Raw genomic sequence first — 115343 nt, 5'->3', positions numbered from 1 at the left:
CGCGCTGGCGTCCGCCCGCATGGGCGTGAAGACGCTATTGCTGACGCACAACATCGAAACCCTCGGGCAGATGAGCTGCAATCCGTCGATCGGCGGCATTGGCAAGGGCCATCTGGTCAAGGAAGTCGATGCGTTGGGCGGCGCGATGGCCGCTGCGACGGACGAGGGCGGTATTCAGTTCCGGATCCTCAATTCGTCGAAGGGGCCGGCTGTTCGTGCGACGCGCGCACAGGCCGACCGCATCCTGTACAAGGCAGCGATCCGCCACCGCCTCGAGAACCAGCCCAATCTGTGGCTGTTCCAGCAAGCGGTGGACGACCTGATGGTCGAAGGCGATCGCGTGGTGGGCGCCGTCACCCAGATCGGCATCCGTTTCCGTGCGCGCGCCGTGGTGCTGACGGCCGGCACGTTCCTCGACGGCAAGATCCACGTCGGCCTGAACAACTACACAGGCGGCCGGGCAGGGGATCCGGCCGCCGTGACGTTGTCCTCCCGCCTGAAGGAGCTGAAGCTGCCCCAAGGGCGGCTGAAGACCGGGACGCCGCCGCGTATCGACGGCCGCTCGATCGACTTCTCGAAGCTGGAAGAGCAGCCGGGCGATCTCGATCCGATCCCCGTGTTCTCGTTCCTGGGTCGCGCGGAGCAGCATCCTCAGCAGATGCCGTGCTGGATCACGCACACGAACGAGCGCACACACGACATCATCCGAGGCGGCCTCGATCGCTCGCCGATGTATACAGGCGTGATCGAAGGCGTCGGGCCGCGCTACTGTCCGTCGATCGAGGACAAGATTCACCGGTTCGCGTCCAAGGAATCGCACCAGATCTTCCTCGAACCGGAAGGGCTGACGACCAACGAGTTCTATCCGAACGGGATCTCGACGAGCCTGCCGTTCGACGTGCAACTCGAGCTCGTGCATTCGATGCGCGGCCTCGAACAGGCGCACATCCTGCGTCCGGGCTATGCGATCGAGTACGACTACTTCGATCCGCGTGCATTGAAGGCGTCGCTGGAAACCAAGGCGATCAATGGTCTGTTTTTTGCGGGCCAGATCAACGGGACGACCGGTTACGAAGAGGCGGCCGCGCAGGGCTTGCTGGCTGGCGTCAACGCAGGCCTGTACGTGCAGGAAAAGGAAGCGTGGTGCCCGCGTCGCGACCAGGCTTATATCGGCGTGCTGGTCGACGATCTGGTGACGCGCGGTGTCGCCGAGCCGTACCGGATGTTCACGAGCCGCGCCGAGTATCGGTTGAGCTTGCGTGAAGACAACGCGGACATGCGCCTGACCGAAATCGGCCGCGAGCTGGGCCTCGTGGACGACGTGCGTTGGGACGCGTTCTGCCGGAAACGCGACGCTGTTTCACGTGAAACCGAGCGCCTGAAGTCGACGTGGGTCACGCCGAAAACGCTGCCGGCCGACGAAGCGGTGGCACTGCTCGGCAAGGCGATCGATCACGAATATAGCCTCGCCGAGCTGCTGCGCCGTCCGGGCGTCAGCTACGACGGCGTGTGCGGCCTGAAGGGCGGCGAATGCGGTCCGGCGGAGCCGCTGGTCGACGATCCGGTCCTGCTTGCGCAGATCAAGGAGCAGGTCGAGATCGGCATCAAGTATCAGGGCTACATCGAGCGCCAGGCGAGCGAGATCGAGCGCAACGACGCGAACGAGAACACGCGACTGCCCGAAGGCATCGACTATCGCGAAGTGCGTGGGCTGTCATTCGAAGTGAGCCAGAAGCTGAATCAGTTCCGGCCGGAAACGATCGGACAGGCATCGCGCATTTCGGGTGTCACGCCGGCGGCGATTTCGCTGCTGATGGTGCATCTGAAGCGTCGCGGCCTCGGCCGCCGCAACGGTGCCGCGGAAGCGGCCGTGGAGCAGGGGGACAGCAATGTCCCGACGCAACAATGACGGCGCGTCGCGCGCCGGCGGTTAATCGGGACGTATTGGAGAGGATGCTCGCCGACGGCGCAAACGCGCTCGGCGTCGTGCTGACGGATGCGCAGCGTAACCAGTTGCTCGACTATGTCGCGCTGCTGGCGAAGTGGAATGCGGTCTACAACCTGACCGCGATCCGCGATCCGCAGCAGATGCTGATTCAGCACATCCTCGATTCGCTGTCGATCGTTCCCCACCTGCGTGACCGGGCGTCGGCGCGCGTGCTCGATGTCGGATCGGGCGGTGGGCTGCCGGGCATCGTGCTCGCGATCGTTCGGCCGGAATGGCAGGTCACGCTGAACGACATCGTCCAGAAGAAATCCGCTTTCCAGACGCAGACCCGGGCCGAGCTGAAGCTCGCGAACCTGTCGGTCGTCACCGGTCGCGTGGAATCTCTGCAACCGGGCGTCGACGTGCAGGAAAAATTCGATGTGATCGTGTCGCGCGCTTTCGCGGACCTCTCCGACTTCGTTAAACTTGCTCGACATCTGGTTGCGCCGGGCGGGGCGATCTGGGCGATGAAGGGCGTGCACCCTGACGACGAGATTGCACGCTTGCCCGATGGCAGCCACGTGAAGCAGGCCATTCGGCTCGCGGTGCCGATGCTCGATGCCGAACGGCATCTGATCGAAGTCACTGTCGACGAAGCGATTTGACGGCGCGCCAAGTGGCGCGCCGAATGTTTGAAGGTACGAAGGAACACATCAACGATGGCAAAGATCTTCTGCGTTGCGAACCAGAAGGGGGGCGTCGGCAAGACGACGACGACGGTCAATCTCGCCGCAAGCCTGGCAGCGCAGGAGCAACGGGTCCTGCTGATCGATCTCGACCCGCAGGGCAACGCGACGATGGGCAGCGGGATCGACAAGGCCGGTGTCGAATCGACCGTGTACGAGGTGCTGGTCGACGGCGTGTCGGTCGCGGACGCGCGCGTGCGGCCCGAATCGGTGACGTACGACGTGCTGCCGGCGAACCGTGAGCTGTCCGGCGCCGAGATCGAGCTGATCGGCATCGAGAACCGCGAGCGCCAGCTGAAGGCGGCGCTCGATCGCGTCGCCGACGACTACGACTTCGTACTGATCGACTGCCCGCCGACGCTGTCGCTGCTGACGCTGAACGGCCTGTGTGCGGCGCACGGCGTCGTGATTCCGATGCAGTGCGAGTACTTCGCGCTGGAAGGCCTGTCGGATCTCGTCAACACGATCAAGCAGGTGCACGCGAACATGAACCGCGACCTGAAGATCATCGGGTTGCTGCGAGTGATGTTCGATCCGCGCATCACGCTGCAGCAGCAGGTCTCCGATCAACTGAAGGCGCACTTCGGCGACAAGGTGTTCGACGTGGTGATTCCGCGTAACGTCCGGCTGGCCGAAGCGCCGAGCTACGGTCTGCCTGGTGTCGTGTTCGACCGCAGCTCGCGTGGTGCGCAAGCCTATCTCCAGTTCGGCGCCGAGATGATCGAGCGCGTGCGCGCATTCGATGCGTGATCCGGACACGAGCGAAGCGAGGAAGAAAGACATGAACGCGGTGCCAAAAAAGAAAGGGTTGGGGCGTGGCCTCGAAGCGCTGCTCGGTGGCAGCGCCGACATCACCGAAGCGGTGAAGATCGAGGGCGCACCGAACACGCTCGCGCTTGCGAAGCTGCAGGCCGGCAAGTATCAGCCGCGGACGCGGATGGACGAGGGCAGCCTGCAGGAACTGGCGGCAAGCATCCGCGCGCAGGGCGTGATGCAGCCGATCCTGGTACGGCCCATTTCATCAGACAAATACGAGATCATCGCCGGCGAGCGGCGCTTCCGCGCTGCGCGCCTTGCCGGTCTCGACGAAGTGCCGGTGCTGGTGAAGGACGTGTCGGACCTGGCCGCCGCCGCGATGGCGCTGATCGAGAACATCCAGCGCGAAGATCTGAATCCGCTGGAAGAGGCGCACGGCATCCAGCGCCTGATCGACGAATTCCATTTCACGCACGAACAGGCGGCCGAATCGGTCGGCCGTTCGCGCAGCGCGGTATCGAACCTGCTGCGCCTGCTGAATCTCGCGGCGCCGGTGCAGACGATGCTGCTCGCCGGCGATCTCGACATGGGTCATGCGCGTGCGCTGCTCGCGGTCGATGCGGCGACGCAGATCACGCTTGCGCACCAGGTCGTCAACAAGCGGATGTCGGTGCGCGAGACCGAAAAGCTCGTCACGCAGACGACGAAGGAGGCGCCGGCGGTCAAGGCGCGCGCGAAGGACGATGGCGGTCGCGACACGCGCCGTCTCGAAGAAGAGCTGTCCGACCTGCTGGCGTCGACGGTGAAGATCAAGCTCGGCCGCCGCGGACGCGGGCAGGTGATGATCGATTTCGGCAGCCTCGATTCGCTCGAGGGCATCCTCGCGCGTTTGCGCGGGAACGTGACGGCAGAAGAATAACGAGGCGTTGCCAATGGATAATGCGAACGTACCGGCATTGCGCCGGTGGTTCGGCTGGCTCGCGCAGGAACCTGTGCTGTCCGTGCTGGCCGTCGGTCTCATCCTGCTGCAATGGTTGCGTCCGCAACCGTTCGCAGTGCTGGCGAATCTTGTCGACTGGCAGACGGTCGCGACGCTTGCCGGCCTGCTGATGCTGACGAAGGCGCTCGAGCTTTCCGGGTGCCTGATGTGGCTCGCGCACCGCATTGTGCACCACGTGCATTCGGAGCGTGCGCTTGCGATGCTGCTCGTCGTGTTCGCCGCCGCGCTCGCGATGTGGCTCACCAATGACGTCGCGCTGTTCGTCGTCGTGCCGCTGATGGTCTCGCTGCGCGCACTGGCGCCGCTGCCGTTCCGGCGGCTCGTGATCGTCGTTGCGCTGGCCGTCAACGCGGGGTCCGTCGCGACGCCGCTCGGCAATCCGCAGAATCTGTTTCTGTGGCAGTTGAGCGGCGTGTCGTTCGGCCGCTTCGTGCTGACGCTCGGCCCGCTCGCGGTTGCGCTGATGGCGCTGCTGCTCGCGTTGACTGCCTGCGCGTTTCGCGCGAAACCGCTCGACCTGTCCGGCGATGTCGTCGCGTTGCCCATGCAGCGCATGCACGCGCTCGTCGCGGCCGTACTGTTTGCAGGGTTCGTGTGGCTCGCCGACGCACACCATGCGCTGCCCGGCCTGATTGCGGTTGCCGTCGTGCTGTTCGCGGTGCGGCGCGATGCCGTGTTGAAAATCGACTGGCTGCTGCTGCTGATATTCGTGCTGATGTTCGTCGTGCTGCGCAGCGCGGCCGCGTTGCCGGTGGTGCACGACGCGATCGCACAGGCGCGCCTCGATTCGCCGCTGCGCGTGTTCGCGGCAGGCGCCGCGTTGTCGCAAGGCATCAGCAACGTGCCGGCCGCGATTCTCTTGTCGGAATTCACGCAAGACTGGCGCGCGCTTGCGTTCGGCGTGTCGGTCGGCGGCTTCGGCATGGCGATCGGTTCGCTCGCGAACCTGATCGCGATGCGGCTCGCGAAGGAGCCGCGCATGTGGCTGCCGTTTCATCTCGTGTCGATTCCGTTCGCGATTGCGAGCGCGATACTCGGAGCGTGGCTGCTCGTACACGGTTGACTGCTGCTGCGCAGTGTCCTGCGATACAGGTGGGGTTCGTCGCACCATTTCAATGGCGCGTCCACAGTGGCTCGTCTGTGGAACGATGCGCGTCTGGCGATGTAGCGACACGCTGCCCATCCACAGGCGATACGTGTGGGGCTGGCGTGTTCGCGAGCGATGCATCCCCGGGCGACGCGTCCGTTGGTGATCTATCCACAGGTGGTGCATCCGCGAGTGACGCGCCAAGAGTGGCGCATTCAAGGCGGTGCGCTGAAGAGTGATCTGTGCACAGCGTCGCACCTGTGGTGCTGTGCGCACAGCGACATATCGGTGGACAAGAATTCACAGCGAAGGGGAGGGGGCTGTGGTCGACCCGGGGTGACGCGTGCTAGAAATCCACGGCGAGTGATCGTAGCGAAGCGCCCTCCATTCCCCCCATCCGCCAGCGCAGCCCCGACACGAAACCGATTTTTTTCGCGCACGAAATACCCGTGCAAGAAACTGACCTTACAACTGTCATCGTACATCGTCGAATCGCGCGTTTTTCACATCATGAGGCGACGTTTTACGCAGGTTTTTGTCGCGTCTAAAGCCTTGAATCACCTGCAACTATCGCTTACAATCGCCCGGATTTGTTAGCTAGGCGCCCCTGAAAGCTTTCGGAAAGCTTGGGGCCGGATTCAGGATTTTGCGGAAGACTGCGATGGCGGGTCAGGCGCCGAACGAAAGGCACGATGATCACCGCGCGCAACGCACCGCTTCAGCGGCCGGCGAGCGGCGCGAATCATCCGGCGACGATTGGGACGCCGAGCAGCAGGAAGACAATATCGTTCCGCTCACGCGGGCAGAGGCTGAGAAGCTGTTCGGCCCGAACGTGGGTCGGCCCTCGCGCATCACGCCCTACAAGGTGGTGATCACGCAAGTGGCCTTGTCCCTGGTAGCAACGCTGGCGTGGTGGCTGTTTTCCAAGTCGCCGGGCGCCGCTGCGCTGTCAGCGTTTCTGGGCGGAGCGATCGGCTGGGTGCCAAGTGCGTTGTTCGTGGCACGACTGAAGGCGGGTGGCTCGGCCACCGTGATGAGCTGGGTGGCGGGCGAAGCCCTCAAGCTCGGCATGACGATCGGGTTGTTTGCCGCGGTGGCGTTTGGCTACCCCGGCGTGCACTGGGTGCCGCTCCTCGTCACGTACCTCGTCGTGCTGAAGACGTACTGGGTCGCGCTGGCCTGGCGGTAAGCAAGAACAAGCAGCGCGCGGTTTCGACACGGAACTGCGCCAGCCTGTTCCCGCAATAACATGTTGCGGAATCGGGCAAAACGATTTTCGACAATTTGGGTGGCATTAACGATATGGCAGCTAGCGAAGGCACGCGCGGTCCGGATCCGTCCGAGTACATTGCGCACCACTTGCAGAATTTCTCCACCTCGCACCAGACGTCGATTTTCGACATTCATGTCTGGAATATCGACACGCTGTTCTGGTCGATCGTGTGTGGCATCGTCACCTTCCTCGTGCTGCGACTGGCCGCCCGCAAGGCGACGCCTGGCGTGCCGGGCCGCTTCCAGTGCGCGATCGAGATGCTCGTCGAGATGGTCGAAGACCAGTCGAAGGCGATCGTCCACGGCAACCGCGCATTCATCGCTCCGCTCGCACTGACCGTTTTCGTGTGGGTCGCGCTGATGAACGCCCTCGACTTCCTCCCCGTCGACCTGCCGGGCCGCGTGATCGGCCTGCTGGGCCTGTCGGGCATCGTTTCCCACCATCGCATCGTTCCGACGGCCGACCTGAACGGCACCCTCGGCATCGCGCTCGGCGTGTTCGTCCTGATGATCTACTACAGCATCAAGATCAAGGGCGCGGGCGGCTTCGTGCATGAGCTGCTGTCGGCACCGTTCGGCGCGCACCCGGCACTGTGGATCCCGAACCTTGCGCTCAACATCGTCGAATTCGTCGCGAAGACCGTCTCGCTCGGCATGCGGTTGTTCGGCAACATGTACGCGGGTGAGCTGGTGTTCCTGCTGATCGCCTTGCTCGGCAGTATGTGGAGCTTCGGCGGCGATGCAACGTTCCTCGGCTTCATTGGCCACGTGATCGCGGGCAGCGTCTGGGCAATCTTCCACATCCTGATTGTTCTGTTGCAGGCATTCATTTTCATGATGCTGACGCTGGTGTATCTCGGCCAGGCGCACGACAAGCACTAAGCGCGGCGTGCAAAAAAGAGTCTTCGTTTTATTTTCTTAAATCTCAGTTCCAAGTCTTTTCTCAAAGGAGTGATCATGCAAGCTTTCATCGCCAACATCCAGGGTCTGACCGCCATCGGTATCGGCATCATCATCGGCCTGGGTGCGATCGGCGCCTGTATCGGTATCGCGCTGATGGGCGGCAAGTACATCGAAGCATGCGCACGTCAGCCGGAACTCATCAACCCGCTGCAAACGAAGATGTTCCTGCTGGCTGGCCTGATCGACGCGGCATTCCTGATCGGTGTTGGTGTCGCAATGCTGTTCGCGTTCGCGAACCCGCTCCTGTCGAAGCTCGCAGGCTAAGGTTTCTCGGAAATTTGCGCCCGGCGTAAGCCGGCGCAGGGCGGAACGGAGACTTGGGGCGCTGATCGAATGCAACTCGATGAGCGCCTTACCGTTTCATTTTTCCGGAATAGCAGATAAGGAAACACCGTGAATCTCAACGCAACTCTGTTTGCGCAAATGGTCGTGTTCCTGGTCCTCGCGTGGTTCACGATGAAGTTCGTGTGGCCGCCGTTGATCAACGCCCTCGACGAACGTTCGAAGAAGATCGCCGACGGCCTCGCCGCCGCGGAAAAGGGCAAGGCGGAACTCGACGCAGCGCACAAGCGTGTGGACCAGGAACTCGCGCAGGCCCGCAACGACGGCCAGCAGCGCATCGCCGACGCTGAAAAGCGTGCCCAGGCGGTCGCCGAGGAAATCAAGGCCAACGCCCAGGCTGAAGCCACCCGCATCGTCACCCAGGCGAAGGCGGAAGCAGAACAGCAAATCGTGAAGGCGCGCGAAGCGCTGCGTGGTGAAGTCGCTACGCTGGCCGTGAAGGGCGCCGAGCAGATCCTGAAGCGCGAAGTCGATCAAACGGCCCACGCCCAACTGCTGAATCAACTGAAAGCCGAGCTCTGATCATGGCCGAACTTGCAACCATCGCCCGCCCTTACGCAGAAGCGCTGTTCCGCGTGGCCGAGGGAGGTGACATCGCCGCCTGGTCCACGCTCGTGCAAGAGCTGGCCCAGGTTGCGCGTCTGCCCGATGTGCTGTCCGTCGCGTCGAGCCCGAAGGTGACCCGCGCGCAAGTGGCCGAGCTGCTGCTTGCCGCGCTGAAGTCGCCGCTCGCGGCCGGTGCCGAAGCGAAGAACTTCGTGCAGATGCTGGTCGACAATCATCGCATCGCGCTGCTGCCGGAAATCGCCACGCAGTTCGAAGAGCTGAAGAACGAGCGTGAAGGCGCCGCCGACGCAACCATCGTCAGCGCGTTCCCGCTGAACGGGACCGATCTCGAAGGTCTCGTGTTCAGCCTCGAGCGCAAGTTCAAGCGCAAGCTGAAGCCGACGGTCGAAGTCGATTCGTCGCTGATCGGCGGCGTGCGCGTGACGGTCGGCGACGAAGTGCTCGACACCTCGGTTCGCGCGCGCCTCGCATCGATGCAGGCTGCGTTGACCGCCTGAGCGCCACGCCGGCACGCAACAGAATTGACTATCAGGAGCGAATAATGCAACTCAATCCCTCTGAGATCAGCGAGCTGATCAAGAGCCGGATCCAGGGCCTTGAAGCGAGCGCAGACGTTCGCAACCAGGGTACCGTGATCTCCGTGACCGACGGTATCGTGCGCATCCACGGCCTGTCGGACGTGATGCAGGGCGAAATGCTCGAGTTCCCGGGCAACACGTTCGGCCTCGCGCTGAACCTCGAGCGCGACTCGGTCGGCGCGGTGATTCTCGGCGAATACGAACACATCTCGGAAGGCGACATCGTCAAGACGACGGGCCGCATTCTCGAAGTCCCGGTTGGTCCGGAACTCGTCGGCCGCGTGGTCGACGCGCTCGGCAACCCGATCGACGGCAAGGGCCCGGTCAACGCGAAGCTGACCGACGCGATCGAAAAGATCGCCCCGGGCGTGATCTGGCGCAAGTCGGTGTCGCAGCCGGTGCAGACGGGCCTCAAGTCGATCGACGCGATGGTGCCGATCGGCCGTGGCCAGCGTGAGCTGATCATCGGCGACCGTCAGTGCGGCAAGACCGCGGTGGCGCTCGACACGATCATCAATCAGAAGGGCAAGGACCTGATCTGTATCTACGTCGCGATCGGCCAGAAGGCTTCGTCGATCATGAACGTGGTGCGCAAGCTCGAAGAAACCGGCGCGATGGAGTACACGATCGTCGTCGCGGCTTCGGCATCGGATTCGGCTGCGATGCAGTACCTCGCACCGTACGCCGGCTGCACGATGGGCGAATACTTCCGCGATCGCGGTCAAGATGCGCTGATCATCTATGACGACTTGACCAAGCAGGCTTGGGCATACCGTCAGATCTCGCTGCTGCTGCGCCGCCCGCCGGGCCGTGAAGCCTACCCGGGCGACGTGTTCTATCTGCACTCGCGTCTGCTCGAGCGTGCGGCTCGCGTGTCGGAAGAGTACGTCGAGAAGTTCACGAACGGCGAAGTGAAGGGCAAGAGCGGCTCGCTGACGGCACTGCCGGTCATCGAAACGCAAGCGGGCGACGTGACCGCGTTCGTTCCGACGAACGTGATCTCGATTACCGACGGCCAGATCTTCCTGGAAACCGACCTGTTCAACGCAGGCATCCGCCCGGCAATCAACGCCGGCGTGTCGGTGTCGCGAGTCGGTGGCGCCGCGCAGACGAAGGTCGTGAAGAAGCTGTCGGGCGGTATCCGTACCGACCTCGCGCAGTATCGTGAACTCGCAGCGTTCGCGCAGTTCGCGTCGGACCTCGACGAAGCGACCCGCAAGCAGCTCGAGCGCGGCCGCCGCGTGACGGAACTGCTGAAGCAGCCGCAGTACCAGCCGCTGCAGGTGTGGGAACTGGCCGTGTCGCTGTACGCCGCGAACAACGGCTACTTCGACGACCTCGACGTGAAGCAAGTGCTGCCGTTCGAGAAGGGCCTGCGCGAATTCCTGAAGACCAGCCACGCTGACCTCATCAAGCGCATCGAAGACACCAAGGATCTCTCGAAGGACGACGAAGGCGCGCTGCGCGCGGCGATCGAATCCTTCAAGAAGTCCGGTGCCTATTGATCCGCGAGTGACACACTGAGGCCGCGCGGGTGCTGAGGCGCCCGCGCCGCTTCGGTCAAGGAGCAAGCTATGGCTGGAATGAAGGAAATTCGCGGCAAGATCAAGAGCGTGCAGAACACGCGCAAGATCACGAAGGCGATGGAGATGGTGGCCGCATCGAAGATGCGCCGCGCCCAGGAACGCATGCGCGCTGCCCGCCCGTATGCGGACAAGGTCCGTGCCATCGCATCGCACATGAGCCGCGCGAACCCGGAGTACCGCCACCCGTTCATGGTGGCAAATGAAGGCGCAAAGACGGCCGGCATCATTCTCGTCACGACGGACAAGGGTCTGTGCGGCGGTCTGAACACGAACGTGCTGCGCGCGACGGTGCAGAAGTTCAAGGAGCTGGAAGAGAAGGGCCAGAAGGTCGAAGCCACCGCGATCGGTAGCAAGGGCCTCGGGTTCCTGAACCGCTTCGGCGCGAAGGTGATGTCGCAGGTCGTGCACCTCGGCGACACCCCGCACCTCGACAAGCTGATCGGCGCGGTGAAGACGCAGCTCGATCTGTACTCGGAAGGCAAGCTGTCGGCGGTTTATCTCGCGTACACGCGCTTCGTCAACACGATGAAGCAGGAAGCGGTGATCGAGCAGCTGCTGCCGCTGTCGTCGGAGCACTTCGAGGCGAATGACGGCACGCCGGCCACGTCGTGGGACTACATCTACGAGCCGGACGCGCAGGCTGTCGTCGACGAACTGCTCGTGCGCTACGTCGAGGCGCTGGTGTACCAGGCTGTCGCGGAAAACATGGCGTCGGAGCAATCGGCGCGGATGGTCGCAATGAAGGCTGCGTCCGACAACGCGAAGACCGTGATCAGCGAGCTGCAACTGGTCTACAACAAGAGCCGTCAGGCCGCGATCACGAAGGAACTGTCGGAGATCGTCGGCGGCGCTGCAGCTGTCTAAGCGCGCGCCCCGATAGCTCGAAACTGCGCCTTTGCGCGAGTAAAGAATCAGGTATTTAAAGGAAAAGCGATGAGTACTGCTGCTTTGGTAGAAGGCAAGATCGTACAGTGCATCGGCGCCGTTATCGACGTGGAATTCCCGCGCGACAGCATGCCGAAGATCTACGACGCGCTCATTCTGGAAGGCTCGGAACTGACGCTCGAAGTCCAGCAGCAGCTGGGCGACGGCGTGGTCCGCACCATCTGTCTGGGTGCCTCCGACGGCCTGCGCCGCGGCCTGACCGTGAAGAACACGGCGAAGCCGATTTCGGTGCCGGTCGGCAAGCCGACCCTCGGCCGGATCATGGACGTGCTCGGCCGTCCGATCGACGAAGCGGGCCCGATCGAAAGCGAACATACGCGTTCGATCCACCAGAAGGCGCCGGCGTTCGACGAACTGTCGCCGTCGACCGAACTGCTCGAAACGGGTATCAAGGTTATCGACCTGATCTGCCCGTTCGCGAAGGGCGGCAAGGTTGGCCTGTTCGGCGGTGCTGGCGTGGGCAAGACCGTCAACATGATGGAGCTCATCAACAACATCGCGAAGGAACACGGCGGTTACTCCGTGTTCGCGGGCGTGGGCGAGCGTACCCGTGAAGGGAACGACTTCTACCACGAAATGAAGGACTCGAACGTTCTCGACAAGGTCGCGCTGGTGTACGGCCAGATGAACGAGCCGCCGGGCAACCGTCTGCGCGTCGCGCTGACCGGCCTGACGATGGCCGAGCACTTCCGTGACGAAGGCCTCGACGTGCTGTTCTTCGTCGACAACATCTACCGTTTCACGCTGGCCGGTACCGAAGTGTCGGCACTGCTCGGCCGTATGCCGTCGGCAGTGGGCTATCAGCCGACGCTGGCTGAAGAAATGGGCAAGCTGCAAGAGCGCATCACGTCGACCAAGAAGGGCTCGATTACGTCGGTCCAGGCCGTGTACGTCCCTGCGGACGACTTGACCGACCCGTCGCCGGCGACCACCTTCGGCCACCTGGACGCAACCGTCGTTCTGTCGCGTGACATCGCATCGCTGGGTATCTACCCGGCGGTCGACCCGCTCGACTCGACGTCGCGCCAGATCGACCCGAACGTGATTGGTGAAGAGCACTACTCGATCACCCGTCGCGTTCAGCAGACGCTGCAGCGCTACAAGGAACTGCGCGACATCATCGCGATTCTGGGCATGGACGAACTGTCGCCGGAAGACAAGCTGTCGGTCGCGCGCGCACGTAAGATCCAGCGTTTCCTGTCGCAGCCGTTCCACGTCGCTGAAGTGTTCACGGGCTCGCCGGGCAAGTACGTGCCGCTGAAGGAAACGATCCGTGGCTTCAAGATGATCGTCGACGGCGAGTGCGACCACCTGCCGGAACAGGCGTTCTACATGGTCGGCACGATCGACGAAGCCTTCGAAAAGGCCAAGAAGATCCAGTAAAGGTCGGGTGTAACGCAGCGGGCGCCGGTGTCTGTTGTTGATTCTCCTATGGCACTGGCGATAGGAGACACGGCGCCCACGTAACACGCTCAACCAGGAGTCGATATGGCAACCATCAAAGTAGACGTCGTCAGCGCGGAAGAGCAGATCTTCTCGGGCGAGGCGAAGTTCGTCGCGCTGCCGGGCGAAGCGGGTGAGCTGGGCATCCTGCCGGGCCATACGCCGCTGATCACGCGGATTCGTCCGGGTGCGGTGCGCATCGAGGTCGAGAACGGCAACGACGAATTCGTGTTCGTCGCGGGCGGCATTCTCGAAGTGCAGCCGGGCGCCGTAACGGTGCTCGCCGACACCGCGATTCGCGGCAAGGATCTCGATTCGGCGAAGGCCGAGGAAGCGCGCAAGCGCGCCGAGGAAACGCTGCAGAACGCGAAGTCGGACATCGACCTCGCGAAGGCGCAATCCGAGCTCGCGACCGCGATGGCGCAGCTCGAAGCGATCCAGCGTCTGGCGAAGATCCGCAGCCGGCACTGAGCCGCGCAGCACGTGAAAGAAAGCAGCCTTCGGGCTGCTTTTTTTTTCGCCTGGTTGCGTCCGACCGTGCTATTTCGTCCGGTCGCGGTGAATTGATGTCAGAGTGTCGTCAGCGGAGCACGGCATCATCCGCATGATCAGATCATAAGATTCACGGAGACACTCATGGCAGCTGAATCACGCGTAGGGGCGCTGATTGCGCCCGAAAACGGATTGTCGTACGTGCGCGGCGCGACCGACGTGCCGTTGTCCGAAGCAACGATCGGCCAGTTCCTGCGGGACACGGCAGCACGCTTTCCCGATCGTCCGGCTGTGGTGTTCCGCGAGCAGCGCGTGCGCTGGACCTGGCGCGAATTCGCGGCCGAGGTCGACGTGCTGGCCGCCGGCCTCGCGGCGCTCGGGATCGGCAGCGGCGACCGCGTCGGCATCTGGTCGCCGAACCGCAGCGAATGGCTGCTGACCCAGTTCGCGACCGCGCGGATCGGCGCGGTGCTCGTGAACATCAACCCCGCGTACCGCCTCGCGGAACTCGAATACGCGCTGAACAAGGTCGGCTGCAAGGCCGTGATCGCCGCCGAGCGCTTCAAGTCGTCCGGTTACGTCGAGATGCTGCAGACGATTGCGCCGGAGCTCGCGACCGCGGCGCCGGGCGATCTGCACGCGGTGCGTGTGCCGAGCCTGCGCATCGTCGTGTCGATGGGCGACGTCGCGCCCGCCGGCATGTTCCGCTTCGCCGATGTGATGGCGCGCGGCCGCGACACGGTCGACACGGTTGCGCTCGATGCGTTCGGCGCGACGCTTGGGCCGAATGATCCGATCAACATCCAGTTCACGAGCGGCACGACCGGCAGCCCGAAGGGCGCGACGCTCACGCATCGCAACGTCGTCAACAACGCGCGCTCGATCGCGATGGCGATGCGCTTGAGCGAGCAGGACGCGCTGTGCATCCCGGTGCCGCTGTATCACTGCTTCGGGATGGTGCTCGCGGTGCTCGCGTGCGTGTCGACGGGCGCCGCAATGGTGTTCCCCGGCGAGGCGTTCGATCCGGTCGCGACGCTCGCGGCGGTATCCGAAGAACGCTGCACCGCGCTGCACGGCGTGCCGACGATGTTCATCGCGGAGCTCGACCATCCGGACTTCGCGAACTACGACCTGTCGACGCTGCGCACGGGCATCATGGCCGGCTCGCCGTGCCCGATCGAGACGATGAAGCGCGTCGTGTCGCAGATGCATCTGTCGGAGATCACGATCGCGTACGGGATGACGGAGACGAGCCCCGTCTCGTTCCAGAGCTCGACCGACGATCCGCTCGAGAAGCGCACGACGACGGTCGGCCGTATCCAGCCGCACCTCGAGGTGAAGATCGTCGATCCGAGCGGCGGCATCGTGCCGGTCGGATCGACTGGCGAGCTGTGCACGAAGGGCTACTCGGTGATGCGCGGCTATTGGGACGACGAATCGAAAACGCGCGACGTGCTGATCGACGGCTGGATGCACACGGGCGATCTCGCGACGCTCGATGCGGACGGCTACTGCAACATCGTCGGCCGGCTGAAGGACATGCTGATCCGCGGTGGCGAGAACATCTATCCGCGCGAGATCGAGGAATATCTGTTTCGTCATCCGAAGATTCAGAGTGCGCAGGTATTCGGCGTGCCGGACCCGAAATATGGTGAGGAAGTGTGCGCGTGGATCGTGCTGCGTGCAGGCGAACAGATGACCGAGGACGACGTACGCGCATTCTGCCAGGGGCAGATCGCGCACTACAAGATCCCGCGCTATATCCGCTTCGTCGACGAGCTGCCGATGACGGTGACAGGCAAGGTGCAGAAGTTCATCATGCGCCAGCGCATGATCGATGAACTGAAGCTCGGCGAGCAGAAGACCGCGTGACGCGCGACACGTGACGGCCTGCGGGCCGTTACGCTTTCGATGGACGAAAAAAAGCGGGCTTATTAGCCCGCTAAAAACCACACGCTACGGGGTTAGCGCGAGGAGACCAAAGATGGAACGTGTTCGGCAGAGCCGAAAACGACTCCAACAAGGATGCCCCTCGAAAGGGCTTCGGTACATGACCGACGGGCTCGCAGCGCTTCGCGTCCGCTCACACTTGGCACACGAGACCGCATCCGTGTTGAAACCGTTGAAGGCCATTGTGGGCGAATTGACGGGCCATCGCGGTAACAAAGTGTTTCAGGTTGTAACGCCCGCCAGATAAGGCTCTCCGGGATTTTTTGCTGTTTTTCGGGATCCTGATCAGGTCATTTTTACCAACATTTCCGCGAGAGTTTTCATCCCGTGCGCGAGATGCGTTTTTCATGCGTGTCAGGCTCGGCTGATTCCACATTTGCACGCAAAAAAATTCACTGCACTGAGGATTCGATGTCAGACGATTCAATCATCAGAAAGATTTTGAAACGTGATCGCATCATCGCGGTAGTCGGCCTTTCGGATAAACCCTACCGTCCGAGCCACGGCGTCGCCGAATACATGCAGCAGGCCGGCTACAGGATCGTGCCGGTCAACCCGGTGCTCGACGGGCAGCGTGTGCTCGGCGTCGACTGAACGGCGTCGCATGCGCGTGGTCGGGTGCGCATGATGCGGCACGCGCAGTGCGTCGCATTGCACCGCACGGCGTCAGGCCCCGGCAGCCCGGTGCACGACGCCCGATGCACGCATCACTTCAGCCACTTGTCCGAGATCGCCTGGAACTCGCCGGTCGACAGCGACAGATGCAGCCACTGGTCGACGTACTGCTGGAACACGACGTCGCCGCGCGGCACCATGTAGGCCTTTTCGCCGAACTGGAACGGCTTGTCCGGATGCACCGAGCACAGGCCCGGATTCAGCTTTTGCTGCAGCAGCGTTTCGGACGCGTCGGTCACCATCACGTCCGCGTTGCCCGCGAGGATCTGCTTGAAGATCGTCACGTTGTCCGGGTAGACGGTCACGTTCGCGTGCGTGAAATGCTGCTTCGCAAAACGCTCGTTGGTGCCGCCCGGATTCACGATCACGCGCGTGTCGGGCCGGTCGATCTGCTCGATGGTCTGGTACTTGTCGGCGTCCGCGCAGCGCGCGATCGGCGTCTTGCCGTCGGTGATGTACGGCTGCGTGAAGAATGCGTGCTTCTGGCGCTCGAGCGTCGTCGATACGCCGCCGACCGCGATGTCGCACTTTCCGACGAAATCGGCGATGAGGGTCGGCCAGCTCGTCTTCACGTAGTCGGCCTTCACGCCGAGCGATTTCGCGAGCGCGTCCGCCATGTCGATGTCGATGCCCTCGAACTTGCCGTCCGCGCGGTAATACGAGTACGGCTTGTAGTCGCCCGTCGTGCAGACGCGCAGCGTGCCGCGCGCGAGCACGTCGTCGAGCCGCGAGCGGGCGCCGCCGTTCGGTGCACGACTGCCCGGTGCGCCGCTGCCCGCATCCGCCGCGTGCGCGGCCGCGGCGCACGTCAGCGCCAGCAGGGCGGCGGTGGCGGCGGCGAACGTTGCGAGCTTCTTCATCGGGTCTCCTCCTTTCTCTGGTTCGATATGAGCGTCCGATCATAGCCGAGCCATCGCGCGCGTCATATGGTCGCCAGCGGCCGCCATCGGTCCCGCGCGCGCTGCACGGCCGCGCCGGTCCGGTAAAATGCGCTTTTGCCTTGCGCATCGTCGAACTCAACGTGGCCCATACCCTGCTCAACGACACCTTCCTGCGTGCGCTCCTGCGCGAGCCGACCGACTACACGCCGATCTGGCTGATGCGCCAGGCGGGCCGCTACCTGCCCGAGTACAACGCGACGCGCGCGCGCGCAGGCAGCTTCCTCGGCCTCGCGAAGAACCCCGATTACGCGACCGAAGTGACGCTGCAGCCGCTCGAGCGCTTCTCGCTCGACGCCGCGATCCTGTTCTCGGACATCCTGACGATTCCCGACGCGATGGGCCTTGGCCTCGACTTCCAGGTCGGCGAAGGGCCGAAGTTCGCGCATCCGGTGCGCACCGAGGCGGACGTCGCGAAGCTCGCGGTGCCGGACATCGGCGCGACGCTCGGCTACGTGACCGACGCGGTGCGCGAGATCCGCCGCGCGCTCACTGATGGCCAGGGCCGCCAGCGCGTGCCGCTGATCGGCTTCTCGGGCAGCCCGTGGACGCTCGCGTGCTATATGGTCGAAGGCGGCGGCTCGGACGATTTCCGCACCGTCAAGTCAATGGCGTATTCGCGTCCCGACCTGATGCACCGGATCCTCGACATCAACGCGCAGGCGGTCGCCGCGTACCTGAACGCGCAGATCGACGCGGGCGCGCAGGCCGTGATGATCTTCGATACGTGGGGCGGCGCGCTGGCGGACGGCGCGTACCAGCGCTTTTCGCTCGACTACATCCGGCGCGTGGTGTCGCAGCTGAAGCGCGAGCACGACGGCGAGCGCGTGCCGGTGATCACGTTCACGAAGGGCGGCGGGCTGTGGCTCGAGGAAATCGCGTCGACGGGCGTCGACGCGGTCGGGCTCGACTGGACGGTCAACATCGGCGCCGCGCGCGAGCGCGTCGCGGGCCGCGTCGCGCTGCAGGGCAACCTCGACCCGACGATCCTGTTTGCGCCGCCGGCCGCGATCCGCGAGCAGGCGCGCGCGGTGCTCGACAGCTACGGCAACCATCCGGGCCACGTGTTCAACCTCGGGCACGGCATCTCGCAGTTCACGCCGCCCGAGCACGTCGCCGAGCTGGTTGACGAGGTGCACAACCACAGCCGCGCGATCCGTAGCGGAGCCGCGCGCTGAGCGCAAGCGCCGTCATGCTGCGGTGCGGCAACGCGGTGTTGCGCGGCCTGCGCGAAACAGGGCGCAACCCCGCCCGGGTTGGCGATCCGCAGCTTGTCAAGACTTGACTTATACACATTTTCCACGTTGCAGCGCGGTAGAGCCCCATGTCGGTCAATTTGCCTCGCTATGAATCGCGAATTTGAATAGCAGCCTTATGGAATAAGGCTTCGCGGGTTCCGATTACGGACCGGGAAAGACAGCGGAACGCACGGCCCAACGTGCTTTCCGCGCAGTCGGCGGCGAGTTCTCAACAAAGTTATCCACAGGCTGGTCAGGGTATACGGCGATTCTTAATGCGAATCCAAAACTTAGCGCCGAATCTGAAGTTTCACTTTAAGTTCGTTGTCGCAATGCGGACGCATATCCATGCGCGCGGGTATGTCCGCGTATATGCCCACTGCGCGGGTCGCATCGCCACCGGAGCACCGTGATGGACGGCACCTACCTGCGGGTGGCGCTCGATCACCCGCTCGCGACCCTGTTCGATTACCGTTGCGACGCGCAGCCGGCGCCCGGGCCCGGCACGCTCGTGCAGGTACCGTTCGGCAAGCGGCATGCGGTCGGCCTCGTTTGCGAAGTGACGGCTCACACCGACGTGCCGCCGTCGCGGCTGCGTGCGGTCGACGCGATCTGCGCCGACCTGCCGCCGCTGTCCGCCGACTGGCTCGCGCTCGTGTCGTTCGCGGCCGACTACTACCAGCGTGGCCGCGGCGAAGTCGCGCTGCCGGCGCTGCCGCAGCCGTTGCGCGACGCGGGGCGCTGGGGGCGGCTGCTCGCGCCCGAAATCCGTTACCGCGTGACCGATGCGGGCCGCGCGGCGTTGCCCGGCGCACTGCCTGAGCGCGCAGCCGCGCTGCGGCGGCTTGCGCAGGCGCTCGCCGACGCCGGATCGCTGAGCCTGCCCGACGCGCGCGCGCTGCATCCGAAGGCCGCGGCGACGCTCGACGGCTGGGCCGCGCAAGGCTGGGTCGACGTCGACGAAATCGGCTGGGCGGATAACCCTGTGCCCAAGTGTGTGGATAACCTGTCGACAAGCGGTGGACGAACCGTGCCGCCGCCGCTCACCGACCAGCAGGCAGAGGCGCTCGACGGGATCCGCGCCGCACAGGGTTTCGCGCCGTTCCTGCTGCACGGCGTGACGGGCAGCGGCAAGACCGAGGTGTATCTGCATGCGCTCGCGGCGCTGCTGGATGCGCGGCCCGACGCGCAGGCGCTCGTGCTCGTCCCCGAAATCAACCTGACGCCGCAGTTCGAGGCTGCGTTTCGTGCGCGCTTTGCCGGCACGCTCGCGGCGGACGCGATCGTCACGCTGCACAGCGGCCTTGCCGAAGGCGAGCGCGCGCGCAACTGGCTGGCCGCGCATACGGGCCGCGCGCGGATCGTGCTCGGCACGCGCCTCGCGGTGCTCGCGTCGCTGCCGACACTCGCGCTGATCGTCGTCGACGAGGAGCACGAGCCCGCATACAAGCAACAGGAAGGCTTGCGCTATTCGGCGCGCGACCTCGCGGTGTGGCGCGCGAAGCAACTCGACATCCCGGTCGTGCTCGGTTCCGCGACGCCGTCGCTCGAAAGCTGGTGGCAGGCCGAGCAGGGGCGCTACACGCGGCTCACGCTGTCGCGCCGCGCGATCGCCGATGCGGTGTTGCCGACCGTGCGGCTGGTCGATCTCGAGGAAGAGCGGCGGCGCGGGCGCGCGTCGCAGGGCGGGCTGTCGGGCCCGCTCGTCGCGGCGCTGAAGGCGCGGCTCGAGCGCGGCGAGCAGAGCCTCGTGTTCCTGAACCGGCGCGGTTACGCGCCGCAGCTCGCATGCGATGCGTGCGGCTGGGTCGCCGGCTGCCCGCGCTGCAGCGCGTACGTCGTGCTGCACAAGCCCGAGCACGCGCTGCGCTGCCATCACTGCGGCTGGGAATCGCGGATTCCGCGCTCGTGTCCCGAATGCGGCAACGTCGATATCGCGCCGCTCGGCCGCGGCACGCAGCGCATCGAGGAGACGCTCGCCGAGGCCGTGCCGGGCGCGCGCGTGCTGCGGATCGACGCCGACAGCACACGCCGCAAGGGCAGCGCGCAGGCGCTGTTCTCGGACGTGCACGCGGGCGAGGTCGACATCCTCGTCGGCACGCAGATGATTGCAAAAGGTCACGATTTCCAGCGCGTGTCGCTCGTCGGCGTGCTCAATGCCGACACCGCGCTGTTCTCGCACGACTTCCGCGCGAGCGAGCGGCTGTTCGCGCAGCTGATGCAGGTGAGCGGCCGCGCGGGGCGAGCCGGGCTGCCGGGCGAGGTGCTCGTGCAGACGCGCTATCCGCGCCACGCGCTGTATCACGCGCTCGCGCGCCAGGATTACGTCGGCTTCGCGAACACGACGCTCGGCGAGCGGCGCGACGCGCATCTGCCCCCGTTCGTCTACCAGGCGCTGCTGCGCGCGGAAGGGCGCACGATCGAAGCGGCGCTCGGGTTCCTGCAGCAGGCCGCGGCCGCGTTGCCGGGGCTGCCCGGCGCGGATCGCGTGACGGTCTACGACGCAGTGCCGATGACGATCGTGAAGGTCGCGAACGTCCATCGCGCGCAACTGCTCGTCGAAAGCGCGTCGCGGGCGGCGCTGCAGCACACGCTGCGCGCCTGGCATGGCGAGCTGCGCGCGCTGAAGGGCGTGCTGCGGTGGAGCGTCGAAGTCGATCCGCTGGATATCTGACGCCATCTGACGCACGGTGGCGCGCGTCGCAACGCACGCATGGCCGCAGCGCGCTTGCGCTGCCGGCGCCGTGTTGCACGGTCAGCGCAACATGCGTTGAACGGGCGCGCGACACGCGCACGGTTGCCCGAACGTGTCCGTACGCCCCGATCAGGGAAAATACCGATCCCCCGACCGCGGGCAACCCCTAGGTTGCAACTCTGTAAGCCACTGATTATATTGGATAATTCTAGGGTGCAACCCATCTCGAAATCTGGTTGCACCTTTTTATTGCGTGCCGTAGGATTTCGCGCATCCTCTCACGTCTATTCGCCGGTCTCCCGCCGGCGCACGAACCCATCATGGCAAGCACCACCCTTGGCGTCAAAGTCGACGATCTGCTCCGCTCGCGCCTGAAAGACGCCGCAGCGCGACTCGAACGGACTCCCCACTGGCTGATCAAGCAGGCGATCTTCGCGTATCTCGAGCGGATCGAGCACGGCCAGCTGCCGCCGGAGCTGTCCGGCCACAGCGGCGTTACCGAGCTCGCCGACGGTCAGGGCGGTGAAGGCGACGACGACAACTCCCCGCATCCGTTCCTCGAGTTCGCGCAGAACGTGCAGCCGCAGTCGGTGCTGCGCGCGGCGATCACCGCCGCGTACCGCCGCCCCGAGCCGGAATGCGTGCCGTTCCTGATCGGCCAGGCGCGGCTGCCCGCGAACCTGTCCACGGACGTGCAGGCGCTCGCGACGCAGCTCGTCGAGGCGCTGCGCGAGAAGAGTTCGGGCGGCGGTGTCGAAGGGCTGATCCACGAGTTCTCGCTGTCGAGCCAGGAAGGTGTCGCGCTGATGTGTCTCGCGGAAGCGCTGCTGCGCATCCCCGACCGCGCGACCCGCGACGCGCTGATCCGCGACAAGATCAGCAAGGGCGACTGGCGCTCGCACGTCGGCCACGCGCCGTCGCTGTTCGTCAACGCGGCGACCTGGGGGCTGATGATCACCGGCAAGCTCGTCACGACCAACAGCGAAGCGGGGCTGTCGTCGGCGCTCACGCGCCTGATCGGCAAGGGCGGCGAGCCGCTGATCCGCAAGGGCGTCGACATGGCGATGCGCCTGATGGGCGAGCAGTTCGTGACCGGCGAGACGATCTCCGAAGCGCTCGCGAACAGCCGCAAGTACGAAGCGCGCGGCTTCCGCTACTCGTACGACATGCTCGGCGAAGCGGCGACGACCGAAGAGGACGCGCTGCGCTACTACGCGTCGTACGAGCAGGCGATCCACGCGATCGGCAAGGCGGCCGGCGGGCGCGGCATCTACGAAGGCCCCGGCATCTCGATCAAGCTGTCGGCGCTGCATGCGCGCTACTCGCGCTCGCAGCAGGAACGCACGATGACCGAGCTGCTGCCGCGTGTGCGCGCGCTCGCGCTGCTCGCGCGCCGCTACGACATCGGCCTGAACATCGACGCCGAGGAAGCCGACCGTCTCGAACTGTCGCTCGACCTGCTCGAGGCGCTGTGCTTCGATCCTGAACTCGCCGGCTGGAACGGCATTGGCTTCGTCGTGCAGGGCTACCAGAAGCGCTGCCCGTTCGTGATCGACTACCTGATCGATCTCGCGCGCCGCAGCCGCCATCGCCTGATGATCCGCCTCGTGAAGGGCGCGTACTGGGATACCGAGATCAAGCGTGCGCAGGTCGACGGCCTCGAAGGCTATCCGGTCTACACGCGCAAGATCTACACGGACGTGTCGTACCTCGCGTGCGCGAAGAAGCTGCTCGCGGCACCCGATGCCGTCTATCCGCAGTTCGCGACGCACAACGCGTATACGCTCGCCGCGATCTATCACCTCGCCGGCCAGAACTACTACCCGGGCCAGTACGAATTCCAGTGCCTGCACGGGATGGGCGAGCCGCTCTATGAAGAGGTGACCGGCCGCGACAAGATGAACCGTCCGTGCCGCGTGTATGCGCCGGTCGGCACGCACGAAACGCTGCTCGCGTACCTCGTGCGCCGCCTGCTGGAAAACGGCGCGAACACGTCGTTCGTGAACCGCATCGCGGACAAGACGGTGTCGGTCAAGGAACTGGTCGCGGATCCGGTCGAGGAAGCGCTGAAGGTTACGCCGCTCGGCGCGCCGCACGCGAAGATCCCGCTGCCGCGCAACCTGTACGGTGACGAGCGCTTCAACTCGATGGGCCTCGACCTGTCGAACGAGCATCGCCTCGCATCGCTGTCGTCCGCGCTGCTCGCGAGCGGACATCACCCGTGGCGCGCCGCGCCGCTGCTCGCCGACAATGCGCTCGCCGATGCGCCGGCCCGCGACGTGCGCAACCCGGCCGACCAGCGCGACCTCGTCGGCACGGTCAGCGAGGCGACGTCCGAGCACGTGAGCGCCGCGCTCGCGCACGCGGTGGCCGCCGCGCCGATCTGGCAGGCGACGCCCGTGGACGCGCGCGCCGACTGCCTCGCGCGTGCCGCCGACCTGCTCGAAGCGCAGATGCACACGCTGATGGGCCTGATCGTGCGCGAAGCCGGCAAGTCGCTGCCGAACGCGATTGCGGAAATCCGCGAGGCGGTCGACTTCCTGCGCTACTACGCCGCGCAGATCCGCGACGAATTCTCGAACGACACGCACCGCCCGCTGGGGCCGGTGGTCTGCATCAGCCCGTGGAACTTCCCGCTCGCGATCTTCATGGGCCAGGTGGCGGCGGCGCTCGCAGCCGGCAACACGGTGCTCGCGAAGCCGGCCGAGCAGACGCCGCTGATCGCGGCGCAAGCGGTGCGCATCCTGCGCGAGGCCGGCGTGCCGGCCGGCGCGGTGCAACTGCTGCCGGGCACCGGCGAGACGGTCGGTGCGGCGCTGGTGGCCGATGCGCGCACCCGCGCGGTGATGTTCACCGGCTCGACCGAAGTCGCGCGCCTGATCAACAAGACGCTGTCGGCGCGCCTCGACCCGGAGGGCAAGCCGATTCCGCTGATCGCCGAGACGGGCGGCCAGAACGCGATGATCGTCGATTCGTCGGCGCTCGCCGAGCAGGTCGTCGCGGACGTGATGCAGTCGTCGTTTGATTCCGCCGGTCAACGATGTTCGGCGCTGCGCGTTCTGTGTTTGCAGGACGATGTCGCCGACCGCACGCTGACGATGCTGAAAGGCGCGATGCAGGAACTCGCGCTCGGCAACCCCGATCGCCTGTCGACGGACGTCGGCCCGGTGATCGACGGTGAAGCGAAGCAGACGATCGACACGCACGTCGCCGCGATGAAGGAGAAGGGCCACGGCGTCACACAGCTGCCGATGCCGGACGCCTGCGCGCACGGCACGTTCGTGCCGCCGACGCTGATCGAGATCGGCAGCATCGACGAGCTGAAGCGCGAGGTGTTCGGGCCGGTGCTGCACGTCGTGCGCTATCGCCGCAGCGCGCTGGACAAGCTGCTCGAGCAGATCCGCGCGACCGGCTATGGCCTGACGCTCGGCATCCACACGCGGATCGACGAGACGATCGCGCACGTGATCGAGCGCGCGCACGTCGGCAACATCTACGTGAACCGCAACGTGATCGGCGCGGTGGTCGGCGTGCAGCCGTTCGGCGGCGAAGGGCTGTCGGGCACGGGCCCGAAGGCGGGTGGCGCGCTGTACCTGCAGCGTCTGCTCGCGACGCGTCCGTCGGGCCTGCCGCGTTCGCTCGCGGACATGCTGGTCGCGGACGACGCTGCCGAAGGCGAGAAGCGCGAGAGCCCGGCCGCGGCGCTGACGACGCTGCGCGACTGGCTGATCGAGCAGCGCGAGCCGGCGCTCGCGGCACGCTGCGACGGCTACCTCGCGCAGGTGCCGGCCGGCGCGACCGCGGTGCTCACGGGCCCGACGGGCGAGCGGAACACGTATACACTCGGCCCGCGCGGCACCGTGCTGTGCGTTGCGGCGACGCCGGGTGGTGCGCGTGCGCAGTTCGCGGCGGTGCTCGCAACCGGCAACCGCGCGCTCTTTGCCGGCGCGGCAGGCGAGGCGCTCGTCGCTGCGCTGCCGGCGGCGCTGAAGGCGCATGCGGGCGTGCGCAAGCAGGCGGATGCGGTGTTCGACGCGGTGCTGTTCGAAGGCGACAGCGACGAGCTGCAGATGCTGGTGAAGGAAGTCGCGCAGCGGCCGGGCCCGATCGTATCGGTGCAGGGCGTGTCGGCGGGCGCGTTCGAGCGCGGCGACGCGGAAGACTACGCGCTCGAGCGTCTGCTCACCGAGCGCTCGGTCAGCGTGAACACCGCGGCGGCGGGCGGCAATGCGAATTTGATGACGATCGGCTGACCATCCTTGCCGTTCGGATCAAGAAAAGGAAGCGGCAAGGCGATCCCGAAGCCGCTCCACTTATACCTGGTACCTAGGAGAAGCTATGCAACACACGATGAAAAAGCTGGCAGGCGCGACGTTCGTTGCGGTCATGTCGCTGGCGGGGACTGCGCATGCGGATGACGTGAAGGTCGGCTACGCAGGGCCGATGACGGGTGCGCAGGCACATTACGGCAAGGATATGCAGAACGGCATCGTGCTCGCGATCGAGGACTTCAACGCGACGAAGCCGGTGATCGGCGGCAAGCCGGTGAAGTTCGTGCTCGACACGCAGGACGACCAGGCCGACCCGCGCACGGGCACGACGGTTGCACAGAAGCTCGTCGACGACGGTATCAAGGGCATGCTCGGCCACTTCAACTCGGGCACGACGATTCCGGCATCGCGCATCTACGCGAACGCGGGCATTCCGCAGATCGCGATGGCGACCGCGCCGGAATACACGCAGCAGGGCTACAAGACGACCTTCCGCATGATGACGTCCGACACGCAGCAGGGCTCGGTGGCGGGCTCGTTCGTCGCGAAGGATCTCGGCCTGAAGAAGATCGCGATCGTCGACGACCGCACCGCTTACGGCCAGGGTCTCGCCGACCAGTTCGAGAAGGCCGCGAAGGCAGCCGGTGCGACGATCGTCGATCGTGAATTCACGAACGACAAGGCGGTCGACTTCAAGGCGATCCTGACGAAGCTGAAGGCGGCGAAGCCGGACCTCGTCTACTACGGCGGCGCCGATTCGCAGGCGGCGCCGATGGTCAAGCAGATGAAGGCGCTGGGCTTCACGGCACCGCTGATGGGCGGCGAAATGGTGAAGACGCCGACGTTCCTGAGCATCGCGGGTGGCGCGGCTGACGGCACGATCGCTTCGCTCGCGGGCCTGCCGCTCGACGAGATGCCTGGCGGCAAGTCGTACGCCGACAAGTACAAGAAGCGCTTCGGCGAGGACGTGCAGACCTACTCGCCGTATTCGTACGACGGCGCGATGGCGCTGTTCAACGCGATGAAGAAGGCGAACTCGACGGATCCGGCGAAGTACCTGCCGCTGCTCGCGAAGACCGACATGGCCGGCGTCACGTCGACGCACGTCGCGTATGACGCGAAGGGCGACCTGAAGAACGGCGGCATCACGATGTACAAGGTCGAGAAGGGCGAGTGGAAGCCGCTGAAGAGCATCGGCGGCAAGTAAGCATTACGTCGGCGGGCGGCTGCCCGTGCGGCACATCGAAAGCCACCGGACCGGAAGGTCCGGTGGCTTTTTTATTTCGGCTCGCGCTCAGCCGTCGCGCCTGCGCAGCAGGAATTTCTGCAGCTTGCCGGTCGGCGTGCGCGGCAACGCGTCGGCGAACACGAATTCGCGTGGCACCTTGTACGCCGCGAGCCGTTCCGCGCAGAACGCGCGCAGCGTGTCGGCATCGAGCGCCGCGCCGTCGCGCACGACGACGTGCGCGACGACCGTCTCGCCCCAGTCCGGGTGCGGTGTGCCGACGACGGCCGCTTCGACCACGCCCGGATACGCGGTCAGCACGTCTTCCACTTCCTTCGAATAGACGTTCTCGCCGCCCGTCACGATCATGTCCTTGATCCGGTCGACGAGGAACAGATAGCCATCCTGATCGATGCGTGCGACGTCACCGGAGCGATACCACCCGTCCGGCGCGAACGCGGCACGGGTCGCGTCCGGATCGTCGAGATAGCCGAGCATCATGCTGTCGGCCTTGAGCCAGACTTCGCCAGTGTCCTTGCCGGCCTCGCCCGGCTGCGCGTCGCCGCCATCCGCGCGCACGACGCGCAGGTCGACGCCGGGCGCGCCGCAGCGGCCGATCGAGCCCGCTTTCGTCACCTGCTCGTCCGGATACAGCGCCGTGCCGGCCGGGCCCGTCTCGGTCATGCCGTACACCTGATAGAACGCGTCGCTGCGGTACGCGCGCGCGAGCCGCTCGGCCTGTGCCGCGCCAATCGGGCCGCCGCCGTAGATCCACGCGCGCACGCCCGTCAGGTCGAACGCGGCGAAGCCTTCGATCGTATCGAGCGGCAACGTGTACGACACCGGCGCGCCGAAATACAGCGTCACGCGCTCGCGCTCGACCGCCTGCAGGAATCGCAGCGGATGATATTCGCGCAGCAGCACGACGGTGCCGCCGACATACAGCGTGCCGCCGAACCAGTTGTTGAGCGGCGACGAATGCCAGATCGGCATCGCCATCAGCGTGCGCTCGTCGTGCGTGATCGACAGCGCGAGCGCGGCCTGCATGGCCGCGAGCGTCACCGTGCGATGGCTGTGCACGCAGCCTTTCGGGCGGCCGGTGGTGCCGGACGTGTAGAGGATCTGCGCGACGTCGCCGTCGGCGGGAAGGATGCCGGCGACGCCGTCGATCGTCTCGCGCATCGTGTCGAAGCACGGCAACCCGGCGACCGTCCCTTCGGTGGACAGGCGTCGCGCGGCGGACGCGACGCGGTCGAGCACCGGCGCGAGCGCCGCGTCGAACAGGATCACCTTGCTGCGGCTGTGCGTGAGCACGTAGTCGACTTCGGGCGCCTGCAGCTTGTGGTTGACCGGCACGAACGCCGCGCCGAGCCGCCACGCGCCGAGCAGCACGTCGACGAACGCCGGCGTGTTGAAGCACATCGCGGCGACGCGGTCGCCGGCCGCGACACCGAGCGCGCTCAGCACCGCCGCCGCGCGGTGCGAGCGGTCGCGCGCCTGGCCGTAGGTGATCGTCGCGCCGTCAAAGCGCAGGAACGGTTTGTCGGGCGTCGCACGGGCGGCGCGGTCGAGGGCGGCGACGAGGTTCATGCAGGACTCCGTGGGATGTCGCGTTGTACGAGCGCCTCAGTCACGCGGGATATGCGCGTTGCAGCAGCGCGGCGACGTCGATGCGGCGTGGATCGAAGCCGCCCGCGATGCGGCCCCACGCGGGCTCGGCCATGCGCGTCGCGATGAACGCGTCGGCGACGGCCGCGGGCGCGTCGCGCCGCAGCAGGCATGCTTGTGCGACGAGCACGAGCCGCTGCGCGAACAGGCGGCCGGCCGCTTCGAGCGTGTCGGGCGGCGCGGCGAGCATCGCACGCAGCGTGTCGAGCGCGTCGCGCAGTCGCGGCTCGCCCGCCGCCAGATCGTGCAGTTCGCCGAGCAGCGCGGCGGCCGCGTCCGGCTCGCGCGACACCGCGCGCAGCACATCGAGGCACATCACGTTGCCCGAGCCTTCCCAGATCGAGTTGACGGGCGCCTCGCGGAACAGCCGCGCGATCGGCCCGTTGTCGACGTAGCCGTTGCCGCCGAACACTTCCATCACTTCGCCGGTCAGCTCGACCGCGCGCTTGCAGACCCAGAATTTCGCGGCGGGCGTGACGATGCGCTTCCACGCGCGCTCGATCGGCGTGTCGCCATCCTCGAACGCGGCGGCGAGCCGCATCGCGAGCACGAGCGCCGCCTCGCTTTCGAGCGCGAGATCGGCAAGCACGGTGCGCATCAGCGGCTGTTCGGCGAGCGCGCGCCCGAACGCGTGGCGCTGCCGCGTGTACGCGATCGCCTGCACGACGCCCTGGCGCAGCATCGCCGCGCTGCCGAGCACGCAGTTCAGGCGCGTATAGGTCGCCATCTCGATGATGGTCGGAATCCCGCGGCCTTCGTCGCCGAGCATGATGCCCCACGCATCGTTCAGCTCGATCTCACTGCTCGAGTTGCTGCGGTTGCCGACCTTGTCCTTCAGGCGCTGGATCTCGACCGCGTTCTTGGTGCCGTCGGGCCGCCAGCGCGGCACGTAGAAGCACGACGGGCCGCCGCTGTCGGTACGCGCGACGACGAGGTGCGCGTCGCACATCGGCGCGGAGAAGAACCATTTGTGACCGCGCAGCAGGTATTCGCCGCCGCGCCCGCCTGCGCCGGCCGGCGTCGCGATCGTCGTGATCGCGCGCACGTCGGAGCCGCCCTGTTTCTCGGTCATGCCCATCCCGAACCAGATCGAGTGTTTTTGCACGACCGGCACGTCGCGCGGGTCGTATGCGTCGCTGTAGAGCTTGTCGCGCAGCAGGTCCCACAGCGCGGGCTCCTTCTGCAGCACGGGGATCGCGGCCTGCGTCATCGTCGCCGGGCACAGCGTGCCGGCCTCGATCTGGCCGTGCAGGTAGAAGCCGGCCGCGGTCGCGGCCCAGCGGCCGGGGCGCGTGTCGCGGAACGCGAGCGACACGAAGCCTGCGTCGCGGTACATGCCGAGCAGCGCGTGCCACGCCGGGTGGAAGTCGACGCGGTCGATCCGCCGGCCGCGCCGGTCGAATGCGTTCAGTTCCGGCGGGTGGCGGTTCGCGTCGTCGGCGAGCTGCGCGGTGTCGGCGCTGCCGACGCGCGCGCCGTACGCATCGAGCTGCGGCACGGCCCAGTCGGCGCCGGCGCGTGCGAGCGCGTCGCGCAGCGCGGCATCGGTCGCGAAGAGGTTATAGTCGACCAGTTCGTCGAACTGGTTCGCGACTGCGTGCGTCGGTCCGGCCATCGATGTGTCTCCGTTGTCGACCGGACGGCGCGCTTGTGCGCGTGCTCCGGTTCAGTGCGATGCAAGGCTGTTCGCGCTTCCGCGCTCGGTCCGGTTTCATCCGGAACGCGTGTCTTCCTGATTTTCAGAGTAGCAAATATGCCGCCGCGTACCGGCGGCATTACGACGGGTACGTCGAACTGTGGCGCGACGCGCTGGCGCAGGCGGCCTCACCGCCGTCCCGGTCACGTCCCTCTGCAACGCGAAATGCGTTGCTTGCATGACGGGCATCGCCAATCCTCGCAAAAATCCGTTTGGTGCGGAGCCAGCCATGATCTGAATGCATGGCTGCCATGACTATCTTTCGATTGCCGCGCGATATTGGCTGCGGCTAAATCGGTTGAACGAGCCGGGCGCACCTGCCGCGTCCGCCAGCGTTACAACCAGGAGGAGTCATGCGAAGCGCCACCGCGCCCCGTTCGAAGCTGCCGGACGTCGGGACCACGATCTTCACCATAATCGGCCAGCTCGCCGCGCAGCACGATGCGCTGAACCTGTCGCAGGGCGCGCCGAATTTCGCACCGGATCCGCTGCTCGTCGAAGGCGTCGCGCGCGCGATGCGCGACGGACACAACCAGTACGCGCCGATGGCCGGCGTCGCGCAACTGCGCGACCGGCTCGCCGAGAAGACCGAGGCGCTTTACGGCGCGCGCTACGATCCGGCGACCGAGATCACCGTGATCGCGAGCGCGAGCGAGGGCCTCTATGCGGCGATCAGCGCGCTCGTGCATCCGGGCGACGAAGTGATCTACTTCGAGCCGTCGTTCGACAGCTATGCGCCGATCGTGCGGATGCAGGGCGCGACGCCCGTCGCGATCAAGCTGTCGCCCGGGCATTTCCGCGTCGACTGGGACGAGGTCGCCGCGGCGATCACGCCGCGCACGCGGATGATCATCGTCAACACGCCGCATAACCCGACCGCGACGGTGTTCTCCGCCGACGATCTCGCGCGCCTCGCGCAGCTCACGCGCGGCACCGACATCGTGATCCTGTCCGACGAGGTCTACGAGCACGTCGTGTTCGACGGCGCGCTGCACCAGAGCATGGCGCGCAGCCGCGAACTCGCCGAGCGCAGCGTGATCGTGTCGTCGTTCGGCAAGTCGTTCCATGTGACCGGCTGGCGCGTCGGCTACTGTCTCGCGCCGGCGGAGCTGATGGACGAGATCCGCAAGGTGCACCAGTTCATGGTGTTTTCGGCCGACACGCCGATGCAGATCGCATTCGCCGAGATCCTCGCACAACCGGACAGCTACCTCGGCCTGTCGGCCTTCTACCAGGCCAAGCGCGACCTGCTCGTGCGCGAGCTCGCCGATTCGCGCTTCGAGTTGCTGCCGAGCGAAGGCTCGTTCTTCATGCTCGCGCGGTTCCGGCATTTTTCCGACGAGCGCGACAGCGATTTCGTGCTGCGGCTGATCCGCGACGCGCGCGTCGCGACGATTCCGCTGTCGGCGTTCTACACCGACGGCACCGATGCTGGCGTCATCCGGCTCAGCTTCTCGAAGGACGATGCGACGCTGATCGAAGGCGCGCGCCGCTTGCGCACGCTTTGACCGCGACGCCGGCGGCCGCCGGCGCGCGAACCCCCACGATTCACATTTTGCATGGGACCGGAGCACGCGCAAACGCGCCGATGCCGGCCGAAAGGAGATCACGATGAAACACCTGAAACTCTGGCTCGCGCTGGCGTGCGCATTCGGTTCCGGCGCGGCGCTCGCCGACGCACAGCAGACACTGCGCTTCGGCCTCGAGGCCCAATATCCGCCATTCGAATCGAAGGCGCCGAACGGCGACCTGCAGGGCTTCGACATCGACGTCGGCAACGCGGTCTGCCAGACCGCGAAGCTGTCGTGCAAATGGGTCGAGACGTCGTTCGACGGGCTGATCCCCGCGCTGCAGGGCCGCAAGTTCGACGCGATCAACTCGGCGATGAACGCGACCGAGCAGCGACGCCAGGCGATCGATTTCACGACCATCATCTATCGGGTGCCGACGCAGCTGATCGCGCGCAACGGCAGCGGCCTGCTGCCGACGCCGGAATCGCTGAAGGGCAAGCGGGTCGGCGTGCTGCAGGCGTCGATCCAGGAAACCTATGCGAAGGCGCACTGGGAGCCGGCCGGCGTCGCGGTCGTCGCGTACCAGGACCAGAACCAGGCGTATTCGGATCTCGTGTCGGGACGCCTCGACGCGACGCTGGTGCTCGCGCCGTCCGGCCAGCGCGGCTTCCTGTCGCGCCCGGACGGCAAGGATTTCGCGTTCGTCGGCCAGCCCGTGCGCGACGACCGGATCCTCGGCAACGGCATCGCGTTCGGCCTGCGCAAGGGCGATGACGCGCTGAAGGCGAAGCTGAATGCGGCAATCGACAAGCTGAAGGCCGACGGCACGGTCAAGACGCTGGGCCGGAAGTACTTCGGCGATATCGACATTTCGACCAAGTAAGGATGACGAAGCGATGCCCAGCAGCGATCAGCCGGCCGGGGCCGGCAGCGGTGCGGCGCAGCATGGCGACGCGATCGTCGTCGCGCTAGTCGCCGCGCTCGCCGCGGAACTCGGCGCAGGATGCGTGACGCCGTCGGCCGGGATCGAGCCGCGCTTCTTCACCGCGTACAACGAGGCGCCCGGCGTGCGGCCGCGCGCGCTGCTGCGTCCGCGCAGCGTCGACGACGTGTCGCGCGCGCTCGCGCTGTGCACGCGGCTCGGGCAGCCGGTCGTGCCGCAGGGCGGGCTGACGGGGCTGGCGCGCGGCGCGGTGGCGCTCGGCGGCGAAGTGGTGCTGTCGATGGAGCGGTTCGCGGGCGTCGAGTCGCTCGACGCCGCGGCGGGCACGATCACGGTGCGCGCCGGCACGCTGCTGCAGACCGTGCAGGAGGCGGCTGAAGCGGCGGGCTTCACGTTCGGCGTCGACCTCGGCGCGCGCGGGTCGTGCCAGATCGGCGGCGCGCTCGCGACCAACGCGGGCGGCACGCGCGCGATCCGCTACGGAATGATGCGCGAGCAGGTGCTCGGGCTCGAGGCGGTGCTCGCGGACGGCACCGTCGTGTCGTCGATGAACCGGATGCTGAAGAACAACGCCGGCTACGACCTGAAGCAGCTGTTCATCGGCAGCGAAGGCACGCTCGGCGTCATCACGCGCGCGGTGTTGCGGCTGCATCCGCGGCTGGCCGCGCCCGCGACCGCGCTATGCCGGGTGGCCGGCTACGATGCGGTCGTCGGGCTGTGGAACCGCGTGCGCGCGCTGCCTGAGGCGGTCAGTTTCGAGGCGATGTGGCCGGCGTTCTACCGGTACGTTGCCGGGCACACGCCCGGGGTCGTCGCGCCATTTGCGGCCGACGACGGTTTCGCGGTGCTGATCGAATGCGCGACGAGCGCGCCGGGCGGCGATGCGCGGCACGCGCTCGAGGCCTGCCTCGCCGACTGCTTCGATGCGGGGCTCGTCGACGACGCAGCGCTCGCGACGTCGGAGCGGCAGGCGCGCGACATGTGGACGCTGCGCGAAGGCCTCGCGATCGACGCGCTGCCGAATCTCGTCAACTTCGATGTGAGCCTGCCGACCGGCGAGCTCGGCACATTCGCCGAGCGCTGCGAGGCGGCGCTGCGTGCGCGCTGGCCGGCGGCCGTGTGCCTGTTCTTCGGGCACGTCGGCGACGGCAACGTGCATATCGGCGTGTCGCTCGCGGAGCACGACGCCGCGACCGGCGACGAACTGGATCGGACTGTCTATGCCGTCGTGCAGGCGATGGGCGGCTCGATTTCCGCCGAACACGGGATTGGCGTGCTGAAGCGTCCGTATCTCGGCTGTACGCGCAGCGATGCGGAAATCGGCCTGATGCGCGGGCTGAAGGATGCACTCGATCCGCGTCACATCCTGAATCCCGGCAAGGTGCTTTGACGCGCGGCGCGAGGCCGGCCTGCCGCCGGCCCGGGGGCGATCAGCCGTCGACCCAGCTCAGCGCGCCGATCTTCAGATGCTCGACCACGCTGCGGACCCAGCCGAGCTCGGCGTCGAGCAGCACGAGCGCATGCTCGTTCTGCAGCAGGAACAGGCGCGACACCTGATTGGCCTGCGCGGTGTTGCGCAGCGTTTCGAGACGCACGCGTTCGGCCTCGAGCGCGGCGATGCGGCGCTCGAGCTGATGGCGGGCGTCTTCGGCATCGAGCAGCGGCAGGAACGCGAGCCCGGCGTCGAACGCCGGGAATTCACGGGCAGGCTCGGCGAGCAGCGCGTGCAGCCATGCGCCCCCGGCGGCGCGCCCCGCATCCGTGAGCGTGTAAAGGGTGCGCTCCGGAAACGCGCCGTCGCGCTCGGTGTCGTGCACCGCGATCAGGCCGTCGCGCAGCAGCCGGTCGATCGTCTGATACAGGCTCGTGCGCTGCCGGACGTTGACGACTTCGTCGTGGCCGCGCGACTTCAGTTGCTGCAGCATCCCGTACGGATGCATCGGGGCTTCGGTGAGCGTCGCGAGGACCGCGAGCGCCAATGGCGATGGACGGCTCATGGGGAACAAATAGTCAAAACATATCTAGTTAATTAATCACTAGTTTATGTGTGACTATCATATTCGACAAGGCTTTCAGCCGAGGTGTGAACGTTTCGCAGACGGCGCGACCGTCTCCATCGTCGCGAGACCATGCACGATCCCGCAGTCCTCGACCGAGTGCTCGCCCACACATTGGCGGCGCAATTCGGTCAGCTGGTCGCGCAGATGCGTCAGTTCGGCCAGCCGCGCGTCGACGTGCCCGATGTGTTCGTCGAGCAGCGCATTGATCGAATCGCAGCGGTCGCCGTGCGTATCGGTGAGGCTCAGCAGCGCACGGATTTCGTCGTGCGCCATGTCGAGCGCGCGGCAGTTGCGGATGAAGCGCAAGCGCTCGACGTGCGCTTCCGTGTAGTTCCGGTAGTTCGCGTCGGTGCGCTCCGCATCAGGCATCAGACCCTCCTTCTCGTAGAAGCGGATCGTCTCGGGCGTGCAGCGTGCCGTTTTGGCCAGTTCGCCGATCTTCATACCTTTCTCCCGATCAAGGGTTGACCCTGTAGTGGCTTCAGGGTGTTAACTCTACACCGTCAAGCTATTGAGGAGGTTGTGATGACCGACGCCCAGCGTACCCACGACGAACGACACCGCACAGCCGGCGCGTGCTGCGCCGACGCGCACGATGCGCTCGCGGTGGGTGTCGCCGCCGCGGTGCCGGATGCCGGCAGGACTGCACGCGGCGGGGAAGCCGCCGCGCAGGCGACGAAATCGCATGCATGCGGCGATGGCCACGATCATGCCCATGAGCATGACCGTGAAGACGGGTACGCGCACGGCGACGGTGCTACGCATGGCCATGATCATGGTCACGAACAGGGTCAAGCGTGCAGCCATGGCGGTGTGCATCATCACGCCCACGCCCACGCCCACGCCCACGCCCACGCCCACGCCCACGCCCACGCCCACGCCCACGCCCACGACGGCGGCGACTGCTGCGCGCCCGCTGCGCTGACGCTCGCGCCGCTGCCCGCATCGCAGGCCACCGCGTCGGGGAACATGCGCTCGGCGTTCCGGATCATGCAGATGGACTGCCCGACCGAGGAGACGCTGATCCGCAAGAAGCTCGGCGGCATGCGCGAGGTCGCGTCGCTCGAATTCAACCTGATGCAGCGGATGCTGACTGTCGAGCACGCGCCGGGCGCGCAGGCGGCGATCGCCGGCGCGATCCGTGCGCTCGGCATGACGCCCGAGGCCGCGTCGGCCGATGCGCCGCCGTCGCCCGCGCGTGCCGAGCCGGCGAAGCCGTGGTGGCCGCTCGCGCTGGCCGGCGGCGCCGCGATCGCATCGGAGGCCGCGAGCTGGGCCGGCCTGCCGACCTGGCTGTCGGCCGTGCTCGCGCTCGCAGCGGTGCTCGCGTGCGGGATCACCACCTACAAGAAGGGCTGGATCGCGCTGCGCAACGGCAACCTGAACATCAACGCGCTGATGAGCATCGCGGTGACGGGCGCGATGGCGATCGGCCAGTGGCCGGAAGCCGCGATGGTGATGGTGCTGTTCACGATCGCCGAACTGATCGAGGCAAAGTCGCTCGACCGCGCGCGCAACGCGATCCAGGGGCTGATGCGGCTCGCGCCCGACACGGCGACCGTGCAACAGCCCGACGGCGAATGGCGCACGATCGAAGCCGGCCGGGTCGTGCTCGGCGCGATCGTGCGCGTGAAACCGGGCGAACGGATCGGCCTCGACGGCGAAGTCGTCGCGGGCCGCTCGACCGTGAACCAGGCGCCGATCACCGGCGAGAGCCTGCCCGTCGAGAAGACGGCCGGCGGCCCCGTGTTCGCCGGCACGATCAACGAATCGGGCTCGTTCGAATACCGGGTGACCGCGATCGCGGCCAACACGACGCTTGCGCGCATCATCCACGCGGTCGAGGAGGCGCAGGGCGCGAAGGCGCCGACCCAGCGTTTCGTCGACCAGTTCGCGCGCGTCTACACGCCGATCGTATTCGCGATCGCGCTGCTGGTCGCGGCGGTGCCGCCGATCGTGACGGGCGGCGCGTGGCACGAATGGATCTACCGTGCGCTCGTGCTGCTGGTGATCGCATGCCCGTGCGCGCTCGTGATCTCGACGCCGGTGACGATCGTGTCGGGGCTGGCTGCGGCCGCGCGGCGCGGGATTCTCGTGAAGGGCGGCGTATATCTGGAAGAAGGGCGCAAGCTCGCATGGCTCGCGCTCGACAAGACCGGCACGATCACGCACGGCAAGCCGGTGCAGACCGATTTCGTACTGCGGGCGGCCGATGCCGACGCCGCGCACGTTCGGCACCTCGCCGCGAGCCTCGCCGCGCGTTCGGATCACCCGGTGTCGCAAGCGATCGCGGCCGCGGCGCGGGCCGACGCTGTCGCGCCGCTCGCCAACGTGCAGGACTTCGAAGCATTGCTCGGGCGCGGCGTGCGCGGCACGGTCGACGGCGCGGGCTACTGGCTCGGCAACCACCGGCTCGTCGAGGAACTGGGACGCTGCTCGCCGGAACTCGAAGCACAGCTCGACGCGCTCGAGCGGCAGGGCAAGAGCGTCGTGATGCTGATCGACGACGTGCGCGTGCTCGGCGTGTTCGCCGTCGCCGACACGATCAAGGACACGAGCCGCGCGGCGATCGCCGAACTGCATGCGCTCGGCATTCGCACCGCGATGCTGACGGGCGACAACCCGCACACCGCGCACGCGATCGCGCAGCAGGCCGGCATCGACGACGCGCGCGGCAACCAGCTGCCCGAGGACAAGCTCGCGGCAGTCGAGGAACTGGCCGCCGGCGCGGCGGGGGCGACGCGGTCCGCAGTCGGGATGGTCGGCGACGGGATCAACGACGCACCGGCGCTCGCGCGCGCCGACATCGGCTTCGCAATGGGCGCGATGGGCACCGACACCGCGATCGAAACCGCCGACGTCGCGCTGATGGACGACGACCTTCGCAAGATTCCCGCGTTCGTGCGGCTGTCGCGCGCGACGCACCGCGTGCTGGTGCAGAACATCGGCTTCGCGCTCGGCGTGAAGCTGGTGTTCGTCGCGCTCACGGTCGCGGGGCTTGGCACGATGTGGATGGCGGTGTTCGCCGACGCGGGCGCGAGCCTGATCGTGGTCGGCAACGGGTTGCGCCTGCTGTCCCGGAGCGGGGCTTTCGACACGGCGCGCGCACGGCGCTGAGGAGCGGACGATGGGTTTCCTGAAATGGATCACGGGCGGCCACGGGCAGCGTGGCCATGGTGGCGGGTCCGGCGGACGAAGTCTCCGTGGGCGACGAGCGGCGCGCGACGTCGCGCGACGTCGCGATTGGCCGGCAATGCGCGCGGCGTCGTTGACTCGAATTCTCCGTTCAGGCGGCCGGCGCAAGCTCGCCATCGGCACGTGACCGGGCCCGGAACGCATCAGCGCAGCGGCAGGTGGATTTCCGTGCGCAGGTCGGCCGGCGCCGCATCCATCGGCGTGTTCAGGTACAGCTCGAACGGCGGCGCATCGGCCGCTTCGCGGCCCGAGTGGCGCAGCCACTCGCCGTACAACCACTGGTAAGCCGTCTTCAGGTCCGCATAGGGCCCGGTGTGCAGCAGCACCGCATAGTCGCCGCCCGGCACGGTCACGCGCTCGACGGGCGCACTCGGCTCGACGTCCGGCGCGCCATCGGCCGGCACGAAGCACGCTTTCGCGCGCAGTTGCGCTTCGGGCGTGGTGTCCGGGTCGTCGTAGAAAATCCCGATCATCTTCGTGCCGGGCCCGAACAGGCCGTGTTGCGCAACCCAGCCGCCGATCCGCGCGAACGCGTTGCTGACCAACATATACGACCCCGTATGGCCGACCGCATAGCCTTGCAGCGTCGGCAGGCGGCGGATCGACACTTCATGCTTGAACATGTCTTCTTCTCCTCTCAGTAACGGATAGATGGGGCGATGGACGCCGGCGCGCCGGTATTGCGCGGGCGGCACGCCGTACGCATCGCGAAATGCGCGCGCGAACGCGTGCGTCGAGCCGTAGCCCGCTCGCCGCGCGACCTGCTCGATCGGCAGCGCGGTGCAGGCGAGATCCTCGGAGGCGCGCGTGATCCGCATCCGCCGCACCGTCGCCAGGATCGACTCGCCGTACAGCGCGCGATAGACGCGATGCCAGTGGTACGGCGACAGGCACGCGATCTCGGCGAGGCGGTTCAGATCGAGCGCCTCGTCGAGGTGCGTGCGGATGTAGTCGTGCACGCGCGCAAGACGCGTCGAATAGCGGACCCAGCAAGGCGATTCTGTTTTCATCGGCACACTCGGAACAGGACCGACGTCAAGGTAGCACGGTGCGCTTTGATAAATCTTGCTGAGTTTTCGTCATGCAGGTGTCACGCACGACAGATCAAACCCCATTTCTTTTTTGAATTGGGGTCCCGTCCTTGTCGATCGTTGTCTAAAGTTAAAGACGGTGAAATCGGCTGAAGCCGTCATTTTTCCGGGTTAAGTTGCACGAGCGGGACAGCGCGTCATTTCGAAGTACGCAGGTAGTTCGTCGATCTTCAATCGCAACGCCACGTTTTCGGAGGGAAGAAGAAATGGATGCATCCAGCTTCATCACAACGCTGCAGACTACGCTAGGCGGGTACCTGCCGAAGATCGCCGGCGCGATCGGCATCCTGGTGATCGGCTGGCTGATCGCCGTCGTGGCGCGGGCCGGCACGCTGCGCCTGCTCGGTGCGCTGAAGGTCGATCAGCGGATCACCGAAAGCACGGGGCAAGGCGCCTACGTCGAGCGGATCATCGCCGGCGGCCTGTTCTGGCTCGTGCTGCTCGTCACCGCGGTGGGCATCTTCAACGTGCTCAACCTGTATGCGGTGTCGAATCCGTTTTCGCTGCTCGTCACCCATATCGTCAACTACCTGCCGAACCTGATCGGCGGCGCGGCGCTCACGCTGATCGCGTGGCTGATCGCGTCGCTGTTGCGCAGCCTCGCGAACCGCTCGCTGAAAGCCTGCAAGGTCGACGACAAGCTGACCGAAAGTGCGGGCATGCAGCCGATGAGCGGCTATCTCGGCGATGTGCTGTTCTGGCTCGTGATCCTGATGTTCCTGCCGGCGATCCTGTCCGCATTCTCGCTGTCGGGGCTGCTGTCGCCGGTGCAGGCGATGGTCGACAAGCTGCTCGCGATCGTGCCGAACCTGTTCGCGGCGGCGGTGATCGGCGTGGTCGGCTGGATCGTCGCGCGGGTGCTGCGCGGGCTCGTTACGAACCTGCTGATCGCGGCCGGCGCGGACAAGCTCACCGAGCGCCTCGACAGCCCGACGCCCGTGCGCGTGTCGAGCTTCGTCGGCATGGTCGTCTACGTGTTCGTGTTCGTGCCGACGCTGATCTCCGCGCTCGACGCGCTGAAGATCGACGCGATCTCCGGCCCCGCGACCAACATGCTGAACCAGTTCCTGTCCGCGGTGCCGGATATCGTCGCGGCGCTCGTGATCGTGCTCGTCACGTTCTACTTCGCGCGCTTCGTCGCCGGGCTCGCGCAGAAGCTGCTGGTCGCGGCGGGCGTCGACGGGCTGCCGAAGGTGCTCGGTGTCGAGCCCGTGTTCTCGGGCATGCTGCAGCCGTCGGTGCTGGCCGCGCGGCTGATCGTGTTCTTCGCGATGCTGTTCGCCGCGGTCGAGGCCGCGAACCGGCTCGGCTTCTCGCAGGTGCGCGACGTGGTCACGCTGTTCATCGAGTTCGGCGGCCACGTGCTGATGGGCGGCGTGATCCTCGTGATCGGCTTCTGGCTCGCGGGCCTCGCGCGCCGCGTGATCCAGCAGGCGGACACGCAGCACAGCGTGCTGTTCGCGCGCATCGCGCAGTTCGCGATCCTCGGCCTCGTGTTCGCGATGGGGCTGCGCGCGATGGGCATCGCGAACGAGATCGTGCAGCTCGCGTTCGGCCTCGTGCTCGGCGCGATCGCGGTGGCGGTCGCGCTGTCGTTCGGGCTCGGCGGCCGCGAGGCGGCCGGCAAAGTGCTCGACCGCTGGTTCAACCAGCGCGGCGGCGAGTAAGCCGCACAGCCAATGGCGAGCCGCGCGGCCGTTTCCGTAAGCGAAACGTCAGCGCGGACCTTTGCCGAATTTCGATAACACGTCGTTTAATGACTCACTAGCATCGATTCTCAGTCGTACAGACCGACCCGGCGGACAAGCCCCCCGCGGCATGCCGCCGGACGGACACGCGGTCTGGCGCCCTTGAGGAGAAACCGATGAAAGCAGAGTCGAATGGCCGGCCCGCCGCCGGCGGCAAGTCGTCCGGCCAGCCCGCGCTGCAGCAGACGCTCGGGACCTGGCAGCTGTGGGGCATCGCAGTCGGCCTCGTGATTTCCGGCGAGTACTTCGGCTGGAGCTATGGCTGGGCGAGTGCGGGAACGCTGGGCTTCGTCGTCACCGCGCTGTTCGTCGCGGCGATGTACACGACCTTCATCTTCAGCTTTACCGAGCTGACCACGTCGATTCCGCATGCGGGCGGCCCGTTCGCATATGCGCGCCGCGCGTTCGGCCCGACGGGCGGCTTTCTCGCAGGCGCGGCGACGCTCGTCGAGTTCGTGTTCGCGCCGCCCGCGATCGCGCTCGCGATCGGTGCGTATCTGCACGTGCAGTTTCCGGGGCTCGAGCCGAAGCACGCGGCGATGGGTGCGTATCTCGTGTTCATGGCGCTGAACATCGTCGGCGTGCAGATTGCCGCGACCTTCGAGCTCGTCGTCACGGTCCTCGCGATCTTCGAGTTGCTGGTGTTCATGGGCGTCGTGTCGCCGGGCTTCGCGTGGAGCAACTTCATGAAGGGCGGCTGGTCCGGCGCCGATCACTTCAGCGTCGGCGCATTCCACGGGATGTTCGCGGCGATCCCGTTCGCGATCTGGTTCTTCCTCGCGATCGAAGGCGTCGCGATGGCCGCCGAAGAGGCGAAGAACCCGAAGCGCTCGATTCCGATCGCGTATGTCGCCGGCATCCTGACGCTCGTCGCGCTCGCGATCGGCGTGATGGTGTTCGCCGGCGGCGCGGGCGACTGGACCAAGCTCGCGAACATCAACGACCCGCTGCCGCAGGCGATGAAGTACATCGTCGGCGCGAACAGCGGCTGGATGCACATGCTCGTGTGGCTCGGCCTGTTCGGCCTCGTCGCGTCGTTCCACGGGATCATCCTCGGCTATTCGCGCCAGATCTTCGCGCTGGCCCGCGAAGGCTACCTGCCCGAATGGCTCGCGAAGGTGCATCCGCGTTTCAAGACGCCTTACCGCGCGATCCTCGCGGGCGGCGTGGTCGGCATCGCGGCGATCTACAGCGACGAGCTGATCCAGTTCGGCGGCCAGACGCTCACCGCGAACATCGTCACGATGTCGGTGTTCGGCGCGATCGTGATGTATATCGTCAGCATGGCCGCGCTGTTCAAGCTGCGCCGCTCGCAGCCGAACATGGCCCGGCCGTTCCGCGCGCCGCTGTATCCGTTCTTCCCGGCGTTCGCGATCGCCGCCGCGCTCGTCTGCCTCGGTACGATGGTGTACTTCAACGGGCTGGTCGCGATGGTGTTCGTCGCGTTCCTCGCGCTCGGCTACGCGTACTTCCTCGCGACCCGCGCGCAGCGTGCGGATGCGCCGGGCGACGCGCTGCTGGAAGAATGAACGTGAAGGGCCGGTGAACGTACTGTTCATGCGGCATCCGGCGCGCCCGCTGCAGTGGGGCGCGCCGTCGGTTTGGCAAGGAGACTCGCAGAATGTCCTACACGGAGACGATCGGTCCGCGCACCTACCGCTTCGCGGACCTGAAGACGCTGCTCGCGAAGGCGAGCCCGCTGCGCTCCGGCGACCAGCTCGCCGGCGTCGCGGCGGCGAGCGAGGAGGAGCGCGTCGCCGCGAAGATCGCGCTCGCGGGCGTGCCGCTCAAGGCGTTCCTGAGCGAAGCGCTGATTCCGTATGAAGACGACGAGGTCACGCGGCTGATCGTCGACGATCACGACGCGCAGGCCTTCGCGGAGATCTCGCACCTGACGGTCGGCGACTTCCGCAACTGGCTGCTGTCGCCCGCGGCCGACGGCGCCGCGCTCGAGCGGATCGCGCCGGGCCTCACGCCGGAGATGGTCGCGGCCGTGTCGAAGCTGATGCGCAACCAGGATCTGATCGCGGCCGCGAGAAAGCGCCGCGTCGTCACGCGCTTTCGCAACACGGTCGGCCTGCCGGGCCGGATGTCGGTGCGGCTGCAGCCGAACCACCCGACCGACGACGTGAAGGGGATCGCCGCGTCGATGCTCGACGGGCTGATGTATGGCTGCGGCGACGCGATGATCGGCATCAACCCGGCGACCGACAGCCTCGCCGCGATCGTGAAGCTGCTCGCGATGATCGACGGCTTCCGCGAGCGCTACCGCGTGCCGACGCAGTCGTGCGTGCTCACGCACGTGACCAACACGATCGCGGCAGTCGAGAAGGGCGCGCCGGTGGACCTCGTGTTCCAGTCGATCGCGGGCACCGAGAAGGCGAACGCGAGCTTCGGGATCTCGCTCGCGCTGCTCGGCGAGGCCCGCGAGGCCGCGCTGTCGCTGAAGCGCGGCACCGTCGGCAACAACCTGATGTATTTCGAGACGGGCCAGGGCAGCGCGCTGTCGGCGAACGCGCACCACGGCGTCGACCAGCAGACCTGCGAGGTGCGCGCGTACGCGGTCGCGCGCAAGTTCGAGCCGTTCCTCGTGAACACGGTGGTCGGGTTCATCGGGCCCGAATACCTGTACGACGGCAAGCAGATCATCCGCGCGGGGCTCGAGGATCACTTCTGCGGGAAGCTGCTCGGCGTGCCGATGGGCTGCGACATCTGCTACACGAACCACGCGGAAGCGGACCAGGACGACATGGACACGCTGCTGACGCTGCTCGGTGCGGCGGGCATCAACTTCATCATGGGGATTCCGGGCGCGGACGACGTGATGCTGAACTACCAGAGCACGTCGTTCCACGACCAGCTGTACGTGCGCGAGGTGCTCGGCCTGCGCCGTGCGCCCGAGTTCGAGGAATGGCTGGAGACGATGGAGATCGCCGACGCGCACGGCGCGCTGCGCGCCGCGTCGGCCCGCGTGCCGCTGCTGGCCGGCGCGAACGACTGGATGGGGCTGTCAACATGAGCGATGCCGTCGAAAAGAATCCGTGGGGTCAACTGAAGGCGTTCACGAACGCGCGGATCGCGCTCGGCCGCGCGGGCAACGGCCTGCCGACCGCGCCGCTGCTCGCGTTCAACCTGTCACACGCGCAGGCGCGCGACGCCGTGCATCAGCCGCTCGACGCCGATGCGTTGCGGCGCGAGATCGAGGCGGCGGGACTGCCGACGCTCGGCGTGCAGAGCGCGGCGCCGGACCGCCAGCACTATCTGCGCCGGCCGGATCTCGGCCGCAAGCTGTCAGACGACAGCCGCGGGCTGCTCGCAGGCTACGGCGCGGCGCTCGACGATGCGCCCGACATCGTGTTCGTGGTCGGCGACGGGCTGTCCGCGTTCGCCGCCGCGAAGCAGGCGCTGCCGCTGTTGCAGGCGGTGCGGCCGCGGCTCGACGCGGATGGCTGGCGGATCGGGCCGGTGGTCGTCGCGCGGCAGGCGCGCGTCGCGCTCGGCGACGAGATCGGCGAGCTGCTGCGTGCATCGCTCGTCGCGATGCTGATCGGCGAGCGGCCGGGGCTGAGTTCGCCGGACAGTCTTGGCGTTTATCTCACGTGGGCGCCGAAGGTCGGCTGCCACGACGCGCTGCGCAACTGCATCTCGAACGTGCGGCCGGAAGGGCTGCCGTACGACGCGGCCGCGCACAAGCTGCACTACCTGATCACGCATGCGCGCCGGCTCGGGCTGACGGGCGTCGGGCTGAAGGACGACAGCGACGCACTGCTGCCGGACGTGGAAAAGGACATGGAGCACATCGGCGCGACGTGACGGCGAAGCGCCGCGCACGATGTCCGTCGGCCTGGCGGCGCCGCCTCGCTACTTGAACAGCCGCTCGCACAGAAAATCGACGAACACCCTGAGCTTCGGCGACAGTTGCCGGCTCGACGGCCAGACGATCGAGAACTGCCCGGGCGCGATCCGGTAGTCGTCGAGCACCGTGACGAGCGCGCCGTGCTCGAGCGCGTCGCGCGCGAGGAAGTCGGGCATGTAGCCGATGCCGAGGCCCGCGAGCACCGCGCCGCGCAGTGCCTCCATGTTGTTGCAGGTCATCGCGGTGCGCAGTTTCAGCGGCGTGCCGTCGTCGGCCGCGAGCGCCCAGTCCTGCAGCTTGCCCGTCGTCGGGAAGCAGTAGCGCACGCAGTCGTGCGCGTCCAGGTCGCGCGGCACGCGCGGCGTGCCGGCCCGCGCGAGATACGCGGGCGTTGCGCACAGCACGAACCCGAACGGGCCGAGCCGTCGCGACATCAGGCTCGAATCCGGCAGCGGGCCGCTGCGGATCACCGCGTCGAAGCCGCCTTCGACGACGTCCACCATCCTGTCGTTGAAATCGAGATCCAGCTCGACGTCCGGATAGCGCTGCCGGAACTCGGGCAGCACCGGCAGCAGGAACCGGTAGCCGATCACGGGCAGGCTGACGCGCAGCTTGCCGCGCGGCCGCTGCGCGGACTCGGTCACCAGCGCCTGCGCGTCGCGGAAATCCTCGAGGATGCGCTGGCAGCGCTCGTAGAAGTGCCGCCCTTCGTCGGTGAGCGTCACGCGGCGCGTCGTGCGGTGGAACAGGCGCACGCCGAGCGACTGTTCGAGCCGCGCGATCGTCTTGCCGACCGCCGACGCCGAAATGCCGAGCGTGCGGCCCGCCGCGACGAAGCTCAGCGTATCCGCAGCGCGGACGAACGCGACGATCCCGTTCAGGTTGTGCATCGATGCTCCGGTCGTGGCGCGCGCCATTGAGATTCAGGAATTCTAGTCCGCTATATCCGGAGTTCGACGTGGTTTTTCCCGGATTGAATCGGATTTATCTTCTGTCGCTCTGACGGCGCGCTCGCGCCGGGCTTTCGAGGAGCGATGATGGATCACACGTTTTCCGCAGCGTCGACGCGCCGCCGCACGTTCGTGCTGGCCGCCGTGTGCATGGCCGCCGTCGCGCTGCCGCTCGCGTTTTCCGGCGGCGCGGTCGCGACGCCCGCGATCGGTCGCGACCTGCACGGCGGGCCGGTTGCGCTGAACTGGATCACCAACGCGTTCATGCTCGCGTTCGGCAGCTTTCTGATGGCGGCGGGCGCGCTGGCCGACCAGTTCGGCCGCAAGCGCGTGTTCGCGATCGGCGTCGGCGGCTTCACGCTGCTGTCGGTCGCGCTTGCGTTCGCACCGTCGATGCTCGCAGTCGACCTGCTGCGCGCCGCACAAGGCCTGGCCGCGGCGGCCGCGCTCGCGGGCGGCACCGCGGCGCTCGCGCAGGAGTTCGACGGCGCGGCGCGCACGCGCGCGTTCAGCCTGCTCGGCACGACATTCGGCATCGGCCTCGCGTTCGGGCCCGTGCTCGCCGGCTGCCTGATCGAGCGCTACGGCTGGCGCGCGATCTTCGTGACGGGCGCGGTGGCCGGTGCGCTGTCGCTCGGGTTCGGGCTGCCGCGCATGCAGGAGTCGCGCGACCCGCATGCGACGGGGCTCGACTGGCGGGGCACCGCCGCGTTCACGGCCGCGCTGACGCTGTTCACGTTCGGCGTGATCGAGGCGCCGGCGCGCGGCTGGACGAGCCCGCTCGTGGTCGGGCTGCTCGCCGGCGCGGCGCTGGGCGCGAGCGCGTTCGTCGCGATCGAGACGCGCGTCGCACGGCCGATGCTCGACCTGTCGCTGTTCCGCATTCCGCGCTTCGTCGGCGTGCAGGTGCTGCCGGTGTCGACCTGCTGTTGCTACATCGTGCTGCTCGTCGTGCTGCCGCTGCGCTTCATCGGCATCGATGGCTTCAGCGAGGTCGGCGCGGGCGGGCTGATGCTCGCGATCTCCGCGCCGATGCTGGTCGTGCCGCTGGTCGCCGCGACGCTCACGCGCTGGCTGTCGGCCGGCGTGATTGCCGGGCTGGGGCTCGTCGTCGCGGCGGCGGGGCTCGTGTGGCTGGGCGTCGCGCTGCGGGGCGGCGCGGGGCCGGCGGCGATCGCGCCGATGCTCGCGATCGGCGTCGGGGCCGGGATGCCGTGGGGGCTGATGGACGGGCTCTCGGTCAGCGTCGTGCCGAAGGAGCGCGCGGGGATGGCGACCGGGATCTTCAGCACGACGCGCGTGGCCGGTGAGGGGGTCGCGCTCGCGATCGCCGGCGCAGTGCTCGCGGCGCTCGCGCGAGCGGGGCTGCAGGCGGCGTCCGTGGCGGGCGCCGCGCCCGACGCGCTGGCCCGGGCGGCCGCGCGGCTCGCGACGGGCGATCTGGCGGGCGCGCAGGCCGCGTTGCCGGACGCCGGGCGCGAGGTGCTGCTCGCGAGCTACACGCATGCGTTCGACCATCTGCTGATCGCGCTGGCCGTCATCACGCTGCTGTGCGCGGCAGTCGTGTTCGTGTTCCTTGGGGGCCGCCGCGAGATCCGGGCGAACGCAGCCTAAGCGGGAACGAGGAGCGGCAGCGTATCGTCCGCCCGTCGATGCGCGCCGTCGACCGACACGACGACATAGCGCTGCGCGGCCGGCCAGACGTGCGCCCAGCGGCGCGCGTCCTCGTCGACAGTCGCGCGGCCCTGCACGAGCCACGTCGTTTTGAGCGGGAAGTCGACGAACAGCAGCGCGATGCCCGGATTCACGAGCAGGTTGCCGATCGTGTTGAACAGGTTGTTGCCCGCGAAATCGGGCAGCACGAGCGTGCCGGGGTCGGGCACGTCGACGAGCGGCTCGAACGTGCCGTCGCCGCGCGGCTGCCGCCCGCGGTACGAGCAATCGCTGTCGCCGGCCGCATTCGCGGTCGCGACGATCAGGAACGCCTGCTCGCGGATGAACGCGATGGCGTCGGCGGACAGCGGGCCGTGACGATTCATGGGCAGGCTCGGTGCGAAGGGGGGGAAGGGGGCAAGTCCTCCGGACACGCAAACGACATGCCACGGCCCGCGCCGCACAATCGGGTGTCGCGGGGTGCCGCGGGTGCCGCGCGCACGTGCGAAGCCGCCGGCGCTGTGAAAAATTCGAACGACCCGTTACGCGGCGGCGCAATCCCGGTGTTCAAATCTGGCGCAGTCACCTGTTCCGCAGCCACGCGCCGCACTGCATGCGGCCATGCCGGCCGCATCGGCTCGCTTTGGCATGCATGTTGCGTAAAGCATCACGCGCAACCAACCGGCGCTGCATTCCGACAAGCATGATGAACAGGAGACATCAGATGAACCCGTTTGACCTGAAACAACTGGGCCTCGACGTCGAATATCCGTACCGTCCGCAGTACGACAACTACATCGGCGGCAAGTGGGTGCCTCCGGTCAAGGGCGAGTACTTCGAGAACGTGTCGCCGATCAACGGCCAGCCGTTCTGCCGCGTGCCGCGCTCGAGCGCCGACGACATCGAGGTCGCGCTCGATGCCGCGCACGCCGCGCGCCGCAAGTGGGGCAAGGCGTCCGTGACCGAGCGCGCGAACCTGCTGCTCGCCGCGGCCGACCGGATGGAAAAGAACCTGAAGCTGCTCGCCGTCGCGGAAACGATCGACAACGGCAAGCCGCTGCGCGAGACGATGGCCGCCGACCTGCCGCTCGCGGTCGACCACTTCCGCTATTTCGCGGGCTGCATCCGCGCGCAGGAAGGCGGAATCTCCGAAATCGACGACAACACGGTCGCGTACCACTTCCACGAGCCGCTCGGTGTCGTCGGCCAGATCATCCCGTGGAACTTCCCGCTGCTGATGGCCGCGTGGAAGCTCGCGCCGGCGCTCGCGGCCGGCTGCTGCATCGTGATGAAGCCGGCCGAGCAGACGCCCGCGTCGGTGCTCGTGCTGATGGAGCTGATCGGCGACCTGTTCCCGCCGGGCGTGATCAACATCGTGAACGGCTTCGGCAAGGAAGCCGGCGAAGCGCTCGCGACGAGCAAGCGCATCGCGAAGATCGCGTTCACGGGCTCGACGCCGGTCGGCAAGCACATCCTGCAATCGGCTGCGGAGAACCTGATCCCGTCGACGGTCGAGCTGGGCGGCAAGAGCCCGAACATCTTCTTTGCCGACGTGCTCGACCAGGATGACGCGTTCCTCGACAAGACGCTCGAAGGGCTCGCGATGTTCGCGCTGAACCAGGGCGAGGTCTGCACGTGCCCGTCGCGCGTGCTGATCCAGGAATCGATCTACGAGCGCTTCATCGAGAAGGCCGTCGCGCGCGTCGAACGCATCAAGGCCGGCCACCCGCTCGACCCGCAGACGATGATCGGCGCGCAGGCGTCGAAGCAGCAGCTCGACAAGATCCTGTCGTACATCGACATCGGCCGCGGCGAAGGCGCGCAATGCCTGACGGGCGGCGAGCGCACGGCGCCGGCCGCCGACCTTGGCGCCGGCTTCTACGTCAAGCCGACGATGCTGCTCGGCAACAACAAGATGCGTGTGTTCCAGGAAGAGATCTTCGGACCGGTTGCGTCGGTGATGACGTTCAAGGACGAGCAGGAAGCGATCGAACTCGCGAACGACACGTTCTTCGGCCTCGGTGCGGGCGTATGGACGCGCAACGGCACGCGCGCGTACCGGATGGGCCGCGAGATCGAGGCCGGCCGCGTGTGGACCAATTGCTACCACCTGTATCCCGCGCATGCGGCGTTCGGCGGGTACAAACAGTCCGGCATCGGCCGCGAGACGCACAAGATGGCGCTGTCGAACTATCAGCAGACCAAGTGCCTGCTCGTCAGCTACCAGGCCGAGGCGCTCGGGTTCTTCTGATCGACGCTTGGGTTGCAGCACGGGCCGGACCGCGGGGGCGCGGGTTGTCGGTCGGCACCGGCACCGGTGGCTGTTTCACCGGTGCCGGTGCCGACGGCAACACCGCTTCGGCGGTCCGGCGCCGTCGTTTTGGGGCCGCAGCACGTGCGACAACCGCTGGCGCTGGCGGGTGCGATGTCGCCGGCAGGCGGTGTGGCAGCCTGCGCTGATCCGACTCGCGAGGAGCCGACATGGCGGAACCGATTCGACCGACTTCCCGGCATCCGGTCTTTCACGACGGCGAACTCGACGCGCATCGCCGGTTTGGCGTCGCGGACGAAGCCGAGCGCATGAGCGACGTCGTCACGACGCGGGTGAGCATCGGCGTGCGGCAATTCATCGAGACGCAACCGTTCATGTTCGTCGGCACCGGATGCGGCGGCCATGCGAGCGTGACCTGCGACATCGTGCAGTCGATGCGCGACGCGAACGGCGAATGGCTGCCGGTCGTCAGGGTGCTCGACACGAAGACGCTGCGGTTCGCGTTGCCGCGTGCGGCCGGGCCGGACGCGCGGATCGACGCGGCGCGATGCGATGGCAACGGGGTCGGGCTGCTGTTCGTCGATTTCCTGCGCGGGATCCGGTACCGGATCAATGGCCGGGCGGTCGTGCGCAACGATCTGTCGGACGGCGACACGGCGCCGTGGCCGGCGGGCTCTCCGCTCGTCGAGCTGACGGTCGCGCAGGCATACGGCAATTGCGGCACGCGCGTCGTTCGGTTGCGGCACACCTGACGTGCGGACCCTGCGAAGGCCGCACCAGCCGGGTGCAGGCGGCGCGCCATCCCGATCGGCACGCATTGCGCGACCGTGCGCATCGTCGTTGAATGACGGGCTTTGCGCCGGATCGCACGCGCAAGGCTCGCGATTCGGCACGGGACTTGCGTGATCGACGCAGTTCCGCGCGGGTTGAAGGAGAAACGGATGAGCGAACGAGTGGATGGCACCGGCGAACCGACGGCCGAAGACACGTGCCGCAACGCGCACGGCGACGACGCGTCGGCCGGGCAGGCCGTCGTCAGCGTCGCGCATGACGCCGACGAGCAGGCGCGCAACCTGATCGGCTGGCGGCAGACCTACGACCAGCTCGCGGCGGGCCGCTTCGTCGGCACGCTGACCGAGCTGCCGCTCGACACGATGAAGCTGTTCCGCGAATCGACGAGCCACCTGCTGCGCCAGGCGTGCGAGGTGCGCGGCGATGCGTACTGGTTCGGCATTCCGCTCGTGCGCGACGGCGCGGCGCGCGTCGACGCGTGCCGGATCGAGGCCGGCGCGCTCGCGTTCCGGCCCGGCAATGTCGAATTCGAATTGCTGACGCCCGCCCAGTTCTCGATCTACGGCGTCGTCGTGCGCGGCGACGTGCTGCGCCGCTACGCGGAGCAGGTCGAGCATTGCGGGCTCGACGAGCGCCTGCCGACGCAGACCGTGATGCAGGTCGGCGAGGCGCGGCTCACGCACCTGTGCGCGCTGCTCGGGCGCCGGCTCGACGACGCGGCCGCCGCCACGGCGCCGCTGTGCGACCCGCAGCGCAACGACCTGCAGGCCGACGTGCTCGCCGCGCTGTTCGACGTGTGCGCGCTGCCCGCCGACGGCGCATCTGGGGCCTCGCTCGCGAAGCGGCGCTGGATCGTCGAGCAGGCGCGCGAGTACGTGCTCGCGCATCGCACGCGCCCGGTCGGCGTGCCCGAGCTGTGCGAACAGCTGCACGTGAGCCGCCGCACGCTGCAGTACTGCTTCCACGACGTGCTCGGGATGGCGCCCGCGACCTATCTGCGCACGCTGCGGCTGAACGGCGCGCGACGCGACCTGTGCGGCCGCGCGGTCGGGTCGGTGCAGGACGTCGCCGAGGCGTGGGGCTTCTGGCACCTGAGCCAGTTCGCGACCGACTACCGGCGGATGTTCGGCAAGCGGCCGTCGGAGACGCTGCGCGACAGCGTGACGATGGTCGCGGTCGGGTGATGCCGTTCGACGCTGGCCTGTCCTGATAGCTTCAGCCGTGAGCGTGACATTGGCTCGCTCTGACAGCCGGGCACCCGGGAATTCGGGGCGTGTGGCCTCTCACTCCGGCGTGCCTGCGGGATCGCGCAACGCCGGCCATGGCTGCGCATCCCAATCCACCACCCGATATGCGGCGTCGATCGCCGCCAGATGGTCCGGCGATTCGCTGCGATGCAATCCGCGCAACGCTTCCGGCACGTCGAGCGCGACCGGTACGCAATGCGGATAGTCGCGCACCCGCAATTCCGGCGCGATCGTCGTGAAGCACGCGAGCGTCGGCACGTCGAAGCCGTCGGCGAGATGCGGCGCGGCCGTGTCCGTCGAGAACAGCAGGCTCGCCCCCTTGATCCATGCGACGAATGCCGCGGTATCGCGTGCGTAACGGCTGACATCGACATAAGCAGGGTGCGCGACCGGCCCGAAGCCGACGACAGGCAGCCGGTAGCGCCGCGCGAGCCTGTCGACGAACCCGGCGCGCAGCGCGGGCGGCACGCTGCGCACAGCGGTGCTCGCACTTGGGCAGAACAGCACGTACGGCCGCTGCCACGCGGCCGGCAGCGCGGGCAGCGGCAGCCGCGCGAGCCAGCGGTTGCGTTTCGCGGATGCGGAGAGCGCCGCGGGATCCGCGCCGAGCGCGTCGATGAAGAAGTCGATCATCGGCAGCCGCGCGAACGCGGGCCAGTACAGGTGATTGCCGAGATCGATGCACAGCGCGTCGGCGGGCAGCGCGTCGGCGCGCCACGGCAGCGTGCGCGACGGCGCGATGACGTTGGCGGCGAGCGCATACAGCGTTTCGACGTAACGCGGCGTGCGGGCAGGGCGGTACAGCGTGAAGCGCAGGCCCGGATGGGCATCGCGCAGTGCGGCGAGCGCGGTCAGGCCGATCACCGAATCGCCGAGCGCGATCCCCATCCCGTTGATCACGTGCACGTGCATCCGGCCCTCGTAGTCGAGCCGGAACGGTCGGGTCGCCGCATGCAGCAGGCCGAGTGCGGGCGCAGCCGGCACCAGGCCGACCGCGCGGTTTTCATGTTGCTCGACGTCATACTCGACGTCATACGGCGCGACGAGCGCACCGTCCGGCGCGAGCAGCGTGCCGGGCCAGGTGAGTGCGTCGTCGTGCGAGAGCGCGGCGCCGGCGGGAGCGGCGCGGGTGTCCATCGTCATTCGCCGCGCGCGCGGCGCCCTTGCTCCTGGATCTGCGCGAGCGTCGCCGCTGGCGTGCTCGCGTCCTGCGGCACGCGGATCTCGATCAGGGCGGGCAATCCGCAAGTCAGCGCGCGGTCGAGCGCGGGCGCGAAATCGGCGGTGCGCTCGACCGTCTCGCCATGCGCGCCGAACGCGCGCGCATACGCGGCGAAATCGGGGTTCGTGAGCGCCGTGCCGTGCACGCGTCCCGGGTAGTTGCGCTCCTGATGCATGCGGATCGTGCCGAATTGCCCGTTGTTGACGACGATCACGACGACGTTCAGCCCGTACTGCATCGCGGTGGCGAGCTCGTTGCCGGCCATCATGAAGCAGCCGTCGCCAGCGAGCGCGACGACCGGCCGCGCCGGATACAGCGATTTCGCGGCGAGCGCGGCCGGAATCCCGTAGCCCATCGCGCCGCTCGTCGGCGCGAGCTGCGAGCGGAAATGCCGGTACGCGAAGTGCCGGTGCAGCCAGATCGCGTAGTTGCCGGCGCCGTTGGTCAGGATCGCGTCGTGCGGCAGCCGCTCGCGCAGTTGCACCATCACGTCGCCGAGCTGGACGTCGCCGGGCATCGGCAGCGGCGCGTGCCAGTCGAGATAGGCGCGGTGCGCGTCCGCCGCGCTACCGGCCCACGCGGGTGTGGCGGGCGGGTCGAGCGCGGCGAGCAGCGTCGCGATTTCCGGCATCCCCGACACGATCGGCAGGTCGGCCGCATAGACGCGGCCGAGCTCGTCCGCGCCCTGATGGACGTGGATCAGCGTCTGGCGGGTCTTCGGGATATCGAGCAGCGTGTAGCCGCCGGTCGTCGCCTCGCCGAGGCGCGGGCCGAGCGCGAACAGCAGGTCGGCTTCGCGGATGCGCTTCGCGAGCGCGGGATTGATGCCGAGCCCGACGTCGCCCGCGTAGTTCGGGTGTGCGTTGTCGAACGTGTCCTGATAGCGGAACGCGCACGCGACCGGCAGCTGCCAGCGCTCGACGAAGGTGCGCAGGTTCGCGCACGCGTCGGTCGTCCAGCCGCTGCCGCCGGCGATCACGACCGGCCGCTCCGCGCGGGAGAGCCGCTGGCGCAATTCGTCGATCTGCGCGGCCGACGGCGCGGCCGCCACACGCTTCGCGGGTGGCGCGACCGGCTGCGGCGCGCAGGGCTCGGACAGCACGTCTTCCGGCAGCGCGAGCACGACCGGGCCCGGCCGGCCCGACATCGCGACGTGGAATGCGTGGCTCAGGTATTCCGGCAGGCGGCGCGGGTCGTCGATCTGCGCGACCCATTTCGCCATCTGGCCGAACATCCGCCGGTAGTCGATTTCCTGGAACGCTTCGCGGTCGAGGTGCTCGCGCGCGCACTGGCCGATGAACAGGATCATCGGCGTCGAATCCTGGAATGCGGTGTGTACGCCGATCGACGCGTGCGTCGCGCCGGGCCCGCGCGTGACGAACGCGACGCCGGGGCGGCCGGTCAGCTTGCCGACCGCCTCCGCCATGTTCGCGGCGGCCGCCTCGTGCCGGCAGACGATCGTCTGGATACGCGCGGTGTCGTCCGCGAGCGCATCGAGCACGGCGAGAAAGCTCTCGCCCGGCACGCAGAACACGCGTTCGACATGATTGGCGAGCAACGCGTCGACGAGCAGGCGCGCGCCATTGACGCCGCGCTGCTCGAGATCCGTGGAATGCGACATGGGATGCCGTCTCCCTGGGTAGCGGGACGTACAGCTTACGCCGGTTCGGGGGCGGGTGAAAAGTGTCGGAACGCGAAGGCCGATTGCGGCGGCGCAAACGGGGATTGCGTTACGGCCGGGACAACGCATTGCAGGAATGTAAGCGTTCGCTCACGTGTCAATGTCGGCCATCCGGTCGAGTTGCGCGCCGGCTGGATGACGGGCAATGTATGCAAGGATTTACATGGTCTTGCAGATGAGCATGCGTACCGCCAGAGTGTTTCGGGACGGCAACTCGCAGGTCGTACAGATTCCTGCGGACCTTGCCTACGAACGTAGCGATATTGAACTCGAGATCCAACGTGTCGGCGATGAAATTCGCATTCGACCGGCACGGAGGCCACTGGCTGGGGCGCTCGAAAAGCTCGCGAAATTCGGGCCGGATTTCATGGCCGAGGGGCGCGGTGATCAGGAGCAGGCTGAACGTGGAGGCGTGTGATGTCGCGTTACATACTCGACTCGATACAGTCTGCAACATCGCGTTCTCCCAATTAACAATAAATTGGGCGTGCGTTCAATAGTAAAATCTCCTCCGAATTATCGAGGAAGTCGAGGCTCACCATGGCAACCGAAACAATCGACCAGAAAACGCTCACGCAACTCGTCGAGGCTGGCGCGGTGTGCGCCGCGCACGTGGTCGGCCACGGCAATGGCTGGTCCGTCGCGGCGCGCTATGGCGCGACCGAGCGTTTCCTGTCGGCCAAGCGCGGCGATGTGCGTGTGTTTCGCCGATTCGAAACGCTGGTCGGTTTCCTGCGAGACATCGGTATCAGCCAGTTCGATGTGGATGCGTCGGGGTTCAATCCCGATGCTGCCGACCGGGCGACGAGGCCCGATCGAGCAGCCGCGCTGAAGGCGGCACACGAGGCGGCCGCTTATGATCGCTGGGTCCGCGAACAGGTACAGCAAGCGCTCGACGATCCGCGCCCGTCCATTCCCGACGCCGAGGTCAAGGCCGAGTTCGCGCTGCGCCGCGACGCGTTGCGCGAAAGGATCGCGAAGCAACGAGGTAACGTTTGATCCTTGCGCTGCACTGGAATCCGCAAGCGTGCGAGGATCGTGCCGCGATCATGGACACCATCGGCCAGGACAACCCTGCAGCGGCGCTCGAGCTGGACGAGCTGCTTGAGGAACGGGCCAACGCGCTACCGATTCATGCGGAGCTGTACCGGCCGGGGCGCGTCCCCGGCACGCGCGAGCTGGTGATCGCGCCGAACTACCTGCTCGTGTACCGCATCCGGCACGCGGAGCGCATCGTCGAAATACTCCGCGTGCTGCATGCGCGACGGCAGTGGCCATAACACCGTCACGCAACCCGCTCAGCACTCGACGATATTCACGGCCAGCCCGCCGCGCGACGTTTCCTTGTACTTCGTCTTCATGTCCGCGCCGGTTTCGCGCATCGTCTTGATCACCGAATCGAGCGACACGTAATGCGTGCCGTCGCCGCGCAGCGCCATGCGCGCCGCGTTGACGGCCTTCACCGACGCCATCGCGTTGCGCTCGATGCACGGGATCTGCACCATCCCGCCGACCGGGTCGCAGGTGAGGCCGAGGTTGTGCTCCATGCCGATCTCGGCCGCGTTCTCGACCTGGCGCGGCGTGCCGCCGAGCACTGCGGCGAGCGCGCCTGCCGCCATCGAGCATGCGACCCCGACTTCGCCCTGGCAGCCGACTTCCGCGCCGGAGATCGACGCGTTCAGCTTGTACAGGACGCCGATTGCGGCGGCCGTCAGCAGGAAGTCGATCACGCCCTGTTCGTTCGCGCCCGGCGTGAAGCGCGTGTAGTAGTGCAGCACGGCCGGGATGATGCCCGCCGCGCCGTTGGTCGGTGCGGTGACGACGCGCCCGCCGGCCGCGTTTTCCTCGTTGACCGCGATCGCGTACAGGTTGATCCAGTCGATCATCGACAGCGGATCCTGCAGCGCGCGCTCCGGGCTGCCCGTCAGCGTGCGGTACAGCTGCGGCGCGCGGCGCTTGACCTGGAACGGGCCGGGCAGGTTGCCGTCGGCGTCCGGGTTGCCGATCCCGCAGCCGCGCGACACGCACGACTGCATCACGCTCCAGATCTTCAGCAGGCCGTCGCGCGTCTCTTCCTCGGTGTGCCACGCGCGCTCGTTTTCCCACATCAGCTGCGCGATCGACTTGCCGGTCTTTTCGGTCAGCGCGAGCAGTTCCGCCCCGTTGCTGAACGGATGCGTCATCTGCTCGGCCGCGCTCAACACCTTCGTGTTCGGCGCGCCGGCCGTCACGACGAAGCCGCCGCCGACCGACAGGTAGGTGCGCTCGACCAGCACCGCGCCGCTCGCGTCGGTCGCGCGCAGCTTCATTCCGTTCGGATGCTCGGGCAGCGCCTGGCGGTAGAACGCGATGTGCTCCTTGAGGACGAACGGAACCGGATGCTTGCCGAGCAGCGCGAGCGTCTTCGACGTTCGCACGGCTTCGAGGCGGGCGGCGATCGTTTCGGGATCGACGGTGTCGGGTGCGTCGCCGAGCAAGCCGAGCATCACACCGCGGTCGGTGCCGTGGCCCTTGCCGGTCGCGCCGAGCGAGCCGTACAGCTCGACTTTCACGTTCGCGGTCGCGTCGAGCTGCCCGTCGCGCTCGAGGCCCTGGACGAACATCAGCGCGGCGCGCATCGGGCCGACCGTGTGCGAACTGGACGGGCCGATGCCGATCTTGAAGAGGTCAAACACGCTGACTGCCATTTTGTTTCCTGCCTTACTGTAAGAATTCTAGCGCGCCTGCAGCGGCAAGCACGCGGCTAGCCATGCGGGCGGCATCGGGGAAAGCTGCTGCGCGACGCGGGCGTAGCGCCCGTCGAGCCGCGCGGCCAGATGAAAGAGTTCGGTGGCGTTTTTCGGGTCCCACTGCCCCGTATAGCCAGGAATGCCGGCTTCGCGCCGCTTCGCGTCGAACGCGACCGGCGAATGCACGAATTCCTCATGCGTTTTCTCGCCGCGCGCATACGGCGCGAGCCAGTCGAGCGCTGCCGCGAGCGTCGCACCGTTCGCGCCCCTTTCGCGCAGCCAGTTGCGGTTGAAGCGGCGCGCGGCGAGCGCGGCGGTCACGAGCGGCTGCAGGTCGTACACCGCGTAGTGCAGCGCATCGCGCTCCGTGAAGTCGTAGGTCGTGCCGTCCGCGGCGATGTTGTCGGCGAGATGCTCGACGAACAGGCGCTGCGCGGCGTTCATCATCTTGCGATCGCCGAGCGTGAACGCGGACAGTGCGATCAGCTTGATCCGGTGGCTCTGCCAGTTGTTGCGCCAGGTGCCCGTGAGCGGGCGCTTCTGCGCGTCGATCTGTGCGACGTAGCCGGCGCCGAGCTTCGCGATGAACGCCGACGCCGCGTTGCGGGTCTTGACCGGCAGCGCGCTCGCGGTCATGTCGTAGGCCAGGATCAGGCTGTCGAAACGGGTCTCGTCGATCGGGTTGAAGCCCGGCTGGTAGGTCGCGACCCACGCGGACAGGAAGCGGTCGACGAACTGCAGGTAGCGCGGATCGTTGGTCACGCGCCACGCGAGCGCCGCGTCGCGCATCAGGTCCATGTCCTTCATCGCGGCGACGCTCTGGTCGTAGATGCCTTCGTGCGGCAGCGTGCCTTCGGTGTGCACGCGCGGCAGCGCCTTCGGCTGCTCGCCGAGATGCGCGTCGACGCCGCGGATCAGCGCCTGCACGCCCGGCTCGGCCTGGGTCGTCTCGCTCGACTGCAGCGCGGGCGCCGCGCAGAAATTCATCGCGGCGCGCGCCGTGCCCGCCGTGCCGAGACCGGCAGCGGCGATCGACAGCGACGCGACGAGCGCCGGCACGAACGTGCGGACGCGCATGCACCACCGCATGTGCCGTCGCATGTGCGTTAATTCGCGGCCCGGAAACATCGTACGCACCATGCAGAACTCCTTCATTGGCTGGATCGCGTGTGATGTTAGCCGGATTGACGGACGAACGTGAGCCGGTTCGCCCGACGAATGCAAAAACCGCACGCAACGCGGGTTGCGTGCGGTGCGATGCACCATCGGGCGGCTCCGGCGCGGCCTGCGTTACGCGTATTCCGACATCGGCACGCACGAGCAGAACAGGTTGCGGTCGCCATAGGCGTTGTCCGCGCGGCCGACGGGCGGCCAGTACTTGTTCGTGCCGAGCGACTCGACCGGGTACGCGGCCTGCTCGCGCGAATACGCGTGCGGCCACTCGTTCGCGGTAACCACGGCGGCCGTGTGCGGCGCGTGACGCAGCGGGTTGTCCTCGCGGTCGGCGCGGCCTTCCTCGACTGCACGGATTTCGTCGCGGATCGCGATCATCGCGGCAATGAAGCGGTCGAGTTCCTCCTGCGATTCCGATTCGGTCGGCTCGACCATCAGCGTACCCGGCACCGGGAAGCTCATCGTCGGCGCGTGGAAGCCGTAGTCCATCAGGCGCTTCGCGACGTCGTCGACGCTGATGCCGCTCGAATCCTTGATCGGACGCAGGTCGAGAATGCACTCGTGCGCGACCAGCCCGCCCGGGCCCGAATACAGCACCGGGTAGTGCGGCGCGAGGCGCTTCGCGATGTAGTTCGCGTTGAGGATCGCGGTTTCCGTCGCGGCGGTCAGGTTCTTCGCGCCCATCATCGCGATGTACATCCACGAGATCGGCAGGATCGATGCGGAACCGTACGGCGCGGCCGACACCGCGCCGATGCCTTCCTCGCCGCGCGTGTAGCCGGTCGAGCGCTGGTTCGGCAGGAACTTCGCGAGGTGCGCGCCGACCGCGACCGGGCCGACGCCCGGGCCGCCGCCGCCGTGCGGGATGCAGAAGGTCTTGTGCAGGTTCAGGTGCGACACGTCGCCGCCGAACTGGCCCGGCGCGGTCAGGCCGACCATCGCGTTCATGTTCGCGCCGTCGACGTACACCTGGCCGCCGTGCGCATGCACGATCTCGCAGATCTCGCGGACGTTCTGCTCGAACACGCCGTGCGTCGACGGATACGTGATCATGATCGCCGCGAGGTCGTTCGCATGCTCGTCGGCCTTCGCCTTCAGGTCGGCGATGTCGACGTTGCCCTGCGCGTCGCACGCGACGACGACGACCTTCATGCCGGCCATGTGTGCCGATGCCGGGTTCGTGCCGTGCGCGGATGCCGGGATCAGGCACACGTCGCGGTGGCTTTCGCCGCGCGATGCGTGGTACGCGTGGATGATCAAGAGGCCCGCGTACTCGCCCTGCGAGCCCGCGTTCGGCTGCAGCGACACGGCTGCGTAGCCGGTTGCCGCGACGAGCATCTGCTCGAGCTGGTCGATCATCTCGCGGTAGCCGACCGTCTGCTCGGCCGGCGCGAACGGGTGGATCCGGCCGAATTCGGGCCACGTGACGGGCAGCATTTCCGACGTCGCGTTCAGCTTCATCGTGCACGAGCCGAGCGGGATCATCGAGCGGTCGAGCGCGAGATCCTTGTCCGACAGGCTGCGCAGGTAGCGCAGCATTTCGGTTTCCGAATGGTGGCGGTTGAACACGTGGTGCGTCAGGTATGCGCTCGTGCGTTCGAGGCCGGCCGGCAGCGCGGCCGTGCCGGCGAGGCCCGCGTCGAGCGCGTCGACGTCGGGCGCGGTGCCGCCCGCGGCCTGCGCGAAGATGGCGAGCAGGTCGGCGAGGTCGCCGCGGGTCGTCGTCTCGTCGACCGAGATGCCGACCTGCGTGTCGCTCACGCGGCGCAGGTTGACGCGCTTTGCGGTCGCGAGCGCGTGGATTTGCGCGGTGCGCGCGCCGGTATCGATCGTCAGCGTGTCGAAGAACGTGTCGTTGACGGTCGCGAAGCCGAGCTGCTTCACGCCGGCCGCGACGAGCGCCGCGATGCGGTTCACGCGCAGCGCGATCGTCTTCAGGCCGTGCGGGCCGTGATAGACCGCGTACATGCTCGCCATGATCGCGAGCAGCGCCTGCGCGGTACACACGTTCGACGTCGCCTTCTCGCGGCGGATATGCTGTTCGCGCGTCTGCAGCGCAAGGCGCAGCGCGGGCTTGCCCTGCGCGTCGACGGTCACGCCGACGAGGCGGCCCGGCATCTGGCGCTTGAATTCGTCGCGCACCGCGAGGTACGCGGCGTGCGGGCCGCCGAAGCCCATCGGCACGCCGAAGCGCTGCGTGTTGCCGACCGCGACGTCCGCGCCCCATTCGCCGGGCGGCGTCAGCACGGTCAGCGCGAGGATGTCGGCCGCGACGACCACGTGGCCGCCGGCGGCGTGGATCGCTTCGGTGAGCGCGCGGTAGTCGCGCACGTCGCCGTTCACGCCCGGGTATTGCAGCAGCACACCGAACGCATTCGACTGCGCGGCATCGGCGGCGGGGCCCGTCTTGACCTCGATGCCGACCGGCAGCGCGCGGGTGCGGATCACTTCGAGCGTCTGCGGCAGCACGTCGTCGGCGACGTAGAAGATGTTCGTCTTCGGCTTGCCGACGCGCTGCAGCAGCGTCATCGCCTCGGCCGCGGCGGTCGCCTCGTCGAGCAGCGAAGCGTTCGCGATCGCGAGGCCCGTCAGGTCGGCAACCATCTGCTGGAAGTTCAGGAGCGCCTCGAGGCGGCCCTGGGAAATTTCAGGCTGGTACGGCGTATAGGCCGTGTACCACGCCGGGTTTTCGAGCACGTTGCGCAGGATCACCGCCGGGGTGTGCGAGTCGTAGTAGCCCTGGCCGATGTACGAGCGGAACACCTGGTTCTTGTCCGCGAGCTCGCGCAGCGCGGCGAGCGCCTCGGCTTCGCTCTTCGGTTGCGCGAACGGGCCGAGCGGCAGCGTTTCCGCGCGGCGGATCGATGCGGGAATCACGGCGTCGATCAGGGCGGCGCGCGACGCGAAGCCGAGCGTGTCGAGCATTGCCTGCTGGCTGGCGGCGTCGGGGCCGATATGGCGTTCGGCGAACGCGTCGTGCGTTTCGAGCGCGGCGAGCGAGAGGGGCGTGCGGTTCATCAGGCGGTCCGGGTGTTCGAGCTTCATGGTGGTCCTGTGTCGATCGGAGTTGGCGCTTCAGCGCCTACTCCGATCCCATGCTTCGCGGTCGACCGGAGTTGGCATTTCGGCGCTAACCCTGGTCTCATGCTTTGCGGTCACCCAGAGCCAGCGCTCTAGCGCTGACTCGGGCCTCACGCGGGGCTGGGCCCGTGCTGCCGGGCCGGCGCGCCGCGCGATTTGTAAAGGGTTGGCTTAGCCGACCAGCTTCTCGTAAGCAGCTGCGTCGAGCAGGCTGTCGGTCGATGCGCCGGGCGCGAGCTTGATCTTGAACAGCCATGCGTCGTACGCGTCGCCATTCACGTCTTCCGGCGTGTCGGCCACTTCCGTGTTGATCGCGACCACTTCGCCGGTCACCGGCGAGTAGATGTCCGACGCGGCTTTCACCGATTCGACGACGCCCACGGCGTCGCCTGCCTTCACCTGCGAGCCGACTTTCGGCAGCTCGAGGAAGACGATGTCGCCGAGCGTGCTCTGCGCGTGATCGGTGATGCCGATCGTCAGCGTGCCGTCGGCTTCGGTGCGGATCCACTCGTGTTCGTCGGTGTACTTCAGATCGGCCGGGACGTTGCTCATCGGATGCTCCTGAATAGAAAGGGTGTGATTCTTCGTTCTGGCGCACCGTGGCGGTGCGCCGGGTGTGGGTCGCCGGGCGCCATGCCGCCCGGCCCGTTACGCAGCGAGGACCTTGCCGTTGCGCACGAACGGCAGTTTTACCACGCGAGCGGGAAGTTGCTTGTCGCGAATCTGCACTTGCACGAGGTCGCCGATCTGCACGGCCGCCGGCACGCGCGCGAACGCGATCGATTCCTGCATCGACGGGGAGAAGGTGCCGCTCGTGATCTCGCCGTCGCCGTGCGGCGTGACGACTTTCTGGTGCGCGCGCAGCACGCCGCCCGCCTTGCCGTTTTCCTTCTGCAGGATCAGGCCGACGAACGCGGCGCGCGAGCCGTCGCGCTCGAGCACGTCGCGGCCGATGAATGCGCGCGGCGTCGACAGGTCGACCGTCCACGCGAGGCCCGCGTCGAGCGGCGACACGGTGTCGTCCATGTCCTGGCCGTACAGGTTCATGCCGGCCTCGAGGCGCAGCGTGTCGCGCGCGCCGAGCCCGCACGGGCGCACGCCGTTTTGTTGCAGTGCGTTCCACAGTGCTTCGACATGCGCGGCCGGGACGATCACCTCGAAACCGTCCTCGCCGGTGTAGCCGGTGCGTGCGACGGTCAGATCGCCGAACGGCGTGCCCGCGACCTGCGCGGCATTGAACGGCTTCAGCTCGCTCGTCGCGGCGCGTGCGGCGGGGATCGTCGTCCAGGCTTTTTCACGGGCGTTCGGGCCCTGCACCGCGACGATCGCGAAATCGCGGCGCGGCGTGATCGTGACGCCGTAGCCGTCCTGTTCGTTGAGCTGGTTGAACCACGCGATGTCTTTCTCCGCGGTGCCGGCGTTGACGACGACACGGAAGAAATCCTCGGTGAAGTAATAGACGATCAGGTCGTCGATGACGCCGCCCTGCGGATTGAGCAGGCACGAGTAGAGCGCCTTGCCGGGCGTCTTGAGCTTGCCGACGTTGTTCGCGATCGCGTGCTCGAAGAACGCGCGCACGCGGCTGCCGGTGAAATCGACGACGCACATGTGCGACACGTCGAACATGCCGGCGTCGGTGCGCACGGCCTGGTGTTCTTCGATTTGCGAGCCGTAGTTGACGGGCATGTCCCAGCCGCCGAAATCGACCATGCGGGCGTTGAGCGCGCGGTGCGCGGCGTTGAGCGGGGTATGTTTGAGTGCAGTCATCGAGGCCTCAGGCAAGGCGCTTGCGCGCGGGACAATACGGCGATGTGCCGACCGCCGCGGCCTTGAGCCTGCGGGCGGTCATGTATATGCCCCTCTGTCCTCGATACCTGAGAGATTGCGCCGCGGGCCAGGCCCTACGAACGCGCGCCCCTTCGGTGGGCAGCCTGCCCGAGCTGCATTCGCGCAACGGGCTACTGCCGCTCTCCAGAGTGCGAAGATCGCGGCCTGTGACATGCACAGGCGGGATGCTTCGACGCGGCCGGTCCTTTTGCCTGAGAGTTTGCGGGTGTGCCCCTTCGGCGGCGCGACCGGCGTTGCTGCAACGCCGTCACGCGCTCTCCCGACGCGTGCGGGCGACTGTACGCGAGCCCGGAAGCCTTGTCAATTTGGGCAAATCGATGTCGCTTCGAAACAAGCGGCGGCTGCGCGCCGCCGCCGTTTTCCCGGCTCGCGCCGGCGTCACTCGCCGATCGCGCGTGCCGCTGTGTCGAGTTCCTGATTCAGCACGCGCTGCTCGTCGCCCGACAGGCCGCCGCCGTGCTGCGCCCCCATGTCGTTCGATTCCTGGCGGATCACGTCGAGGCGGTGATGGAGCTGCGCACCGTACGGCGGCGGGTAGTAGCCGCCGTTGACGCGCGCGTCGACCCGGCGGTGCAGGTTGTCGATCCGGCCCTGGATCTGCTGCATGCGCTCGTAGCCGACGACTTGCGGATTCACTTGCGGCGCGGGTGCGGGGCGCGGCGCCGGACGAGCTTGCTGCGGCGGCGCGACGATGCACGCCGCGAGCGAGGAAACCAGGGCGCAGCACACTGCCGCGCGAATCAACCGTTGCATCACATTCTCCTGCGGTTTGGTGTCGGATCGACTTTTTTGAAAAACGCGTCAGACACGGGCATCGATGACTTTCGTTCCCGCGCCATTTGTAACGGATTGTTCTGGCGGCATCGAGCGGGGCGGGCCGGCTCAGATCATCTTGCGCACGAACGGCAGGCGGCGGCCTTCGTGCTCGCTTTGCGCGGCGAGCTCGATGATCGTCATCACGTCGACCGCATCCTGCGGGGTGACCGGGAACGGCGCGCCGTCATGGATCGACGCGGCGAGCGCGCGGTAGAACTCCGCGTACTGGCCGTCGAGCGTCGGCACCGGCCGCTCGGTCTCGACGTCGCCGTCGAGCACGCGGAGCAAGCCGGGCGGGTTGCCGCCGCCGAATTCGACGTGGTCGGGCGTGAGGCCCGCCTTGAGCTGGTCTTCCTGCGTGTCGAGCCCGAACTTCTGGTAGCTGCCGCGGGTGCCGTGCAGCGTGAAGCGCGGCGGCTCGATCGCCGACAGCGCGCTCGCATGCAGCGCGACGTCCTTGTCCGGATAGCCGAGCTGCAGATGCACGAAATCGGGCGCCGAGCCGTTGTCGCGGCGGACCTTGACCGTCGCGTTCACCGTTTCCGGGAGGCCGAACAGCGCGAGCGCCTGGTCGATCAGGTGCGGGCCGAGATCGAGCAGCAGGCCGCCGCCGCGCGCGGCCTCCTCGCGCCAGCGGGTGCGCAGTTGCGGCCGGAAGCGGTCGAAGTGCGACTCGACATATGTGATGCGGCCGAGCTCGCCGGAGTCGACCACGCGGCGCACGGTGAGGAAATCGCCGTCCCAGCGGCGGTTGTGAAACGGCGCGAACACGCGGCTGCGCGCATTCGCGAGCCGCGCGAGCGCGAGCGCCTCGTCGGACGTGAGCGTCACGGGCTTGTCGACGACGACATGGCGGCCCGCGTCGAGCACCTGGCGCGCGAGCGGGAAGTGCGTGTCGTTCGGCGTGGCGATCACCACGCATTCGATGTCGTCGAGACTCAGCAGCGTGTCGAGATCGGCCACGACGCGGGCGTCCGGATACGCGGCCTGCGCGCGATCCGGCTGGCCGGTGGCGATGGCGACGACCTGCGTGCGGCCGCTCGCCGCGATCACCGGCGCGTGAAACGTCGTGCCGGCAAATCCGAAACCCATCAAACCAATTTTGAGCAAAGACGACATGGCACTCCTTGGCAACAACGGAAACGAAAGGACGGGCGCCGGGGCGGCGCCGACGACCGGCTATTTTGGCACGGCGCCGGTGCGCAGATTTGCGCATTTCGGCGCGGGTATTGCATGCGTATCGGTACGCGTATTGCACGCTGGGCAGGCCTGCGCGCACGCGGGGCGCCCGCAGGCCCGGCTCAGCCGTCGAGCCGACGCCGCAGTGCGATGGCGGCCTGCGCAGCCCAGGCCGTACAGGCCGCCTGGCCCGGATGGAAGCCGTCGGCCGCCATCAGGTGCGACTCGAGCGGCACCGCGCACGGCAGGAACGTGCAGCGCGGCTGCGTCGCGGCCCACCCGGCGAGCGCCGCGTTGAGCCGCTTCGCGCGCAGGCCGAGATACCACCTGAGCGGCTGCGGCAGCGCGGGAAAGCGCTCCATCGGCGGCACCGCGGACAACACCACGTGTTCGATCCGGAAGCGCGCGGCCAGCAGCTCGACGAGCGCCGCCTGCGCGGCGCGCCAGCGGGCCGGCGGCACGCCCGCGGTGACGTCGTTGACGCCGAGCGACGTGACGGCTGCGTCGAACGGTTCGGCGGGCTCGGCGGCGAGCCAGTCGACGACATCCTGCGTCGTCATCCCGGTGCGTGCGAGCAGCTTCCAGCTCACCTGGCGAAACGGCGCGAGCGCGCTCGCGAGCTGCCCGGAGAACGCGTCGCGCTGCGACGTCACGCCGACCCCCGCGGCGGCCGAGTCGCCGAGCACGAGCAGGCGCAGCGGCGGGCCGTCGCCCATCACGCCGCTGCGCGGGCCGTCGGCTTCCGGCAGGCGCGGGGTGACACGGCGCACATGACGCCCCTGCACGAGCAGCAGCGGGCCGAGCGCGGCGGTGGCGAACTGATATCCCATGGTGTCGATCCGGTGATGCTCACTATATGAATAGGGGGCGGGTGCAATGCGATGCGCCCGCTCATTGTCGCGCAATCGCAAGCGCGCGCAGCCGAATTGGCCGAACGGACAGGGGCGCGCGTCGCCATCCGCCCGCACAGCCCCGTCCGGCGGGGCTCCGGAATCTGCCGGCGCGGGCGTGTTAACATGCGCGTCCTGCCCGCGCGTCCGCATGCCCGACCTGGCACCCTGCGCGCGGCATCCTCCCGGCGTCCAGCCGTCAACCGCAACACCATCCGCAACCATGTCTGCAGGCCTCAATCCCGCTCAGAACGAAGCGGTGCGTTATCTCGACGGTCCCTGCCTCGTGCTCGCCGGCGCGGGCAGCGGCAAGACGCGCGTGATCACGCAGAAAATCGCGCACCTGATCGAAGCCAAAGGCTTCGAGCCACGCCACATCGCCGCCGTCACGTTCACGAACAAGGCGGCCGCCGAAATGCGCGAGCGCGTGGCGAAGCTCCTCGAGGGCAAGACGCTCACCACGCCCGGCAAGGAAGGCCGCAAGGTGCCCGTCAACCAGCTCACCGTCTGCACGTTCCACTCGCTCGGCGTGCAGATCCTGCGCCAGGAGGCCGAGCACGTCGGCCTGAAGCCGCAGTTTTCGATCATGGATTCGGACGACTGCTTCGGGATGATCCAGGAGCAGATCGGCACGACCGACAAGGGTCTGATCCGCAAGATCCAGAACACCATCTCGCTGTGGAAGAACGGCCTCGTCACGCCCGAGGAGGCGATGACGATCGCCGCGAACGAGGACGAGCACCAGGCCGCGCTCGTCTACCGCAACTACGTCGCGACGCTGCACGCGTACCAGGCGGTCGACTTCGACGACCTGATCCGCCTGCCGAGCGAGCTGTTCGCGAAGAACGAGCAGGTGCGCGACCGCTGGCAGAACAAGCTGCGCTACCTGCTGATCGACGAATACCAGGACACCAACGCGTGCCAGTACGAGCTGCTGAAGCTGCTCGCGGGTCCGCGCGCGGCGTTCACGGCGGTGGGCGACGACGACCAGGCGATCTACGGCTGGCGCGGCGCGACGCTGGAAAACCTCGCGCAGCTCGGCAAGGATTTCCCGAAGCTGCACCTGGTCAAGCTCGAGCAGAACTACCGGTCGACGGTGCGGATCCTGACGGCCGCGAACAACGTGATCGCGAACAACCCGAAGCTGTTCGAGAAGAAGCTGTGGTCCGAGCACGGGATGGGCGATTCGATCACCGTCACGCCGTGCAACGACGAGGAGCACGAGGCCGAATCGGTCGTGTTCCGGCTGTCCGCGCACAAGTTCGAGCGGCGCGCGCAGTTTCGCGACTACGCGATCCTGTATCGCGGCAACTTCCAGGCGCGGATCTTCGAGCAGGTACTGCGGCGCGAGCGGATCCCGTACGTGCTGTCGGGCGGCCAGTCGTTCTTCGACAAGGCCGAGATCAAGGATCTGTGCGCGTACCTGCGGCTGATCGCGAACGCCGACGACGATCCCGCGTTCATCCGCGCGGTCACCACGCCGCGCCGCGGGATCGGCAACACGACGCTGGAAGCGCTCGGCTCGTTCGCGGGGCAGGCGAAGGTGTCGCTGTTCGAGGCCGTCTACATGGGCGGGATCGAGGCGCGGCTGTCCGCGCGGCAGGTCGAGCCGCTCAGGATGTTCTGCGACTTCATCCAGCGCCTGACCGACCGCGCGGACAAGGATCCCGCGACCGTCGTGCTCGACGACATGATGGAGGCGATCCATTACGAGGCGTACCTGTATGACGCGTTCGACGAACGGCAGGCGCAGTCGAAGTGGCAGAACGTGCTCGAATTCCTCGAGTGGCTGAAGCGCAAGGGCACGAAGCCCGAGGCGGCGGAGGCTGTCGACGGCGAGGCGGAAGGTTTTCACAACGCGGACGGGCTCGCCGATACCGGCAAGAACCTGCTCGGCCTGATCCAGACCGTCGCGCTGATGTCGATGCTCGAAGGCAAGGAGGAGGATCCGGACGCGGTGCGGCTGTCGACGGTCCATGCGTCGAAGGGGCTCGAGTATCCGCACGTGTTCCTCGTCGGCGTCGAGGAGGGGATCATGCCGCACCGCGGCGGCAGCGAGGATGACGGCCCGATCGACAGCGAGCGGATCGAGGAAGAGCGCCGGCTGATGTACGTCGCGATCACGCGCGCGCAGCGCAGCCTGCACCTGAACTGGTGCAAGAAGCGCAAGCGGGCGCGCGAGACGGTCGTTTGCGAGCCGTCGCGCTTCATCCCCGAGATGGGCCTCGACGACGCGCCGCCGCCCACGCCCGAAGAGGCGCCGATGACGCCGAAGGACCGGCTGGCGAGCCTGAAGGCGCTGTTGCAGAAGTGATGGTGCCGCCTGGGTGGGGTCGCCCAGGTGGACCCTCAAACAAATACCCCCGCGGTGCTCGCACACCGCGGGGGTTTTTGTTTGAGGAACGGTGGCGTTACTTCGCCGCGTTGACCATATAGTCGACGGCTGCCTTCACGTCGGCGTCCGACGCGTTCGACCCGCCCTTCGGCGGCATCGCGCCCTTGCCGTGCAACGCGTAGTTGTAGACCGTGTCCATCGAGTCCTTCAGGCGCGGCGCCCAGTCTTCCTTGCTGCCGAACTTCGGCGCACTGAGCACGCCGGTTGCGTGACAGGCCTGGCAGACCTGCGTGTACAGCGCCTTGCCGGCGGACGCGGCGTCGGCGCTCGTCGGCGCGGCCGCGGGTTTTTCGCCTGCCTTCGGGATCGCGGCGATCGCGGCCATTGCCGCGGCGGCCTGCGGGTTCGCGGCTTCGGCGCCCGACGCGGGCGCGGCGCTCGCGGCCTGCTGCGCGTTCGCGGCCGGCGCGGCCGGTTCGGGGAAGTTCGCGCCGTCGTTGTTCGCCATGTAGACGATCGCGCGGGCGATCTCGTAGTCGCTGTAGTCGTCGGGGCTCGTGCCGCCGCGCGGGGGCATCGCGCCCTTGCCGGCCAGCGCGGTCTTCAGCAGCGTGTCGAAGCCCTGCGAGATGCGTGGCGCCCAGTCATCCTTGTTGCCGAACTTCGGCGCGCCGGCCGCGCCCGTGCCGTGGCAGGCCATGCAGACGGCCTTGTAGACTTCCTCGCCGGTCTTGTAGGTGCGCGGCGCGTTGGCGTCCTTCACGTCGACCTGCGCGAGTGGCGCGATGCGCTTTGCGACCTCTGCAGCGGACAGCGCGTCGGTGCCCGCGCCCCGGCGGAACGCCTGGTTCGCGTAGTCGGCGAACAGCACGATGAAGACGATCGGGATCAAGAACGACGCGACGATCAGCGCGATCAGTTGCTTGGGGTTGGCGACGGGAGATTTGTGGGGTGCTTCGCTCATACTTGCCTCGTCTCCGTGAATAGGAATTGTGAGCGGTGCAACGGCAAAATGGCTGTGCAAAGAAGCACGGACGATTATAGACGGAACGTTTACATCAGGGCGAGCGGTGGGGTCGCGCGTGTTTACCCGCACAATACCCGCACGAAAGCCGGCCGCGCAGCCAATTCGGCGGGTGTGGTGGACGCGTCATCTGAAACAGGGTATCCTTGCCGTCTTGCCAATCGTGGGGCGACCAGGTATTTTGGGGTCGTTGCACTGTCACAGGCGCCCGTAGCTCAATGGATAGAGTACTGCCCTCCGAAGGCAGGGGTTGCTGGTTCGATCCCAGCCGGGCGCGCCAATTGCCATCAAGGCTTTCAGCGGTTTCCTCCTCCATCAGTCGTTCTCGCGTTCGTGCGTGGCCCAAGCCAAACTAGACTTCCGGTGTATGTCTGCCGCTCCGGGGAGAAGCCATGGAACGCGTGATGAAGAGTTTCCTACTTGCCGTTGCGCTGCTGACCGTAGTTGGCGGCGCCGTCGTCACCTGTGCAGTCGTCTCCGCACCGTCGGCTCACGCTGAGCCGTGTGGTGGCCGAGGGTATTCGCAGGACGGTGACGGCAATTCGCCGTGACTCGAGCAGGTAGCGCGCCTCCAGCCAAGTCCCCGCGCGCGATGCCGCCCATCGCCGATCCTGGCCACCCGGCCGATCCCCCGAACAGCCACGCGGAAGGCACTCAGTTCACCGCATCGCGCGTGTGCCCGCTTCGGTAACCTGCGATTCGAATCCGTCCGTACCGACACGCAAGCCGGTACGACGCACCGAGCTTGTCGTGCCGCTTGTCGTGCCGTTTCGCACCGCGCCGTGCCCGACAGACCCGACCAACGACCCGCCGCGCCCCCAACCTTCGATGACGACGCCCGCTCCCGACGATTCCGTCCGCGTTCAACAAGCCGCGGCCCTGTGCCAGAACGGGCGCCATGCCGACGCGTTGTCGCTCGTCGCACCGCTGCTCGACGCGGCGGCCGCGCCGGTGCTGGCGCTGCATGTCGCGGCAGTCTGCGCGCTCGGCCTGAACCGGCTGGCGGACGCGGAAGCGTGGTGGCGGCGCGCGCTCGACGCCGCGCCGGATTTCGAACCGCCGTACGACGGCCTCGGCGCACTGCTCGTGTCGTCCGGGCGGCTGGCCGACGCCGAGGCCGTATGCCGCCGCCAGCTTGCATCGGTCCGCCCCGTGCGGGCGCCGCACCATCACCGCCTCGGCAAGGTGCTCGAGGCGCTTGGCCGGCTCGACGAGGCCGAGCACGCGTTCGGGCTGGCGCTCGGGCTCGAACCGCAATACCCGGACGCACTGAACGATCTCGGCAACGTGCTGCGGCCGCTCGGCCGACTGCCCGAGGCGGAACTCGCGTACCGGCTCGCGATCGCGGTCCAGGCGGATCACGCGCTCGCGCACGCGAATCTCGGTGCGCTGCTCGTCGACCTGAAGCGGCTGCCCGAAGCGGAGGCGGCCAGCCGGCAGGCGATCGCGCTCTGCCCGGACCATCCGGAGGCGCACTACAACCTCGGGATCGCGCTGCAGAACCAGGATCGGCTGACCGACGCGGAACACGCGTATCGCGACGCGATCCGCTGCCGTCCGGGCCTCGCGCATGCGCACAACAATCTCGGCTGCGTCGTGCGTGCGCTCGGCCGCCACGACGAAGCGGCGGCCGTCTTCGCGCAGGCGCTCGCACTCGCGCCCGAACTGGCCGAAGTGCACTACAACCTCGGTGTCGCGCTCGCGCATGCGGGCCGGCACGACGACGCGGAGCGCGCGTACCGGCGCGCGCTCGAACTGCGCGCCGATTACGGCGATGCCGGTTTCGGACTGGCGACGCTGCTGCTCGGCCTCGGCCGGTTCGACGAGGGCTGGCGGCTTTACGAGTCGCGCTACGCGCATCCGGGCTTCGTCCACCGCCACACGCGCGAGATGCTGCACTGCCCGCAGTGGCAAGGCGAGCCGCTCGCGGGCAAGACGCTCCTCGTCTGGCAGGAGGACGGCCTTGGCGACATGCTGCAGTTCAGCCGCTACGTGGCCGGCTTCATCGCACAGCGCGCGGCGCGCGTGGTGTTCGCGTGCCAGCCCGCGCTGCACCGGCTGCTGGAACGCGTCGACGGCATCGACGAGGTGCTCGACCACCACACGGCGGCGGCACGCGTCGCGGAATTCGACTGCTGGACGAGTCTCCTGAGCGCGCCGCTGCACTTCGGCACGACGCTCGACACGATTCCGCCGCCGGTGCGGCTCACGGTCGACCGGGCCCGGGCCGAACGCTGGCGCGCGCGGCTGGCCGCGTTGCCGGCTGGTCCGCGGATCGGCCTCGTGTGGAAGGGCAACCCGAAACACCACAACGACGCGCACCGCTCGCTGCCGTCGCTCGCCGTGCTCGCACCGCTCTGGAGCGTGCCGGGCGTCAGTTTCGTGAGCCTGCAGAAAGGGCAGGGTGAGGACGAGGCCCGCCATCCGCCCGCCGGCTTTCCACTGCTGCATCTCGGCCCGGACCTCGACGACTTCGCAGACACCGCCGCGATCGTCGCGCAGCTCGATCTCGTGATCAGCGTCGACACGTCGACCGCGCACCTGGCAGCTTCGCTCGGCACGCCTTGCTGGGTGCTGCTGCCGAACCAGGACGTGGACTGGCGCTGGATGCACGACCGGGACGATACGCCGTGGTATCCCGGCACGCTGCGCTTGTTCCGGCGCGGGCGCCACGACACCTGGATCATGGTGGCCGAGCGCGTGCGGCAGGCGTGCGCGGCGCGTTTTGCGGCATATGACGCGACCTACGACGCGGCGGACGACTCAGCAGACGACGCAGCGCACGACGCGGCAGTGGCCGAGGACGCCAGCGGCATCGGCTGAGCGCGCCCGGCGGCTGTCCACGGTGTTCGAGCAACCAGGCGAGGTTGGCGGCGCCCACCGGCTGGTCGTGCTGCTGCTAGCGATCGGCGACAACCATGCCCCCGCCGCGCGTGACGGGATTCTCAGCCGCGCTCACAGATCGAATAAACGCTCGAGCAAAGATCCGGATACACGCGCCCCAGCTCGAAGCACCCATCCAGATACGCATTGCTGATGATCCCGGCCTGCAGCGCTGCGTCGATCTGGAAGTTCGCGAGCCCCTTGAACATGACGCCACCCGTCGTCGTCGCCCGCAGCCCTGCGGTGCGCAAGTCCGCACCGAGCGTATCGAGCGAATACGTCACGCGGTGACCATGTGCCGCTTCCGCGGCCGTCACGGCAGCAGCGTGATCGATCAAACCCATTTGCACCGCGATCTGCCGCGATGCAGCACGCGCATTGGGCACGGCCACGAATAGCCGGCCATGCTCCGACAGCCACCCGCGAATCCTCCGTAGCACGTCGACCGGATGATCGAGGTGTTCGAGCGTATGGATCAGGAAAATATTGTCGTATCGTCGCTGTGGCTCGAACGTTTCGAACGTCGTGTGGTGAAACTTCACCGTTTCGGCGACCTTGGCCGCCGCTGCGGCGATGCAGTCACCCGATGCCTCGACGACCTCGAGGCTGTCGAAGCGTCGGGCCGCCAGCCGGGTGAAATTGCCTTCGAAACATCCCAATTCCAGCGCATTGCCGCTTTGCAGGAACGGCTCGAAGGTCCGGATCATGTATTCGTGCATCCGGTAGTCGAAGTCGTACGCGTAGCGGTGGTCCGTGTGGTCTTTCGCTTCGGCGTTGTAATCCCGGCTCATGTGATCAGTCCTGTCCACGTTGATAGAAGCGCTGCTCGACCGGCACGTAAAACTCCTCGAGCGTTTCGGGGACGCGTGCGTTGAAGCCGATCACCTGGCGCAACCAGGCGTCGCAGCGTTCGATGTTGCGATAGCCGAACAGCCGTGCGTAATCGAGCTGGGGCTTGAAGAACGGGCTCGTGAAGGTGAGCGTCAGCGCCCGGCGTGGCGCGTCCGTCAGATTGCGTCCGCCGGCATGCCACAGGCGCGAGTCGAACAGCAGCACCGAGCCCCGCGTGCCGGTCGCGCGTGCGGCGCCGGCGTAGAAAGCTTCGTCATCCGGGCGCGCCTGCAGCGTTTGCGAGTGCGGCAACAGATAGGTCGCGCCGTTCTGCGTGGTGAAATCGTCGAGCATCACGAGTGCGTTCAGCATGAAACGCCGCTCATCGGAGCCGAAGCGGATGTCGCGATGCACGTTCTGCACATACGCGTGCGAATCGCGTTCGTTGAGCACCCCGCCATACGAATTCAGAATGAAGTTGCCGCCGAGGAATTTGCGGAACATCGGTTCCAGCGCGGCGAAGCGCGCCAGCAATTCGACATAGCAGGGGCTGTCGTTCAGCAGATGGTGCAGGGTGCCCGACGCGTTGTCCTGTACCCCGTTCCGGCGCCTGATTTCGTCGCGCAGTGCGAGCGACGGGCCGAGTGCGTCGCAGAGCGCGTCGATCAGCGCGGTGTCGAACAGGTCCGGGATCACCGTCCAGCCGGCGGTCGCGAGCGCGTCGCCATGACGGGTGTCGATTGGAGGATGCATGAGTGAGATCGCAAAGAGGGGTCAGGCGAGTGGCGGCCGCTCGGTGGCCAGCAGCGCCATGGGAATAACGTCGACATAGCGGCCTTCCTTGAAGGCCGCCTGTCGCAACTGGCCTTCCGCGCGAAAGCCCGCCTTTTCGTAAAGCGCGATCGCGTGCGTGTTGGTCGCGAGCACGGTCAGGAAGATGCGGTGCAGGTTCAGGTCGTCGAACGCGTGGCGGAGCGCCAGGCGGGTCGCCTCGGTGCCGATGCCACGGCCGCGCACGGCCGCGTCGCCGAGCTGGATCGCGAATTCCGCGCTGCGATTGACCCAGTCGATGTCGAGCAGGTACGCGACGCCGACCATCGCGCGCGTCGATCTGGTGCAGATCGCGAGCCGCACCGTGCGACTGCGGCCGGCCAGATACGCGTCGAACCATGTGTCGTCGACCTCGGCGTTCACATAGCGGAACGGGCTGCCCAGCATGCCGACCAGTTCACGATCGGCGCGCCACGCGTTGAGCACGGCAAGGTCGGTGCGCTCGAGTTCGCGCAGGAAAATCTCGTCCTTCATCGATCGAGTTGCTCCAATAGCAGGTGCGTCAGCGGCGCCATCTGCGCGGCCGACAGGCGCTGGTCGCATGGCAGGAAGAGCGTCGTCTCCGGCAGCGTGCGTTCGAACGCGGGCATGTCGGGCGAGTCGCTCAAGTCCGGCCAGTAGGTCGGCGTATAGATGCGGCGGGCGCGCAGCATGTCGCGCAGCCCGGCGGGAGCGCCGAGAAACGGATAGCAAAGCGGCGCCGCGTCGTCGTCGACGCGTATCGCCAGGCGATTGCGGTGCCCGAGGCATTCGTGCAGAAACCGGAAGTTTGCCGCGCGTCGGGCGCGCACGGCGTCGTAATCGATGCCCGCCAGCAGGCGTTGCGTGAGCGGCGACATGCGCAGCGGAGCCTGCCAGCGCAGGCTCGCCTCGGCGGCCGCGTACTCCGCATAACCGGCTTCCGCGCCGGCCGCCAGGCGTGTGAGCAGGTGCCGGCTGCGTCCGATCGAGCCGTCGTCGATGTCGTCGGGCACGGGCACCGCCGACTGCGTGACGAGGTAGCCGCCATCCGGCACGCCGACGAATTTGCGCGGCGAGTAGACGGTGGCGAGGCAATCGCGCGGCGCGGAGAACAGCGCATGCGCGTTGTCGATCACCACGCGCGTGCGCGGATGACGTGCCAGCACGTCGTCGACGTGCCTGTCGCAGATCCCGAAATAATTGACGTACAGCAGCCACTCGCCGTCGCCGAGTTCGACGTCCGGGCAGCTCAGGTCGTGCCCGAGCGCGTAACGCTTGAGCGTCGTGCCCGTCGTTTGCAGCGGTTCGAGCATGCTGTCGCAGAGATACCAGGGCACCCATACGGCCGCCGGTTGTTGCGCACGCAGCAGTGCCAGGAATGCGGCGCGCGCGGACTGAAAACGCAATGCGTTCGCGTGGCATGCGTGTCGATCGCCCGCGATTTCGAGTCCGAAATATCCGCCGATCGCGTCTTCGATCATGCTGCCACCCCGGCGAGCAGCATCGCCCGCACCGCATCCACCCGGTTGAACATCAGCAGGTCCAGAATCGACAGGCCCGGCACGAACGGCGCGCCGTATTGCGGATAGGGACGCAGTTCGGGCTCGACGAACGCGAGATCGATGTCGGCGGCGGCGAAGCTCGCACGATCGTACAGCGCACGTCCGCCGGGCAGGTTGACGTAGGTGCGAGCCTGTTCGCGCGCGCAAATGTCCAGCACCCGCGCCTGCCCCTTGAGCGAGTCATTGCGATACTGCGTCGAGGTCGCAACGAACGCGGGGGCGATGCCGATGTAGCGGCAGGTTTCCGTGATGCCATGCGCGGCGAGCCGCGCGATCGAGTCGGTCTCGAGCGACAGGATGCCTTCCACGAGTTCCGTCACGGCGACGTAATGCGGCGCCTTCGCATACGCGTGGCGCAGCAGTTCGCGCAGCTTGGGCTGCCAGCGTTCGCGCGGCTGGATCTGCACTTCGTCGATCCTGCGCGACGAACTGGCGCCGGCGAGCGGCACCGTCAGGTAATGCGCGTGCCCGCCGAGCAGGATGCGATTTCGATTGATCCAGCCGTTCTTGATGAACGCGACGTCGTCGTAGAACACGAATTTGTCGACCGCGGCGGCGAGCTGAAAATAGCCGACGTACGGAAACAGATACGGTTGCATGATCGCCAGCTTCATCGTCAGCAATCCGCGATGATTCCGACGATCCGTTCGAGTTCGCTGGTTGACAGGGCCGGATAGATCGGCAGGCAGAGCACCTTCAGCGCGGCGCCGGCGGCGACGGGCAGATTGGTTCGATCGGCGGACGGCAATCCCCGGTACATCGGGAAATCCGAGATCAGCGGATAGAAGTAGCGGCGCGCATAGATGTCGTGGTCGCGAAACTTCTGGTACAGCGCATCGCGACTGAGCGGATAGTCGGCCTCGACCAGAATCGGGAAATACGCGTAATTGGCCACCTTCTCACCCGCGTCGGGCAGACAGCGAATGCCCGGAATGTCGCGCAGCATCGCGCGGTACTGCGCGTCGATTGCCTTGCGGCGGGCGAGGGCTTCGTCGATGTGCCGCAGCTGCAGCAGGCCGAACGCCGCGTTGATTTCGCTCATCTTGCCGTTGATGCCCGGCGCGACGACCGTCACTTCATCGACGAAGCCGAAATTCTTCAGGTGGTCGATGCGCTGCTTGGTCTTCGCATCGGGGCAGATGATCGCGCCGCCTTCGAACGTGTTGAACACTTTCGTCGCGTGGAAGCTGAGGATCGACAGGTCGCCGTGTTGCAGCACGCTGCCGCGATCGGTCTCCACGCCGAACGCATGGGCGGCGTCGTAGATCACCTTCAGGTTGTAGTTGTCGGCAATTTTCTGGATCGCGTCCACGTCGCACGGATGCCCGTAGCAGTGAACCGGCATGATGGCGGTGGTCTGCGGCGTGATGGCTGCCTCGATCTTTGCGGGGTCGAGGTTGAGCGTGTCGGGCGCGACGTCCACGAACACGGGCTTGATGCCATTCCAGAGCAGCGAATGGGCCGTCGCCACGAACGAATAGGGCGTGGTGATCACCTCGCCGGTGATGCGCAACGCCTGCAATGCGGTGACGAGCGCCAGCGTGCCGTTGGTGAACAGCGCGAGGTGTTGCACGCCCAGATAGTCGCACAACGCCTTTTCCAGCTGCTGATGGAACGGGCCGCCGTTCGTGAGCACCTTGCTGTCCCAGATCTTCTGCAGGAACGGCATGAATTCGTCCAGCGGCGCGAGATGCGGCTGGGTGACGTAAATGCGCTCATCGGTCTGCCGCTGAATGGCGCGTAGTGGAAGGCTGGCGGTCATTCTTTCCTCGACGCAATACGGGGTGTTCAAATTTCCGCAGCCGCGGCGACGGGCTGTTCCGTGCGCGCGTCTGCCGGATGGCCGCCCGGCAGGGTCGCGTCGAACGAAGCGGCGGGTTCGTTCGCACACCAGCGCCGCCACATGATCCGCAACGCATTCGACAGTTCGGCGGCGATCACGTCGGGATGGAGCATCGGTGACTGAACGCAACGCGCGCGCAAGCCGGCTCTCAAATCGGCGAGCGCGGGAAGGTCGTTTGCCCACCGCAGGCCGATCTGAACGAATGCGTCCTTGTCCTGCGCGATGAATTCGTCCAGTCCGACCTGCGGCAGCCCCGTTGCGCCGCCGCGGCTTGCAACCGTCGGCCCCGGCAGCGTGACGGTCGGCACGCCCATCCACAATGCATGCAGCGTCGTGCTCCCGCCGGCGTACGGGAAGGTGTCCAGGCAGATGTCGACGTGGTGGTGCTGCTGCATATAGACGGTCAGCGACGCGCGGGGGCGGAAATCGAGCCGCTCGCGTGCGATGCCTTCGGCGGCGAACCAGTCGGCGAGCCCGCCGTTGCTGCCGTCTTCCGGCATGCCGCCGATCAGCATGCGCGAGGTGGGCAGCGCCCGCAGCAGTTGAGCCCACAATGCAATGACGTCCGGGTGCAGCTTGTTGAGGCGGTTGAAACTGCCGAAAGTCACGTAGCCGTTATGCAGTGCCGGCAGCAGGTTCACCGGCGGCGCGACGCTGGGCGGCTGGAACGGTGCGACGGCGGACAGGTGCACGATCTTCTCGGTGAACTGATCTTCGAATGACGTGGAGGGCACCAGGAACCGGTCCGCCAGGTAGTAATCGACGGCCTGCAGGCCGGTCGTGCCCGGATAGCCGATCCAGCTCGCCTGAATCGGGGCGGGCTTGCGGGCGAACGTCAACAGGCGGTTGCGGGCAGTGTGTCCCGACAAGTCGATCAGGATGTCGATGCCATCCGCACGAACCTTCCGCGCGAGTGCCTCGTCGCTCAACCCCCACACCGAATCCCAGGTTGTCGCGTATCCGCGCAGGCGCTCCGTGACCTGGTCTTCGCGCGTGAAGTTGTAGTAGATATGGATCGACAAGCGCTCGTCGCTCACGAGGTGAGCGAGCACCGGCTCGATGAAGATCGCGACTGCGTGGTGAAACAGATCGGCGGAGATGAAGCCGATGCGCAACTTGCGCTCCGGATCGCGAACGTTGGTGTGCTGAGACCACGATTGGCGCAGCGGCGCCTCGCAATGTCGCCCGAAATTGCAATGCTGTTCGAATAGCGTCGACGCGTCGATGTCGCGGTTGTGGTTCAGGCAGAACAGCATGTTGTGATGCGCGAACGCGTTGTCTGGCTGAATGTCCAGCGCGCGCCTGAAGCAGGCTTCGGCATCCAGTGTCCGGCCTTGATCGAGATAGATGACGCCCAGCGTGTTGTGCATCTCGCTGACCCGGGGCTGAAGCTCGACGGCGCGCAGACAACACGCTTCCGCATCCTGAAGCCGTCGCTCGGCCTGCAGGCACAGCCCGAGAATGCGGTGCGGCTCGGCGAATTCCGGGTTGACCTTCATCAGCTGCAGCGCGATGGTTTCGGCATCCTTGAACTGGCCTTTCAATCGAAGGATGTCGGCCAGTACCGCGCCGGCCTGCACGTCGTCCGGTGCGAGGTCCAGCGCGGTTCGCAGCGGTTCGATCGCGTCGTCGTACTGTCCGACGACATGCTGCGCAAGGCCCAACACCCGCCAGCCCATCGGGTGCGCAGGGAATCGTTTCGCGAGTGAGCGCGCAACCGAGATGGCTTCGGGTATGCGTCCGCTGTTGAACAGCACCACGAGTTCCTGCATTTGTCGCGGGCTTGGTGCTTTGCCCGCAGCCAGCAGCGCGCCCTTGGCCTTCGCCGGCGCTTTCGATTCGGTGTCTGCCGTTGCGGCGTCTGCCGGCCCGGACTGGACCGGCGCGGCGATCGAACTGGTCGGCGCGGTCGGCGCGGCCGCGCCGGTTTGGGCCATCAGGTGAATCAGCGTATCGACAGCCGGCCCTTTGACCCCCTGTTGCTGAGCCATCTCGAGCATGATCCACGCGGCCTCGTGCTGACCCGCGCGCCGCAATGCGTCGATATAGCTTGCCCAATACTGGCCCTGACCGGGGTTGGCGCCCAGCGCCGTTTCAAGGTACGGCAGCGCGTCGTCGAACAGCCCGCGTTGCATGAAGAGCAGGCCGAGGTTGTAGTTTGCGTCGCAGTGATGCGGGCGAACGTCCAGCAGGGTTCGATAGAGTGCTTCCGCGTTGTCGAGCGCGCCATTGTGATGCTCGGCGATCGCGCTTTGCAGCACGAGCTGCAGGTCTTGCTCGAGCTGGACGTCATCGGGCAAAGCGGTTTGTTCGGGCGGTAACGGCGGCTGCGTCATGGAGTCGGTACACACAAAGGGCATTGTTGGGGGATTATGCGTTCGGCCCGATTGCGCCGAATGTGCGAGTTGAGGCGTAAATCCCTGCCTGTTTGATGAATTAGCGATGACGTTGGCGGAGCGGGCGCGACGTGATGTGGCGCGCTTTTTCCGCGAAATCGCCGCCGCGTTCCACGGCAATCCGCGTTGAACCAAAAAAAACGCCCGCGTGAAGCGGGCGTGAGTCGAACGAGCGCGCCCTGACTCTGGCGCGTTGGTTTTATTGTCTTGTACGGCGGAGCATCCGTCGCGCTCCGCGTGATTCAGATCGTCGCGATGTGCTGATACTGGCCGGCGGCGTTGGCGCGCCCCATCGCGTCGTGGTATTCGGCCTGCAGTTCGGTCATCGTCGATTGCGCATTCGCGAGCACGGCCGCATCGATCGCCTGGATCTTGCGGACGGCGTCGAGAACGGCCGGTTCCTGCGTGGCCGCCAGCGATGCGAACAGCGCCGAGCGCACCTCGGTGAGGCGGGCGGCCTCGGGCCAGTCGGCCATCACGCTTGCGTGTTCGATCGCGTGCGTGAGCGACAGCAGGCGTTCTGCCAGTGTGATCTGGTTCATCGAGCGTGGCCCCTTGTCGATCAGCCCTTGTTCGCGGACAGCGCGCCCTGGCTGTTCGTGCCGCCGAACAGTTGGGTCAGGTACTGCTGGTTGTTGTTCATCTTCGCCATCAGCGTGTTGAGCGCGGTGAACTGCGCCTGATACTGGCTCGAGAGCTGTGCCGCATAGGTCGACAGCGTGGACTGCTGCGTCGAGATGCTCGTCAGGTCCTTGTTGAGCGCGGCGGTGCGGGTCGCGATGATGCCGGTCGAGCTGACGTACGACGTGATGTCCGTGTCGAGCTGTGCCGCGACGCCTGTACCGGACGCGAACAGCGTCGCTACGGTAGTCGGGTTGTTCTGCAATGCGGAGTTCAGCTTCGTCGTGTCCGTCTGCAACGTGCCGTCGGCCTGCAGCGTGATGCCGATCGCCGCGAGGCTGGTGTTCGTGGTGCCGCTTCGCACGCCGTTGCTGACGACCGAGCCGAGCGTATTGCGGATCGTGTTGAGCGTCGAGTCGCCGAGCAACGGCCCTTGCGAGCTGGCGGACTGCGTCTTGTCGAACGACGAGAGCGAGTTCATCGTCGTGACGAGCGTGTTGTACAGATTGACGAAATTCGTGATCGCGGTGGCCTGCGACGACGTGTCTTTCGCAACCGTCAGCGTCTGGGGCGTCGCGCCGACCGCTGCGGACGTCAGGTTCAGCGTCACGCCGGCGATCGCGGACGTGACGGTGTTGCTTGCACTGGTTGCGGCGACGGTGCCGATCGAGAACGACGCGTCCTGCGCGCCAGTGTTCTGCGTCCATGCGTTCGCGCCCGTGCCCACCGACGTGATCGTCGAGGCGCTCGTGCCGGAACCGGCGGTCGAGGTGACGCCGAGGTTCGACAGGCCCTTGTCGTTTTGCAGGTTGCTGACCGATACGCTGATCGCGTTGGCGGCACCGGTCGCGGTCGAGTTCAGCACGAGGTGGGCGGCGCCGCCCGTGCCGGTGACGATGGTCGCGGTCACGCCCGGATTGCCGCTTGCGGAGTTGATCGCCGACGCGATGCCCGACAGCGTATTGTTGGTCGAGTCGATCGTCACGTTCATCGACTTGCCGCCGACGGAAACGGCGAGCGTGCCCGTGCCGAGCTGGCTCGTTGCGCTGGTGAAGGAGCCGGAGGTCAGCGATTGCGCGGTCGCGATCTGCGAGACGGTGACCGAATAGCTGCCTGCGACGGCGCCGGCGCCGGCCGTGGCGGTCAGGCCGCTGCCGCTTGCCGTCGCGGCGAACTTGGACAGCATCGTGCCATTCGACAGCGACGAGAGGCCGGCCTGCAGCGCCGACAGCGCTGCACTCAGCGTGCCGAGCGCGGAAATCTGCGTGTTGTCCGTGGTTTGCTTCGCGGTCAGCGCCGATGCCTGGCCCGCGGTCTTTGCATTGACGAGTGCCGTCACCAGCGAGTTGACATCCATCGACGAATTGCCGGTCGAGCCGCTGATGATCGATTGTGCGGCTTGCTGAAGCGCGGAATTGGCGTTCGCGGAAGTGGACGCGGTCGAGGATATCGTGGACATGGAGAGGCCCCGTTCGTTTGGGAATCTTTACGGTATTTCGCCTGTTGGCGAGTCGCGGGCGGCGCGGGCCGCCCGCGAGGTAAACGCCGCGCTCCGCGCGCGGCGTGAAACATGCCTTGCGCGGAGCGTCGCCGGGTGATGCCCGGGTGATGCCCGGGTGATGCCTTAACCCAGCAGCTTCAGCACTTGCTGCGGCAGCGAGTTCGCTTGCGCGAGCACCGAGATGCCAGCTTGCTGCAGCACTTGCGCCTTCGACAGGTTAGCCGTTTCTTGCGCGAAGTTTGCGTCCTGGATTTGCGATTGCGCTTGCGACAGGTTGGTCGACTGAGCTTGCTGCGTCGTTGCGATCGCCGTGAAACGGTTCTGCACTGCGCCGAGTTGCGCCTGGATGTTGTTCACCGAGGCCAGTGCATTGTCGATCGTTTCGATTGCCTGGTTCGCGCCGGTCGACGTTGCCACGCTGACGTTTGCAACGGTCGTCAGCTGGTTGTTGTTGTTGACGTTTGCGAAGTCGCTTGCCGGCGTCACGGCGTTGTACTTGAGGCCATAGCCCGTGCCCGGCGCAACTGCCGCCGTCGTCGAGAACAGTTGGCTCGAAGCACCCGACGTCAGTGCGGTGCCGTTCTGGTCGAAGAACGTATAGCCGTTGGCGCCGTCGGACTTGATCGTGATCGACGTGATCGCGCCCGGGGCGTTCGCCGCGACGTTCGCGCCGTTCGTGGCCGAGACGGAGATGCCCTGGATCGTGCCGAGAACGACGCCCGTTGCTGCCGGTGCGTTCGTGTTGGCTGCCGAAATGCCGGCGATCTGCATCGTCGGGTCGAGCGCGCTACCCGCGACGGCCGACAGCGTCATGGAGCCGTTTGCACCGCCGGTCGACGGCGAGAACAGGGCTGCCGCAGCGGTCGTCGAGAGGACCTGGTTGTTCTGGTCCGTGTACGTGAAGCCGCCCTTGCCGTCGGCCAGCACGTTGATCTGCGTGATTGCCGGCGTCGTGCCTGCTGCTGCTGCCGAACCCGTTGCGGTCAGGCTCAGGTTGGTGAACGAACCGAGCACGTTGCCCGCTTGCGCGAAGCCGCCGCCGAGCGATGCTGCCGACAGGCTTTGCGTCAGGTTCAGGCTCATCGACTGGCCGACGTTCGCGCCGACCTGGAAGTTCACCACGCCTGCCGAGCCGTCGAGAATGTTCTTGCCGTTGTACGTCGTTTGCGACGCAATACGGTTCACTTCGGAGATCTGTTGCGTGACTTCTTGTTGCAGTGCTGCCTGGTCGCTCGACGACAGCGAGCCGCTCGATGCTTGCACGGCCAGTTGGCGGATACGCTGCAGGCTGTTGGTCAGCGACGACAGTGCGCTCGATGCGGTCTGGATCATCGACACGCCATCGTTTGCGTTCGACACGCCCTGGTTCAGGCCGTTGACCTGCGTTTGCATCCGGGTCGCGATCGCGAGGCCTGCTGCATCATCCGCTGCGCTGTTGATGCGCTTGCCCGACGACAGGCGCGTGATGGCCTGCGACAGTGCGCTTTGCGAGCCGTTGAGGTTCTGCTGAGCAACCAGCGAGTTGATGTTGCTGTTAATTCCGAGCATGGAAAATCTCCTGTTTAAGCCGAAAGCCCTGGAAAGCCAATTTGGCATCGGCGGAAGCACTCGTTCATTGCTGGCCGCCTCAGAGCAGGATTTCGGCGGCCCAAAACAAAACTTGAGGGCAAGCTTGAGATTCGGCCCGATTTTTATCCCGATCTTCGTTTTTCGGGGCTGGATCGCCGCTGCGCCATGCGGGCCGGGGCGGGGAGATGCCTGTGATGCAGAATCGCGACGGAAAAGTGGTAAACCGGTAGGCGAACCGATGTTTACCTGCTAACATGGCGGGCTGAATTGAGATTTCTGTCAAGCCTCTGCCGTTTTCGGTATGTCTGCTGGCAGTCAAACGCGGCGCTGCACGCGGCTTGTGAAGCGTAATCGCGGTGCTTTCCGCCTCTCTTTTCCGGCCTCCGAGGCCGTTTTTTCCGCTCGTTTCGCCTGTTGTGGGAACGCCCGGATGGCCGGTGCGTGGCGCTTGGCCGCTACGTTTTTGACCGTATAAGCAATTTAGGAACGACATGACGACGATTCTTCTGAAAGAAAACGAGCCGTTCGAAGTGGCGATTCGCCGCTTTCGTCGCGCTATCGAAAAAAATGGCCTGATCGCTGAGCTGCGCGAGCGCCAGTCCTACGAAAAGCCGACCGCAGTCCGCAAGCGCAAGAAGGCAGCTGCCGTCAAGCGCCTGCACAAGCGCCTGCGCAGCCAGATGCTGCCGAAGAAGCTCCACTAAGCGCTTCCCAGGTTCGCCGCGAAACGGCGGAGCGTGCTTCGAAAGAAGCCGCTCCGCCGTTTTGCTTTTGGGCGCGGGATTTGTCGTCTGGGGCGGGGAATTCGTCGCGCGCGATGGGAGGATTGCCCGGCGCGGCCGACTTGCCCGATGGCGTCCGTCGCGTGTCGAGCGGCGTGCCTAATAAGTACGCAGCGAGTACGCAGCGCGAGTCTCAGGCCTTGCGTGCCCGCGCCGGTCGCTCGTTGCCCAGCGCCGCGCACTTCGCGTGACATGGACAGCCGACTTCGTGGTCGTTCACCATGCCGGTCGCCTGCATCAGCGCATAACAGATCGTCGAGCCGACGAACTTGCAGCCGTAGGCCTTCAACGCCTTGCTGAGCGCGTCGGACTGCTCGGTCGACGCGGGCGCGTCGCGATACGACTGCCACGCGTTCTGGATCGGCGCATGATCGACGAACGACCACAGGAACTGCGCGAGCGAACCGTGTTCGTCGCGAATCTTCTGCACGGCCCGCGCGTTGGTCACCGCGGCCGCCACTTTCGCGCGGTTGCGCACGATACCGGGATCCTCCAGCAGCTTCTCGATGCGTTTCGGCGTGAAGCGCGCGACGGCGTCGACGTCGAAATCAGCGAACGCGGCGCGGTAGCCGGCGCGCTTGTTCAGGATCGTCGACCACGACAGCCCGGCCTGCGCACCTTCGAGGATCAGCATCTCGAACAGATGGCGATCGTCGTGCGACGGCACGCCCCATTCCGTATCGTGATAGTGCGCGTCCGCTTCCGTCCTCACCCAGTTGCACCGCTGCGACATCGTTCGCCTCGCTTCCTGTTTCGATTCGATCGCGTGAGCATAGCGGAAGCCCCTGGTGCGGCAAAGCCGGCCGAACGGCGGATGGGCGCGCGGCGCCGATCCGGTTAAGCTTGGCGCCTGTTCGAATCGGCAGGATCAACGCATGACGGAAATACTTTTTGCGATCGGCATCGACGGCGGCGGCACCGGCACCCGCGCGGTGCTGGCGGATCGGCAGGGCCGCGAGCTTGCGCAGGGGCGCGGCGGCCCGTCGGGGCTCGGTCTCGGCATCGAGCGTGCATGGGCGTCGATCGGCGTCGCGTGTGCGGACGCGTTCACGCAGGCGGGGCTCGCGCTCGACTGGTCGCGCTGCGCGCTCGGGTGCGGGCTGGCCGGCGTCAACAACGCGGGCTGGCTCGCCGCATTCCGCGCACAGGCGCCGCTGGCGGCGCTCACGGTCGAAAGCGATGCATATACGACGGTCGTCGGCGCGCACGGCGGCGCGCCGGGGCTGATCGTCGCGCTCGGCACCGGGAGCATCGCGGCGGCGCTGGACGCGGCGGGCACATGCCGGATCGCGGGCGGTTTCGGTTTTCCGTCGGGCGACGAGGCGAGCGGCGCGTGGCTCGGCATGCGCGCGCTCGCATATGCGCAGCAGGCGCTGGACGGACGCGTGCCGCATGACGCATTTGCCGCGGCGCTGCTCGCCGAGACCGGCGCGCAGGATCGCGATGCGCTCGTCGCGTGGTCGTGCGACGCGAACCAGACCGCCTATGCGCGGCTCGCGCCGTTCGTGTTCGCGCACCGCACGCATCCGTACGCGGCGGCGCTGATCGCGCAGGCCGGCGACGAGATCGGCAAGATGATCGATGCGCTCGATCCGCAGCACGCGCTGCCGGTCGCACTGTGCGGCGGGCTCGCCGATGCGCTTGCGCCGGTGGTGCCTGCGCGTCATGCCGCGCGGCTGCGCGCGCCGCTCGAGGATTCCGCGCACGGCGCGCTGAGGCTGGCGCTGGCTACAGCCCGGGGCGGTTGACCGGCGCGGACGTGGCGCGGGTGGGTGCGGACGTGGCGCCAAAAGGGTGGGTTGGGGGTGGGATGGGGATGGGGATGGTTTGGCGGTGAGCTGGCGGGCGGATGCTGGTGCGTGGCCGGTGGGGCCCGATTAGCGCGGCCGTCCCACAAGCCCCGAACCTGACAACCGCCCGACGCGCCGCGGCGCGCGACGCTAGAATGGCGGTTCCGCAGAGCCATCCGCGCGCCATCGCGCCTGATCCCGTCCCATGTACAAAGTCATCGCCACCGATCTCGACGGCACGCTGCTGAACAGCAATCACCAGCTCGACCCGTACACGATCGAGACCGTCCGCCGTCTCGACCGCGACGGCCTGCAGTTCGTCATCGCGACAGGGCGCCACTACGCGGATGTCGCGGGCATCCGCGACGTGCTTGGCATCCGCCCGTACCTGATCACGTCGAACGGCGCGCGCGTGCATGCGCCGGACGATACGACGATCCACACGCAGGACATCGATCCCGAGATCGTCCGTTGCCTCGTGCAGCCGGAAGTCGCGGGCACGCACGGCCGCGTGATCGTCAACCTGTTCGCCGACCGCCACTGGCTGATCGACCGCGATGCGCCGCACCTGCTCGATTTCCACCAGGATTCGGGCTTCCGCTACGACGTGATCGACATGGCTGCGCATGCCGGAGCGGACATCGCGAAGGTGCTGTACATCGGCGATCCGGCGGACCTGGCGGGCGTCTCCGAACGGTTGCACACGCAATTTGGCGACCGGCTGTACGTCACGTACTCGCTGCCCGACTGTCTCGAAGTGATGGCGGCGAACGTGTCGAAAGGCCGTGCGCTGCGCTCGGTGCTCGGGCGGCTCGGCATCGAGCCCGGCCACTGCATCGCGTTCGGCGACAACATGAACGACATCGACCTGCTCGAAACCGCCGGTCACGCGTACATGATGAACAACGCGAATCCCGACCTGATCGCCCGCCTGCCGCACATCCCGCGGATCGGCAACAACTTCGACGCGGGCGTCGCGCGGCATCTGCGCACGCTGTTCGCGCTCGAGGACAGCGCCGTCGCGCGCTGAATGAAAAACGGGCGCCGACGGCGCCCGTTGAAACTGCCTGCCTCGCTTTTGTTCGACAGCGTGAGGCTCGCTGCTCCTGCTCGCTTGACCCCGTAACGTTTTATTCGCTTGTGCGAGCGGATGCCGACGGCAGCAGGCCGAGGGCGTCATCGTGCCCTGCGACCAGCGGATAGATGACCCCGGCGATCACCGCGCCGATCAGCGGCGCAAGCCAGAACAGCCAGAGCTGCCCGATCGCGTCGCCGCCGACGAACAGCGCCGGGCCGGTCGAGCGAGCCGGGTTCACCGACGTGTTCGTGACCGGGATCGAAATCAGGTGGATCAGCGTCAGGCACAGGCCGATCGCGATCGGCGCGAAGCCGGCCGGCGCACGCTTGTCGGTCGCGCCGAGGATCACGAACAGGAAGAACGCGGTCATCACGACTTCGCAGATGAACGCCGCGCCGAGTGCGTAGTGGCCGGGCGAGCGCTCGCCGAAGCCGTTCGTCGCGAAGCCGCTGCCGACCACGTCGAAGCCGGGCTTGCCGGTCGCGATCAGGTACAGCACGAATGCGCCGATCGTTGCGCCGACGACTTGCGCGACGATGTAGGGCACGAGGTCGCGCGCCGGGAAGCGGCCGGCGACCGTCAGGCCGACGCTCACCGCCGGATTCAGATGGCAGCCCGAAATATGGCCGATCGCGAATGCCATCGTCAGCACAGTCAGGCCGAACGCCAGCGCCACGCCGGCGAAACCGATGCCGAGACCCGGAAAGGCCGCCGCCAGCACGGCGCTGCCACACCCGCCTAGCACCAGCCAGAACGTGCCGAATACCTCTGCAGCAAGCCGATGTGAAAGATTCATGAAGCGATCCCGTAGGAAGTGGAGTAGAAGGCGGGCGGACGCATCTGGATATACACGGCCCCCGAAATTGGTCTGGATTATAGGAAATGAATCAGGGACGCGAGGGTCAACGATTGTTAAATTTCAATGCCTGCCGAACGCCTTTTATTAGAATAAGTCCGCATTCACGATATAGTCGTATTCGGCTAAAAATACGATCATTAATTCCAACGGATACGGTGGCAGTGCGGATTGCGTAACGGATGCTTTGTGTCTAGGCTGGAATTGCCAGGGCCGCATCATGAAACAGGGAGCAAAAAATGTCTCAATACGCGAAACTCAAGGCGCAGATCGCCGATTTGCAGGCTCAGGCCGATGAAGTGCGTCGTCAGGAAGTCGAAGCCGTGATCGCGGACGTCCAGCGGATGATCGCCGAATACGGATTAACCGCGCAGGATCTCGGGTTTGCCGAGCGCGCGCGGCGCGGGCGTCCGCCGAAAAAGGCGCCGCTGCCGGCGAAATACCGCGATCCGAAGTCGGGCGCCACCTGGAGTGGCCGCGGCAAGCCGCCGAATTGGATCGTCGGCAAAAACCGCGACCGTTTTCTGATCGAATAAGCGTTGGGTCAAAAGCGAAAGAGCCGCATCGACGATGCGGCTCTTTCGTGGCTCTTTCATGACTCTTTCGTATTACGCGCCGATTTCGGCGCGCTTTCGGCGGGGAATTTGCGGTCCGATTCCGCGCGAATTTCCGGCGTCAGCCGCCCGCGACCCGGCGCAATGCGGGCTGCTTCGTCGCCGCGCAAAGGTTTTCGTAGGTATCGACATAGCGTTGCGCCATCGCTTTCGCGGTGAAGCGGGTATCGAAACGCGCGCGGATCGCGTCGCGCGACAGGCTGTCGATCCGGTGCAGCGCGCCGACCGCGCCCTGCACGTCCTCGACGATGAAGCCCGTCACGCCGTCCTCGATCACTTCCGGCACCGAGCCGCGATTGAACGCGACGACCGGCGTGCCGCACGCCATCGCCTCGATCATCACGAGGCCGAACGGCTCGGGCCAGTCGATCGGGAACAGCAGCGCCTTTGCGCCGGACAGGAACGCGGGCTTCTGCGCCTCGTTGATCTCGCCGATGAACTCGACGTGCGCCTCGCCGAGCAGCGGCTCGATCACTTCCTTGAAATAGTCGGCGTCGGCCTTGTCGACCTTCGCGGCAATCTTGAGCGGCAGCCCGCTTTGCGCGGCGATCCGGATGGCGGTGTCGACGCGCTTCTCCGGGCAGATCCGGCCGAGGAACGCGAGGTATTCGGGCTTGACGTCCGGCTGCGGCGCGAGCAGCGTGGCGGGCAGCCCGTGATACACGGTGCCGGCCCACGCGGCCTGCGGCAGCGGCTTGCGCTGGTTGTTCGAGATCGACACGACGGGCGCGTCGGGGAACGCGTCGAACACCGGCTGCAGCTCGGGCAGGTCGAGCCGCCCGTGCAGTGTCGTCACGTACGGCGTGTCGAGGCGCGACATCAGCGGGAACGGCAGGTAGTCGAGGTGGAAGTGCAGCACGTCGTATTCGTGCGCGACGCGCGCCACCTGCTCGAGCAGGCGCATATGGGGCGCCATCGCATCGCGGATCGACGGATCGAGCCGCAGTGCGCGCGGCCAGGCGGCCTCGAGGCGCGCGGACGTGACCGAGTCGCCGCTGGCGAACAGCGTGACGTCGTGACCGAGCTCGACGAGCGCTTCGGTGAGGTAGGACACGACACGCTCGGTGCCGCCGTAGAGTTTCGGCGGGACGGCTTCGTAAAGCGGCGCGATCTGGGCAATACGCATCTGGCGATCTCCTGTGTCGATCGAAGTTGGCGCGTGGGCGCCGGCTCCAATCCCATACAAGCTTGCATGAGTGGCGGAACTCGCCGACGCACGCGTAACGCGGTGCGTGGCCGGGCATCAGGCGGGGGTGCCTGACGCCGGACGGCAAGCGGGAGGGCGGCCGGCACGCGTCGCGTCGCCGCCCATTGGAGTCCATTATCGGGATCGGCCTGCGGGGTTCGAGTGTTTTTTCAAACGCTTAAGGCTTGTTACACGCTGAAACGCGCGAAAAGCCCGATAAAAAGGGTGCGGTCACAAAAAACGCGATGACAGCGATGATTGTTGCGTGCGCATGAAAAACCACTATAATTTTTACCGATCAGCGCGCCGGCAGCCCCGTCTGTCGGCCTTTCGCGACATACAGTCGCGTCCCGCCCATTCCGCTTCCTTTCAAATTCCCTTGTCGGAAAAATTCCTACACCGTTTACAGACAATTCCTGCACGGCGCGCGCCACTTTGCCGATACCGGCGCAAATCCCGTTTGGCCAAAATCCCGGTGTAAGACTATAAACGTGCCGATTCCGCGAGCCGCAAGCCGCCTATTCGAGCAAACGTTTTCATAACATGAACGGCCAAGGCTCTTAACGGGGTAATCATGAGCGCTACCAGCGAAATGCTCGGTGAGATCAAAGAGGTAAACCTGTCGTACCTCCTGCTCGCGCAGCGCCTGCTGCGCGAGGACAAAGCGATGGGCATGTTCCGCATGGGAATATCCGAGGAACTGGCCGATGTGCTCGGCAACCTGACGCTCGCGCAGACCGTGAAGCTCGCGGCGTCGAACCAGATGCTGTGCCGCTTCCGTTTCGACGATCACGCGCTGCTGTCGTCGCTGGCCGACAAGGGCCGCAGCGCCGTCGTCTCGCACGCCCATTCGGCGATCCTGATGGCCGGCCAGCCGGTCGAAAGCATCCGCTGACCGTCCCGCCCCCGCGTTCGTCCCGGCGTGTCTGCGCCGGGTACCCGCGCGCGGGCGATTCCCATCGAAGCAATCCGAAGCGGACGGCTATTGAATATGGCAACCAAAAGCGTCGTGGTGGAGGTGAAGGAAATCACCCTCGCCATCGAACTGATCGAACTGGGCGCCCGGCTGCAGCTGCTGGAGGCGGAGACGAGCCTGTCGCGGGACCGTCTGATCAAGCTGTACAAGGAACTGAAGGGCGTGTCGCCGCCGAAGGGGATGCTGCCGTTCTCGACCGACTGGTTCATGACGTGGCAGCCGAACATCCATTCGTCGCTGTTCTACAACATCTACCGGTTCATGCAGGACCACGGCCGCTGCGAGCCGATCCAGTCGATCGTGAAGGCGTACCGGCTCTATCTGGAGCACGTGAACCTGTCCGGCGACGAGGCGGCATTGAGCCTCACGCGCGCGTGGACGCTCGTGCGCTTCTTCGATTCGGGGATGCTGCAGCTGACCCCGTGCACGCGCTGCGGCGGCCATTTCGTCGCGCATGCGCATGATCCGCATCAAGGTTTCGTCTGCGGCCTGTGCCAGCCGCCGTCGCGCGCCGGCAAGACCCGCAAGGCGGCCGCCGCGCAGGCCGGGCAGGCGGCGCTCGCCGTCTGAGCCCCGCCGGGCGGGGCCAGTGGCTGCACTCGCGGCTCACCTGGCGCCCGCGCCCCGGCGCCGCGAACGCGCATCATCGGCCGCGGATTGCTGGTAAACACGGCCCGAACGCCGCCGCGCGACCGCCAAAGTTTTCCTGCCGACTGCCGTAAACCACTTAACGGCGGTCTCCCCGCCGGTCACTCGTGAGGGACAGGCAGTGCTGATTATCGTGGGAACACTCGTGACGATTTTGTCCGTCTTCGGCGGTTATGCGCTGGCAGGCGGGCATCTGGGCGCATTGATCCAGCCGATCGAAATTCTGATGATCGTCGGCGCGGGTGTGGGTGCGTTCATCCTCGGTAACGGCATGAAGACCATCAAGGCGACCATGCGCGTGCTGCCGACGCTCTTCAAGGGTTCGAAATACACGAAGGACGTCTACATGGAGCTGATGGGGCTCCTGTACGTGCTGCTCGCGAAGGCCCGCAAGGAAGGCACGCTGACGCTCGAGGCCGACATCGACGATCCGGACAAGAGCCCGATCTTCACGCAGTACCCGAAGATCCTGGCCGATCGCCACATCGTCGAATTCCTGACCGATTACCTGCGGCTGATGGTCGGCGGCAACATGAACGCGTTCGAGATCGAAAGCCTGATGGACGAGGAAATCGAGACGCATCACGCGGAAGGCGAAGGCCCCGCGCACGCGCTGATGCGCGTCGGCGACGCGATGCCGGCGTTCGGGATCGTCGCGGCCGTGATGGGCGTCGTGCACACGATGGCGTCCGCCGACAAGCCGCCTGCGGTGCTCGGCGCGATGATTGCGCAGGCGCTGGTCGGCACGTTCCTCGGCATCCTGCTGTCGTACGGGCTGATCGGCCCGCTCGCGAGCCTCGCGGAGCAGCGCGTTGCCGAGTCGACGAAGATGTTCCAGTGCATCAAGGTGACGATCCTCGCGAGTCTGAACGGCTACGCGCCGGCGATCGCGGTCGAGTTCGGCCGCAAGGTGCTGTTCTCGACCGAGCGGCCGTCGTTCGCCGAGCTCGAAGAGCACGTGCGCCGCGTGAAGGCGAAGTGACGCGGAGCGCCCGATGAGCAAGAGCAAGGATCGCGCAATCGTCGTCAAGCGGGTGGCCCCGGCGAAGAAGGGCCACCACGGCGGCGCCTGGAAGCTCGCGTATGCGGACTTCATGACCGCGATGATGGCGTTCTTCCTGTTGATGTGGCTGCTGAGCTCGGTGACGCCGGTGCAGCTCAAGGGGATCGCCGAGTACTTCAACACGCCGCTGCAGGCCGCGCTGTTCGGCAGCGGCGACCGCAGCTCGCAGGATTCGAGCATCGTCAACGGCGGCGGGCGCGACATCTCGAGCGTCGACGCCGGCTCGACGCGCCGCACCGACGGCTCGACGAGCCTCGCGGACCGCGTCGCGAAAAAGAGCGAAGAGGACGCGCAGGCGCAGGCGCAAGGCGCGATCGAGCGCCGCGAGCAGGTGCGCCTGCACGACCTGCAGATCAAGCTGATGGCCGCGATCGAGGCGAACCCGACGCTGCGCCAGTTCAAGCAGCAGATCCGCATCGACTCGACGCTGATGGGGCTGCGCATCGAGATCGTCGATACCCAGAAGCGGCCGATGTTCGCGATGTCGAGCGACCACGTCGAGCCGTACATGCGCGACATCCTGCGCGAGATCGGCAAGACGCTGAACGACGTGCCGAACCGCATCATCGTCCAGGGCCACACCGACGCGGTGGCCTACGCGGGCGGCGAAGGCGGCTACAGCAACTGGGAGCTGTCGGCCGACCGCGCGAACGCGTCGCGCCGCGAGCTGATCACGGGCGGCATGGACGAGGCGAAAGTGCTGCGCGTGCTCGGTCTCGCATCGACACAGAACCTGAACAAGGCCGATCCGCTCGATCCGGAGAACCGCCGGATCAGCGTGATCGTGCTGAATCGCAAATCCGAAGAGGCGCTGATGCGCGACGACGCGACGACCACCACGCTGTCGGCCGACGCCGCGGGCTCGAAGCAGCTCGCGCAGCAGCTCGCCCCCCCGGCGACGGCAGGCGTGCGACCGGCGCTGGCCGGCGCCGCCGCGTCCGCGCCGCGACATTGAGGCTCCCGAGACAGACATGATCCGAACCATTCTTGCCATCGACGACTCCGCGACCATGCGCGCGCTCCTGCAGGCGACGCTTGCGCAGGCCGGCTACGACGTGACGGTTGCGCCGGACGGCGAAGCCGGCTTCGACATGGCGGCCGCCGTTGCGTACGACCTCGTGCTGACCGACCAGAACATGCCGCGCAAGAGCGGCCTCGAGGTGATCGCGGCGCTGCGCGCGCTCACCGCGTATGCGGACACGCCGATCCTCGTGCTGACGACCGAGGGCAGCGACGCATTCAAGGCCGCCGCGCGCGATGCGGGCGCAACGGGCTGGATCGAGAAGCCGATCGACCCGGCGGTGCTGGTCGAGCTGGTCGCGTCGCTGTCCACGCCGGCCGAATCCTGACATGAACGCGACGACCTTATCCGGTGACCCGGCATGACTCTCGACATTACTCAGTTCTACCAGACGTTTTTCGACGAGGCGGACGAGCTGCTTGCGCAGATGGAGCAGCTGCTGCTGAACCTCGACGTCGATGCGCCCGATCCCGAGGATCTGGCCGCGATCTTCCGCGCCGCGCATTCGATCAAGGGCGGCGCGGCGACGTTCGGCTTTTCGGCGCTCACCGACACGACGCACATTCTCGAATCGCTGCTCGACCGCGCGCGCAATCACGAGCTGACGCTGACGAAGGAGATGGTCGACGCGTTCCTGGAAACCAAGGACGTGCTGTCCGACCAGCTCGCCGACTATCGCGCGAGCGCGGAACCCGATGCGGCGTCCGCCGCGGCGATCTGCGCGAAGCTCGAGCGGCTGAAGGCCGCGAGCGGTGAGCCGGCGGCCGCGGCACCAACCGCACCTGCGGCACCTGCAGCACCCGCTGCAAGCGCGCCGGCTGTTGCATCGACCGACGCGAGCGTGCCGGACCACGTCGTCGAGCAGGCGTTCGAGGCCGCGCATCCGGTCGCCGCACCGTTGGCCGCTGCGTCGGCCGCTGCCCCGGCCGACGCAGCCGGCGGTCCGCACCTGAAGATCACGCTGACCGGCGTCGACGCGAAGGACCAGGCGCTCCTCACCGAGGAGCTCGGCAACCTCGGCCGGATCGTCGGCCGCGAGGAGACGGGCGGCGCGCTGACGCTGTGGCTCGACTCCGACGTACCGTCCGACGACATCGTCGCGGTGTGCTGCTTCGTGATCGACGAAAGCCAGATCGCGGTCGGCCACGGTACCGCGCCTGCCGCGCCGGCGGACGCCGCCGCGGCCGAGGCCGGGATCCACGCCGCACAACCGGCCGTGCAACCCGCCGCACAACCCGCCGCCGTGCAACCGGCCGCCGCGCCCACGCCCGCACTGCAGCCCGCCGACCCCGCGCCGGCCGCGCAGCAGCCGGCGCCGGCTCCGCAGGCACCGGCATCGGCCGCTGCGCCGGAGCACCCGGCGGCGGCCCAGCCGCACCACGACGACAAGCGCGCGCGCCCGGCGGCGGCCGCATCGGGCGGCGAGGGCAGCTCGATCCGCGTCGGCGTCGAGAAGGTCGACCAGCTGATCAACCTCGTCGGCGAGCTCGTGATCACGCAGGCGATGCTCGCGGAAACGGCGAGCGCGTTCGACCCGGCGCTGCACGACCGCCTGTTCAACGGGATGGCGCAGCTCGAACGCAACGCGCGCGACCTGCAGGAAGCGGTGATGTCGATCCGGATGATGCCGATGGATTACGTGTTCAGCCGCTTCCCGCGGCTCGTGCGCGATCTCGCCGGCAAGCTCGGCAAGCAGGTCGAGCTCGTCACGTTCGGCCAGGCGACCGAACTCGACAAGAGCCTGATCGAGCGGATCATCGATCCGCTCACCCACCTCGTGCGCAACAGCCTCGACCACGGGATCGAGACCGTCGACAAGCGCCGCGCGGCCGGCAAGGACGCGGTCGGCCAGCTCGTGCTGTCGGCCGCGCATCACGGCGGCAACATCGTGATCGAGGTCAGCGACGACGGTGGCGGCCTGAACCGCGAGCGGATCCTCGCGAAGGCCGCGAAGCAGGGCATGCAGGTGTCCGACAACATCAGCGACGACGAAGTCTGGCAGCTGATCTTCGCGCCGGGCTTCTCGACCGCCGAGACGGTGACCGACGTGTCGGGCCGCGGCGTCGGGATGGACGTCGTGAAGCGCAACATCCAGTCGATGGGCGGCCATGTCGAGATTTCGTCGCAGGCGGGCCGCGGCACGACGACGCGCATCGTGCTGCCGCTCACGCTCGCGATCCTCGACGGGATGTCGGTGAAGGTCGGCGGCGAGATCTTCATCCTGCCGCTGAACTTCGTGATGGAGTCGCTGCAGCCGTCGGCCGACGACATCTACACGGTCGGCAACGGCGAGCGCGTGGTGCGCGTGCGCGGCGAATACCTGCCGCTCGTCGCGCTGCACGAGGTGTTCTCGGTGGACGACGCGCGCACCGACCCGACCCAGGGGATCGTCACGATCATGGAAACCGAGGGGCGCCGCTTCGCGATGCTGATCGACGAGCTGGTCGGCCAGCAGCAGGTGGTCGTGAAGAACCTCGAAACGAATTACCGCAAGGTGCACGGCATCTCGGCGGCGACGATCCTCGGCGACGGCAGCGTCGCGCTGATCGTCGACGTCGCGGCGCTGAACCGCGAAACCCGTGCGACGCACGGCGCCAGTCCGGGCGCCGCGCTCGCGATGTTCTGACTCTCGCCATTCAACCGATTGGGGGCAAACGTGTCTGCTGAAGTCCAAATGATCAATCCGGCCGCGGCGAATGCGGCCACGAGCCGCCGCGACGCGGAGCATGGCGACGCGACGGGTCAGGAATTCCTCGTGTTCACGCTCGGCGACGAGGAATACGGGATCGACATCCTGAAGGTGCAGGAAATCCGCGGCTACGACAGCGTCACGCGCATCGCGAACGCGCCCGACTTCATCAAGGGCGTGATCAACCTGCGCGGGATCATCGTGCCGATCGTCGACATGCGGATCAAGTTCCATCTCGGCCGCGTCGAGTACGACCACCAGACCGTCGTGATCATCCTGAACGTCGCGCACCGCGTGGTCGGGATGGTGGTCGACGGCGTGTCTGACGTGCTGACGCTGTCGACCGACCAGATCATGCCCGCGCCGGAATTCGGCGCGACGCTGACGACCGAGTACCTGACGGGGCTCGGCACGGTCGACGGCCGGATGCTGATCCTGATGGACATCGAGAAGCTGATGTCGAGCCGGGAAATGGCGCTGATCGAGACGCTCGGCGCATAAGGAAAGTGCGGGACGGTGCGCGCGCATGGCGCGCGCAAGAATCACGGGAGAATCTGCGATGCTGCAAAACTGGTCGATCCGAACGACGCTCACGGCGGTCGGACTCATTTTCGCTTGTCTCGCCGCGGCGGTCGGCGGACTCGGCCTGTTCGCGCTGAATCACGCGGGCCGTTCGCTCGACGCGATTGCGCACGTCGAACTGCCCGCGATCCACGCGCTCGACGACACGTCGACGTCCCTGCTGCGCTCGCGCGTGGCGCTCGACCGCTTTCGCACGCTGACCGAGGCCGGCAACGTCGACGACGCGCGCAAGGTGCTCGATCGCGCACAGGAGCTGTACGCGAAGTCGACGCAGAACTGGCAGGCGTTCCAGGCGATCCCGAAGGACGACGTGGATGCCGCGCTCGTCGACGAGCTGAACGCGCGCTACACGACGATCATCAAGGAAGGCGTCGAGCCGGAGTTCGCGGCCGCGCGCGCGGGCGACCTGGCCGCCTATCACGCGATCGCCGACACGAAGATCAGCCCGATGTTCGTCGCCTACGACCAGGCTGCGGCGGCGGTCGTCGGCATGCTGCAGCAGCGCGCCGAAGCGCGCCATGATGCGACGCAGTCGCGCATCTCGGTGATGATCACGCTGATCGCCGCGGGCATCGCGCTGTCGGCCGTGCTCGTCGTCGGGATCCGCTTCGCGCTGCGCGGGCTGATCGTCCAGCCGCTCCGGGAGGCGGTCGCGCACTTCGAGCGCATCGCGGCGGGCGATCTCACTACGCCGGTCGAGGTCGTCGGCCAGAACGAGATCGGCCGCCTGTTCGCCGGCATCAACGCGATGCAGCAAGCGGTCACAACGATGGTGCAGGCGATGCATCGCGGCACCGAGTCGATCGACGTCGGCGCGCGCGAGATCGCGACCGGCAACATCGACCTGTCGCAGCGCACCGAGCAGCAGGCCGCGTCGCTGCAGGAAACCGCGTCGAGCATGGAGCAGCTGACGGGCACCGTACGGCAGAACGCCGAGAACGCGCGGCAGGCGAGCCAGCTCGCGGTCAATGCGTCGGACATCGCGACCCAGGGCGGCGAGGTGGTCGGCGAGGTGGTCGCGACGATGCAGGACATCGCAACGAGTTCCGGCAAGGTCGTCGACATCATCGGCACGATCGAGGGCATCGCGTTCCAGACCAACATCCTCGCGCTGAACGCGGCCGTCGAGGCGGCGCGCGCGGGCGAGCAGGGCCGCGGCTTCGCGGTGGTCGCCGGTGAAGTGCGATCGCTCGCGCAGCGCAGCGCGGCGGCCGCGAAGGAAATCAAGCAGCTGATCGGCGATTCGGCCGACAAGGTGCAGAGCGGTTCGGCGCTCGTGTCGCGCGCCGGCTCGACGATGGACGAGATCGTGCAGGCCGTGCGCCGCGTGACCGACATCATGGGCGAGATCAGCGCCGCGTCGGATGAGCAGTCGACCGGCATCGAGCAGGTCAATCGCGCGGTCGGCCAGATGGATGCCGTCACGCAGCAGAACGCGGCGCTCGTCGAGCAGGCGGCGGCCGCGGCCGCGTCGCTCGAGGAGCAGACCCGCCAGATGAAGGCGATCGTGTCCGGCTGGCGCGTCGTCGGCGGCATCGCGCATGCGGCCGCGCCCGCGCCCGCGCCTGCGAAGCTCGCGCATGGTGCCGCGCGTCCGGCGCCGCAGCCGAATGCGCTGCCGGCGCCGCCGCCGGCGAAGCGCGCGGCAGCCGTCGCAATCGAATCGAAGAGCGCGGCCGAAGGCGCGTCGCGCAGTGTGGCTGACAACCGCGCGCGCGCGTCGAAGGACGCGGGCCAGGTGGGCCATTCGGGCAACACGGGCCAGATGGGTAATTCGGGCCACTCGGGCCACACGGGCCATTCAGCGCCGGCCGCGAGCGGCTACGCGCCGCGTCTCGCGAAGTCTGCCGGCGGCGATGCCGCGAAGCCGGCCGCGCCGGCGGCGAAGCCTGCGCTCGTGCGGCCCGCGCTGTCCGGCGAGAAGCCGGCGCTCGCCGCGGCCGGTACGTCCGACGACGATTGGGAGACCTTCTGAGCCATGCTGTCCGCGCGCGCCCCGCTTCATGCCGAATCGCAGGAACCTTCGCAACGCCCGGGTGAGCCTGGGCGCGACTTCGCGTTCACGGCGGCCGACTTCGCGCGCATCCGTGCGCTGATCCATCAGCGCGCGGGGATCTCGCTGTCCGAGCACAAGCGCGACATGGCGTACAGCCGGCTCGCGCGCCGGCTGCGCGCGCGCGGGCTCGACGCGTTCCGCGACTACCTCGACCTGCTCGAGCGCGACGACGATCCGGTCGAGTGGGAAGCGTTCACCAACGCGCTGACGACGAACCTCACCGCGTTCTTTCGCGAGTCGCACCATTTCCCGATCCTCGCGGAGTTCGTGAAGCGCCGCGCCGCGCCGGTGTCGGTGTGGTGCTCGGCCGCGTCGACCGGCGAGGAGCCGTACTCGATCGCGATCACGCTGATCGAGGCGCTCGGCGAGTCGGCGGCGCGCGGCGCGTCGATCCTCGCGACCGACCTCGACACGCAGGTGCTCGCGAAGGCCGAGGCCGGCATCTACACGTACGACCAGGTCAAACACCTGTCGCCGGAGCGGCTGAAGCGCTTCTTCCTGAAGGGCACGGGCTCGCAGGCGGGGCGCGTGAAGGTGCGCCCCGAGCTGCGCGCGATGATCCGCTTCGAGCAGCTCAACCTGACCGACGCCGATTACCGGATCGCGCAGCCGTTCGACGCGATCTTCTGCCGCAACGTGATGATCTACTTCGACAAGCCGACGCAGGGGCAGGTGCTCGCGCGCTTCGAGCCGCTCGTGAAGCCGGGCGGCCTGCTGTTCGCCGGCCATTCGGAGAACTTCACGTACGTGACGCAGGCGTTCCGGCTGCGCGGCCAGACGGTCTACGAACTGACGCGCACCGCGAAGGACGCGCCCCACGGCCACCCCGGCGCACCCGCCGCGCGCGGGCTGCCGGCGGGCGCCGCCGTGGCCGCGGCCGGCACGCGCGTGCGCGCCGCGGCCACGGCCGCCACCGGGGAACGCCGATGAGCGCGCTGCCGATCGCGACCAACCATTACTTCGACAGCCACTTCGGCCGCCCGGGCGTGAAGCTGCTGCCGAACGAGTTCTACACGACGGCCGACGACATGGTGCTGATGACCGTGCTCGGCTCGTGCGTGGCCGCATGCCTGCACGATCCGTTCGCGGGCATCGGCGGGATGAACCACTTCATGTTGCCCGACGACGGCACGGACCCGGGCGCGGCCGCGTCGGAATCGATGCGCTACGGCGCATACGCGATGGAAGTGCTGATCAACGAGCTGATCAAGGCGGGCGGCCGCCGCGAGCGCTTCGAGGCGAAGGTGTTCGGCGGCGCGGCGGTGCTCGCGGGCATGACGACGATCAACATCGGCGACCGCAATTCGGATTTCGTGCGCCGCTACCTCGCGCTCGAGCGCATCCGCATCACCGCGGAAGACCTGCAGGGCGTGCATCCGCGCAAGGTCGCGTTCATGCCGCATACGGGGCGCGCGATGGTGAAGAAGCTGCGGCTGCAGGTGGCGGGCGTTACCGAGCGCGAAGCCGCGCTCGCGCACGAGGCCGACGCCGTCCGCGCCGCGCGCGCGCGGGCGCACGTCGAGCTGTTCGCCGCACCGGCGCAGCGGCCGGCCGCGCGGCCGCGCATCGAGCTGTTCGGCGGGCGCGGCACGGCGGCGGCCAGGCCGTCCGCCGGAGGCCCGTGCGCCGGGAGCCCGTCCGCCGGCAGCCCATACACGGGCAGCCCGTACGCCCAGACGGTATCGAAAAAGCAGGAGGCATGAACGCAGTGCAGAAGATCAAAGTATTGTGCGTCGACGATTCGGCGCTGATTCGCAGCCTGATGACGGAGATCATCAACGCCCAGCCCGACATGCAGGTGTGCGCGACCGCGCCCGATCCGCTCGTCGCGCGCGAGCTCATCAAGCAGCACAACCCCGACGTGCTGACGCTCGACGTCGAAATGCCGCGCATGGACGGGCTCGACTTCCTCGAGAAGCTGATGCGCCTGCGGCCGATGCCGGTCGTGATGGTGTCGTCGCTGACCGAGCGCGGCTCGGAGATCACGCTGCGCGCGCTCGAGCTCGGCGCGGTCGATTTCGTGACGAAGCCGCGCGTCGGCATCCGCGACGGGATGCTCGACTACGCGGAGAAGCTCGCCGACAAGATCCGCGCGGCGTCGCGCGCCCGCGTGTGGCAGGCGCCGCAGCCGCAGGCCGCCGCCGCTCGTGCGGCAGGCAGCCACGCGGCCGCGCCGCTCGTCAACAACCCGCTCGTCAGTACCGAGAAGCTGATCATCATCGGCGCGTCGACGGGCGGCACCGAGGCGATCCGCGAGGTGCTGACGCCGCTGCCGCCCGATGCGCCGGCCGTGCTGATCGCGCAGCACATGCCGCCCGGCTTCACGAAGTCGTTCGCGCAGCGCCTGAACGGGCTGTGCCGGATCGCGGTGAAGGAGGCCGAGCACGGCGAGCGCGTGCTGCCGGGCCACGCGTACATCGCGCCGGGCCACGCGCACCTGCTGCTCGCGCGCAGCGGCGCGAACTACATCGCGCAGCTGTCGGACGAGCCGCCCGTGAACCGGCACCGCCCGTCGGTCGACGTGCTGTTCCGCTCGGCGGCGACGCATGCGGGCAAGAACGCGATCGGCGTGATCCTGACCGGCATGGGCCGCGACGGCGCGGCCGGCCTGCTGGAAATGAAGCGCGCGGGCGCCCACACGTTCGCGCAGGACGAGGCGAGCTGCATCGTGTTCGGGATGCCGCGCGAAGCGATCGCGCTCGGCGGCGCGGACGAGGTCGCGCCGCTCGCCGAGATGAGCCGCCGCGTGATGGGGCGGCTGGCCACGATGGGCGACCGCGTGCAGCGCGTTTAAATTTGCATTACGCAATACGCGTGCGACGATACGCGTTTTGCGCAAACGAATCTGGAAAGGAACGAAGATGGACAAGAGCATGAAAATCCTGGTGGTGGACGATTTCCCGACGATGCGCCGGATCGTCCGCAACCTGCTCAAGGAGCTGGGCTACTCGAACGTCGACGAGGCGGAAGACGGCGCGGCGGGCCTCGCGCGGCTGCGCAGCGGCGCCTACGAGTTCGTGATCTCCGACTGGAACATGCCGAACCTCGACGGCCTCGCGATGCTGAAGGAAATCCGCGCGGACGCGACGCTCGCGCACCTGCCGGTGCTGATGGTGACCGCCGAGTCGAAGAAGGAAAACATCATCGCGGCCGCGCAGGCGGGCGCGAGCGGTTACGTCGTGAAGCCGTTCACGGCCGCGACGCTCGACGAGAAGCTGAACAAGATCCTCGACAAGATGGCGAAGACCGGGAGCTGACGTGAACGAGCCGATCCATGCGGCGCTGGCCGGCGCGGGGTTCTCCGTCGACAGCCACGCCGAAGGCGCCGATGCGAGCGACCGGATCCTCGCGCGCATCGGCCAGCTGACGCGCACGCTGCGCGATTCGATGCGCGAGCTCGGGCTCGACAAGCACGTCGAGCGTGCGGCGGAAGTGGTGCCGGACGCGCGTGACCGGCTGCGCTACGTCGTGGCGATGACCGAGCAGGCGGCCGAGCGCGTGCTGACCGCGATCGAGATCGCCAAGCCCGTGCAGGAGCGCGTGCAGAACGAGGCCGAGGTGCTTGACGCGCGCTGGACGCAGTGGTACGCGGCGCCGATCGAGCGCGCGGAAGTTCGCGAGCTGATGGACGACACGCGGGCGTTCCTGCGCGCGCTGCCGGATGCGACGTCCGCAACCAACGCACAGCTCCTCGAGATCATGCTCGCGCAGGATTTCCAGGATCTGACCGGGCAGGTGATCAAGAAGATCATGGACATGGTCTACCTGATCGAGCAGCAACTGCTCACCGTGCTCGTCGAGAACATCGCGCCCGAGCGCCGCGAGCAGTTCGCGGCGACTGCGGCAGCGCTCGCGGCCGAGCAGACCATGAGCAGCACCGGCAGCCCCGAAGCGCTGCTGAACGGGCCGCAGATCAATCCGGAGGGCAAGGCCGACGTCGTCCAGGACCAGGCGCAGGTCGACGACCTGCTCGCGAGCCTGGGGTTCTGACGGGGGCGCACTTAGGGTTTCCTCCGCAACGTTCCCCGGGAAGCCCGCGCGGCGGGGCTTCCCGCCGGTCGGCGCTACGCGTGTGCTTTGTCCCTGTTGACACTTGGAAACACTCCGCAGGCATACTACGCTTCAGCAATACCAGTTCAGCGGCATCGGAACGACGTCCTTTTGTCTGTCATAAGACTGAGCCGCGGCGCCGGTCACACCATCGGTGCCGCCAATAACGAGGCAAGTCCTGGGGGGGAACGTGAAGCTGAAACGTCTGGGCTGTGCCGCCGCGTCCGCGGCGGCGTTGATGAGCGTGCTGTGGAGTGTGCACGCACACGCGGAACTGGGCGGCGCGCCGATGTCGCCGCCGTCCGACGACCATGCGGCCACCGTGCGCGCGCTGCAGCGCGCGATGCGCTCGGCCGATGGCGCGTCGGCCAGCGCGGCGGCCTACACCGTCCGCGAAATCACGCTCGGGTCGGGCACCGTGATCCGTGAATACATGTCCTCCGCCGGCACCGTGTTCGGTGTCGCATGGCAAGGGCCGACGATGCCGGATCTCGCATCGCTGTTCGGCAATTATTTCCCGCAATACACCGCTGGCGTCGACGCGGCGCACAAGGCGCGCGGCTGGCGCGCGCCCGTGTCCGTCGATACGAGCGGCCTCGTGATCCGGACGGGCGGCCACATGGGCGCGTTCTCCGGACAGGCGTGGCTGCCGCAGGCGCTGCCCGCCGGTTTCACCGGCAACGACATCCAGTGACAGCGGGAGACCGATCTTGCGTATTCCTCATACTCTCATTCGCTGGCTCGGCGCGCTGAGCCTGGCGGTCGCGACTGCCGCGCTGGTCACCGCGTGTGGCGGCGGCGACGGCGGTTCCTCGGGCGGCGGCAACGGCGGCGGTGGCGGCAGCGGCGGCACGCCCGTCGCCGCGAACACCGCGGTGATCACCGTGAGCCAGGGTGTCGCCAACGTGATCAACATCCCGACCGTCAGCGTGACGGTCTGCGCACCCGGCACGTCGAACTGCCAGGTCGTCGACAACGTGCTCGTCGATACCGCGTCGTACGGGCTGCGGCTCGTCAGCAGCGCAGTGTCGGGCGTGCTCGGCAACCTGCCCGTGACGACCGGGGCCGGCGGCGCGCCGCTCGCCGAGTGCGGCAAGTTCGTGTCGAGCTATACCTGGGGCTCCGTGCGCACCGTCGACCTGAAGGTGAGCGGCGAAACCGCGAGTTCGCTGCAGGTGCAGATCATCGGCGACCTCGGCACGACGAACGTCCCGACCTCGTGCACGAACGGCGGCACGTCGGCCAATTCCGCGAGCGCGCTCGGCGCGAACGGCATCCTCGGCATCGGGCCCGCGCCGCTGGATTGCGGCACGAACTGCGCGACGTCGATGTCGTCGGTGAACAACAACTACTACGCGTGCCCGAACGGCAACTCGACCTGCGCGGTGACGCTCGTGCCGATCGCGCAGCAGGTGGCCAATCCGGTCCAGCATTTTGCGAGCGACAACAATGGCGTGATCGTGCAGATGCCGCAGATCTCGAGCAACGGCCAGGGCAGTGCGACGGGCCTGCTGACGTTCGGCATCGGCACGCAGTCGAACAATGCGTTCGCGGCCACGACCAAGCTGACGTCCACGACGACAGGCGACCTCCAGAACTCGACGTTCCTCGGCCGCACCGTCACCGCGTTCTTCGACACGGGCTCGAACGCATACTTCTTCAACGACTCCGCGCAGACGGTGTGCTCGCGCAATACGCAGTTCTATTGCCCGGCGTCGACGACCACCTACACGGCGACGCTCGTGGGCCAGAACGGCACGGCGAGCAACATCTCGATGCCGGTCGGCAACGCGGACTCGCTGTTCTCGAACACGTCGACTTTCGCGTTCAACGACATCGCCGGCCCGTTCGGCTCGACGGCCTGGCTCGATGTCGGGCTGCCGCACTTCTACGGCAAGACGATCTACTTCGGGATGGACCTCACGTCGAGCGGCGGCGCGGCACCTTACGTCGCGTACTGACGCGCGGCGACGCAGCGGCATGATGAGGGGGCGAGCATTCGCCTCCTTTTTTTCGACCGAATGGCGGAAGCGAGCGATTATCGCGGCGATATTCTCGCGTCAGCCAATATCCGTTATCCGATTATTTCCGGCTGCAGGTTTTGTCAGTTTGTTGCAATTCTTCAAATCGAATCGGCGTGAAGCCGGCAATCGTCACGCTGGTGACGCATGCGATCGACATCGGGAAGGGCCGCTCTCCGAGCGTGAATCCGCTATCGCGCGCCGGCTGAAAAGCGATTGAGCGTCATGAAATTCCACCTATAATTCACGCGTTGTTTCCGGGGTAGTTGATAAACGTCGATAAAAACATGAGGGCAATAAAATGAATTTCACGGAAGCCGTTCGTTCGGTATTCAATCAATATGCGACGTTCGAAGGCCGCGCGCGCCGTGCGGAATACTGGTATTTCGCGCTGCTCACGTCGCTCGTGTCGATCGCGTGCCAGGTGATCGCGGCAGTCGCGCGCGAAGCGTCGTCGGTCGCGCTGCTGCTGGCGATCGTCGCGCTGCTGGCGTCGCTTGCGCTGCTCGTGCCGAGCCTCGCGGTAACCGTGCGCCGGCTGCACGATACCGGCCGCTCGGGCTGGTTCCTGCTGATCGCGTTCATTCCGCTCATCGGCGGGATCATCCTGCTCGTCTGGATGTGCGCGCGCGGCAACGCAGGCCCGAACCGCTTCGGCCCCGACCCGATCCCCGTGGCTTGAGCGCGGTCTGAGCGAGGCCTGAGCGACACCTGAGCGACACCTGAGCGGGGCGCCGTGCCGGGGTGCATGGCGTCTCGCCGCGCCCGCCACCGCGCCCCCATCCCCGTGCCATCCCCGTCCCATCCCCGCCGCCCGCCCCGCGCGATCCCCATCCGGGGCACCCGTTCCCGCCTGCATCCGATTCCCCGAAATACCCCCCTTTCCCGGCTTTGCTCGACCGATCGGCGTTTGACGCCTCCATGAATAATCGGTGTCACTGGAAAACGGCATCCCGCCGTATCCGTCTGGAGGCCCCGTGGCAGACGAGAGCGATCTCGACAGAACCGAAGCCGCCACTCCGAGGCGCCGCGAGAAGGCGCGCGAGGAGGGGCAGGTCGCGCGCTCGCGCGAACTGGCTTCGTTCGCGCTGCTCGCGGCGGGCTTCTACGGCACATGGCTGCTCGCGGGGCCGATCGGCATGCATCTGCAGACGATGCTGCGCGGCGCGTTCTCGTTCGACCGCGCGGCCGCGTTCGACACGCACCGGATGCTCACCGCGGCCGGCAGCGCGAGCCTCGAAGGGCTCGCCGCGCTCGCGCCGCTGCTCGCGCTGACGGGGCTCGCCGCGCTGCTCGCGCCGATGGCGCTCGGCGGCTGGCTGATCTCGTCGAAGACCTTCGAACTGAAACTCGACCGGCTGAACCCGCTGACGGGCCTCGGCCGGATGTTCTCGATCCAGGGGCCGATCCAGCTCGGGATGTCGGTCGCGAAGACGCTCGTCGTCGGCGGGATCGGCGGCGTCGCGATCTGGCGCGCGAAGGACGAACTGCTCGGCCTCGCGACCCAGCCGCTCGATACGGCGCTCGCCGATGCGCTCCACCTCGTCGCCGTGTGCTGCGGCACGACGGTCGCCGGGATGCTGGTGGTCGCCGCGCTCGACGTGCCGTATCAACTCTGGCAGTACAACAAGAAGCTGCGCATGACGAAGGAAGAAGTGAAGCGCGAACATCGCGAGAACGAAGGCGATCCGCACGTGAAGGGCCGGATTCGCCAGCAGCAGCGCGCGATCGCCCGCCGCCGGATGATGGCGGCCGTGCCGAAGGCCGACGTGGTCGTCACGAACCCGACGCACTTCGCGGTTGCGCTGCAGTACACGGATGGCGAGATGCGCGCGCCGACGGTCGTCGCGAAGGGCGTGAACCTCGTCGCCGCGCGAATCCGCGAGCTGGCCGCCGAGCACAACGTGCCGCTTCTCGAGGCGCCGCCGCTCGCGCGTGCGCTGTATCACAACGTCGAACTCGAACGCGAGATTCCCGGCTCGCTGTATGCGGCGGTCGCCGAGGTGCTCGCGTGGGTGTACCAGCTCAAGCGCTTCCGCGCGGAAGGCGGCGCGTTCCCGGCCGTGCCCGTCGATATCGACGTGCCGGCCGAACTCGACAAGGGCGCGTCGGTGTCCGCCGATGACGAGCGCGACGAAGCCGACGACGTGCTCGGCGCGCATGCCCGTGCCCACGGAGGTGCGGCATGAGCACGCCCGCCGGCCTGTTCGCGAAGCGCCCGAACCTGCTCGCGGGCACCAACCTGCGCGCGCTCGCGGGCCCGATCCTCATCTGCATGATCCTGGGGATGATGATCCTGCCGCTGCCGCCGCTGCTGCTGGATCTGCTGTTCACGTTCAACATCGCGCTGTCCGTGATGGTGCTGCTCGTCAGCATGTACACGATGAAGCCGCTCGACTTCGCGGCGTTCCCGAGCGTGCTGCTGTTCTCGACGCTGCTGCGGCTGTCGCTGAACGTCGCGTCGACCCGCGTCGTGCTGCTCGAGGGCCACACGGGCCCGGACGCGGCCGGCCAGGTGATCGAGGCGTTCGGCCACTTCCTCGTCGGCGGCAACTTCGCGGTCGGCATCGTCGTGTTCGTGATCCTGATGATCATCAACTTCATGGTGATCACGAAGGGCGCGGGGCGGATCGCGGAAGTGTCCGCGCGCTTCACGCTCGATGCGATGCCCGGCAAGCAGATGGCGATCGACGCCGACCTGAACGCGGGCCTCATCAACGAGGAGCAGGCGAGAAAGCGCCGCACCGCAGTCTCGCAGGAAGCCGAGTTCTACGGGTCGATGGACGGCGCGTCGAAGTTCGTGCGCGGCGACGCGATCGCGGGCCTGATCATCATGGCGATCAACGTGATCGGCGGGCTGATCGTCGGGATGCTGCAGCACGACATGAGCTTCGCGGCGGCCGGTACGAACTACACGCTGCTGACGATCGGCGACGGCCTCGTCGCGCAGATCCCGTCGCTCGTGATCTCGACCGCGGCCGGCGTGATCGTGTCGCGCGTCGCGACCGACGAGGACATCGGCACGCAGATCACCGGCCAGCTGTTCACGAACCCGCGCGTGCTGACCATCACCGGCGCGATCATCGTGCTGATGGGGCTGATCCCCGGGATGCCGCACTTCGCGTTCCTGCTGCTCGGCGGCGGCGCGATCTGGCTCGCGCGCACGCAGACCAAGCGCGCGGCGGCCCGCAAGGCGGCCGGCGACGTCACCGACATCGCGCCGCCCGCCGCGCTCCCCGCGGACAGCCACGAGGCGAGCTGGGACGACGTGCAGCTGATCGATCCGCTCGGCCTCGAAGTCGGCTACCGGCTGATCCCGCTCGTCGACAAGAACAGCGACGGCGAGCTGCTCAAGCGCATCAAGAGCATCCGCAAGAAGTTCGCGCAGGAAATCGGCTTCCTGCCGCCCGTGATCCATATTCGCGACAACCTCGAGCTGCGGCCGAACGCGTACCGGATCGCGCTGAAGGGCGTCGAGATCGGCGTGGGCGAGGTGTACCCGGGCCAATGGCTCGCGATCAACCCGGGCCAGGTGACGGCCGCGCTGCCCGGCGTGCCGACCCAGGATCCGGCGTTCGGCCTGCCGGCCGTGTGGGTCGACGTCGCGCTGCGCGAGCAGGCGCAGGTGTACGGCTATACGGTCGTCGACGCGAGCACCGTCGTCGCGACGCACCTGAACCATCTCGTCGTCCAGCATGCGGCCGAACTGCTCGGCCGCCAGGAAGTGCAGGCGCTGATCGAGCGCACCGGCAAGGACTCGCCGTCGCTCGTCGAGGATCTCGTGCCGAAGACGATCTCGCTGACGACGCTGCAGAAGGTGCTGCAGAACCTGCTCGAAGAAGGCGTGCCGATCCGCGACATGCGCACGATCATCGAGGCCGTGTCCGAGCAGGCCGGCCGCCTCACCGACGCGTACGACATCACGGCCGCGGTGCGGCTCGCGCTCGGCCGCGCGATCACGCAGCAGTGGTATCCGGGCGCGGGCGACATGCAGGTGATGGGGCTCGACGCGCATCTCGAGCGCGTGCTGTCGCAGGCGCTCGCCACCGGGGCGAATCCGGGCCTCGAGCCGGGTCTCGCGCACAACCTTCTGACCGGCACGCAGCAAGCGCTGCTGCGTCAACAGAATCTCGGGCTGCCGCCCGTGCTGCTCGTGCAGCACGCGTTGCGCGCGATGCTCGCGCGCTTCCTGCGCCGCAGCCTGCCGCAATTGAAAGTGCTGTCGTACGCCGAAGTGCCGGACACACGCACGATCAAGGTCGTTAACGTCATCGGGGGTCCCGCTTGAACATTCGCAAATTCACCGGCGCAACGAGTCGCGATGCACTGCGGCTCGTGCGCGAGGCGCTCGGCGCCGATGCCGTCGTGCTGTCGAACCGCACGCTCGATGACGGAAGCGTCGAGATCACCGCGCTCGCCGACGCCGAGCTGGCCGCGATCGCGCCGCCTGCCGCTGCGCCGGGACATCCTGCGATCGCCGTGCAGCCGGCCGCGTTGCCGGGCTTCGCGCCGCGCACGCGCGCGGTTGCCAATCCGTATGCAATGGGCGACGGCGGGCTGCCGGACGTGTTCTCGTCGATGTTCGGCGCGAGCGCCGAAGCGGACGATGCGCCGGCGATTGCGCCGGGTACGGCCGGAATGCCGGATGACGCAGCGCCGGCTGCAGCGTCGCTCGCTGCGGGATCGCCGGCTGCAGGTTCGCTCGCCGCAGCATCGCCCGCCGCCCCTTCCGAACCCGCGCCGTGGCTCGTCGAGCATGCGAGGCGCCTGACGCAGCAGCGCGAGGCGCTCGCAGCACGCAACCAGCCCGTACCGGACAGCGGCTACCGCGCGCCGGCTGATACCGTACGCGCGCCGCGTACCAGCGATGCGCCGGCGCCCGACTGGGCGCAGGACATCGTGCGCGACGTCGCGCGCCGCATTCCGGCCGAAGCGGCCGCGCCGCGCCGGATCGCCGACGCGCCCGCGCCCGCGCCGAAGGTGGCCGAGCGCACGCGCATCCCGACCGACACGGCCGCGGCGGTCGCGGACGCGGTGAAGTCGCGCATCGAGCGGATCGTCAACGACACGGTGATGAATGAGCTCGGCGCGCTGCGCGGGATGATGGAAGAGCAGTTCGACAGCCTGATGTGGCACGAACGCCAGCGCCGCAGCCCCGTGCACGGCGCGCTGACGAAGCACCTGTTCGCGGCCGGCTTCTCCGCGCAGCTCGTGCGGATGATGGTCGACAACCTGCCGCAGGGCGAGGGCGAGCAGACCTTCGAGCAGGCGGCCGAATGGGCGCAGTCGGTGCTCGCGGCGAACCTGCCGGTGCTCGAAAGCGAAGACGCGCTGATGGAGCGCGGCGGCGTGTTCGCGTTGATGGGCCCGACGGGCGTCGGCAAGACGACGACCACCGCGAAGCTCGCCGCGCGTTGCGTGATGCGCTTCGGCGCGAGCAAGGTCGCGCTGCTCACGACCGACAGCTACCGGATCGGCGGGCACGAGCAATTGCGGATCTTCGGCCGGATCCTCGGCGTGCCCGTGCACGCGGTGAAGGACGCGGGCGATCTCGAACTCGCGCTGTCCGAGCTGCGCAACAAGCACATCGTGCTGATCGACACGATCGGCATGAGCCAGCGCGACCGCGCGGTATCCGACCAGATCGCGATGCTGCACGGCGCGAATACGCCCGTGCAGCGCCTGCTGCTGCTCAACGCGACGAGCCACGGTGACACGCTCAACGAGGTCGTGCAGGCGTACCGCAGCGCGGGCGACCATCCGGACCTCGCCGGCTGCGTGCTCACGAAGCTCGACGAGGCGACCCATCTCGGCGGCGTGCTCGACACGGTGATCCGCTACAAGCTGCCCGTCCACTACGTGTCGACCGGCCAGAAGGTGCCGGAGAACCTGTACGTCGCGACGAAGAAATTCCTGCTGAAGAGTGCGTTCTGTGTGCCGCGCGACGGCTCGCCCTTCGTGCCGCACGACGAGGACATGCCGACGCTGCTTTCCGCGCTGACCGCACGTTCCACCGCCGAGCTGCACGAGGTGCGCTTTGGATAAACGCATGGTCGATCAGGCTGAAGGATTGCGGCGCCTGCTGGCCGGGCGCGCGTCGAGAATCGTCGCGGTCGCGGGCGGGCCGGCGGGCGTCGGCTGCACGTCGACCGTCGTGAACCTCGCCGCCGCGCTCGCGTCGCTCGGCAAGGACGTGCTCGTCGTCGACGAGCGTGCCGACGTGCACTCGGCCGCCGCGACGCTCGCCGGCGCATGGCTGCGCGACGGCGAACGCACGCGGGTCGCCGCCGGGTTCTCCGTGTGCGCGGCGGCGCGGCTCGCGCGTGCCGGCTACAGCGACGCGCAGCTGAGCGATTTCGTCGACGGGCCGGCCGACATCGTGCTCGTCGATGCGCAGCCCGAAGCGAACGGCGCGTTCTCGGCCCTCGCACGCGAAGCGCACGACGTGCTGATCGTCACGCGGGTCGCCGCGCACGCGATCACCGAGGCGTACGCGCACATGAAGCGGCTGCATTACGCGCATGCAATCGCGCAGTTCCGCGTGTTGACCAACCACGTCGGCAGCCACGCCGACGCGAAGACGGCCTACGACAACCTGGCAGGCGTCGCGAGCCGCTACCTGGCGGTGTCGATTGCCGACGCCGGCTGCGTGAGCGCCGATCCGCTCGTCGAGCATGCGCGCGAGCTCGTGCGTACGGCGGTCGACGCGTTCCCGTCGTCGCCGGCCGCACGCGATTACCGGCAGATTGCCGCGGACCTGCTGTACTGGCCGCTGCGCCCGAGGCCCGGCGCGGGCCCGATCCGCGCGGCCGGCAGCCCGTCGTTCGAGGCAGGCGCGGCACACGCCGCGTGAGCGCCACCGGAAGGAGAGAGCCATGATGTACAACGCTCAAGGAAAGATTTCCCAGGCCGACGTGCTCGCGCAATACGCGCCGCTCGTGCGCCGCCTGGGCCTGCAGCTCGTCGCGAAGATGCCGGCGAGCGTCGACCTCGACGACCTGATCCAGGCCGGGATGATCGGCCTGATGGACGCGGCCGGCCGCTACAAGGAAGACCAGGGCGCGCAGTTCGAGACTTACGCGACGCAGCGCATCCGCGGCGCGATGCTCGACGAGCTGCGCAGCAACGACTGGCTGCCGCGCAGCCTGCGCAAGACGTCGCGCGAGGTCGAGCAGGCCGTGCACCAGGTCGAGCAGCACCTTGGCCGCGCGGCAAGCGAGGCGGAGATCGCGAAGCACCTGGAGATGCCGCTCGGCGACTACCAGGGGATGCTGCAGGACCTGCACGGCAGCCAGCTCATCTACTACGAGGATTTCGACCGCGCGGCCGACGACGAGCCGTTCCTCGACCGCTATCGCGTCGATCACGCCGATCCGCTGTCGGCGCTGCTCGAAGAGCACCTGCGCGAGGCGCTCGTCGAGGCGATCGAGCGGCTGCCGGAACGCGAAAAGCTGCTGATGTCGCTGTACTACGAGCGGGGTCTGAATCTGCGCGAGATCGGCGCGGTGCTCGAGGTCAGCGAATCGCGCGTGTGCCAACTGCACAGCCAGGCGGTCGCGCGGCTGCGCGCGCGGTTGCGCGAGCAGGCGTGGGTCGGCGCGGAAACCTGACCCCTTTAGCGAGCATGCGCGCGGCGGGTACGCAATGTTCCCGCCGATTTGCTACAATCCCTCCCGTTTTCCGAGGAGCGTTGCGACGGGCGATCATGCGTCCGCCAGGCTCGGAAGGCTTCACCAAGCGGGCAGGGCCGCGGCGCATCGCGCCGGCCGCCGCTTCCTGAACGGCGCTCACGTCACCACTTCTAGAACTTTTTTAGAAAGGAGGGCGTGATGAGCGCCATCATCGATTCCCAAGCTTCCCACGATTATCTCGTCGCCGATATGGCGCTTGCCGGCTGGGGCCGCAAGGAGCTGAACATCGCCGAGACCGAAATGCCGGGCCTCGTGCAGATTCGCGACGAATACAAGGCACAGCAGCCGCTGAAGGGCGCGCGCATCGCAGGCTCGCTGCACATGACGATCCAGACCGGCGTGCTGATCGAGACGCTGAAGGCGCTCGGCGCGGACGTGCGCTGGGCCTCGTGCAACATCTTCTCGACGCAGGATCATGCCGCTGCCGCGATCGTCGAAGCCGGCACGCCGGTGTTCGCGTTCAAGGGCGAGTCGCTCGACGAGTACTGGGAGTTCTCGCACCGCATCTTCGAATGGCCGAACGGCGAATTCGCGAACATGATCCTCGATGACGGCGGTGACGCGACGCTGCTGCTGATCCTCGGCTCGAAGGCCGAGAAGGATCGCTCGGTGATCGCCAAGCCGACCAACGAGGAAGAAGTCGCGCTGTACAAGTCGATCGCGAAGCATCTCGACATCGACGCGAGCTGGTACTCGAAGCGCCTTGCGCACATCAAGGGCGTTACCGAAGAAACGACGACCGGCGTGCACCGCCTGTACCAGATGGAAAAGGACGGCCGCCTGCCGTTCCCGGCGTTCAACGTGAACGACTCGGTCACGAAGTCGAAGTTCGACAACCTGTACGGCTGCCGCGAGTCGCTCGTCGACGGCATCAAGCGCGCGACCGACGTGATGATCGCGGGCAAGGTCGCGGTCGTCGCGGGTTACGGCGACGTGGGCAAGGGCTGCGCGCAGTCGCTGCGCGGCCTGGGCGCGACCGTGTGGGTTACCGAAATCGACCCGATCTGCGCGCTGCAGGCGGCGATGGAAGGCTACCGCGTCGTGACGATGGAATACGCGGCCGACAAGGCCGACATCTTCGTGACGGCGACCGGCAACTACCACGTGATCAACCACGATCACATGAAGGCGATGCGCCACAACGCGATCGTCTGCAACATCGGCCACTTCGACTCGGAAATCGACGTCGCGTCGACCCGCCAGTACCAGTGGGAAAACATCAAGCCGCAGGTCGACCACATCATCTTCCCGGACGGCAAGCGCGTGATCCTGCTGGCGGAAGGCCGCCTCGTGAACCTCGGCTGCGCGACCGGCCACCCGTCGTTCGTGATGTCGAACTCGTTCGCGAACCAGACCCTCGCGCAGATCGAGTTGTTCGTGCGCGGCGGCGAGTACGAGAACAAGGTGTACGTGCTGCCGAAGCACCTCGATGAAAAGGTCGCGCGCCTGCACCTCGCGCGCATCGGCGCGAACCTGTCGGTGCTGTCGGACGAGCAGGCGTCGTACATCGGCGTCGCGAAGGAAGGCCCGTTCAAGCCGAACCACTACCGCTACTGATGACGCGCAAGCCGCCGTTCGCCGGGGGCGGGCCGTGCCGCGCAGCGATGCGCGACACGGTGCGGGACCGGCGGGGCGGCGGCCTGCAGACAGGCGGCCACGCGCAGTCCGGCGCGGCCGCCGTTCCGTCATCCGGGCAGTCGCACGCGGCCCGAGCGGCGCAAGCCGAACGGTCCTGACCGACCCCAGGGGCCCCCAAGCGGGCTCCCGGGCGGGCCCCACGATCTTCAACCGAGAACCGGAGCATTACATGAGCGTCATCCTCACCTGGATCATCAATGCCCTCGCGCTGCTGATCATCACGTACCTCGTGCCGTCGATCCACATCAAGAGCTTCGGCACCGCGCTGATCATCGCAGTCGTGCTCGGCCTCATCAACGCGGTGATCCGCCCGGTGCTGATCCTGCTGACGCTGCCTGTCACGGTCGTCACGCTCGGGCTGTTCATCCTCGTCGTGAACGCGCTGTGCTTCTGGTTCGCGTCGTCGCTGCTGAAGGGCTTCGAGGTCTCCGGGTTCTGGTCCGCGTTCTTCGGTTCGATCCTGTACAGCATCGTGTCGTGGCTGCTGTCCGCCCTGATCTTCGGCCAGCGCAACATCGGCTGAACGGGTTGCCATTCCCATCATGAAACCGATCGAACTCTCGTTTGAATTCTTCCCGCCGAAGACGGCGGAAGGCGTCGAGAAGCTGCGCGCGACCCGCGCGCAACTGCTGCCGCTGAAGCCGAAATTCGTCTCCGTGACGTTCGGCGCCGGCGGCTCGACGCAGCAGGGCACGCTCGATACCGTGCTCGACATGCAGAAGGACGGCCTCGAGGCCGCGCCGCACCTGTCGTGCATCGGCTCGTCGAAGGACAGCCTGCGGGCGATCCTCGACCAGTACCGCTCGCACGGCATCCGCCACATCGTTGCGCTGCGCGGCGACCTGCCGTCCGGCATGGGCGAGGTCGGCGAGTTGCGCTATGCGTCGGAGCTCGTCAGCTTCATCCGCGCCGAGCATGGCGACTGGTTCCACATCGAGGTTGCCGGCTATCCGGAATACCATCCGCAGGCGCGCTCGCCGAAGGCCGATATCGAGAACTTCGCGCGCAAGGTGAAGGCCGGCGCGAATTCCGCGATCACGCAGTATTTCTTCAACGCGGACGCGTATTTCCGCTTCGTCGACGACGTGCGCAAGCTCGGTGTCGAGGTGCCGATCGTGCCGGGCATCATGCCGATCACGAACTTTTCGCAGCTGATGCGCTTTTCCGAGATGTGCGGCGCCGAAGTGCCGCGCTGGGTCGCGCGCCGGCTCGAGAGCTTCGGCGACGACCGCGAGGCGATCCGCGCGT

At 67.2% G+C, this 115343-nt stretch carries 100 protein-coding genes, 1 tRNA gene and 3 riboswitches (2 of these 104 only partly in view); of the genes, 67 read left to right on the top strand and 34 right to left on the bottom strand.

Going from position 1 to position 115343, the window contains the following annotated elements; all coding sequences use genetic code 11:
- From mnmG to DID96_RS08425, 16 genes are all read left to right on the top strand, one after another.
- Nucleotides 1–1909: the 3' portion of a tRNA uridine-5-carboxymethylaminomethyl(34) synthesis enzyme MnmG gene (gene mnmG, locus DID96_RS08505; protein ID WP_124598914.1), read on the top strand. It extends 62 nt beyond the left edge of the window; 1909 of the gene's 1971 nt are visible here — the last part of the coding sequence; the start codon falls outside the window, past its left edge; its stop codon occupies nt 1907–1909.
- Nucleotides 1906–2592, top strand: coding sequence for a 16S rRNA (guanine(527)-N(7))-methyltransferase RsmG (gene rsmG / locus DID96_RS08500; protein ID WP_124598913.1), 687 nt, complete (start codon nt 1906–1908; stop codon nt 2590–2592). The genes mnmG and rsmG overlap by 4 nt, the downstream gene beginning before the upstream one ends.
- A 54-nt stretch (nt 2593–2646) precedes the next feature.
- On the top strand, nt 2647–3423 hold the full coding sequence (locus DID96_RS08495; protein ID WP_124598912.1) for a ParA family protein: 777 nt from the start codon (nt 2647–2649) through the stop codon (nt 3421–3423).
- A gap of 31 nt (nt 3424–3454) precedes the next feature.
- Nucleotides 3455–4348 carry a ParB/RepB/Spo0J family partition protein gene (locus DID96_RS08490; protein WP_124598911.1) on the top strand — a complete coding sequence of 298 codons (894 nt, stop codon included), beginning with the start codon at nt 3455–3457 and terminating at the stop codon, nt 4346–4348.
- Between the two features lie 13 nt (nt 4349–4361).
- Nucleotides 4362–5492 (top strand): SLC13 family permease, encoded by a 1131-nt coding sequence (locus DID96_RS08485; RefSeq protein ID WP_124598910.1) that lies wholly within the window; start codon nt 4362–4364, stop codon nt 5490–5492.
- A 685-nt stretch (nt 5493–6177) separates the two neighbouring features.
- Nucleotides 6178–6705: an ATP synthase subunit I gene (locus tag DID96_RS08480; protein WP_124598909.1), complete on the top strand. Its 528-nt coding sequence runs from the start codon at nt 6178–6180 to the stop codon at nt 6703–6705.
- A 113-nt stretch (nt 6706–6818) separates the two neighbouring features.
- On the top strand, nt 6819–7670 hold the full coding sequence (gene atpB, locus DID96_RS08475) for a F0F1 ATP synthase subunit A (RefSeq protein WP_124598908.1): 852 nt from the start codon (nt 6819–6821) through the stop codon (nt 7668–7670).
- A gap of 75 nt (nt 7671–7745) precedes the next feature.
- Nucleotides 7746–8015 (top strand): F0F1 ATP synthase subunit C, encoded by a 270-nt coding sequence (gene atpE, locus DID96_RS08470; protein ID WP_004195828.1) that lies wholly within the window; start codon nt 7746–7748, stop codon nt 8013–8015.
- A 129-nt stretch (nt 8016–8144) separates the two neighbouring features.
- The gene (locus DID96_RS08465) at nt 8145–8615 is read left to right on the top strand and encodes a F0F1 ATP synthase subunit B (protein ID WP_124598907.1); all 471 of its coding nucleotides are present in this window, start codon (nt 8145–8147) and stop codon (nt 8613–8615) included.
- A gap of 2 nt (nt 8616–8617) precedes the next feature.
- The gene (locus tag DID96_RS08460; protein WP_124598906.1) at nt 8618–9157 is read left to right on the top strand and encodes a F0F1 ATP synthase subunit delta; all 540 of its coding nucleotides are present in this window, start codon (nt 8618–8620) and stop codon (nt 9155–9157) included.
- A gap of 44 nt (nt 9158–9201) precedes the next feature.
- On the top strand, nt 9202–10743 hold the full coding sequence (gene atpA, locus DID96_RS08455) for a F0F1 ATP synthase subunit alpha (protein ID WP_124598905.1): 1542 nt from the start codon (nt 9202–9204) through the stop codon (nt 10741–10743).
- Nucleotides 10744–10812: 69 nt separating this feature from the next.
- A complete protein-coding gene (atpG, locus tag DID96_RS08450) occupies nt 10813–11688 on the top strand; it encodes a F0F1 ATP synthase subunit gamma (protein WP_124598904.1) in 876 nt (291 codons plus the stop codon).
- Between the two features lie 69 nt (nt 11689–11757).
- Complete coding sequence (gene atpD, locus DID96_RS08445) at nt 11758–13152, top strand: F0F1 ATP synthase subunit beta (RefSeq protein WP_124598903.1); 1395 nt, start codon at nt 11758–11760, stop codon at nt 13150–13152.
- A gap of 105 nt (nt 13153–13257) precedes the next feature.
- Nucleotides 13258–13683 (top strand): F0F1 ATP synthase subunit epsilon, encoded by a 426-nt coding sequence (locus DID96_RS08440; RefSeq protein WP_124598902.1) that lies wholly within the window; start codon nt 13258–13260, stop codon nt 13681–13683.
- Between the two features lie 165 nt (nt 13684–13848).
- On the top strand, nt 13849–15576 hold the full coding sequence (locus tag DID96_RS08435) for an AMP-binding protein (protein WP_124598901.1): 1728 nt from the start codon (nt 13849–13851) through the stop codon (nt 15574–15576).
- A gap of 414 nt (nt 15577–15990) precedes the next feature.
- The gene (locus tag DID96_RS08425; RefSeq protein WP_311767729.1) at nt 15991–16248 is read left to right on the top strand and encodes a CoA-binding protein; all 258 of its coding nucleotides are present in this window, start codon (nt 15991–15993) and stop codon (nt 16246–16248) included.
- A gap of 113 nt (nt 16249–16361) precedes the next feature.
- On the opposite strand, the gene DID96_RS08420 is transcribed toward DID96_RS08425, so the two are convergent.
- Nucleotides 16362–17189: a transporter substrate-binding domain-containing protein gene (locus tag DID96_RS08420; protein WP_124598899.1), complete on the bottom strand. Its 828-nt coding sequence runs from the start codon at nt 17187–17189 to the stop codon at nt 16362–16364.
- Nucleotides 17190–17350: 161 nt separating this feature from the next.
- Between DID96_RS08420 and hemE the strand changes: the two genes are divergently transcribed.
- The 4 genes from hemE (at nt 17351) to DID96_RS08400 (ending at nt 26678) form a co-directional block, all read left to right on the top strand.
- The gene (gene hemE / locus DID96_RS08415; RefSeq protein ID WP_185732198.1) at nt 17351–18445 is read left to right on the top strand and encodes a uroporphyrinogen decarboxylase; all 1095 of its coding nucleotides are present in this window, start codon (nt 17351–17353) and stop codon (nt 18443–18445) included.
- Nucleotides 18446–18917: 472 nt separating this feature from the next.
- Nucleotides 18918–21179: a primosomal protein N' gene (locus DID96_RS08410; RefSeq protein WP_124598898.1), complete on the top strand. Its 2262-nt coding sequence runs from the start codon at nt 18918–18920 to the stop codon at nt 21177–21179.
- A 341-nt stretch (nt 21180–21520) separates the two neighbouring features.
- On the top strand, nt 21521–25453 hold the full coding sequence (gene putA, locus DID96_RS08405; RefSeq protein ID WP_124598897.1) for a trifunctional transcriptional regulator/proline dehydrogenase/L-glutamate gamma-semialdehyde dehydrogenase: 3933 nt from the start codon (nt 21521–21523) through the stop codon (nt 25451–25453).
- Between the two features lie 85 nt (nt 25454–25538).
- A complete protein-coding gene (locus DID96_RS08400) occupies nt 25539–26678 on the top strand; it encodes a branched-chain amino acid ABC transporter substrate-binding protein (protein WP_124598896.1) in 1140 nt (379 codons plus the stop codon).
- An 87-nt stretch (nt 26679–26765) separates the two neighbouring features.
- Here DID96_RS08400 and DID96_RS08395 read toward each other — a convergent pair whose 3' ends face one another.
- Together DID96_RS08395 and DID96_RS08390 are read right to left on the bottom strand one after the other, a co-directional pair.
- Complete coding sequence (locus tag DID96_RS08395; protein ID WP_124598895.1) at nt 26766–28286, bottom strand: class I adenylate-forming enzyme family protein; 1521 nt, start codon at nt 28284–28286, stop codon at nt 26766–26768.
- Between the two features lie 40 nt (nt 28287–28326).
- Nucleotides 28327–29979 carry an acyl-CoA dehydrogenase family protein gene (locus DID96_RS08390; RefSeq protein ID WP_124598894.1) on the bottom strand — a complete coding sequence of 551 codons (1653 nt, stop codon included), beginning with the start codon at nt 29977–29979 and terminating at the stop codon, nt 28327–28329.
- A gap of 434 nt (nt 29980–30413) precedes the next feature.
- On the opposite strand from DID96_RS08390, the gene DID96_RS08380 reads away from it, so the two are divergent.
- From DID96_RS08380 to DID96_RS08370, 3 genes are all read left to right on the top strand, one after another.
- On the top strand, nt 30414–31568 hold the full coding sequence (locus DID96_RS08380) for a pyridoxal phosphate-dependent aminotransferase (RefSeq protein WP_124598893.1): 1155 nt from the start codon (nt 30414–30416) through the stop codon (nt 31566–31568).
- 103 nt (nt 31569–31671) lie between these two features.
- A complete protein-coding gene (locus DID96_RS08375) occupies nt 31672–32454 on the top strand; it encodes an ABC transporter substrate-binding protein (RefSeq protein WP_124598892.1) in 783 nt (260 codons plus the stop codon).
- 13 nt (nt 32455–32467) lie between these two features.
- A complete protein-coding gene (locus DID96_RS08370; RefSeq protein ID WP_124598891.1) occupies nt 32468–33904 on the top strand; it encodes an FAD-binding oxidoreductase in 1437 nt (478 codons plus the stop codon).
- A 40-nt stretch (nt 33905–33944) separates the two neighbouring features.
- Here DID96_RS08370 and DID96_RS08365 read toward each other — a convergent pair whose 3' ends face one another.
- The 4 genes from DID96_RS08365 to DID96_RS38810 all read right to left on the bottom strand — a co-directional run bounded on the left by DID96_RS08365 (nt 33945) and on the right by DID96_RS38810 (nt 35566).
- Nucleotides 33945–34511 (bottom strand): PadR family transcriptional regulator, encoded by a 567-nt coding sequence (locus DID96_RS08365; protein WP_124598890.1) that lies wholly within the window; start codon nt 34509–34511, stop codon nt 33945–33947.
- A gap of 75 nt (nt 34512–34586) precedes the next feature.
- Nucleotides 34587–35018: a Cd(II)/Pb(II)-responsive transcriptional regulator gene (gene cadR, locus DID96_RS08360; RefSeq protein ID WP_124598889.1), complete on the bottom strand. Its 432-nt coding sequence runs from the start codon at nt 35016–35018 to the stop codon at nt 34587–34589.
- Nucleotides 35019–35069: 51 nt separating this feature from the next.
- On the bottom strand, nt 35070–35396 hold the full coding sequence (locus tag DID96_RS38815) for a hypothetical protein (protein WP_260463826.1): 327 nt from the start codon (nt 35394–35396) through the stop codon (nt 35070–35072).
- Nucleotides 35396–35566 (bottom strand): hypothetical protein, encoded by a 171-nt coding sequence (locus tag DID96_RS38810; protein ID WP_260463825.1) that lies wholly within the window; start codon nt 35564–35566, stop codon nt 35396–35398. The genes DID96_RS38815 and DID96_RS38810 overlap by 1 nt, the downstream gene beginning before the upstream one ends.
- Nucleotides 35567–35570: 4 nt before the next feature.
- Between DID96_RS38810 and DID96_RS08355 the strand changes: the two genes are divergently transcribed.
- Nucleotides 35571–37691, top strand: a complete 2121-nt coding sequence (locus DID96_RS08355; RefSeq protein ID WP_260463824.1) for a heavy metal translocating P-type ATPase — start codon at nt 35571–35573, stop codon at nt 37689–37691.
- 221 nt (nt 37692–37912) lie between these two features.
- On the opposite strand, the gene DID96_RS08345 is transcribed toward DID96_RS08355, so the two are convergent.
- Complete coding sequence (locus DID96_RS08345; protein WP_124598887.1) at nt 37913–38779, bottom strand: GyrI-like domain-containing protein; 867 nt, start codon at nt 38777–38779, stop codon at nt 37913–37915.
- A gap of 287 nt (nt 38780–39066) precedes the next feature.
- Here DID96_RS08345 and DID96_RS08340 point away from each other — a divergent pair, with 287 nt between their 5' ends.
- From DID96_RS08340 to eutC, 4 genes are all read left to right on the top strand, one after another.
- Nucleotides 39067–40527, top strand: a complete 1461-nt coding sequence (locus DID96_RS08340) for a mechanosensitive ion channel (protein ID WP_124598886.1) — start codon at nt 39067–39069, stop codon at nt 40525–40527.
- 197 nt (nt 40528–40724) lie between these two features.
- Entirely contained in the window at nt 40725–42137 is a 1413-nt protein-coding gene (gene eat / locus DID96_RS08335; protein WP_124598885.1) for an ethanolamine permease, read from the top strand.
- Nucleotides 42138–42229: 92 nt separating this feature from the next.
- Entirely contained in the window at nt 42230–43627 is a 1398-nt protein-coding gene (locus tag DID96_RS08330; protein WP_124598884.1) for an ethanolamine ammonia-lyase subunit EutB, read from the top strand.
- Complete coding sequence (eutC, locus tag DID96_RS08325) at nt 43624–44421, top strand: ethanolamine ammonia-lyase subunit EutC (protein WP_124598883.1); 798 nt, start codon at nt 43624–43626, stop codon at nt 44419–44421. Before DID96_RS08330 ends, eutC begins: the two co-directional genes overlap by 4 nt.
- Before the next feature lie 48 nt (nt 44422–44469).
- Here eutC and DID96_RS08320 read toward each other — a convergent pair whose 3' ends face one another.
- The gene (locus DID96_RS08320) at nt 44470–45354 is read right to left on the bottom strand and encodes a LysR family transcriptional regulator (RefSeq protein WP_124598882.1); all 885 of its coding nucleotides are present in this window, start codon (nt 45352–45354) and stop codon (nt 44470–44472) included.
- A 147-nt stretch (nt 45355–45501) separates the two neighbouring features.
- On the opposite strand from DID96_RS08320, the gene DID96_RS08315 reads away from it, so the two are divergent.
- The gene (locus DID96_RS08315) at nt 45502–47028 is read left to right on the top strand and encodes an MFS transporter (RefSeq protein ID WP_124598881.1); all 1527 of its coding nucleotides are present in this window, start codon (nt 45502–45504) and stop codon (nt 47026–47028) included.
- On the opposite strand, the gene DID96_RS08310 is transcribed toward DID96_RS08315, so the two are convergent.
- Nucleotides 47025–47453 (bottom strand): pyridoxamine 5'-phosphate oxidase family protein, encoded by a 429-nt coding sequence (locus tag DID96_RS08310; protein WP_124598880.1) that lies wholly within the window; start codon nt 47451–47453, stop codon nt 47025–47027. The two genes, DID96_RS08315 and DID96_RS08310, sit on opposite strands and share 4 nt — an antisense overlap.
- A gap of 338 nt (nt 47454–47791) precedes the next feature.
- Between DID96_RS08310 and DID96_RS08305 the strand changes: the two genes are divergently transcribed.
- From DID96_RS08305 to DID96_RS08295, 3 genes are all read left to right on the top strand, one after another.
- Nucleotides 47792–49318, top strand: a complete 1527-nt coding sequence (locus DID96_RS08305) for an aldehyde dehydrogenase family protein (protein ID WP_124598879.1) — start codon at nt 47792–47794, stop codon at nt 49316–49318.
- 230 nt (nt 49319–49548) lie between these two features.
- The gene (locus DID96_RS08300) at nt 49549–50091 is read left to right on the top strand and encodes a hypothetical protein (RefSeq protein ID WP_124598878.1); all 543 of its coding nucleotides are present in this window, start codon (nt 49549–49551) and stop codon (nt 50089–50091) included.
- A gap of 189 nt (nt 50092–50280) precedes the next feature.
- A complete protein-coding gene (locus DID96_RS08295) occupies nt 50281–51315 on the top strand; it encodes a helix-turn-helix domain-containing protein (RefSeq protein WP_124598877.1) in 1035 nt (344 codons plus the stop codon).
- A 99-nt stretch (nt 51316–51414) separates the two neighbouring features.
- Here the strand turns inward: DID96_RS08295 and DID96_RS08290 are convergent, their stop codons facing one another.
- Both DID96_RS08290 and DID96_RS08285 read right to left on the bottom strand, forming a co-directional pair.
- Nucleotides 51415–52521, bottom strand: coding sequence for an ADP-heptose--LPS heptosyltransferase (locus tag DID96_RS08290; RefSeq protein ID WP_124598876.1), 1107 nt, complete (start codon nt 52519–52521; stop codon nt 51415–51417).
- The gene (locus DID96_RS08285; RefSeq protein WP_124598875.1) at nt 52518–54221 is read right to left on the bottom strand and encodes a thiamine pyrophosphate-binding protein; all 1704 of its coding nucleotides are present in this window, start codon (nt 54219–54221) and stop codon (nt 52518–52520) included. The genes DID96_RS08290 and DID96_RS08285 overlap by 4 nt, the downstream gene beginning before the upstream one ends.
- 241 nt (nt 54222–54462) lie before the next feature.
- On the opposite strand from DID96_RS08285, the gene DID96_RS08275 reads away from it, so the two are divergent.
- The 3 genes from DID96_RS08275 to DID96_RS08265 all read left to right on the top strand — a co-directional run bounded on the left by DID96_RS08275 (nt 54463) and on the right by DID96_RS08265 (nt 55561).
- A complete protein-coding gene (locus tag DID96_RS08275) occupies nt 54463–54699 on the top strand; it encodes an antitoxin (RefSeq protein WP_124598873.1) in 237 nt (78 codons plus the stop codon).
- 122 nt (nt 54700–54821) lie between these two features.
- Nucleotides 54822–55280: a hypothetical protein gene (locus DID96_RS08270; protein WP_124598872.1), complete on the top strand. Its 459-nt coding sequence runs from the start codon at nt 54822–54824 to the stop codon at nt 55278–55280.
- Nucleotides 55277–55561 (top strand): type II toxin-antitoxin system RelE/ParE family toxin, encoded by a 285-nt coding sequence (locus DID96_RS08265; RefSeq protein WP_124598871.1) that lies wholly within the window; start codon nt 55277–55279, stop codon nt 55559–55561. Before DID96_RS08270 ends, DID96_RS08265 begins: the two co-directional genes overlap by 4 nt.
- An 18-nt stretch (nt 55562–55579) precedes the next feature.
- Here the strand turns inward: DID96_RS08265 and DID96_RS08260 are convergent, their stop codons facing one another.
- The 8 genes from DID96_RS08260 to DID96_RS08225 all read right to left on the bottom strand — a co-directional run bounded on the left by DID96_RS08260 (nt 55580) and on the right by DID96_RS08225 (nt 65937).
- Nucleotides 55580–56968: an L-serine ammonia-lyase gene (locus DID96_RS08260; protein WP_124598870.1), complete on the bottom strand. Its 1389-nt coding sequence runs from the start codon at nt 56966–56968 to the stop codon at nt 55580–55582.
- Between the two features lie 27 nt (nt 56969–56995).
- Nucleotides 56996–58150 (bottom strand): alginate lyase family protein, encoded by a 1155-nt coding sequence (locus DID96_RS08255; RefSeq protein ID WP_124598869.1) that lies wholly within the window; start codon nt 58148–58150, stop codon nt 56996–56998.
- A gap of 150 nt (nt 58151–58300) precedes the next feature.
- Entirely contained in the window at nt 58301–61228 is a 2928-nt protein-coding gene (gene gcvP / locus DID96_RS08250) for an aminomethyl-transferring glycine dehydrogenase (protein WP_124598868.1), read from the bottom strand.
- A 207-nt stretch (nt 61229–61435) separates the two neighbouring features.
- Entirely contained in the window at nt 61436–61816 is a 381-nt protein-coding gene (gene gcvH, locus DID96_RS08245; RefSeq protein WP_124598867.1) for a glycine cleavage system protein GcvH, read from the bottom strand.
- A gap of 96 nt (nt 61817–61912) precedes the next feature.
- Complete coding sequence (gene gcvT, locus DID96_RS08240) at nt 61913–63031, bottom strand: glycine cleavage system aminomethyltransferase GcvT (protein WP_124598866.1); 1119 nt, start codon at nt 63029–63031, stop codon at nt 61913–61915.
- 84 nt (nt 63032–63115) lie between these two features.
- A riboswitch (glycine riboswitch) is annotated at nt 63116–63249 on the bottom strand.
- Between the two features lie 31 nt (nt 63250–63280).
- Nucleotides 63281–63384, bottom strand: a riboswitch (glycine riboswitch).
- 106 nt (nt 63385–63490) lie between these two features.
- Nucleotides 63491–63865: a hypothetical protein gene (locus DID96_RS08235; protein WP_124598865.1), complete on the bottom strand. Its 375-nt coding sequence runs from the start codon at nt 63863–63865 to the stop codon at nt 63491–63493.
- Between the two features lie 129 nt (nt 63866–63994).
- Nucleotides 63995–65047 (bottom strand): oxidoreductase, encoded by a 1053-nt coding sequence (locus DID96_RS08230; RefSeq protein ID WP_124598864.1) that lies wholly within the window; start codon nt 65045–65047, stop codon nt 63995–63997.
- Between the two features lie 182 nt (nt 65048–65229).
- Nucleotides 65230–65937, bottom strand: coding sequence for an SGNH/GDSL hydrolase family protein (locus tag DID96_RS08225; RefSeq protein ID WP_124598863.1), 708 nt, complete (start codon nt 65935–65937; stop codon nt 65230–65232).
- A 283-nt stretch (nt 65938–66220) separates the two neighbouring features.
- Between DID96_RS08225 and DID96_RS08220 the strand changes: the two genes are divergently transcribed.
- Nucleotides 66221–68311, top strand: a complete 2091-nt coding sequence (locus DID96_RS08220; RefSeq protein WP_124598862.1) for a UvrD-helicase domain-containing protein — start codon at nt 66221–66223, stop codon at nt 68309–68311.
- Nucleotides 68312–68408: 97 nt separating this feature from the next.
- On the opposite strand, the gene DID96_RS08215 is transcribed toward DID96_RS08220, so the two are convergent.
- Nucleotides 68409–69296: a cytochrome c5 family protein gene (locus DID96_RS08215; protein ID WP_124598861.1), complete on the bottom strand. Its 888-nt coding sequence runs from the start codon at nt 69294–69296 to the stop codon at nt 68409–68411.
- A 264-nt stretch (nt 69297–69560) separates the two neighbouring features.
- Here DID96_RS08215 and DID96_RS08210 point away from each other — a divergent pair.
- Together DID96_RS08210 and DID96_RS08205 are read left to right on the top strand one after the other, a co-directional pair.
- Nucleotides 69561–69636 (top strand) — tRNA-Arg (locus DID96_RS08210).
- A 548-nt stretch (nt 69637–70184) separates the two neighbouring features.
- Nucleotides 70185–72179: a tetratricopeptide repeat protein gene (locus tag DID96_RS08205; RefSeq protein ID WP_124598860.1), complete on the top strand. Its 1995-nt coding sequence runs from the start codon at nt 70185–70187 to the stop codon at nt 72177–72179.
- 122 nt (nt 72180–72301) lie between these two features.
- Here DID96_RS08205 and DID96_RS08200 read toward each other — a convergent pair whose 3' ends face one another.
- From DID96_RS08200 to DID96_RS08155, 10 genes are all read right to left on the bottom strand, one after another.
- A complete protein-coding gene (locus DID96_RS08200; protein ID WP_124598859.1) occupies nt 72302–73030 on the bottom strand; it encodes a bifunctional 2-polyprenyl-6-hydroxyphenol methylase/3-demethylubiquinol 3-O-methyltransferase UbiG in 729 nt (242 codons plus the stop codon).
- A 4-nt stretch (nt 73031–73034) separates the two neighbouring features.
- Nucleotides 73035–73823, bottom strand: coding sequence for a phytanoyl-CoA dioxygenase family protein (locus DID96_RS08195; RefSeq protein ID WP_124598858.1), 789 nt, complete (start codon nt 73821–73823; stop codon nt 73035–73037).
- Nucleotides 73824–73844: 21 nt separating this feature from the next.
- On the bottom strand, nt 73845–74375 hold the full coding sequence (locus DID96_RS08190; protein WP_124598857.1) for a GNAT family N-acetyltransferase: 531 nt from the start codon (nt 74373–74375) through the stop codon (nt 73845–73847).
- Nucleotides 74372–75343 carry a hypothetical protein gene (locus DID96_RS08185; protein WP_124598856.1) on the bottom strand — a complete coding sequence of 324 codons (972 nt, stop codon included), beginning with the start codon at nt 75341–75343 and terminating at the stop codon, nt 74372–74374. Before DID96_RS08185 ends, DID96_RS08190 begins: the two co-directional genes overlap by 4 nt.
- Nucleotides 75340–76038: a WbqC family protein gene (locus tag DID96_RS08180; protein ID WP_124598855.1), complete on the bottom strand. Its 699-nt coding sequence runs from the start codon at nt 76036–76038 to the stop codon at nt 75340–75342. The genes DID96_RS08185 and DID96_RS08180 overlap by 4 nt, the downstream gene beginning before the upstream one ends.
- A gap of 2 nt (nt 76039–76040) precedes the next feature.
- On the bottom strand, nt 76041–77186 hold the full coding sequence (gene vioA, locus DID96_RS08175; protein WP_124598854.1) for a dTDP-4-amino-4,6-dideoxy-D-glucose aminotransferase VioA: 1146 nt from the start codon (nt 77184–77186) through the stop codon (nt 76041–76043).
- Between the two features lie 26 nt (nt 77187–77212).
- Nucleotides 77213–79783 carry a glycosyltransferase family 41 protein gene (locus DID96_RS08170; RefSeq protein WP_260463822.1) on the bottom strand — a complete coding sequence of 857 codons (2571 nt, stop codon included), beginning with the start codon at nt 79781–79783 and terminating at the stop codon, nt 77213–77215.
- 122 nt (nt 79784–79905) lie between these two features.
- Nucleotides 79906–80205 (bottom strand): flagellar protein FliT, encoded by a 300-nt coding sequence (locus DID96_RS08165; protein ID WP_124598853.1) that lies wholly within the window; start codon nt 80203–80205, stop codon nt 79906–79908.
- A gap of 20 nt (nt 80206–80225) precedes the next feature.
- Complete coding sequence (gene fliD, locus DID96_RS08160) at nt 80226–81743, bottom strand: flagellar filament capping protein FliD (protein WP_124598852.1); 1518 nt, start codon at nt 81741–81743, stop codon at nt 80226–80228.
- A gap of 165 nt (nt 81744–81908) precedes the next feature.
- The gene (locus tag DID96_RS08155) at nt 81909–83333 is read right to left on the bottom strand and encodes a flagellin (RefSeq protein WP_124598851.1); all 1425 of its coding nucleotides are present in this window, start codon (nt 83331–83333) and stop codon (nt 81909–81911) included.
- Here DID96_RS08155 and DID96_RS08150 point away from each other — a divergent pair.
- A complete protein-coding gene (locus tag DID96_RS08150; RefSeq protein WP_124598850.1) occupies nt 83332–83607 on the top strand; it encodes a hypothetical protein in 276 nt (91 codons plus the stop codon). The genes DID96_RS08155 and DID96_RS08150 overlap by 2 nt on opposite strands.
- 238 nt (nt 83608–83845) lie before the next feature.
- Nucleotides 83846–84058 carry a 30S ribosomal protein S21 gene (gene rpsU, locus DID96_RS08145; protein WP_006401410.1) on the top strand — a complete coding sequence of 71 codons (213 nt, stop codon included), beginning with the start codon at nt 83846–83848 and terminating at the stop codon, nt 84056–84058.
- 211 nt (nt 84059–84269) lie between these two features.
- Here the strand turns inward: rpsU and DID96_RS08140 are convergent, their stop codons facing one another.
- Nucleotides 84270–84869: a DNA-3-methyladenine glycosylase I gene (locus tag DID96_RS08140; RefSeq protein WP_124598849.1), complete on the bottom strand. Its 600-nt coding sequence runs from the start codon at nt 84867–84869 to the stop codon at nt 84270–84272.
- 142 nt (nt 84870–85011) lie between these two features.
- Between DID96_RS08140 and DID96_RS08135 the strand changes: the two genes are divergently transcribed.
- Together DID96_RS08135 and DID96_RS08130 are read left to right on the top strand one after the other, a co-directional pair.
- Nucleotides 85012–85884, top strand: coding sequence for a BadF/BadG/BcrA/BcrD ATPase family protein (locus tag DID96_RS08135; RefSeq protein WP_124598848.1), 873 nt, complete (start codon nt 85012–85014; stop codon nt 85882–85884).
- Between the two features lie 247 nt (nt 85885–86131).
- Complete coding sequence (locus DID96_RS08130) at nt 86132–86956, top strand: Cof-type HAD-IIB family hydrolase (RefSeq protein WP_124598847.1); 825 nt, start codon at nt 86132–86134, stop codon at nt 86954–86956.
- Nucleotides 86957–87056: 100 nt separating this feature from the next.
- Here DID96_RS08130 and aqpZ read toward each other — a convergent pair whose 3' ends face one another.
- Nucleotides 87057–87800, bottom strand: coding sequence for an aquaporin Z (aqpZ, locus tag DID96_RS08125; RefSeq protein ID WP_124598846.1), 744 nt, complete (start codon nt 87798–87800; stop codon nt 87057–87059).
- A gap of 299 nt (nt 87801–88099) precedes the next feature.
- On the opposite strand from aqpZ, the gene DID96_RS08120 reads away from it, so the two are divergent.
- Nucleotides 88100–88396 (top strand): H-NS histone family protein, encoded by a 297-nt coding sequence (locus DID96_RS08120; RefSeq protein ID WP_124598845.1) that lies wholly within the window; start codon nt 88100–88102, stop codon nt 88394–88396.
- Between the two features lie 139 nt (nt 88397–88535).
- On the opposite strand, the gene DID96_RS08115 is transcribed toward DID96_RS08120, so the two are convergent.
- Complete coding sequence (locus DID96_RS08115; RefSeq protein WP_124598844.1) at nt 88536–89600, bottom strand: glycosyltransferase family 4 protein; 1065 nt, start codon at nt 89598–89600, stop codon at nt 88536–88538.
- A 634-nt stretch (nt 89601–90234) separates the two neighbouring features.
- Between DID96_RS08115 and flhD the strand changes: the two genes are divergently transcribed.
- From flhD to metF, 24 genes are all read left to right on the top strand, one after another.
- Nucleotides 90235–90555, top strand: coding sequence for a flagellar transcriptional regulator FlhD (gene flhD, locus DID96_RS08110; RefSeq protein WP_124598843.1), 321 nt, complete (start codon nt 90235–90237; stop codon nt 90553–90555).
- A gap of 96 nt (nt 90556–90651) precedes the next feature.
- Nucleotides 90652–91206: a flagellar transcriptional regulator FlhC gene (gene flhC, locus DID96_RS08105; protein WP_124598842.1), complete on the top strand. Its 555-nt coding sequence runs from the start codon at nt 90652–90654 to the stop codon at nt 91204–91206.
- 199 nt (nt 91207–91405) lie between these two features.
- Nucleotides 91406–92266 (top strand): flagellar motor stator protein MotA, encoded by an 861-nt coding sequence (gene motA / locus DID96_RS08100; RefSeq protein ID WP_124598841.1) that lies wholly within the window; start codon nt 91406–91408, stop codon nt 92264–92266.
- Nucleotides 92267–92279: 13 nt separating this feature from the next.
- A complete protein-coding gene (gene motB / locus DID96_RS08095; RefSeq protein WP_124598840.1) occupies nt 92280–93302 on the top strand; it encodes a flagellar motor protein MotB in 1023 nt (340 codons plus the stop codon).
- A 16-nt stretch (nt 93303–93318) separates the two neighbouring features.
- Nucleotides 93319–93696, top strand: a complete 378-nt coding sequence (locus DID96_RS08090; protein WP_124598839.1) for a response regulator — start codon at nt 93319–93321, stop codon at nt 93694–93696.
- A 33-nt stretch (nt 93697–93729) separates the two neighbouring features.
- The gene (gene cheA / locus DID96_RS08085) at nt 93730–95994 is read left to right on the top strand and encodes a chemotaxis protein CheA (protein ID WP_124598838.1); all 2265 of its coding nucleotides are present in this window, start codon (nt 93730–93732) and stop codon (nt 95992–95994) included.
- 48 nt (nt 95995–96042) lie between these two features.
- On the top strand, nt 96043–96558 hold the full coding sequence (cheW, locus tag DID96_RS08080) for a chemotaxis protein CheW (protein WP_124598837.1): 516 nt from the start codon (nt 96043–96045) through the stop codon (nt 96556–96558).
- A gap of 58 nt (nt 96559–96616) precedes the next feature.
- A complete protein-coding gene (locus DID96_RS08075) occupies nt 96617–98614 on the top strand; it encodes a methyl-accepting chemotaxis protein (protein ID WP_124598836.1) in 1998 nt (665 codons plus the stop codon).
- A gap of 3 nt (nt 98615–98617) precedes the next feature.
- Nucleotides 98618–99625: a CheR family methyltransferase gene (locus DID96_RS08070; RefSeq protein WP_124598835.1), complete on the top strand. Its 1008-nt coding sequence runs from the start codon at nt 98618–98620 to the stop codon at nt 99623–99625.
- Nucleotides 99622–100398 carry a chemoreceptor glutamine deamidase CheD gene (gene cheD, locus DID96_RS08065; protein WP_124598834.1) on the top strand — a complete coding sequence of 259 codons (777 nt, stop codon included), beginning with the start codon at nt 99622–99624 and terminating at the stop codon, nt 100396–100398. The genes DID96_RS08070 and cheD overlap by 4 nt, the downstream gene beginning before the upstream one ends.
- Nucleotides 100395–101489 (top strand): chemotaxis response regulator protein-glutamate methylesterase, encoded by a 1095-nt coding sequence (locus DID96_RS08060; protein ID WP_124598833.1) that lies wholly within the window; start codon nt 100395–100397, stop codon nt 101487–101489. Before cheD ends, DID96_RS08060 begins: the two co-directional genes overlap by 4 nt.
- Nucleotides 101490–101556: 67 nt before the next feature.
- The gene (gene cheY, locus DID96_RS08055; RefSeq protein ID WP_124598832.1) at nt 101557–101952 is read left to right on the top strand and encodes a chemotaxis response regulator CheY; all 396 of its coding nucleotides are present in this window, start codon (nt 101557–101559) and stop codon (nt 101950–101952) included.
- A gap of 1 nt (nt 101953) precedes the next feature.
- Nucleotides 101954–102685, top strand: a complete 732-nt coding sequence (gene cheZ, locus DID96_RS08050; protein ID WP_124598831.1) for a protein phosphatase CheZ — start codon at nt 101954–101956, stop codon at nt 102683–102685.
- A gap of 250 nt (nt 102686–102935) precedes the next feature.
- Complete coding sequence (locus DID96_RS08045) at nt 102936–103439, top strand: DUF2844 domain-containing protein (RefSeq protein WP_124598830.1); 504 nt, start codon at nt 102936–102938, stop codon at nt 103437–103439.
- Nucleotides 103440–103455: 16 nt separating this feature from the next.
- The gene (locus DID96_RS08040; protein WP_124598829.1) at nt 103456–104706 is read left to right on the top strand and encodes a DUF3443 domain-containing protein; all 1251 of its coding nucleotides are present in this window, start codon (nt 103456–103458) and stop codon (nt 104704–104706) included.
- A 361-nt stretch (nt 104707–105067) separates the two neighbouring features.
- Entirely contained in the window at nt 105068–105448 is a 381-nt protein-coding gene (locus tag DID96_RS08035) for a DUF805 domain-containing protein (protein WP_124598828.1), read from the top strand.
- 295 nt (nt 105449–105743) lie between these two features.
- Entirely contained in the window at nt 105744–106955 is a 1212-nt protein-coding gene (gene flhB / locus DID96_RS08030) for a flagellar biosynthesis protein FlhB (protein WP_124598827.1), read from the top strand.
- The gene (gene flhA, locus DID96_RS08025; RefSeq protein WP_124598826.1) at nt 106952–109054 is read left to right on the top strand and encodes a flagellar biosynthesis protein FlhA; all 2103 of its coding nucleotides are present in this window, start codon (nt 106952–106954) and stop codon (nt 109052–109054) included. The genes flhB and flhA overlap by 4 nt, the downstream gene beginning before the upstream one ends.
- The gene (gene flhF, locus DID96_RS08020; protein WP_124598825.1) at nt 109051–110811 is read left to right on the top strand and encodes a flagellar biosynthesis protein FlhF; all 1761 of its coding nucleotides are present in this window, start codon (nt 109051–109053) and stop codon (nt 110809–110811) included. Before flhA ends, flhF begins: the two co-directional genes overlap by 4 nt.
- Nucleotides 110804–111619, top strand: coding sequence for a MinD/ParA family protein (locus tag DID96_RS08015; RefSeq protein ID WP_124598824.1), 816 nt, complete (start codon nt 110804–110806; stop codon nt 111617–111619). The genes flhF and DID96_RS08015 overlap by 8 nt, the downstream gene beginning before the upstream one ends.
- Nucleotides 111620–111641: 22 nt before the next feature.
- On the top strand, nt 111642–112376 hold the full coding sequence (locus DID96_RS08010) for an RNA polymerase sigma factor FliA (RefSeq protein WP_124598823.1): 735 nt from the start codon (nt 111642–111644) through the stop codon (nt 112374–112376).
- 66 nt (nt 112377–112442) lie between these two features.
- A riboswitch (S-adenosyl-L-homocysteine riboswitch) is annotated at nt 112443–112562 on the top strand.
- A 30-nt stretch (nt 112563–112592) separates the two neighbouring features.
- Nucleotides 112593–114014 (top strand): adenosylhomocysteinase, encoded by a 1422-nt coding sequence (gene ahcY / locus DID96_RS08005; protein ID WP_124598822.1) that lies wholly within the window; start codon nt 112593–112595, stop codon nt 114012–114014.
- A 250-nt stretch (nt 114015–114264) separates the two neighbouring features.
- On the top strand, nt 114265–114618 hold the full coding sequence (locus DID96_RS08000; RefSeq protein ID WP_124598821.1) for a phage holin family protein: 354 nt from the start codon (nt 114265–114267) through the stop codon (nt 114616–114618).
- Between the two features lie 19 nt (nt 114619–114637).
- A protein-coding gene (gene metF, locus DID96_RS07995; RefSeq protein ID WP_124598820.1) for a methylenetetrahydrofolate reductase [NAD(P)H] crosses the window boundary here: on the top strand, nt 114638–115343 show its 5' portion. It continues 125 nt past the right edge of the window; 706 of the gene's 831 nt are visible here — the first part of the coding sequence; its start codon is at nt 114638–114640; the stop codon falls past the right edge of the window.

It is taken from the genome of Burkholderia sp. Bp8963 (assembly GCF_003854275.1).
GTDB lineage: Bacteria > Pseudomonadota > Gammaproteobacteria > Burkholderiales > Burkholderiaceae > Burkholderia.
The sequence above is the reverse complement of the archived record's forward strand: the minus strand, read 5'-3'. Positions and strand labels throughout refer to the sequence as shown.

Bases quoted from the DNA above. Each gene is read 5' to 3' on its own strand.
- DID96_RS08150 (WP_124598850.1), top strand. From the start codon at position 83,332: ATGGAAAATCTCCTGTTTAAGCCGAAAGCCCTGGAAAGCCAATTTGGC.
- putA (WP_124598897.1), top strand. From the start codon at position 21,521: ATGGCAAGCACCACCCTTGGCGTCAAAGTCGACGATCTGCTCCGCTCG.
- gcvH (WP_124598867.1), bottom strand. From the start codon at position 61,816: ATGAGCAACGTCCCGGCCGATCTGAAGTACACCGACGAACACGAGTGG.
- DID96_RS08090 (WP_124598839.1), top strand. From the start codon at position 93,319: ATGATCCGAACCATTCTTGCCATCGACGACTCCGCGACCATGCGCGCG.
- DID96_RS08270 (WP_124598872.1), top strand. From the start codon at position 54,822: ATGGCAACCGAAACAATCGACCAGAAAACGCTCACGCAACTCGTCGAG.
- DID96_RS08220 (WP_124598862.1), top strand. From the start codon at position 66,221: ATGTCTGCAGGCCTCAATCCCGCTCAGAACGAAGCGGTGCGTTATCTC.
- DID96_RS08440 (WP_124598902.1), top strand. From the start codon at position 13,258: ATGGCAACCATCAAAGTAGACGTCGTCAGCGCGGAAGAGCAGATCTTC.
- DID96_RS08370 (WP_124598891.1), top strand. From the start codon at position 32,468: ATGCCCAGCAGCGATCAGCCGGCCGGGGCCGGCAGCGGTGCGGCGCAG.
- motB (WP_124598840.1), top strand. From the start codon at position 92,280: ATGAGCAAGAGCAAGGATCGCGCAATCGTCGTCAAGCGGGTGGCCCCG.
- DID96_RS08190 (WP_124598857.1), bottom strand. From the start codon at position 74,375: ATGAAGGACGAGATTTTCCTGCGCGAACTCGAGCGCACCGACCTTGCC.
- DID96_RS08460 (WP_124598906.1), top strand. From the start codon at position 8,618: ATGGCCGAACTTGCAACCATCGCCCGCCCTTACGCAGAAGCGCTGTTC.
- DID96_RS08380 (WP_124598893.1), top strand. From the start codon at position 30,414: ATGCGAAGCGCCACCGCGCCCCGTTCGAAGCTGCCGGACGTCGGGACC.
- DID96_RS08200 (WP_124598859.1), bottom strand. From the start codon at position 73,030: ATGAGCCGGGATTACAACGCCGAAGCGAAAGACCACACGGACCACCGC.
- DID96_RS38810 (WP_260463825.1), bottom strand. From the start codon at position 35,566: ATGATCCGGAACGCCGAGCGCATGTTCCCCGACGCGGTGGCCTGCGAT.
- DID96_RS08290 (WP_124598876.1), bottom strand. From the start codon at position 52,521: ATGACGATGGACACCCGCGCCGCTCCCGCCGGCGCCGCGCTCTCGCAC.
- DID96_RS08480 (WP_124598909.1), top strand. From the start codon at position 6,178: ATGGCGGGTCAGGCGCCGAACGAAAGGCACGATGATCACCGCGCGCAA.
- DID96_RS08285 (WP_124598875.1), bottom strand. From the start codon at position 54,221: ATGTCGCATTCCACGGATCTCGAGCAGCGCGGCGTCAATGGCGCGCGC.
- DID96_RS08330 (WP_124598884.1), top strand. From the start codon at position 42,230: ATGTCCTACACGGAGACGATCGGTCCGCGCACCTACCGCTTCGCGGAC.
- DID96_RS08315 (WP_124598881.1), top strand. From the start codon at position 45,502: ATGGATCACACGTTTTCCGCAGCGTCGACGCGCCGCCGCACGTTCGTG.
- atpB (WP_124598908.1), top strand. From the start codon at position 6,819: ATGGCAGCTAGCGAAGGCACGCGCGGTCCGGATCCGTCCGAGTACATT.
- cheA (WP_124598838.1), top strand. From the start codon at position 93,730: ATGACTCTCGACATTACTCAGTTCTACCAGACGTTTTTCGACGAGGCG.
- flhD (WP_124598843.1), top strand. From the start codon at position 90,235: ATGAGCGCTACCAGCGAAATGCTCGGTGAGATCAAAGAGGTAAACCTG.
- DID96_RS08130 (WP_124598847.1), top strand. From the start codon at position 86,132: ATGTACAAAGTCATCGCCACCGATCTCGACGGCACGCTGCTGAACAGC.
- atpA (WP_124598905.1), top strand. From the start codon at position 9,202: ATGCAACTCAATCCCTCTGAGATCAGCGAGCTGATCAAGAGCCGGATC.
- fliD (WP_124598852.1), bottom strand. From the start codon at position 81,743: ATGTCCACGATATCCTCGACCGCGTCCACTTCCGCGAACGCCAATTCC.
- DID96_RS08490 (WP_124598911.1), top strand. From the start codon at position 3,455: ATGAACGCGGTGCCAAAAAAGAAAGGGTTGGGGCGTGGCCTCGAAGCG.
- gcvT (WP_124598866.1), bottom strand. From the start codon at position 63,031: ATGACTGCACTCAAACATACCCCGCTCAACGCCGCGCACCGCGCGCTC.
- DID96_RS08400 (WP_124598896.1), top strand. From the start codon at position 25,539: ATGCAACACACGATGAAAAAGCTGGCAGGCGCGACGTTCGTTGCGGTC.
- DID96_RS08275 (WP_124598873.1), top strand. From the start codon at position 54,463: ATGCGTACCGCCAGAGTGTTTCGGGACGGCAACTCGCAGGTCGTACAG.
- DID96_RS08155 (WP_124598851.1), bottom strand. From the start codon at position 83,333: ATGCTCGGAATTAACAGCAACATCAACTCGCTGGTTGCTCAGCAGAAC.
- flhA (WP_124598826.1), top strand. From the start codon at position 106,952: ATGAGCACGCCCGCCGGCCTGTTCGCGAAGCGCCCGAACCTGCTCGCG.
- DID96_RS08495 (WP_124598912.1), top strand. From the start codon at position 2,647: ATGGCAAAGATCTTCTGCGTTGCGAACCAGAAGGGGGGCGTCGGCAAG.
- DID96_RS08195 (WP_124598858.1), bottom strand. From the start codon at position 73,823: ATGCATCCTCCAATCGACACCCGTCATGGCGACGCGCTCGCGACCGCC.
- atpG (WP_124598904.1), top strand. From the start codon at position 10,813: ATGGCTGGAATGAAGGAAATTCGCGGCAAGATCAAGAGCGTGCAGAAC.
- aqpZ (WP_124598846.1), bottom strand. From the start codon at position 87,800: ATGAATCTTTCACATCGGCTTGCTGCAGAGGTATTCGGCACGTTCTGG.
- cheW (WP_124598837.1), top strand. From the start codon at position 96,043: ATGATCAATCCGGCCGCGGCGAATGCGGCCACGAGCCGCCGCGACGCG.
- DID96_RS08485 (WP_124598910.1), top strand. From the start codon at position 4,362: ATGGATAATGCGAACGTACCGGCATTGCGCCGGTGGTTCGGCTGGCTC.
- DID96_RS08215 (WP_124598861.1), bottom strand. From the start codon at position 69,296: ATGAGCGAAGCACCCCACAAATCTCCCGTCGCCAACCCCAAGCAACTG.
- DID96_RS08295 (WP_124598877.1), top strand. From the start codon at position 50,281: ATGAGCGAACGAGTGGATGGCACCGGCGAACCGACGGCCGAAGACACG.
- DID96_RS08420 (WP_124598899.1), bottom strand. From the start codon at position 17,189: ATGAAGAAGCTCGCAACGTTCGCCGCCGCCACCGCCGCCCTGCTGGCG.
- DID96_RS08070 (WP_124598835.1), top strand. From the start codon at position 98,618: ATGCTGTCCGCGCGCGCCCCGCTTCATGCCGAATCGCAGGAACCTTCG.
- DID96_RS08225 (WP_124598863.1), bottom strand. From the start codon at position 65,937: ATGGGATATCAGTTCGCCACCGCCGCGCTCGGCCCGCTGCTGCTCGTG.
- rpsU (WP_006401410.1), top strand. From the start codon at position 83,846: ATGACGACGATTCTTCTGAAAGAAAACGAGCCGTTCGAAGTGGCGATT.
- eat (WP_124598885.1), top strand. From the start codon at position 40,725: ATGAAAGCAGAGTCGAATGGCCGGCCCGCCGCCGGCGGCAAGTCGTCC.
- DID96_RS08365 (WP_124598890.1), bottom strand. From the start codon at position 34,511: ATGAGCCGTCCATCGCCATTGGCGCTCGCGGTCCTCGCGACGCTCACC.
- cadR (WP_124598889.1), bottom strand. From the start codon at position 35,018: ATGAAGATCGGCGAACTGGCCAAAACGGCACGCTGCACGCCCGAGACG.
- DID96_RS08075 (WP_124598836.1), top strand. From the start codon at position 96,617: ATGCTGCAAAACTGGTCGATCCGAACGACGCTCACGGCGGTCGGACTC.
- cheY (WP_124598832.1), top strand. From the start codon at position 101,557: ATGGACAAGAGCATGAAAATCCTGGTGGTGGACGATTTCCCGACGATG.
- DID96_RS08300 (WP_124598878.1), top strand. From the start codon at position 49,549: ATGGCGGAACCGATTCGACCGACTTCCCGGCATCCGGTCTTTCACGAC.
- DID96_RS08435 (WP_124598901.1), top strand. From the start codon at position 13,849: ATGGCAGCTGAATCACGCGTAGGGGCGCTGATTGCGCCCGAAAACGGA.
- DID96_RS08340 (WP_124598886.1), top strand. From the start codon at position 39,067: ATGGATGCATCCAGCTTCATCACAACGCTGCAGACTACGCTAGGCGGG.
- DID96_RS08000 (WP_124598821.1), top strand. From the start codon at position 114,265: ATGAGCGTCATCCTCACCTGGATCATCAATGCCCTCGCGCTGCTGATC.
- DID96_RS08305 (WP_124598879.1), top strand. From the start codon at position 47,792: ATGAACCCGTTTGACCTGAAACAACTGGGCCTCGACGTCGAATATCCG.
- DID96_RS08235 (WP_124598865.1), bottom strand. From the start codon at position 63,865: ATGCAACGGTTGATTCGCGCGGCAGTGTGCTGCGCCCTGGTTTCCTCG.
- DID96_RS08375 (WP_124598892.1), top strand. From the start codon at position 31,672: ATGAAACACCTGAAACTCTGGCTCGCGCTGGCGTGCGCATTCGGTTCC.
- DID96_RS08320 (WP_124598882.1), bottom strand. From the start codon at position 45,354: ATGCACAACCTGAACGGGATCGTCGCGTTCGTCCGCGCTGCGGATACG.
- DID96_RS08390 (WP_124598894.1), bottom strand. From the start codon at position 29,979: ATGGCCGGACCGACGCACGCAGTCGCGAACCAGTTCGACGAACTGGTC.
- cheD (WP_124598834.1), top strand. From the start codon at position 99,622: ATGAGCGCGCTGCCGATCGCGACCAACCATTACTTCGACAGCCACTTC.
- DID96_RS08410 (WP_124598898.1), top strand. From the start codon at position 18,918: ATGGACGGCACCTACCTGCGGGTGGCGCTCGATCACCCGCTCGCGACC.
- DID96_RS08115 (WP_124598844.1), bottom strand. From the start codon at position 89,600: ATGCGTATTGCCCAGATCGCGCCGCTTTACGAAGCCGTCCCGCCGAAA.
- vioA (WP_124598854.1), bottom strand. From the start codon at position 77,186: ATGACCGCCAGCCTTCCACTACGCGCCATTCAGCGGCAGACCGATGAG.
- DID96_RS08035 (WP_124598828.1), top strand. From the start codon at position 105,068: ATGAATTTCACGGAAGCCGTTCGTTCGGTATTCAATCAATATGCGACG.
- DID96_RS08355 (WP_260463824.1), top strand. From the start codon at position 35,571: ATGGACTGCCCGACCGAGGAGACGCTGATCCGCAAGAAGCTCGGCGGC.
- DID96_RS08255 (WP_124598869.1), bottom strand. From the start codon at position 58,150: ATGGTGCGTACGATGTTTCCGGGCCGCGAATTAACGCACATGCGACGG.
- DID96_RS08120 (WP_124598845.1), top strand. From the start codon at position 88,100: ATGTCTCAATACGCGAAACTCAAGGCGCAGATCGCCGATTTGCAGGCT.
- atpE (WP_004195828.1), top strand. From the start codon at position 7,746: ATGCAAGCTTTCATCGCCAACATCCAGGGTCTGACCGCCATCGGTATC.
- DID96_RS08230 (WP_124598864.1), bottom strand. From the start codon at position 65,047: ATGTCGTCTTTGCTCAAAATTGGTTTGATGGGTTTCGGATTTGCCGGC.
- DID96_RS08310 (WP_124598880.1), bottom strand. From the start codon at position 47,453: ATGAATCGTCACGGCCCGCTGTCCGCCGACGCCATCGCGTTCATCCGC.
- DID96_RS08260 (WP_124598870.1), bottom strand. From the start codon at position 56,968: ATGGCAGTCAGCGTGTTTGACCTCTTCAAGATCGGCATCGGCCCGTCC.
- DID96_RS08345 (WP_124598887.1), bottom strand. From the start codon at position 38,779: ATGAAAACAGAATCGCCTTGCTGGGTCCGCTATTCGACGCGTCTTGCG.
- DID96_RS08165 (WP_124598853.1), bottom strand. From the start codon at position 80,205: ATGAACCAGATCACACTGGCAGAACGCCTGCTGTCGCTCACGCACGCG.
- DID96_RS08140 (WP_124598849.1), bottom strand. From the start codon at position 84,869: ATGTCGCAGCGGTGCAACTGGGTGAGGACGGAAGCGGACGCGCACTAT.
- rsmG (WP_124598913.1), top strand. From the start codon at position 1,906: ATGACGGCGCGTCGCGCGCCGGCGGTTAATCGGGACGTATTGGAGAGG.
- DID96_RS38815 (WP_260463826.1), bottom strand. From the start codon at position 35,396: ATGATGCACACCGCCATGGCTGCACGCTTGACCCTGTTCGTGACCATG.
- DID96_RS08205 (WP_124598860.1), top strand. From the start codon at position 70,185: ATGACGACGCCCGCTCCCGACGATTCCGTCCGCGTTCAACAAGCCGCG.
- DID96_RS08010 (WP_124598823.1), top strand. From the start codon at position 111,642: ATGATGTACAACGCTCAAGGAAAGATTTCCCAGGCCGACGTGCTCGCG.
- DID96_RS08425 (WP_311767729.1), top strand. From the start codon at position 15,991: ATGCGTTTTTCATGCGTGTCAGGCTCGGCTGATTCCACATTTGCACGC.
- flhC (WP_124598842.1), top strand. From the start codon at position 90,652: ATGGCAACCAAAAGCGTCGTGGTGGAGGTGAAGGAAATCACCCTCGCC.
- DID96_RS08180 (WP_124598855.1), bottom strand. From the start codon at position 76,038: ATGAAGCTGGCGATCATGCAACCGTATCTGTTTCCGTACGTCGGCTAT.
- gcvP (WP_124598868.1), bottom strand. From the start codon at position 61,228: ATGAAGCTCGAACACCCGGACCGCCTGATGAACCGCACGCCCCTCTCG.
- eutC (WP_124598883.1), top strand. From the start codon at position 43,624: ATGAGCGATGCCGTCGAAAAGAATCCGTGGGGTCAACTGAAGGCGTTC.
- DID96_RS08135 (WP_124598848.1), top strand. From the start codon at position 85,012: ATGACGGAAATACTTTTTGCGATCGGCATCGACGGCGGCGGCACCGGC.
- DID96_RS08185 (WP_124598856.1), bottom strand. From the start codon at position 75,343: ATGATCGAAGACGCGATCGGCGGATATTTCGGACTCGAAATCGCGGGC.
- DID96_RS08395 (WP_124598895.1), bottom strand. From the start codon at position 28,286: ATGAACCTCGTCGCCGCCCTCGACCGCGCCGCCCGTGCGACGCCCGAC.
- DID96_RS08060 (WP_124598833.1), top strand. From the start codon at position 100,395: ATGAACGCAGTGCAGAAGATCAAAGTATTGTGCGTCGACGATTCGGCG.
- atpD (WP_124598903.1), top strand. From the start codon at position 11,758: ATGAGTACTGCTGCTTTGGTAGAAGGCAAGATCGTACAGTGCATCGGC.